The 115343-nt window shown below is 35.8% G+C and carries 111 protein-coding genes, 1 pseudogene and 2 riboswitches (2 of these 114 cut by a window edge); of the genes and pseudogenes, 25 read left to right on the forward strand and 87 right to left on the reverse strand.

Annotation, left to right across the window (positions count from 1 at the left end; genetic code table 11):
• Window positions 1-421 carry the 3' portion of an AraC family transcriptional regulator gene (locus tag MKX67_RS12085; protein WP_340975047.1) on the forward strand. It extends 410 nt beyond the left edge of the window, so only the last 421 of its 831 coding nucleotides appear in the window; the start codon falls outside the window, past its left edge; the stop codon is at window positions 419-421.
• On the opposite strand, the gene MKX67_RS12090 is transcribed toward MKX67_RS12085, so the two are convergent.
• The 9 genes from MKX67_RS12090 to MKX67_RS12130 form a co-directional block, all read right to left on the reverse strand.
• A complete protein-coding gene (locus MKX67_RS12090; protein WP_342488243.1) occupies window positions 352-1590 on the reverse strand; it encodes an MFS transporter in 1239 nt (412 codons plus the stop codon). The two genes, MKX67_RS12085 and MKX67_RS12090, sit on opposite strands and share 70 nt — an antisense overlap.
• A gap of 204 nt (window positions 1591-1794) precedes the next feature.
• A complete protein-coding gene (locus tag MKX67_RS12095; RefSeq protein ID WP_342488244.1) occupies window positions 1795-2841 on the reverse strand; it encodes a hemolysin family protein in 1047 nt (348 codons plus the stop codon).
• A 2-nt stretch (window positions 2842-2843) separates the two neighbouring features.
• A complete protein-coding gene (locus tag MKX67_RS12100) occupies window positions 2844-4166 on the reverse strand; it encodes a hemolysin family protein (protein ID WP_342488245.1) in 1323 nt (440 codons plus the stop codon).
• Window positions 4167-4380: 214 nt separating this feature from the next.
• Entirely contained in the window at window positions 4381-5574 is a 1194-nt protein-coding gene (locus MKX67_RS12105) for a GTP-binding protein (RefSeq protein WP_340975055.1), read from the reverse strand.
• Window positions 5575-5674: 100 nt separating this feature from the next.
• Window positions 5675-5944, reverse strand: a complete 270-nt coding sequence (gene rpsN, locus MKX67_RS12110) for a 30S ribosomal protein S14 (RefSeq protein ID WP_307318543.1) — start codon at window positions 5942-5944, stop codon at window positions 5675-5677.
• A gap of 33 nt (window positions 5945-5977) precedes the next feature.
• Complete coding sequence (gene rpmG / locus MKX67_RS12115) at window positions 5978-6127, reverse strand: 50S ribosomal protein L33 (protein WP_095373222.1); 150 nt, start codon at window positions 6125-6127, stop codon at window positions 5978-5980.
• 163 nt (window positions 6128-6290) lie between these two features.
• Window positions 6291-6689: a sporulation protein gene (locus MKX67_RS12120; protein WP_307318540.1), complete on the reverse strand. Its 399-nt coding sequence runs from the start codon at window positions 6687-6689 to the stop codon at window positions 6291-6293.
• A 424-nt stretch (window positions 6690-7113) separates the two neighbouring features.
• Complete coding sequence (locus MKX67_RS12125; protein ID WP_307318538.1) at window positions 7114-7563, reverse strand: SRPBCC family protein; 450 nt, start codon at window positions 7561-7563, stop codon at window positions 7114-7116.
• 36 nt (window positions 7564-7599) lie between these two features.
• Window positions 7600-9231: an FAD-binding protein gene (locus MKX67_RS12130; protein ID WP_340975065.1), complete on the reverse strand. Its 1632-nt coding sequence runs from the start codon at window positions 9229-9231 to the stop codon at window positions 7600-7602.
• Between the two features lie 260 nt (window positions 9232-9491).
• Between MKX67_RS12130 and MKX67_RS12135 the strand changes: the two genes are divergently transcribed.
• Both MKX67_RS12135 and MKX67_RS12140 read left to right on the forward strand, forming a co-directional pair.
• Window positions 9492-10130 carry a TetR/AcrR family transcriptional regulator gene (locus MKX67_RS12135; RefSeq protein WP_307318534.1) on the forward strand — a complete coding sequence of 213 codons (639 nt, stop codon included), beginning with the start codon at window positions 9492-9494 and terminating at the stop codon, window positions 10128-10130.
• A 71-nt stretch (window positions 10131-10201) separates the two neighbouring features.
• Window positions 10202-10909, forward strand: a complete 708-nt coding sequence (locus MKX67_RS12140) for a 2-phosphosulfolactate phosphatase (RefSeq protein WP_342488246.1) — start codon at window positions 10202-10204, stop codon at window positions 10907-10909.
• A gap of 63 nt (window positions 10910-10972) precedes the next feature.
• Here MKX67_RS12140 and MKX67_RS12145 read toward each other — a convergent pair whose 3' ends face one another.
• The 6 genes from MKX67_RS12145 to murB form a co-directional block, all read right to left on the reverse strand.
• A complete protein-coding gene (locus MKX67_RS12145) occupies window positions 10973-11404 on the reverse strand; it encodes a hypothetical protein (RefSeq protein ID WP_342488247.1) in 432 nt (143 codons plus the stop codon).
• A 161-nt stretch (window positions 11405-11565) separates the two neighbouring features.
• Window positions 11566-13302 carry an ABC transporter ATP-binding protein gene (locus MKX67_RS12150; protein ID WP_095373215.1) on the reverse strand — a complete coding sequence of 579 codons (1737 nt, stop codon included), beginning with the start codon at window positions 13300-13302 and terminating at the stop codon, window positions 11566-11568.
• The gene (locus MKX67_RS12155) at window positions 13299-15041 is read right to left on the reverse strand and encodes an ABC transporter transmembrane domain-containing protein (RefSeq protein WP_095373214.1); all 1743 of its coding nucleotides are present in this window, start codon (window positions 15039-15041) and stop codon (window positions 13299-13301) included. The genes MKX67_RS12150 and MKX67_RS12155 overlap by 4 nt, the downstream gene beginning before the upstream one ends.
• 424 nt (window positions 15042-15465) lie before the next feature.
• Window positions 15466-16248 (reverse strand): ABC transporter ATP-binding protein, encoded by a 783-nt coding sequence (locus MKX67_RS12160; protein ID WP_095373213.1) that lies wholly within the window; start codon window positions 16246-16248, stop codon window positions 15466-15468.
• A 101-nt stretch (window positions 16249-16349) separates the two neighbouring features.
• Window positions 16350-16835 carry a flavin reductase family protein gene (locus MKX67_RS12165; RefSeq protein ID WP_233435247.1) on the reverse strand — a complete coding sequence of 162 codons (486 nt, stop codon included), beginning with the start codon at window positions 16833-16835 and terminating at the stop codon, window positions 16350-16352.
• Window positions 16828-17760, reverse strand: a complete 933-nt coding sequence (gene murB / locus MKX67_RS12170) for a UDP-N-acetylmuramate dehydrogenase (protein ID WP_095373212.1) — start codon at window positions 17758-17760, stop codon at window positions 16828-16830. The genes MKX67_RS12165 and murB overlap by 8 nt, the downstream gene beginning before the upstream one ends.
• 129 nt (window positions 17761-17889) lie before the next feature.
• On the opposite strand from murB, the gene MKX67_RS12175 reads away from it, so the two are divergent.
• Window positions 17890-18132 (forward strand): DUF1450 domain-containing protein, encoded by a 243-nt coding sequence (locus tag MKX67_RS12175; RefSeq protein WP_095373211.1) that lies wholly within the window; start codon window positions 17890-17892, stop codon window positions 18130-18132.
• 37 nt (window positions 18133-18169) lie between these two features.
• Here MKX67_RS12175 and MKX67_RS12180 read toward each other — a convergent pair whose 3' ends face one another.
• Window positions 18170-18943, reverse strand: coding sequence for an arylamine N-acetyltransferase (locus MKX67_RS12180; RefSeq protein ID WP_095373210.1), 774 nt, complete (start codon window positions 18941-18943; stop codon window positions 18170-18172).
• Window positions 18944-19226: 283 nt separating this feature from the next.
• On the opposite strand from MKX67_RS12180, the gene MKX67_RS12185 reads away from it, so the two are divergent.
• The 3 genes from MKX67_RS12185 (at window position 19227) to MKX67_RS12195 (ending at window position 21417) form a co-directional block, all read left to right on the forward strand.
• On the forward strand, window positions 19227-19982 hold the full coding sequence (locus MKX67_RS12185; RefSeq protein WP_307318515.1) for a TraR/DksA C4-type zinc finger protein: 756 nt from the start codon (window positions 19227-19229) through the stop codon (window positions 19980-19982).
• Window positions 19983-20283: 301 nt separating this feature from the next.
• The gene (locus MKX67_RS12190; protein WP_095373208.1) at window positions 20284-20466 is read left to right on the forward strand and encodes an SE1832 family protein; all 183 of its coding nucleotides are present in this window, start codon (window positions 20284-20286) and stop codon (window positions 20464-20466) included.
• 549 nt (window positions 20467-21015) lie between these two features.
• Window positions 21016-21417: a VOC family protein gene (locus tag MKX67_RS12195; RefSeq protein ID WP_095373207.1), complete on the forward strand. Its 402-nt coding sequence runs from the start codon at window positions 21016-21018 to the stop codon at window positions 21415-21417.
• Window positions 21418-21606: 189 nt separating this feature from the next.
• Here the strand turns inward: MKX67_RS12195 and MKX67_RS12200 are convergent, their stop codons facing one another.
• Together MKX67_RS12200 and MKX67_RS12205 are read right to left on the reverse strand one after the other, a co-directional pair.
• Window positions 21607-22431 (reverse strand): 2OG-Fe(II) oxygenase, encoded by an 825-nt coding sequence (locus tag MKX67_RS12200; protein WP_307318569.1) that lies wholly within the window; start codon window positions 22429-22431, stop codon window positions 21607-21609.
• 29 nt (window positions 22432-22460) lie between these two features.
• Window positions 22461-23141 carry an NAD-dependent epimerase/dehydratase family protein gene (locus MKX67_RS12205; RefSeq protein WP_342488248.1) on the reverse strand — a complete coding sequence of 227 codons (681 nt, stop codon included), beginning with the start codon at window positions 23139-23141 and terminating at the stop codon, window positions 22461-22463.
• A 181-nt stretch (window positions 23142-23322) separates the two neighbouring features.
• On the opposite strand from MKX67_RS12205, the gene MKX67_RS12210 reads away from it, so the two are divergent.
• Window positions 23323-24147, forward strand: coding sequence for an aldo/keto reductase (locus MKX67_RS12210; protein WP_095373203.1), 825 nt, complete (start codon window positions 23323-23325; stop codon window positions 24145-24147).
• 71 nt (window positions 24148-24218) lie between these two features.
• Here the strand turns inward: MKX67_RS12210 and MKX67_RS12215 are convergent, their stop codons facing one another.
• Complete coding sequence (locus tag MKX67_RS12215; protein WP_342488249.1) at window positions 24219-25334, reverse strand: FAD-binding oxidoreductase; 1116 nt, start codon at window positions 25332-25334, stop codon at window positions 24219-24221.
• A 61-nt stretch (window positions 25335-25395) separates the two neighbouring features.
• The gene (gene pepF / locus MKX67_RS12220; protein ID WP_342488250.1) at window positions 25396-27186 is read right to left on the reverse strand and encodes an oligoendopeptidase F; all 1791 of its coding nucleotides are present in this window, start codon (window positions 27184-27186) and stop codon (window positions 25396-25398) included.
• A 130-nt stretch (window positions 27187-27316) separates the two neighbouring features.
• Here pepF and MKX67_RS12225 point away from each other — a divergent pair, with 130 nt between their 5' ends.
• The gene (locus MKX67_RS12225) at window positions 27317-28099 is read left to right on the forward strand and encodes a hypothetical protein (RefSeq protein WP_342488251.1); all 783 of its coding nucleotides are present in this window, start codon (window positions 27317-27319) and stop codon (window positions 28097-28099) included.
• 353 nt (window positions 28100-28452) lie between these two features.
• Here MKX67_RS12225 and MKX67_RS12230 read toward each other — a convergent pair whose 3' ends face one another.
• The 5 genes from MKX67_RS12230 to thiW all read right to left on the reverse strand — a co-directional run bounded on the left by MKX67_RS12230 (window position 28453) and on the right by thiW (window position 31938).
• Window positions 28453-29079 carry an FMN-dependent NADH-azoreductase gene (locus MKX67_RS12230; RefSeq protein ID WP_095373199.1) on the reverse strand — a complete coding sequence of 209 codons (627 nt, stop codon included), beginning with the start codon at window positions 29077-29079 and terminating at the stop codon, window positions 28453-28455.
• 145 nt (window positions 29080-29224) lie between these two features.
• Complete coding sequence (gene thiE / locus MKX67_RS12235; protein WP_233435246.1) at window positions 29225-29833, reverse strand: thiamine phosphate synthase; 609 nt, start codon at window positions 29831-29833, stop codon at window positions 29225-29227.
• On the reverse strand, window positions 29833-30642 hold the full coding sequence (thiM, locus tag MKX67_RS12240; protein ID WP_342488252.1) for a hydroxyethylthiazole kinase: 810 nt from the start codon (window positions 30640-30642) through the stop codon (window positions 29833-29835). The genes thiE and thiM overlap by 1 nt, the downstream gene beginning before the upstream one ends.
• On the reverse strand, window positions 30642-31448 hold the full coding sequence (thiD, locus tag MKX67_RS12245) for a bifunctional hydroxymethylpyrimidine kinase/phosphomethylpyrimidine kinase (protein WP_322909394.1): 807 nt from the start codon (window positions 31446-31448) through the stop codon (window positions 30642-30644). Before thiD ends, thiM begins: the two co-directional genes overlap by 1 nt.
• Window positions 31417-31938: an energy coupling factor transporter S component ThiW gene (gene thiW / locus MKX67_RS12250; protein WP_095373195.1), complete on the reverse strand. Its 522-nt coding sequence runs from the start codon at window positions 31936-31938 to the stop codon at window positions 31417-31419. The genes thiD and thiW overlap by 32 nt, the downstream gene beginning before the upstream one ends.
• Before the next feature lie 71 nt (window positions 31939-32009).
• Window positions 32010-32102, reverse strand: a riboswitch (TPP riboswitch).
• A 43-nt stretch (window positions 32103-32145) separates the two neighbouring features.
• Window positions 32146-32253: riboswitch (TPP riboswitch) on the reverse strand.
• A 126-nt stretch (window positions 32254-32379) separates the two neighbouring features.
• On the opposite strand from thiW, the gene MKX67_RS12255 reads away from it, so the two are divergent.
• Window positions 32380-32886 (forward strand): shikimate kinase, encoded by a 507-nt coding sequence (locus tag MKX67_RS12255; protein WP_307318488.1) that lies wholly within the window; start codon window positions 32380-32382, stop codon window positions 32884-32886.
• 49 nt (window positions 32887-32935) lie between these two features.
• Here the strand turns inward: MKX67_RS12255 and MKX67_RS12260 are convergent, their stop codons facing one another.
• The 7 genes from MKX67_RS12260 to MKX67_RS12290 form a co-directional block, all read right to left on the reverse strand.
• The gene (locus tag MKX67_RS12260; RefSeq protein ID WP_342488253.1) at window positions 32936-33769 is read right to left on the reverse strand and encodes a hypothetical protein; all 834 of its coding nucleotides are present in this window, start codon (window positions 33767-33769) and stop codon (window positions 32936-32938) included.
• A gap of 200 nt (window positions 33770-33969) precedes the next feature.
• Complete coding sequence (locus MKX67_RS12265; protein WP_342488254.1) at window positions 33970-34878, reverse strand: nuclease-related domain-containing protein; 909 nt, start codon at window positions 34876-34878, stop codon at window positions 33970-33972.
• A 301-nt stretch (window positions 34879-35179) separates the two neighbouring features.
• A complete protein-coding gene (locus MKX67_RS12270; protein WP_095373191.1) occupies window positions 35180-36280 on the reverse strand; it encodes a branched-chain amino acid aminotransferase in 1101 nt (366 codons plus the stop codon).
• A 420-nt stretch (window positions 36281-36700) separates the two neighbouring features.
• A complete protein-coding gene (locus MKX67_RS12275; RefSeq protein WP_095373190.1) occupies window positions 36701-37300 on the reverse strand; it encodes a response regulator transcription factor in 600 nt (199 codons plus the stop codon).
• On the reverse strand, window positions 37297-38433 hold the full coding sequence (locus MKX67_RS12280; RefSeq protein WP_307318477.1) for a sensor histidine kinase: 1137 nt from the start codon (window positions 38431-38433) through the stop codon (window positions 37297-37299). The genes MKX67_RS12275 and MKX67_RS12280 overlap by 4 nt, the downstream gene beginning before the upstream one ends.
• A gap of 89 nt (window positions 38434-38522) precedes the next feature.
• The gene (locus MKX67_RS12285; protein ID WP_341093978.1) at window positions 38523-39533 is read right to left on the reverse strand and encodes a fatty acid desaturase; all 1011 of its coding nucleotides are present in this window, start codon (window positions 39531-39533) and stop codon (window positions 38523-38525) included.
• Window positions 39534-39656: 123 nt separating this feature from the next.
• Window positions 39657-40265 carry a branched-chain amino acid aminotransferase gene (locus tag MKX67_RS12290; RefSeq protein WP_341093983.1) on the reverse strand — a complete coding sequence of 203 codons (609 nt, stop codon included), beginning with the start codon at window positions 40263-40265 and terminating at the stop codon, window positions 39657-39659.
• Between the two features lie 247 nt (window positions 40266-40512).
• Here MKX67_RS12290 and MKX67_RS12295 point away from each other — a divergent pair, with 247 nt between their 5' ends.
• A complete protein-coding gene (locus MKX67_RS12295) occupies window positions 40513-41040 on the forward strand; it encodes a ribonuclease H-like YkuK family protein (protein ID WP_095373188.1) in 528 nt (175 codons plus the stop codon).
• A 1-nt stretch (window position 41041) separates the two neighbouring features.
• Here MKX67_RS12295 and MKX67_RS12300 read toward each other — a convergent pair whose 3' ends face one another.
• The 3 genes from MKX67_RS12300 to MKX67_RS12310 form a co-directional block, all read right to left on the reverse strand.
• A complete protein-coding gene (locus MKX67_RS12300; RefSeq protein WP_307318471.1) occupies window positions 41042-41497 on the reverse strand; it encodes an SRPBCC family protein in 456 nt (151 codons plus the stop codon).
• A gap of 369 nt (window positions 41498-41866) precedes the next feature.
• Window positions 41867-42859 (reverse strand): LLM class flavin-dependent oxidoreductase, encoded by a 993-nt coding sequence (locus MKX67_RS12305; RefSeq protein ID WP_342488255.1) that lies wholly within the window; start codon window positions 42857-42859, stop codon window positions 41867-41869.
• Window positions 42860-42873: 14 nt separating this feature from the next.
• Window positions 42874-45444: a DEAD/DEAH box helicase gene (locus MKX67_RS12310; protein ID WP_342488256.1), complete on the reverse strand. Its 2571-nt coding sequence runs from the start codon at window positions 45442-45444 to the stop codon at window positions 42874-42876.
• Window positions 45445-45655: 211 nt separating this feature from the next.
• Between MKX67_RS12310 and MKX67_RS12315 the strand changes: the two genes are divergently transcribed.
• Complete coding sequence (locus MKX67_RS12315; protein WP_095373185.1) at window positions 45656-46189, forward strand: YceI family protein; 534 nt, start codon at window positions 45656-45658, stop codon at window positions 46187-46189.
• Between the two features lie 90 nt (window positions 46190-46279).
• On the opposite strand, the gene dacB is transcribed toward MKX67_RS12315, so the two are convergent.
• The 13 genes from dacB to MKX67_RS12380 all read right to left on the reverse strand — a co-directional run bounded on the left by dacB (window position 46280) and on the right by MKX67_RS12380 (window position 60249).
• Window positions 46280-47764: a D-alanyl-D-alanine carboxypeptidase/D-alanyl-D-alanine-endopeptidase gene (gene dacB, locus MKX67_RS12320; protein WP_328198080.1), complete on the reverse strand. Its 1485-nt coding sequence runs from the start codon at window positions 47762-47764 to the stop codon at window positions 46280-46282.
• A gap of 248 nt (window positions 47765-48012) precedes the next feature.
• Window positions 48013-48324, reverse strand: a complete 312-nt coding sequence (locus tag MKX67_RS12325) for an MGMT family protein (protein ID WP_095373183.1) — start codon at window positions 48322-48324, stop codon at window positions 48013-48015.
• Between the two features lie 200 nt (window positions 48325-48524).
• A complete protein-coding gene (locus MKX67_RS12330; RefSeq protein WP_095373182.1) occupies window positions 48525-49487 on the reverse strand; it encodes a S8 family peptidase in 963 nt (320 codons plus the stop codon).
• Between the two features lie 161 nt (window positions 49488-49648).
• Window positions 49649-50155, reverse strand: coding sequence for a G/U mismatch-specific DNA glycosylase (mug, locus tag MKX67_RS12335; protein ID WP_328198079.1), 507 nt, complete (start codon window positions 50153-50155; stop codon window positions 49649-49651).
• 259 nt (window positions 50156-50414) lie between these two features.
• Entirely contained in the window at window positions 50415-51791 is a 1377-nt protein-coding gene (locus MKX67_RS12340; protein ID WP_342488257.1) for an aspartate aminotransferase family protein, read from the reverse strand.
• A complete protein-coding gene (gene phnX / locus MKX67_RS12345) occupies window positions 51781-52599 on the reverse strand; it encodes a phosphonoacetaldehyde hydrolase (RefSeq protein ID WP_342488258.1) in 819 nt (272 codons plus the stop codon). The genes MKX67_RS12340 and phnX overlap by 11 nt, the downstream gene beginning before the upstream one ends.
• The gene (locus MKX67_RS12350) at window positions 52599-53690 is read right to left on the reverse strand and encodes a 2-aminoethylphosphonate--pyruvate transaminase (RefSeq protein ID WP_342488259.1); all 1092 of its coding nucleotides are present in this window, start codon (window positions 53688-53690) and stop codon (window positions 52599-52601) included. The genes phnX and MKX67_RS12350 overlap by 1 nt, the downstream gene beginning before the upstream one ends.
• 14 nt (window positions 53691-53704) lie before the next feature.
• The gene (locus MKX67_RS12355; protein ID WP_340975126.1) at window positions 53705-54694 is read right to left on the reverse strand and encodes an extracellular solute-binding protein; all 990 of its coding nucleotides are present in this window, start codon (window positions 54692-54694) and stop codon (window positions 53705-53707) included.
• A gap of 16 nt (window positions 54695-54710) precedes the next feature.
• Entirely contained in the window at window positions 54711-56333 is a 1623-nt protein-coding gene (locus MKX67_RS12360) for an ABC transporter permease subunit (protein ID WP_322909408.1), read from the reverse strand.
• Entirely contained in the window at window positions 56326-57078 is a 753-nt protein-coding gene (locus MKX67_RS12365; protein WP_307318444.1) for an ABC transporter ATP-binding protein, read from the reverse strand. The genes MKX67_RS12360 and MKX67_RS12365 overlap by 8 nt, the downstream gene beginning before the upstream one ends.
• Before the next feature lie 331 nt (window positions 57079-57409).
• On the reverse strand, window positions 57410-58180 hold the full coding sequence (locus MKX67_RS12370; protein ID WP_095373175.1) for a DeoR/GlpR family DNA-binding transcription regulator: 771 nt from the start codon (window positions 58178-58180) through the stop codon (window positions 57410-57412).
• 255 nt (window positions 58181-58435) lie between these two features.
• Window positions 58436-59704, reverse strand: coding sequence for a TRAP transporter large permease subunit (locus MKX67_RS12375; RefSeq protein ID WP_095373174.1), 1269 nt, complete (start codon window positions 59702-59704; stop codon window positions 58436-58438).
• Window positions 59701-60249, reverse strand: a complete 549-nt coding sequence (locus MKX67_RS12380; protein WP_095373173.1) for a TRAP transporter small permease — start codon at window positions 60247-60249, stop codon at window positions 59701-59703. The genes MKX67_RS12375 and MKX67_RS12380 overlap by 4 nt, the downstream gene beginning before the upstream one ends.
• A gap of 192 nt (window positions 60250-60441) precedes the next feature.
• On the opposite strand from MKX67_RS12380, the gene MKX67_RS12385 reads away from it, so the two are divergent.
• Window positions 60442-61470, forward strand: a complete 1029-nt coding sequence (locus MKX67_RS12385; RefSeq protein ID WP_342488260.1) for a DctP family TRAP transporter solute-binding subunit — start codon at window positions 60442-60444, stop codon at window positions 61468-61470.
• Between the two features lie 1026 nt (window positions 61471-62496).
• On the forward strand, window positions 62497-63339 hold the full coding sequence (locus MKX67_RS12390) for a DUF2935 domain-containing protein (protein ID WP_095373170.1): 843 nt from the start codon (window positions 62497-62499) through the stop codon (window positions 63337-63339).
• 321 nt (window positions 63340-63660) lie between these two features.
• Here the strand turns inward: MKX67_RS12390 and MKX67_RS12395 are convergent, their stop codons facing one another.
• From MKX67_RS12395 to MKX67_RS12425, 7 genes are all read right to left on the reverse strand, one after another.
• Window positions 63661-64095 (reverse strand): peptidylprolyl isomerase, encoded by a 435-nt coding sequence (locus tag MKX67_RS12395; protein ID WP_322909411.1) that lies wholly within the window; start codon window positions 64093-64095, stop codon window positions 63661-63663.
• Between the two features lie 340 nt (window positions 64096-64435).
• The gene (locus MKX67_RS12400; protein WP_095373168.1) at window positions 64436-64978 is read right to left on the reverse strand and encodes an HD domain-containing protein; all 543 of its coding nucleotides are present in this window, start codon (window positions 64976-64978) and stop codon (window positions 64436-64438) included.
• Between the two features lie 465 nt (window positions 64979-65443).
• Entirely contained in the window at window positions 65444-67519 is a 2076-nt protein-coding gene (locus MKX67_RS12405; RefSeq protein ID WP_340975137.1) for a PBP1A family penicillin-binding protein, read from the reverse strand.
• Window positions 67520-67625: 106 nt separating this feature from the next.
• Window positions 67626-69863, reverse strand: coding sequence for an AAA domain-containing protein (locus tag MKX67_RS12410; protein ID WP_342488261.1), 2238 nt, complete (start codon window positions 69861-69863; stop codon window positions 67626-67628).
• Between the two features lie 87 nt (window positions 69864-69950).
• The gene (locus MKX67_RS12415; RefSeq protein ID WP_307313708.1) at window positions 69951-70760 is read right to left on the reverse strand and encodes an alpha/beta hydrolase; all 810 of its coding nucleotides are present in this window, start codon (window positions 70758-70760) and stop codon (window positions 69951-69953) included.
• Between the two features lie 199 nt (window positions 70761-70959).
• The gene (locus MKX67_RS12420; RefSeq protein WP_095373166.1) at window positions 70960-71538 is read right to left on the reverse strand and encodes a TerD family protein; all 579 of its coding nucleotides are present in this window, start codon (window positions 71536-71538) and stop codon (window positions 70960-70962) included.
• Window positions 71539-71566: 28 nt separating this feature from the next.
• Window positions 71567-72148 (reverse strand): TerD family protein, encoded by a 582-nt coding sequence (locus tag MKX67_RS12425; protein ID WP_095373165.1) that lies wholly within the window; start codon window positions 72146-72148, stop codon window positions 71567-71569.
• A 366-nt stretch (window positions 72149-72514) separates the two neighbouring features.
• Between MKX67_RS12425 and MKX67_RS12430 the strand changes: the two genes are divergently transcribed.
• A complete protein-coding gene (locus MKX67_RS12430; protein WP_322909413.1) occupies window positions 72515-73210 on the forward strand; it encodes a hypothetical protein in 696 nt (231 codons plus the stop codon).
• Between the two features lie 625 nt (window positions 73211-73835).
• Here the strand turns inward: MKX67_RS12430 and MKX67_RS12435 are convergent.
• Entirely contained in the window at window positions 73836-74672 is an 837-nt protein-coding gene (locus tag MKX67_RS12435; RefSeq protein WP_322909414.1) for a LysM peptidoglycan-binding domain-containing protein, read from the reverse strand.
• A 301-nt stretch (window positions 74673-74973) separates the two neighbouring features.
• Between MKX67_RS12435 and yhfH the strand changes: the two genes are divergently transcribed.
• Complete coding sequence (gene yhfH, locus MKX67_RS12440) at window positions 74974-75105, forward strand: protein YhfH (RefSeq protein WP_224936580.1); 132 nt, start codon at window positions 74974-74976, stop codon at window positions 75103-75105.
• A gap of 118 nt (window positions 75106-75223) precedes the next feature.
• On the opposite strand, the gene MKX67_RS12445 is transcribed toward yhfH, so the two are convergent.
• Window positions 75224-75415, reverse strand: coding sequence for a cold-inducible protein YdjO-related protein (locus tag MKX67_RS12445; protein ID WP_095373161.1), 192 nt, complete (start codon window positions 75413-75415; stop codon window positions 75224-75226).
• 120 nt (window positions 75416-75535) lie between these two features.
• Here MKX67_RS12445 and MKX67_RS12450 point away from each other — a divergent pair, with 120 nt between their 5' ends.
• Window positions 75536-75682, forward strand: a complete 147-nt coding sequence (locus MKX67_RS12450) for a hypothetical protein (RefSeq protein ID WP_095373160.1) — start codon at window positions 75536-75538, stop codon at window positions 75680-75682.
• A 29-nt stretch (window positions 75683-75711) separates the two neighbouring features.
• Here MKX67_RS12450 and MKX67_RS12455 read toward each other — a convergent pair whose 3' ends face one another.
• Together MKX67_RS12455 and MKX67_RS12460 are read right to left on the reverse strand one after the other, a co-directional pair.
• Window positions 75712-75864 (reverse strand): hypothetical protein, encoded by a 153-nt coding sequence (locus MKX67_RS12455; protein ID WP_157733977.1) that lies wholly within the window; start codon window positions 75862-75864, stop codon window positions 75712-75714.
• Between the two features lie 740 nt (window positions 75865-76604).
• Window positions 76605-79324 (reverse strand): annotated as a pseudogene (locus MKX67_RS12460) (hypothetical protein).
• Between the two features lie 1200 nt (window positions 79325-80524).
• On the opposite strand from MKX67_RS12460, the gene MKX67_RS12465 reads away from it, so the two are divergent.
• Window positions 80525-82009 carry an aldehyde dehydrogenase family protein gene (locus MKX67_RS12465; RefSeq protein ID WP_224936585.1) on the forward strand — a complete coding sequence of 495 codons (1485 nt, stop codon included), beginning with the start codon at window positions 80525-80527 and terminating at the stop codon, window positions 82007-82009.
• Between the two features lie 41 nt (window positions 82010-82050).
• On the opposite strand, the gene MKX67_RS12470 is transcribed toward MKX67_RS12465, so the two are convergent.
• The 3 genes from MKX67_RS12470 to MKX67_RS12480 all read right to left on the reverse strand — a co-directional run bounded on the left by MKX67_RS12470 (window position 82051) and on the right by MKX67_RS12480 (window position 83457).
• A complete protein-coding gene (locus MKX67_RS12470) occupies window positions 82051-82809 on the reverse strand; it encodes a MerR family transcriptional regulator (protein WP_095373157.1) in 759 nt (252 codons plus the stop codon).
• A gap of 72 nt (window positions 82810-82881) precedes the next feature.
• On the reverse strand, window positions 82882-83118 hold the full coding sequence (locus MKX67_RS12475) for a hypothetical protein (RefSeq protein WP_095373156.1): 237 nt from the start codon (window positions 83116-83118) through the stop codon (window positions 82882-82884).
• Window positions 83119-83328: 210 nt separating this feature from the next.
• Window positions 83329-83457, reverse strand: a complete 129-nt coding sequence (locus MKX67_RS12480) for a hypothetical protein (protein ID WP_263624167.1) — start codon at window positions 83455-83457, stop codon at window positions 83329-83331.
• Window positions 83458-83847: 390 nt separating this feature from the next.
• Between MKX67_RS12480 and MKX67_RS12485 the strand changes: the two genes are divergently transcribed.
• Window positions 83848-85470, forward strand: coding sequence for an ATP-binding cassette domain-containing protein (locus MKX67_RS12485; RefSeq protein ID WP_095373155.1), 1623 nt, complete (start codon window positions 83848-83850; stop codon window positions 85468-85470).
• A gap of 129 nt (window positions 85471-85599) precedes the next feature.
• Here MKX67_RS12485 and MKX67_RS12490 read toward each other — a convergent pair whose 3' ends face one another.
• The 9 genes from MKX67_RS12490 to MKX67_RS12530 form a co-directional block, all read right to left on the reverse strand.
• The gene (locus MKX67_RS12490) at window positions 85600-86070 is read right to left on the reverse strand and encodes a DUF523 domain-containing protein (RefSeq protein WP_095373682.1); all 471 of its coding nucleotides are present in this window, start codon (window positions 86068-86070) and stop codon (window positions 85600-85602) included.
• A gap of 143 nt (window positions 86071-86213) precedes the next feature.
• A complete protein-coding gene (locus MKX67_RS12495) occupies window positions 86214-87401 on the reverse strand; it encodes a D-alanyl-D-alanine carboxypeptidase family protein (RefSeq protein WP_341094127.1) in 1188 nt (395 codons plus the stop codon).
• 227 nt (window positions 87402-87628) lie between these two features.
• On the reverse strand, window positions 87629-88573 hold the full coding sequence (locus MKX67_RS12500) for a hypothetical protein (RefSeq protein WP_307313674.1): 945 nt from the start codon (window positions 88571-88573) through the stop codon (window positions 87629-87631).
• Window positions 88574-88772: 199 nt separating this feature from the next.
• Window positions 88773-89972, reverse strand: a complete 1200-nt coding sequence (locus MKX67_RS12505) for an oligoribonuclease (RefSeq protein ID WP_342488262.1) — start codon at window positions 89970-89972, stop codon at window positions 88773-88775.
• 74 nt (window positions 89973-90046) lie between these two features.
• On the reverse strand, window positions 90047-91378 hold the full coding sequence (locus MKX67_RS12510; RefSeq protein ID WP_322909426.1) for a YjiH family protein: 1332 nt from the start codon (window positions 91376-91378) through the stop codon (window positions 90047-90049).
• A gap of 78 nt (window positions 91379-91456) precedes the next feature.
• Window positions 91457-92755, reverse strand: a complete 1299-nt coding sequence (gene hutI, locus MKX67_RS12515; protein ID WP_342488263.1) for an imidazolonepropionase — start codon at window positions 92753-92755, stop codon at window positions 91457-91459.
• A 22-nt stretch (window positions 92756-92777) separates the two neighbouring features.
• A complete protein-coding gene (gene hutU / locus MKX67_RS12520; RefSeq protein ID WP_342488264.1) occupies window positions 92778-94454 on the reverse strand; it encodes a urocanate hydratase in 1677 nt (558 codons plus the stop codon).
• Between the two features lie 427 nt (window positions 94455-94881).
• Window positions 94882-95835, reverse strand: coding sequence for a phosphoglycerate dehydrogenase (locus tag MKX67_RS12525; protein WP_095373149.1), 954 nt, complete (start codon window positions 95833-95835; stop codon window positions 94882-94884).
• Between the two features lie 29 nt (window positions 95836-95864).
• Window positions 95865-97319: a helix-turn-helix domain-containing protein gene (locus tag MKX67_RS12530; protein WP_307313667.1), complete on the reverse strand. Its 1455-nt coding sequence runs from the start codon at window positions 97317-97319 to the stop codon at window positions 95865-95867.
• A gap of 137 nt (window positions 97320-97456) precedes the next feature.
• Here MKX67_RS12530 and MKX67_RS12535 point away from each other — a divergent pair, with 137 nt between their 5' ends.
• Window positions 97457-97906 (forward strand): cupredoxin domain-containing protein, encoded by a 450-nt coding sequence (locus MKX67_RS12535; protein WP_342488265.1) that lies wholly within the window; start codon window positions 97457-97459, stop codon window positions 97904-97906.
• Window positions 97907-98376: 470 nt separating this feature from the next.
• On the opposite strand, the gene MKX67_RS12540 is transcribed toward MKX67_RS12535, so the two are convergent.
• Window positions 98377-98889 (reverse strand): CAP domain-containing protein, encoded by a 513-nt coding sequence (locus tag MKX67_RS12540; RefSeq protein ID WP_342489274.1) that lies wholly within the window; start codon window positions 98887-98889, stop codon window positions 98377-98379.
• Window positions 98890-99308: 419 nt separating this feature from the next.
• On the opposite strand from MKX67_RS12540, the gene MKX67_RS12545 reads away from it, so the two are divergent.
• Window positions 99309-99908, forward strand: a complete 600-nt coding sequence (locus tag MKX67_RS12545) for an undecaprenyl-diphosphatase (RefSeq protein WP_342488266.1) — start codon at window positions 99309-99311, stop codon at window positions 99906-99908.
• Between the two features lie 348 nt (window positions 99909-100256).
• Here MKX67_RS12545 and nadE read toward each other — a convergent pair whose 3' ends face one another.
• The 4 genes from nadE to MKX67_RS12565 are packed head-to-tail and all read right to left on the reverse strand — an operon-like array spanning window position 100257 to window position 103906.
• Entirely contained in the window at window positions 100257-101078 is an 822-nt protein-coding gene (nadE, locus tag MKX67_RS12550) for an ammonia-dependent NAD(+) synthetase (RefSeq protein WP_342488267.1), read from the reverse strand.
• A 17-nt stretch (window positions 101079-101095) separates the two neighbouring features.
• Window positions 101096-102571 (reverse strand): nicotinate phosphoribosyltransferase, encoded by a 1476-nt coding sequence (locus MKX67_RS12555; protein ID WP_095373142.1) that lies wholly within the window; start codon window positions 102569-102571, stop codon window positions 101096-101098.
• Window positions 102572-102593: 22 nt separating this feature from the next.
• The gene (locus tag MKX67_RS12560; RefSeq protein ID WP_307313655.1) at window positions 102594-103136 is read right to left on the reverse strand and encodes an isochorismatase family cysteine hydrolase; all 543 of its coding nucleotides are present in this window, start codon (window positions 103134-103136) and stop codon (window positions 102594-102596) included.
• A gap of 14 nt (window positions 103137-103150) precedes the next feature.
• The gene (locus tag MKX67_RS12565; RefSeq protein WP_095373140.1) at window positions 103151-103906 is read right to left on the reverse strand and encodes an NUDIX hydrolase; all 756 of its coding nucleotides are present in this window, start codon (window positions 103904-103906) and stop codon (window positions 103151-103153) included.
• A gap of 157 nt (window positions 103907-104063) precedes the next feature.
• On the opposite strand from MKX67_RS12565, the gene MKX67_RS12570 reads away from it, so the two are divergent.
• Together MKX67_RS12570 and MKX67_RS12575 are read left to right on the forward strand one after the other, a co-directional pair.
• Window positions 104064-104555 carry a DinB family protein gene (locus tag MKX67_RS12570; protein ID WP_307313652.1) on the forward strand — a complete coding sequence of 164 codons (492 nt, stop codon included), beginning with the start codon at window positions 104064-104066 and terminating at the stop codon, window positions 104553-104555.
• A gap of 95 nt (window positions 104556-104650) precedes the next feature.
• Entirely contained in the window at window positions 104651-105241 is a 591-nt protein-coding gene (locus MKX67_RS12575) for a biotin transporter BioY (RefSeq protein ID WP_095373139.1), read from the forward strand.
• A gap of 321 nt (window positions 105242-105562) precedes the next feature.
• On the opposite strand, the gene MKX67_RS12580 is transcribed toward MKX67_RS12575, so the two are convergent.
• The 3 genes from MKX67_RS12580 to crcB form a co-directional block, all read right to left on the reverse strand.
• Window positions 105563-106492, reverse strand: a complete 930-nt coding sequence (locus MKX67_RS12580) for a lysylphosphatidylglycerol synthase domain-containing protein (RefSeq protein WP_342488268.1) — start codon at window positions 106490-106492, stop codon at window positions 105563-105565.
• A 103-nt stretch (window positions 106493-106595) separates the two neighbouring features.
• Window positions 106596-106946, reverse strand: coding sequence for a CrcB family protein (locus MKX67_RS12585; protein WP_307313648.1), 351 nt, complete (start codon window positions 106944-106946; stop codon window positions 106596-106598).
• Window positions 106939-107322 (reverse strand): fluoride efflux transporter CrcB, encoded by a 384-nt coding sequence (gene crcB / locus MKX67_RS12590; protein ID WP_095373138.1) that lies wholly within the window; start codon window positions 107320-107322, stop codon window positions 106939-106941. The genes MKX67_RS12585 and crcB overlap by 8 nt, the downstream gene beginning before the upstream one ends.
• Before the next feature lie 95 nt (window positions 107323-107417).
• Here crcB and MKX67_RS12595 point away from each other — a divergent pair, with 95 nt between their 5' ends.
• Window positions 107418-107960 carry a YhcN/YlaJ family sporulation lipoprotein gene (locus MKX67_RS12595; RefSeq protein WP_095373137.1) on the forward strand — a complete coding sequence of 181 codons (543 nt, stop codon included), beginning with the start codon at window positions 107418-107420 and terminating at the stop codon, window positions 107958-107960.
• 256 nt (window positions 107961-108216) lie between these two features.
• On the opposite strand, the gene MKX67_RS12600 is transcribed toward MKX67_RS12595, so the two are convergent.
• From MKX67_RS12600 to MKX67_RS12630, 7 genes are all read right to left on the reverse strand, one after another.
• On the reverse strand, window positions 108217-108420 hold the full coding sequence (locus MKX67_RS12600; protein WP_095373136.1) for a DUF6501 family protein: 204 nt from the start codon (window positions 108418-108420) through the stop codon (window positions 108217-108219).
• A gap of 115 nt (window positions 108421-108535) precedes the next feature.
• The gene (locus tag MKX67_RS12605; RefSeq protein WP_095373135.1) at window positions 108536-108724 is read right to left on the reverse strand and encodes a hypothetical protein; all 189 of its coding nucleotides are present in this window, start codon (window positions 108722-108724) and stop codon (window positions 108536-108538) included.
• Window positions 108725-108796: 72 nt separating this feature from the next.
• Window positions 108797-109666, reverse strand: a complete 870-nt coding sequence (locus MKX67_RS12610) for a gamma-glutamylcyclotransferase (RefSeq protein ID WP_307313644.1) — start codon at window positions 109664-109666, stop codon at window positions 108797-108799.
• Between the two features lie 242 nt (window positions 109667-109908).
• On the reverse strand, window positions 109909-111552 hold the full coding sequence (locus MKX67_RS12615) for an AMP-binding protein (protein WP_322909434.1): 1644 nt from the start codon (window positions 111550-111552) through the stop codon (window positions 109909-109911).
• 241 nt (window positions 111553-111793) lie between these two features.
• Window positions 111794-112264, reverse strand: coding sequence for a GNAT family N-acetyltransferase (locus tag MKX67_RS12620; protein ID WP_328198042.1), 471 nt, complete (start codon window positions 112262-112264; stop codon window positions 111794-111796).
• A gap of 25 nt (window positions 112265-112289) precedes the next feature.
• Window positions 112290-112793, reverse strand: coding sequence for a GNAT family N-acetyltransferase (locus MKX67_RS12625; RefSeq protein WP_095373132.1), 504 nt, complete (start codon window positions 112791-112793; stop codon window positions 112290-112292).
• Window positions 112794-112808: 15 nt separating this feature from the next.
• The gene (locus tag MKX67_RS12630; protein WP_340975175.1) at window positions 112809-113552 is read right to left on the reverse strand and encodes a VOC family protein; all 744 of its coding nucleotides are present in this window, start codon (window positions 113550-113552) and stop codon (window positions 112809-112811) included.
• Window positions 113553-113809: 257 nt separating this feature from the next.
• On the opposite strand from MKX67_RS12630, the gene sda reads away from it, so the two are divergent.
• On the forward strand, window positions 113810-113941 hold the full coding sequence (gene sda, locus MKX67_RS12635; RefSeq protein ID WP_095373130.1) for a sporulation histidine kinase inhibitor Sda: 132 nt from the start codon (window positions 113810-113812) through the stop codon (window positions 113939-113941).
• A gap of 685 nt (window positions 113942-114626) precedes the next feature.
• Here sda and odhB read toward each other — a convergent pair.
• Window positions 114627-115343, reverse strand: the 3' portion of a protein-coding gene (gene odhB, locus MKX67_RS12640) for a 2-oxoglutarate dehydrogenase complex dihydrolipoyllysine-residue succinyltransferase (protein WP_095373129.1). 531 nt of this gene lie beyond the right edge of the window; 717 of the gene's 1248 nt are visible here — the last part of the coding sequence; its start codon lies off the right edge, out of view; it ends in the stop codon at window positions 114627-114629.

A 115343-nucleotide genomic window follows, 5' to 3' on the forward strand; every position in this document is an offset into this window, starting at 1 on the left:
ATTCCTTGAGAACAGCTACACACAGCTAGCGATCCTTCTATTAAAACACACGATACATACGAATAACCATCAGCTACCAACAGAGCATTATCAAACCGTAGCACCTGCTATTTACAAAGTTACGTCCTCATTAAAAGAAGCCTATCAATCACCATGGACCCTCAAGGACATGGCAACAATTATTGATTGGGATGTCTATTATTTCTCTCATTATTTTAAGGAAATCGTCGGGGTTTCGCCCTATTCGTGGTTACAAATCTATCGTCTGCAAAGAAGTTTGTTTTCATTGAAACAGAATGATACGACTATTCTCGATACGGCTCTGAACGCAGGTTTTTCATCCATTGCTGTCTATAATCGCCTTTTTAAAAGAGTATATGGCATTTCACCTCGAACATTTCGAAACAACTTCACGAAGTAATAAAATGTGAAGAGACATATAAAAAGGCCACATATTGCAAAGAGGAATCTTACTGGTACAATATGTGAGAATAAACCAAATAATAATAAGGAAAAGGCATTCGCACAATATAAAGTAAATGCGCTAAAACTAAATCCTCGGCCTAACATCTCATCTGGTAGGTGTTTTTGTAACAAATAAACTCTAGCTAACCCTGAAATCGGTAGACCAATCGCTGCGAGGGACACACCAATAAACAAAAATGGGAGCCCATTAACTAAACCGACGATACTAATGCCAGCTCCCCATATAAATGAACCAATTACATATTGCATCATAGTGAATCTTTTGATAAATAAAGGAATGATTACATTAACAACAATGACAAATAGGCCGTACCAACTGGTTAAAATACTGTACCATTCTTCTCCCTTTGTAACCATTTGTTCTACTAACAAAAATAATCCTACTTGCCAGACCCAAGTATGGAAAAATACAATCACAACAGTGATGAAAATGACATTCCTAAGAATATGGTGCTGTATTAACCAGTGAAAAAATTCCTTTAAGGACCTGTAAATTTTTAATTTTTTCGTTTTGATGTCACTATGAATGTATACCTTCACAAATGAAAGGAATATGGCACTAACAAGATAGCTAACTATCGAAACTGTAAATAAATGTATTTTACCGATCGTAGCTAAAATGATGAGGTTTCCAACTGGTCCTACTATAACAACACCTCTTGTAATAGAGTCAACTAAACTGTTGGCCGTTGTTCTCTCTTCTTCAACCGTCACTTTCATCAATAACGCTCTACTCGCAGGATCATATAAGCAACCTATTGTATGTATAGATAAACAGAGAAAAATAAGTTGCCAATATTGTAATTGCTGAGTATAAAATAGAACAATCACTATCATGATTATCGGTATTTTAATGATTTCCATCCGAATAAGCCATTTCTTAATAGGGATCCAATCCGCTAATACGCCTCCTATTAATCCAAATAGCAAATATGGCAACACCTGTGCGGCCACCATAGCAGTTACATAGCTAGATGAACCAGTTAATGAGAAAGCAAAAAACAATAAAGCCATATTTATCATCATATTACCTAAACTGGTGAAACACTTACTTAGTAAATAAAATCTGAATGCCCGGTTGTTTCGTAGAATTGATTGATACATCTCGCTCACCTCACCTACTACCTTATAGTTGAGCGAGGGATTTTTCTGCTATGATATTGCATATATTTTGCACAAGATCATACCACTTCTATTGTTTAGTATCATTCATATCAAAAATATGAAAGATGATAATCCTAATTACGATACCATACGAGGCCTACGGTCGGTCTTAAACTCTCACGCATTAGGTAAATCATATAGTTGTTAGGTTACGCTATAGCCTTCCTCACCAATTTCACCAACAATTTCCTCTAGAACATCCTCCATTGTGACAATACCAACGGCTTGATTTTCTTCATTATGAATAAGTGCCATATGTTTTCTTGTTTTTTGCATCGTTAGTAAAGCTTCCTTAATTGGAGAAGTCTCTAGAAAGTTTGGAATTTCATGAATAAGATCACTGATAGATACATCTTGATCCACTAGACTTTTCGTTAATAATTCCTTTGCATTTATATAACCTTTAATCCTTCCATCTATCTTGTCTTTAACAGGATAACGAGTAAAAGCGTGTTTTTCTAAAATATCTAATAATACGTCAAGGCTCATGTTTTTTTCAAGTGTAATGATACTTGCTTTAGGAATCATGATATCTTTTAGTTTTCGTTCATCAAAACTAAAAATATTTTCTAAATAAGTAAGTTCTGCTTGGTTAATCTCACCACTTTCAAAGCTTTGTGTGGCAATCAACTTTATTTCTTCTTCTGTATGCGCTGTTTCATGTTTCGACGGTTCGACACCAAACAATCTTAGAAGACTTTGCGAAGCTCCATTTAAGAATTTGATAAACGGTTTTGTTATTTTCCCAAACCAATATAATGGTGGAGCAAGTAACAATGTCATCTTCTCTGAATATTGGATCGCCAATGTTTTTGGAGCTAATTCTCCAAAGACAACGTGGAAAAACGTGACAATCGCTAAAGCAATGAAATACGACAATAAAGTGGCTGTTGCTTTAGATACTTCGAATCGTTCAAAAACAGGATGTAAAATTTTTTCTACTGTTGGCTCACCCAATGCACCGAGTACGAGGGCGGTAACAGTAATTCCTAATTGGCATGCCGATAAATGATAATCGAGCCCCACAACCACTTTTTTCGATATTTTAGCCTTTTTATTTCCTTCTTCAATCAGTTGGTCAATTCGTGACATTCGCACCTTAAGAATAGCGAACTCTGCACCAACAAAAAATGCGGTTAAAATAATAAACACAACAACAAGAAATAGATTTAAAATAATCATACCGTCCATTCTCAATCCCCTTTGGGTTCACCTCCAATATGAAGTCCTTCTAATTGTACTCTTTGGATTTGTAGTTGTTTAACTTTCATTACTGTCCAAGTGAGACCGTTTTCTTCTATGACATCTCCCTTTTTTGCCATGCCCGCTAATTTTTGATGAATCCAACCGCCTAATGTATCAATTTGATCACTATTTGCGAATGTCATCCCGAATTTTTCTTCTAAATCATCCAATAAAACGCGTCCAGAGATACAGTATTTGTTAGGTGCACGATACTCAATTTCTTCGACTTCCTCTTCGTCAAATTCATCGCGAATTTCACCAACAATTTCTTCTAAAATATCTTCTATCGTCAGTAAACCAGAGGTACCACCGTATTCATCCACAACTATCACCATGTGAACACCGGTTTTTTGCATTTTGATGAATGCGTCGTATATTTTTGTTGTTTCTAAAATAAACGGAATAGATTGAATAAAATCAGACAAGTGATAATCCCTTTTGCCTGCCATCTTTGCCAACATTTTTTTAACATTAACGATGCCGATCACTCGATCCTTAGTTTCATCTATAACAGGATATCTTGTAAAATTATGTTCTATCATGGTTTGCGCAATTTCTTCCTTCGCCATGTTCTGCTCGAACACAGCCATATTAATTCTCGGAACCATGATATCTTTGGCCACCCTTTCATCAAAGGAGAAAACATTTTCCATATACTCGAGTTCGGTTTGGTTAATTTCACCGCCTTGATAACTTTGCGTCATGACAATTTTCAATTCTTCTTCCGTATAGGAATCTTCTTTTGCTTTTGCCGGCACGCCAAACATACGTAATATCACTCTTGATGTTCCATTAAGTAACCAAATGAAAGGAAACATGATTTTTCCGAACCAGTAAAGAGGGGGCGCTAATAATAAGCTCATTTTTTCAGCAAATTGAATCGCTAAAGTTTTAGGTGCCATTTCACCGACAACTACATGTAGAATGGTTACTAAAATAAAGGCAATGGCATATGAAAGAACTGATGATAATGATTGTGAAATATTTAACCAATCAAAAACAGGATATAATATCTTCTCAACGGTTGGCTTACCAAGGGAACCAAGTCCTAAAGCTGTTACGGTAATCCCCAGTTGGCAAGCTGATAAATTATAATCTAAGTTATCTGCTACCCTCTTGACAGTAATTGCTTTTTTATTCCCCTCATCAATAAGCTGATCAATCCGTGACATTCTTAGTTTGACAACAGCAAATTCAGCTGCCACAAAAAAACCGGTCGCAAAGATCAAGAAGGCCAGTAGTAGTAAATTTAATATTGTAATCAGATCCATAAGACACCACCAGTATTGAAATTGTATTTTATTAATGTGTCCATTCTTATATCATGTACTCATGCATTTGTAATGATTAGTTAACCTCTAATATCAAAGGCTAAAATGCATAACAGTATCTTATGAAAACTCCTATTAAAAATAAAAACGAGGAAAGAAAATAATTTTTCTTTCCTCGACAACATCAACATGTTTTATAACTGGACCGATTTATCTAACTATTGATTGTCCAGCTAAATGGATCTGGCAGTTCATCCCACTTGGCATCATACTCACTTGGTGATAACAAGCAATCATCTAATTCTTTTGTTATTAAATCTACATCAATATCCATTCCAATAAACACAAGTTTAGTATGACGATCACCAAATTCCACATCCCAATCATCTAACAAACTAGGGTTTTCCTTTAAGGTCTCATCTTTTTCCTTCTCTGGTAGTGATGCTACCCAATAGGATATGGGCTGCATCATTACAGAAGGACCAGCTTGTGACATTAATATAGCTAAGTTATTTCTGCTCGCGCACCAAACAATCCCTTTTGATCTAACTATTTGTGATGGCATTTTTTGACACCAAGTATTAAAACGTTCAGTATGGAAAGGGTATTTTCGGTAATAGACAAAAGATGAAATGCCATACTCTTCTGTTTCAGGCGTATGATCAGAAGGACCGATCGAGAGCTCTTGTAACCAACCTGCAGATTGACTGGCTTCATCAAAATCGAAAAGCCCAGTATTTAATATTTCATTCGGATTTACTTCACTATTTACCGTACGAATAATCTTCGCTTGTGGCTGCAGTGTTCTAATCACTTTTTCTAATTTATCAAGGGCTATATCATTTACTAAATCACACTTATTTAATATAAGCACATCGCAAAATTCAATCTGGTCAATGAGTAAATCAGCGATATTTCTATCATCTTCTTCCCCAACTGCCTCCCTACGTTCTAATAATGTGTCTCCTGATTCAAAATCATGCCAAAATCGATTCGCATCAACAACCGTTACCATCGTATCTAATTTACAAAACCGAGTTAAATCTATATTCATTTCTTCATCGATATAAGAAAAGGTTTGTGCTACAGGGACAGGTTCGCTAATACCTGAAGATTCAATCAGTATGTAATCTACTTCACCTTGTTTAGCTAATCGTTCAACTTCTATAAGTAAGTCTTCTCGAAGAGTGCAGCATATACATCCATTTGACATCTCCACCAATTTTTCCTCCGTTCGAGAAAAGTTTCCTTGTTTTCGAACAAGTTCACTATCGATGTTTACTTCACTCATGTCATTTACAATGACTGCTACTTTTAAACCGTTTCTATTATTTAATATATGATTTAATAATGTTGTCTTACCGGAACCTAGATAACCACTAAGAACGGTCACTGGAATTTTTTTCATTGTTAAACACCCCTATAATTCAAAATGATTACGATTTAAGAATTAAAAAAATACTCTTCTTATCTTCGTTTATATACTCCCATCTAATAAGGATTGTAGATTACCAGCTCGATTTTTTAACGCCTGGTATTTGACCTTTATGTGCATATTCGCGAAAAGCTATACGAGACATCTTAAATTTTCTAAGATAACCTCTAGGTCTTCCGGTTAATTCGCATCTGTTTTTTAACCTTGTCGGGGACGAATCTCTCGGTAGTTTTCTAATACCTTGAATGTCACCTTTTTCTTTCAGCTCCTTCCGAATTTCTGCATATTTTTTCACTAATTCTTGCCGTTTCTTTTCTTTTGCTATTTTAGATTTCTTAGCCAACTTTCACCATTCCTTTTCTATATTCTAAATTCTCTACTTTGTTTCTCTATGCAAAGTTTTTCTCTTTAACCGTGGACAATATTTCATCAGTTCAATTCTATCTGGATGATTTCTTTTATTCTTTGAAGTAATGTAATTTCTATCACCCGTCTCTGTGCAGGCTAGTGTGATTTTAACTCTCAATTTTTTATCTCCTTTCCGTTTCCTATTCATAAAAACTAAAAACAATCAGATACTTTCAACTCATAGTATAAAACGTAATCATTACGATTTGCAAGTGTTTTTTACTCCTTTATAAAAAAGAGCCATCATTTTGTATGATCGCTCTATCCTTTGATTATTTAATTTACATAGTTGCTAAGGGGCTAATTTTCACTGCAACTCTTACTGATTGCTCTAATTTATGATCGAGCATAAAGTTCGCTTGAATATAATAATCATTATCTTGAGCATTCATCTCATTTGCTGATGGAATTTCCAATGTAAATACTGTTTCTTTCTGCTCATTCGGTTGGACAGGAATCGAACAAAATACAGAGTGAGATCTCACAATTTCTTCTTTATCATTTTTTTGGTTGCAAGCAATCAAATCAATATCATATCTTCTAATCTTCTGTGGGATAAGACCACCAAAAAATTTTATGCCACCTTCAATAATATGGCCTTCTTTATATTCTTTTTCATTAGTAGATAAATGAATTTTCTTCATTCCTATACCCATTTTTAGAGCATATTTTTTAAGCATTCTAGCTATGTCACCTATACCTTCTTATATATTGTTTAATAACTATGTTTGTGATCGTACTAACCTATAATAGTATATGATAGAAATAATGGTAAAGAATGTTTTTACATAATTATTTTTTAAAATTATTTATCCTTCTTTTAACCTTAAAATTATAAGCTTTCAATCAGTAACGCATTTTACTAAACAATTAATCATTTCCATTACTCCCTTTTTGAAAGTGAAACGTTACAATTGTCTAACATTTCTTCAGGTAATAAAAGATAAAGTGCAACGTTATAGTTCTTTAAATTATATAATGCTCATCTACCTTTGACAAGATAAAAACATGTGCTAATAAAAAATTTACTTTGTTTTTACATTCGTTGATAATAGGAAACAAAAACATTCGCCAAGAAATAAGCGAATGTTTTATCATGATTGTTTATGCATTTACAACTTCATAAATCTTCCCACCAACAGCTTCAGTTAATTCTTCAGTTGTTTTTGGTACAAATGATTTTAGGATTTGATTAATCATTGGACCCATAGCACCACCGGCCGTGATGTCCAGATTACCCGTCATTTCCGTGGTTCGATCATTAACAACAACAGCATTAAAATAACCGCCTCCTTTAAAGTTATCCGAAATCCCCTTTAAATCGAAGGTAACTGTTGTTGGTTCTTTCCATTCTATAATATTTATTTTTAGCTTAACTGTTTTTTTCATAAACCCTAAATCACCTTTAAAAGCCCAAGTCGATTCATTTTCATTGAGAATTTCATGTTCGATGTAACCAGGGACTAATGGGGCCCATTTGTTCATATCACTTACAAAAGACCAGATTTCTTCAATTCCCACTGGTAACGTAATGGTATGTGTTCCTGCTGGCATATATATGCACTCCCTCACTTTTTGTATTTAACTTCATCATTCATTTTCTTGACTTATAGCCAATCCTGCTAAGTAACCAAATGTAAGTGCAGGCCCAATTGTTCCACCAGCGCTAACATATCCTTGGCCGAAGATGCCCATCGCTGCATTTCCTGCTGCATATAAACCTTTAATCTTATTACCACGTAAACTGATTACTTGTCCGTTTTCATCTATTTTTGGTCCCCCATTTGTGCCTAAGCTCCCAAAGTGAACTTGTACAGCGTAGTAAGGACCTTTTTCAATCTTTCCAAGGTTTAGTTCCTTATTACCTCCGCCAAGTGCTAAACCTTCAAAGAAAGTTGTTCCACGGTGGAAATCTTTATCTTCCCCTGCTTCAACTTGGCTGTTCCAACGATTGACAGTTTCTTCTAAGGCATCTGGATTGATATCAATCTTACTAGCCAATTCTTTTATGCTATCTGCTCTCGTCATCCATTCTGGTGCATCTTCACCTGGCATAACAGTAACAATCATGGAAGCGTCTTTTACTTGTTGATCAAAAATCATCCAGTTATTTTTTTCGTTTGGCCATTCTACATTCACTGGATCAAATTCATAAAATGACTTTGGTAAATCATTGTAGGTCGTTCCTTCATGGACGAAACGTTTCCCTTTACCATTTACAATAATACTATTAGGACCCGTACGACCGCCTGAAGCTAATTGGTTCATCACACGATCCTCATATTCAAACGTGGGATCTTGCATTGTCGGATACCACCAAGCCTCACTCATATTCCCTAATGCTGCTCCAGCTTCCATGGCCATAATTAAGCCATCGCCTTCATTCCCCCAAGGTGTAAGTGGATGAGTAATCTCACCTTTTAAAAAGGTTTTAATTAATTCCTTGTTCCATTCAAAACCACCTGAACCTAACATCACTCCTTTTTCGGTACGGTAATAAATTTGATTGTCTTTATTTTCAGCAATGAGGCCAATGACTTCACCTTCGTCATTTAACACAAGCTCTTTACCTGATGTTTCCATCACAATATCGATACCTCGATCTAAACAACCTTTAACCAATCCAGCGATTAGTGATCGTCCCATTGTCACAATATTATTTTCCATTCGCTCTGCGACCTTTACGAAGTCAATTCCACCAATTGCTCCACCTTCTTCAAGTGTTAAAGGTGGGAAAGTTGGATTGTGACGAATGAGTGCTCCCCATTCACCAATTTCATTTAAATCGTATGGAAGGGGATCTAATGAACGTCCCTTTCTAGAACCCTCAAAATAACTATAATATTCTGGATAACTTCCCGGTACAGCGAATCTTACCGGAGTATGCTCATATAAATAATCAATCGCTTTGTAAGCGTTATCAACGTATACCTCAAGCAATTTCGGATCTGGTACTTTGCCACCAGTTACACGATTAATATAGGCAAGTGCATCTTCTCTTGTATCCTCTAATCCTACTTCTTTCATATATCTGTTTAACGGTATCCATGGTACACCACCTGAAAAAGCTGTTGTTCCACCGATTTGATGGGTCTTTTCTAAAACAACAACTTTAGCTCCTTGGTCGTGTGCCGTAATGGCTGCAACTAATGCTGCTCCCCCTGTTCCCATGACAACGACATCGGTTTCATAATCCCATTTCTCTGGTTTCTTTGCTGACATCTCTTTTCCCCCTTACCCCGACGATTAAATTGAATTTTTTAAAAATAATAGTTTAACTATCATGGGTATTTTATCATGCGGCCGTTTGTTAGTAAATAAGTTTTTTTACAATTGTAAATTATTTTTTAATGCTATCATTTATTTTATTTTTCTGTTCGTACCCTTAGAAAAGAGAAATTCATGAAATAGTTATGATAATATAAATGAAATATAGTTATGCTTATGCATTCGCAAAAAATATGAGGAGTTAAGCCGGTATTATGAGAGAGAATACGAAAAAGAAAAAGAGAGAAAAGATTTTACAAAGTGCAGAAATTCTATTTGTTGAAAATGGTATTGAAAAAACAACAATGAATGACATAGCAGTCAAAGCAGAAATGGGTGTTGCAACGATATTTAGACATTTTCCAAAAAAAGATATGATTGTCGATGAGGTTGCTGCTGAGAAATTGAAAATATTGCTTTCTTTTATGGAAGAATTGAGTAAAAAAGAAGATATCTCGTACCTTGAAAAAATCACCTACCTTTTGGATTTTTTCATTTTTCATTCAAACAAAGAATCAGGCGCATTACCGAAAATTTTAGACTATATCGTCAATTACATTGCTGTCAACAATTTTTCCTTTGAAGAAAATCGATGTTATTTAAATGTCCGAGATCAATTGTTTAGCCTTTTTTTCGACATGATTGATGCTGGCGCTAATGATGGAACAATTCGCTCAGATATTAATGCCAGAGAAGTAATTCCAACCATTATTAACAATTTCACTGTTTTCACATTTAAACTTGCTGTACAAAGCAAAACTAATATAATCGAACCGGAATTACCTGCGCAGCATCAACTAGTAACAATGAAAAATGTTATCTTAAACTATTTAACCGCGAATGCAGCAAAATAAAGTCATTTAGAAAAGAGGAGAATAATCATTTCATACAACCTGAATGTCAGATAGAATGGGGAAAACGTGGTGTGAGAGAAGCAGCAAATCGAGGAGATATTGTGATTATTGTTGATGTCCTCAGTTTTTCTTCTACAGTTGTAACGGGTTTAAATTATGGAGCAATCATATATCCTTATCCCCCTCATTTAAATGGCAAAGCATACGCGCAATCATTGGGAGCGCAATATATTCTTGGGAGAGCTGAGGCAGCGAGATTAGGTGCACCCACTTTATCACCTGTTTCATTTAACCACTCACATGATAGGCAAAAATATGTTTTGAGTTCCTTAAATGGTGCCTTTTGTACTTGGATTGCCTCCCATATACCAGCTTTATTCATTGGCTCTTTATTAAACGCTTCTGCAGTAGCATCAGCTGCAAACCAATTATCCGCTTCATTAAACGCTAATATTACTGTTGTTCCTTGTGGAGAATTATGGAATGGCGTGAAAGAATTTGAAGACTCCCTTCGTCCTGCAATGGAAGACTACTTGGGGGCTGGGGCCATCCTTTCTAGGATAGAAGGAAAGCGATCAGCTGAGGTGCAAGTGTGTATTGGCGCTTTTCAGTATTCAAAATCAACACTTAGTAGATTAATATGGGAATGTACGAGTGGAGTAGAATTAAGAGAAAGAGGGTTTGAAAAAGATGTGAAGCATTGTAGCCGTTTAAATATTTACCAAACCGTTCCTATATTAAAAAACCAACATTTTTCCGAGTATACAACAACGATATGAAGAAGCAATCCACGATAATGTTCACAATTGCTTCTTCTTTGGTAGCTTTTAATCTTGTCATCTTCATCTTAAGCTGTTTGATTCGCCAATTATAAGTGTCACTATTTGGTAGAAATCTTGTTGTGCTATGAGGAAGTGGGGATGATTTTCGTCATCTAATAACATAATATAAGGTTCTTCTTCTTCAGGAATAATTAATACCATTTCGTTGATAAAATCATTAAACCATTTGTTTTTTACGGTCAATGATGGTGCCAACGGAATACGAACCATATAGCCGTCTTTAGGCATAGGATTAATCTTCACATATATCCCATTGATTGATTGAAGAATGGATGTTGCTTCTTGTTGTATTTGTTCATTAGGGGGGCGTTTTTTTACAACGTCGTTGACTTCCACATCAAACAATTCCACTTGCGGAAGTCCTTGTGCTGAAACTGTTGAAACAAATGATAATAATAGTGCGAAAAAAAGTAAGATCAACATTTTTTTCATCTTAATCACCTCTGTTATTAACTTTTCCCTCAAGATTTTTTTTACTCTTAATTGTGTATTTATTATTTTTTTCCTATTGAATATTTGGAACATAGTTCGTTTAATTTATTAGTTAAATAAAAAAACCAATCTAAGATTTATACTCAGATTGGTTTTTTTTCTTATGCTTGTAAAGATTTCGCTTGCATCTCGTACATTTGTTCGTATATACCGCCTGCTGCAATGAGCTCTTCATGACTGCCTTGTTCTTTGATTTCACCTTTATCAAGCACCAAAATGCGGTCAGCATTTTTAATTGTAGACAGTCTATGAGCGATGATAAAAGTGGTTCTTCCTTGTTTTAGAACATTCATTGCGTTTTGAATAATCTCTTCCGTTTCTGTATCGATATTTGATGTTGCTTCATCGAGGATTAGGATCGCTGGATCGAAAGCGAGCGCCCGTGCAAACGAGATTAATTGTCTTTGACCGGAGGACAAAGTACTTCCTTTTTCAATTACCGGTTCATCTATCCCTTTTTCTAAATGTGATAGCACTCGATCAGCACCAACTGACTGAATCGCATGCTCCACTCTTTCTCTTGTAATATTAGGTTGATTTAAACTTACATTCGAAGCAATAGTCCCGGTAAAAAGATACGGGTCTTGTAAAACTATCCCCATATGTTCACGAATCGTTTGTCGTGGTATCGTCGTAATATCCACTCCATCAATATAAATTTTACCGATTGTTGGATCATAAAAGCGAAATAATAAGTTCATAATCGAGCTTTTTCCTGAACCTGTATGACCCACGAGCGCAATCGTTTCTCCCTTTTTTGCTTGGAATGAAATATCCTTTAAAACAAAATCAGGTTCTTTATATGCGAAGGATACTTGATCAAACACCACATGCCCTTTATATTTTGGTATCTTTTCATTAGATACCTTCTCACCTTTTAATGCTAAGACTTCAAATACACGATTACCGGCTACGAGTGAACGCTCCATTTGTGAAAATTGATTCACAATATTTGTAATCGGATTAAAAAGTCTTGTTAAATAGTCAACAAACGCATATAGTGTTCCAGCTGTCACTATTTGTGTACCACTAAATGATTGTGTCCCAAAATAAATGATAAAACATGTAAATAACAGTAGCCTTAACGTATTTACAAGGTTATGAGAAGTCGCAGAATCAAGAATAATTAGCTTTCTCTCATATTGATAATGTTCTTCATTCATTTCATCAAACTCTTTCGTCATTTGTTTTTCTCGACGGAAAGCTTGAATAATAGTCATCCCTTGAATGGATTCATTGATCATTGCATTAATATCAGCAATTTTTGTTCGGATCACGTCATTATACTGTGAAGCATACTTTCTATATAGAATCATCCAAATATAAACGATTGGTATCATAACGAGTGCGATTAAAGCCATTTTCCAGTTCAAAATGAATAGGGCAATATAGACACCAGTTATAGAAATGGCACTCGTAGCAAAACTCGAAAGTACTTGCACAAATAAGTTTCTTATTGCCTCTGTATCATTTGTCACTCTTGCAACAATTTTACCAGATGGTAATTGATCAAAAAAACCAATTGGTAATGTTTGAATATGCTTGAATACATCTTTTCTTAATGCTTGAATAATTCTATTTGAACCCTTTTGTAATTGTAAATACATAAAATAACGGAAAATAGCCGTACAAATTGATAACGAGAAATATAGAATGAGTAAGTATAGAATTGGTGTAAAGTCAAATTGGCCGACTGTCATATGATTATCAATGATGTGTTTAGCAATAAAGGGGCCCGCTAGGTCAGTGAACACTGCAATGGATAGAAATAACAACCCGAGTAAAATGGTGCCTTTAAACCTTAGCGCATACGATAATAATTGTTTGCCTGTGCTCATGAATTGGCCCCCTCTAGCTGTTGGCGTACATACTGTTCTTTATACCAACCGTCTTCATTAATTAAATCATCATGTGTACCTACTTGTGTAATCACACCATTATCTAAAACAATTATTTGATCTGCGTGTTGAATACCTGATAAACGATGTGTTGTAATAATTGTCGTTTTTCCCGCTCTTTCGCGTTGAATATTGCTGATAATTGCAGACTCTGTTTTTGCATCTACAGCAGATAAGGAATCATCTAATATTAAAATATCAGGATCTTTAATTAATGCGCGAGCAATCGATACCCGCTGCTTTTGTCCCCCTGATAAGGAAACACCTTTTTCACCTACTAACGTATTTAACCCGAGCGGAAGATAAGCTAAATCTTTTGTAAAAGCAGCCAAATCAATCGCTTTTTCTATTTCTTCGTCTGTGGCATCTTCTTTACCGAATAATATATTTTCTTTAATTGTTCGAGAAAAAAGCACGTGACTTTGCGGTACATAACCAATCCAATCTAATACTTGTTCTTTCGTCTGTTGGGAAAGGTCGATATCATCAATAGATATTCCTCCTTCTCCTAAAGGATACTCCCTCAACAATTGGCGAATAAAGGTCGTTTTCCCTGCGCCTGTTTTACCCACAATTCCTAACGTTTCACCACTTCTTAAGCTTAAATTAATATTTGAGAGGTTAACGACTTTACTCGTAGGGTATTGAAAGGTTAACTCTTGGAATTGTAAAGTATGGGGCTTATCGACTGCTAAAGGTTTTGTTGGCGGCATGATATCCGCTTCATAATTTAATGTCTCTTGCACCCTGTCTAAAGAAGCGTTCCCTTGTTGCATCACATTGATTAACTCACCAATAGCAAAGATTGGCCAAACCGCTAATCCTAAATAAACATTAAAGGTAACTAATTGCCCAACAGATAAGTCTCCATTAGCCACTAATACTGATCCATAACCTAGTGCGACAATATAACTAATGCCGGTTCCAATTGTTGTGATTGGATTGAATAAAGCATTTATCTTGGCGGTATGCATATTTTTCTCAAAAACATCTTCACTCATATCAGCAAAACGTTGTTCATCTGCCTTCTCTTGCACATAGGCGCGAATAACTCTAACACCAGAGACGGATTCTAAAACACTATCATTCATCTCGCCAAAAGCATCTTGTGCTCTCATATACCTTTCATGGACAAGTTTGCCATAATATTGAATTAATATGGCCATAACTGGGACAGGTAACATGGCGAAAAAAGTAAGTTCCCACGAGATCATGAAGCCCATCGCTAAGATAATACCACCGAGAAAGAAAGTAGAGTCAATCAACGTCATAATCCCAAATCCTGCGGTTAACGAGACAGCATTCAAATCATTGGTCGCCCTGGCCATAAGATCTCCGGTGCGATTTTTTTCATAAAAAGTCGGTGTCATACGCAAGAATTGGCTCATTAATTTTCGCCGCATTAATCGTTGCAAGTTGACGGATCCTTCGAATAGACCGTATTGCCAAAAGAAATTTAACATATAGCTAAAAATAATAATACCTAAGAAGACCGCTACATACTGAATGAGTAAATCACGCGTCATTTCACCTTCTGTAATGTAATCAATAATGACCCCAATTAAGTACGGTGGAATAATTTCTAATACAGTAGCTAACATCAATAATAGAACGGCGATACCGTATTGCTTTTTGTATTTTTTGAAAAACCAACCGAGTTTCTTTAACACATCAAACATTTATTACACAACCTTTCCTCTCTTGCTGTCTGATTCCTCTACCCACAACCTATACGCTGCTTTTTTAATAGTAATATTCTTTGTTTTCTGTTCATCTTTAACATCCCCTTATCTTTATTCAACTATCTATTAGAAAAACTCGACTTGCACCGAAATTTACATGGCAAGTCTCTGTTTATCTCCCCTATTTACTTCTCCAAAAAAAAGAAAATGCGGCCCCCATAAAGAGGCCGCATTTCTCTTCTAAGGTATGAACGTGTTGCCATACCTCTATTCATTAAAAGAATAAAGCATTATCGAAAAAAAGGTAGGGACGAATATGAATTTGTATTCATGAATGCCTTCACTCTTGCTTTCATCGTCCTTACCTCCTCTCATTTGTAAATAGCGTCTTTTGAATATTACCACTATTTTCATATTTGTGTCAATATGTTTTTTTCAAAGACATTCTTTTTGAATACCTGTCTACTTCAACTGTTATGCCAAAAAAATCAGTTAATGTTTCACTCGTAAGTAACTCAGATGTATTTCCACTTTTAAATACCGTACCGTCTTTGATTAATAGAGATTTATTGAAAATAGGAATGATTTCTTCAATATGATGGGTAACGAAAATAATGGTCGGCGCTTCTTTTTGTTTTGAGATACGAGCAATTGAATCCAGCAGCTGTTCACGAGAAACAAAATCTAGTCCCGTTGTTGGTTCATCAAGAATGAGCAATTTTGGATGGGCCATTAGGGCACGAGCGATTAATATTTTTTGTTTCTCACCTTGAGAGCAAGTTTGATAAGTTTCATTCTGTAATTGGGTTAAATGGAATTGCTCTAACCATTCATTTGCTTCTTCAATATCATCCGTTGAAGGTTCTTCATAAAGTCCGATAGATGCGTATTTCCCACTTACTATAATATCTTGTACTCGCTCATATGGACGAATCTTCTCTTGAAAAGAAGAGGATACCCATCCAATGGATTGCCTTACTTGCTGTATATCTACTTTTCCGTATGTATGACCCAATACTGATATTTGTCCACTTGTTGGCCAAATATAGCCCATAACCATATTTAATAATGTGGTCTTTCCTGATCCATTTAAACCAAGCACTGCCCAATGATCCCCATTATTTACATGCCAATTCATATTTTGTAGGATGAGCTCCTGATTTCTTGACCAGTAGACATTTTCTATTTGAAGCACTGTATCCATCTTTACCCTCCCTAAAAACCAAAAATTCTGTTATTTACATCATAAAAAAACAGAACGGTGCTTTTGGCTTTTGTCCGTCCTGTTTATGTAAATTATTCATTTCACTCATAAAAACTGTCAGGAATACCTGCGAATTTACGCTTATGATATAATAACGGTTCTTTTTTATTGCTTTCTATATCAACCACTTTTCCCACTAAAATACTGTGGTCGCCAGCTTCAATTGTGTCATGCATCTCACATTGAAATACACCAGCACAATCAGCAATAATTGGCAATCCATTGGCTGATTCAGACCAATCAGTATTTTTAAAACGATCAAGACCTTTTGAAGCAAATAATGAACAAACTTCTGCTTGATCATGAGCTAATACATGGACAGCAAATTTTTTCGTTTGCGTGAACTTCTCATAAGAAGATACTCTTTTATCTATTGACCACAATAATAACATTGGATCTAATGAAACAGAAGCGAATGAATTCACCGTTAAACCGATAGGTGTGCCTTCTTCGTCCATCATTGTGACAACAGTGACACCTGTAGGGTAATTACCCATGACTTCTTTAAATAAATCTGTTTTACTCATGATTCTTTCCCCTTTCATTCTCCTCATAATCCCCTAAAATTTGTACTTCTCTTTCTAGCTTCACACCAAAATTGGCAAAGACCTTTTCTTGTACAAGATGAATGAGTTGAATATAATCACTAGCAGTCGCTTCATTCATATTCACCATAAAACCTGCATGTTTCGTCGACACTTGCGCGCCCCCAACCGTTAAGCCCTGTAAGCCGCTATCTTGAATCAACTTCCCAGCGAAGTATCCAGGAGGTCGTTTAAAGACACTACCACAAGAAGGATACTCTAGTGGTTGTTTCGATTCTCTCGCAAAGGTAAATTCATCCATCTTTGCTTTTATGTCTGCTTTATTTCCTTTTTGTAGCGTGAATGTCGCTTCTAGTACAATTAGCTTTTTCTTAGCAAATGCACTTGTACGGTAAGCAAAATCGAAGTCTTCTGGTGTTAGCGTTAATAACTCACCTTCCGTATTTAAAGCAATGACCTTTGTTAATACATTCGAGATTTCACCACCGTATGCCCCTGCATTCATAAATACCGCACCGCCTACACTTCCTGGTATCCCGCATGCGAACGCTAACCCATCTAACCCGTGTTCATATGCAGTACGAGAAACATGAATAATTTCAGCGCCACTACCTGCTGTTATTTGTTTTTCATTAACAGAAATATCATTAAAATGATTCAGGTTTAACACAATTCCAGGTAAACCATGATCACTAATAATGACATTTGCTCCTTTTCCAAGTAAAGTTAGAGGAATCTTTTTATCGAAGGCAAATTTTACGACCTTTTGTGCGTCTTCAGTATTTCTTGGCTGTACGTAAATTTCCGCCTCGCCACCAACCTGTATATATGTATGTTTTGACATCGGCTCTTGATGATAGATATCACTATTCGTTAATAGCTGACGTAATGTTTCTTTGATGTTCATTTTTTTACTCCAATCTGTTATGCTTTACAAAAAGTCAATGCATTTTTATACTGAAAGGTATAAAAATAAAATAACATGAAATCATGTATTTATCTAGTACTTTGTGAGACGAAAGAAAGTGTGATAACCATGGGTTTAATATTACTAGAAATTTGCGACATGAACCTCTTGTCAGAAGAAGCGTTGCAAGCACTATTAGAAAAATATCCCGAAGTAGCTGTTATGAGCTATGATTGTCAAAACTTATGTGGTCTTTGCAAAATGAGACCATATGCGCTTGTAAACGGACAAAGGATATTTGGAAAAGACTTGCCGGAATGCATTGAAAATATACGCATTAAAATAGAAGAGGAACTGGCATTGTTCGCATAATTCATTCACACTGGAGCCTAATAAAGGCTCCAGTTTTTTATTTATTCTTTAATGTAATCCCAAATAGATCTTTAGCTAATTGTAAAAATTCAGCTGTTGCTACTTTTCTTTTCGTTATATTTCCCCCTACATTTAGGGTATAGGAACTTTCTGTCAACGTAACCGTTTCATATTCTCTAATAGATGTGAATAGATAACCCTTATTAAAAGGTGATGATTCACTATGAATAATGGTGTCTTGTATGGTCGTTAATTCATCTTCTGATTGTATAGTGTTTGCCAAAGAGAATTTATACCCTGTTTTCCAATCATGTACACCGTTTTTTTTCATATTTAAAATATATTCATCGTTATTGTATGTGATTCTAAAAAAACCGTTCGCTGATTTGACTTCTTCACCGTCTAACGGTACAGCTTTTAAAGGTAAATTATTGCCAAAACCTGTATCTACTAAGAAAGGTTTATTTTCTTTAGTGAGAATGATAAATACATGCGTGTCCCCAGTACTTGACCATGTTTGATTAGTGTGATCATAGACATTCCCTTTTACTAATTTTACATCTAATCCTTCATCTTTTAATACATAAAAAAGCAAAGGGTTCAAATGATAGCAAACACCACCAAATCCATTGTTTAAACAAGTTTCTTCAATTAATTCTTTCGTAATAGGTGTTGTACTTCTCGCCATAATACTCGTGTTTTCAAACGGGAAGATATTTGTTGTTTTTCTTAGAACTTCGTCCAGATTATTAAATGTAATCTTCTCTTGAAAATGAATTTTCTCTTTAAACTTCATAGTCAAGTCTGTCATTGTTCATCATCCTTTGGTATAACTTCACTCTACTATAACACTCTTCGGCTATCTCATAAATGAATCTGCATAAGTTTGGCGAGCTCAAGGTATATTTCTGTTTCTTTGAATTACTGAGAATTATTTAAAAAGACAAAATAATCATTCCTCCTATCACAGATTGCCTACTATTTTATTCCTAAAAAAACAAACACATGTAAACACAAATCACTTTGAATAAACCTTACATAATAAAGAGACAAACCGCTGACAATATAAGCAACAAAGATAGGAGGACTTCATTATGTTATCTGCTGAACAACTACATCATTTTAAAAAATTGTTAACACAATCTTTGAAGGAAAATGAACAACAAATAGAGCAAAATCATCATTTCGGACTACATGAAGATCAAAATAATGTTGGTTTTTCAGGAGAATTATCTAATTACGATAATCATCCAGCTGATTCTGCGACTGAATTATATGAAAGAGAAAAGGACCTAGCCATAGACGATCATTATAGAGATGAAGTGGATGAAATTCGCACAGCTCTTACTGCTATAGAAAAAGGAACTTATGGAGTGTGTCAAGTTTGTCAAAAAGAGATTCCCTTAAGCCGCCTTGAGGCATTGCCAACAGCAACAACTTGCATTGAACATAGTCAACAGCAGAACTTAAATGAGTACAGACCAATAGAAGAAGAAGTCATTAATGCCGATGTCGAGGTACCACATGATGATAATAACGGTTTTGATGAAGAAGATAGCTGGCAATCTGTTGCAAAATGGGGGAATTCAGATGGACCGTCAGATTTATACGATGCCCCAACAGATTATGAAAAAATGTATCTTAATTCCGGTGAAAATGTTGGCTATACAGAAGAGTTCGAAAATAGTGTGGGAACGGATATCGATGGCAAAAACATTCAAATTTTTGACACTAAACAGTTACGTGCTTATGAAGAAGCACTTGATGAAGAAGGCATTATGACCACTTTCGGTGATTTAAAAGCTTATGAAGAAGAACCATATGTAGAGAACGAAGAAGATGAGCAATAATAAAAAGCGAGACTATAGCGTCTCGCTTTTTATTATTCACTGCTTTACTTCTCTTCTTTGGCGAGATCGATTATCATGACAATTAACACGAGTAATTGAATCAAGACATCGGCTTCGATCGGAATCATCCTCCTCCATAAATGGTGAAGTTCATTCCTCCGTTTCTTCTAAGAAGTAAAGACTTACGTTTCCCTTACTCCATCTATATGCAGAAGCGTCTTCATTATGTCTCCATATACTAGTAACCAGTGAAGATATACGTTAAACTAAAAAGGATTATATACATAGGTGGGGAGAATAAATGACATTAAAGGAAATTGAAAACCAATTAGCAGAGTTAAAAATGGACTATATGCGCTTACAAGATGATATCGAAAAGTTAGAGTCATTTGGACGTTCAGTTGAGAAACAAGAATTACGAATGAAAGAAATTGAAGAAGAACTACAAAGGCTTAATCGTTTAAAAGCTGAGCTTGAGAAATAATACGTTGACTATAGGTGAGAAACGGCCTGTTGATTTGCAGCCGGGTCCATTAAGTGATAATGAAGGCTTCCCCCAATTTTAATTTGGGGGATGTTTCCTGAGTTGATGAACACATGACTTGCACTAAAAAATAATCTTATTTTCATATTTTTCCCTTCACATTCTATTTAACAGAGTGTCAACAGAACGCTGATTTGATATCTTGTGACAGCAATCTTATAATGAGAAACTTTGTGGTTGTATAAAGGATAGTAGAAAAAAACCACTTGTTGCCCTTCCGATTGGATTTCTAACAAAGACAAAAAATAGGGGTATTAATCGAAACCTGCTCATTAAATTTAGTTACCCTTATAACGGATATAGAAAGCTCGCAATTAGAAGAAGTTCAAATACATAACGGTATAATCGGTTATTATGCAGTAACACCGTAACTTTTCTACAAGATGATGTTGCTATTGATACCGTATAAGTTAACTAAAAAGGTGGATGAAGATAAGCATTCTCTGTGGAATCAAGTGATTAATGAGGCAAGCTAAGGAGGCATTACCAATGTCTAAAGGAATGATTCATCATATAGAATTGTATGTGTCAGAACTTTCACGTAGTGTAGCTTTTTGGGATATATTACTAACAGAGCTGGGTTACAGTCGTTTTCAAACATGGAAGTACGGACAAAGTTGGAAAATAGAGAACAGTTATTTAGTCATTGTACAAGCAGAAGAGAAATATTTAGACATCCCCTATCATCGTTGTCGCGTTGGCCTTAATCATTTAGCTTTTCATGCACAGTCACGAGAGCAGGTTGATGTGATTACAGAAAAATTAAGAGAAAATCATGTCACAATTCTCTATGAAGATAAGCACCCCTTCGCTGGTGGTACAGGGCATTATGCTGTTTATTTTGAAGATCCAGACCGGATGAAGGTCGAAATTGTTGCACCCGCAATATAGTTTTATCGTCATTCTCCACCATTTAAATACTTGTTATCACCCATCATCATCATTTTATCTTCTCTCATATTTACATTAGTAGGAGGCGAATATGGATGATGCCTCCTTTTTCTATCAATCCAAAAAGCTATACTAAATAAAAAAACAATGATAAAAAATAGCACCCATATTTTTATCATCACCACGCTTTTAATCAATCGCTTTTTGTCTAATCCATTTGGTTGCCACCCACTTTTCTCCTCTTTGTACCGGTAAACTTGAATGTAATGATTTGCGATCGACTTCACCTAGAGAATTACTATAGTGAAAAAAGACAGCAGATCCTTTCTTAGGGGTAAATGAAGCATTAATCTTCGGAAATATCGTTTCACCGCCTGATTCGACATCATTCAAATAGATTAGCATCGTCGCTATTCTTTGGCCGCCTTTACGATTGTCTACACGGTTTTCCGGAAAAAAATCAAAGTGAGACTTATATTCATCACCGACTTCATAATGCAATACTTGCAAACCTTCCCCATTTTCAATTGGATAAGAGGTCAGCAAACTGATTCGTTTTTCAATTCGAGCAATAAAATCATCTTCTTGAAGCTTAAAATACATCCCTTTGCTCGTTCTACCAGCAGCGGCTTTTTCTGCTCCAGAATTCGCATCTATGACTTTAGAAGGCTGAAGGCGGCTTTTCGCCCGTTCAATGAGAAAATCACATTCCTCATCTGATAATACATGGTCTAATTGGATAATCGTGGGTTTTATAAAGTTAGAGCGAACAAACACCATTTGATTATCTACCACAATGGAATGAGGTTGTTCATTTAAATAGACAGGTTCATATTGATAAGTTGAGGCACCTTTAATATCTGAACTGGCAAACGCAATTTCAAACATTGTCTCATAGGCAAACCTAGCATCAAATCCTTTTTTAATCAGACCATTCGTAATAGCTAATGGACTTACTCCTTGTTTTAATGTATCAATAATCCAATCTTGTAGTTCATTTGAAATAGTTTTCATTTTTTCCAAAACAGACGTCAACTCCTCCCCTATTTTGACAATATGTTTTGTTGAGACTGAACAATCTTCATTAGTTGCTCTGAAGAATAAATACAAACCCCTTGTTTCTCCATATCAGTGATACATTTCATTGCTAGAGCAACATGCTTGGCTTCAATGGCATATTTCATTTTTTTCTCGTCATTCAATAATGGCGACAAAAGTTGATACAGCTTTTTACCCGCAAGTTCCCCTCTACGCTTTTCTAATCGTTCTCCCATTAACAATGAAGGCCTTACAATCGATAATGCAGGTAATGACAATGTTTTTAGTTTATCTTCTAGTAAGCCCTTAATCCTTGGATAGAACAATTTAGAACGAGCATTTGCATTGATAGAACTTATAATGACAAAATGTTCAACCTCATGACTTTTCGCTAATTTTGCCATCGTATAAGGATAATCTACATCTACTTTAATCATTTTCTCTTTTGTTTTTGCTTTTTTAATGGTCGTTCCTAAACAGCAATAAACGTGATCAACACAAAAATGTTCGGCATATTCTTCTAAATAATCAAAGTCAATGACTAATTCAATCAATTTTTCATGTTTCATATGAAGCGGTGTTCTAACAATAGCAATCACTTTCTCATACGAATCTTGTAGTAATAATTTTAATAATTCTTGCCCAACTAGGCCTGTTGCACCTGCTATCAGCGCAGTCTTTCCCATCTTTAAACCATCCTTCTATATTTTTTCCTTTCATTCTATGATACATGGAAACGGGTACAGATAAAAACAAAAAGTTTGAATTATTGTGCATTTATTGTTTTTTTCTAGTCACGAAGCTTTTCTTTTTGCAAAAATTACATCATATGCCATAATATGACCATAACATTAAAGGAGGTACTACATGAATACAATTACTTTAAACAATGGAGTAGAAATGCCCCAACTTGGCTTTGGTGTTTGGCAAGTGCAAAATGAGGAAGCAACCGCTGCTGTGCAAACAGCCATTGAAGTTGGGTATCGTTCCATTGATACAGCGATGATTTATCAAAATGAAGAAGGTGTCGGCAAAGCCATTAAAAATGCTGGTATTGCTAGAGAAGATCTATTCATTACGACAAAAGTTTGGAATACTGATCAAGGATATGAACAAACATTAAAAGCGTTTGACGAAAGTCTAGAAAAGTTAGGATTAGATTATGTTGATTTGTACTTGGTTCATTGGCCAACACCACAATTCGATACTTATGTAGATACATATAAAGCACTAGAGAAATTATATAAAGATGGTCGTGTAAAAGCGATCGGCGTCTGCAACTTTCATATTGAACATTTAGAACGTATATTAAATGAGTGTTCAGTCAAACCTGTCTTAAATCAAGTAGAATGTCACCCCTATTTATCACAAAACGAATTAAAGGAATTTTGTAAGAAACATGATATCTATGTTGAGGCATGGAGCCCCTTACAACAAGGCGGGGAAGTATTACAACTTGATTCAATTAAAGAAATAGCCAACTCAGTAGGAAAAACACCTGCCCAAGTAGTTCTGCGTTGGCATTTGCAGAACGATACAATTGTTATTCCTAAGTCAGTTACTCCTTCTAGAATTAAAGAAAACTTCGATGTCTTTGATTTTGAGCTTTCGCAAGCACAAATGGAAACCATTAATAAACTTAATCGCAATGAAAGAAAAGGACCAGATCCATCGGATATGAATGTTCGCTAATATTCTTTCATCAATAGGATAAAGAGGTAAGTGCTATAATATTCTTATATTTGCACCTCCCTCTTTTTTTATTACCTAAAGGCGTCTTTAATATTATATAGGGCTATATCAATATCTAATTCCTCGCCACTTACAAGCTTTGCTAATTGCGCACCTAAATACGGACCAGATGTTAATCCAGATGCTCCTAAACCATTGGCAGCATATAGTTTCTCGTACCCAGGAACTTGACCTATAACGGGTAAAAAACCAGGTGTATACGGTCTAAATCCCACTTTTGTCTCAACAAGAGTTGCTGCTTGTAAACCAGGTGCCACAGTCAACGCTTTAGATAATACTTCAAGCACGCCCCCCGCTGTCACATTCGTATTAAACGGATGTTCATCCTCATGTGTCGCACCAACAACGACTTTACCATCTTCAAAAGAGAGTAAATAATGATTTGTTGGAGGCTGAACCACAGACCATTCAGATGTGTCTGCATCAGGTACGTGAAGATGGGCAATTTGTGCTTTTTGAGCGCTAACTTGAAAGTTGAGCCCTATTGGCTCTAATAATTCCCTTCCCCAAACGCCGGCGGTTACGATGATTTTATCTGCATGTAATAGCTCTCCATTCACCTTTACCCCTTCTAGTTGACCATTTTCACTTACTAAAAAAGCTTCACCATGGATGATATCTGCGCCATATAGTTCGGCGGCTTTAAGCAGCGCCTTCCTAAGTTTACGCCCATCTACTCTAGCCGCTCCACTCACATATACTGATTGAAAATCTTGCGACAGTGGTGGAAAGGCGTCTCTCGTTTTTTCTTGATTATAGCTTTTGATTTCACCGATTTCTGGTGCATCTTCTCGCCTTTTTATCGCCCTTTCTATCATCTTTTCAATTTTTGTTTCGTCGTGATGTAGACTAATCGCACCTACTTTTTTATAACCGGTGTCTTGATCAGTTTCTGCTTCAAGTGCTGGAATTAATTGTTGATAATACTTTGCTCCCCCTTTAGCAAGCTGATACCACGCTTTGTTTCGACGTTGTGACAACCATGGGCAGACGATACCCGCAGCTGCTTCTGTCGCTTGCCCTGCATCTTGCCGATCGATTACTGTCACCTTAAAACCAGATTTCGCTAAATGGTAAGCCGTAGATGCACCTAGTATGCCTGCTCCAATCACTATCATTTGTTGCATATTTTTTTCCTCCATCATGGATAAAAGACGAAAGGCAATATGCTTTCCGTCTTTTTTCTTTCTAGCTTAAGCTTGCGAACTCTTCCACAAGCTCTTCAAACGTTTGTAACGCTTCGTCAATCGGTTTTGACGTCGTTAAATCCACGCCCGTATTTTTTAATAAGTCTAATGGAAATTCTGAACTCCCGCTTTTTAGAAACTCAAGATAAGTCTTTAATGTTTCCTCATCGCCATTATAAATCTTCGTTGCTAATTGAATGGCTGAAGCATAACCTGTCGCATATTTATATACGTAAAATGGTCGATAAAAATGCGGAATTCTTGACCAACCATATTTTACCTCTTCATCTAATACAAGGCTTTCCCCGTGATAATCTTTAAATAGTTGTTCATAAATACCATTAAACACTTCTGTATTTAACGTTTTACCTTCTTCTGCTAATTGATGCGTTTTCCATTCAAATTCACTGAACATGACTTGTGTAAAGAATGTGCCTTTAAACTGATCAATAAAATGATTAAGTAAATGTCGTTTAATGTCTTCATTGGTTTCGTGATCAAGTAAATATTTTATTAAAAGTACCTCATTTACAGTTGATGCAACTTCAGCGACAAAAATACTGTAGCCTGCCGTAATTTGCGGCTGATGCTGGGCACTCCATTTACTATGAACACCGTGGCCACATTCATGCGCAAGTGTAAACATACTATCAAGATCATCACGATGATTTAAAAGTATATAAGGGTGTACACCATATACCCCCATATTATAAGCACCAGAGCGCTTTCCTTTCGTTTCTCTTACATCAATATAACGATGTTCTTTAAACGATTGCAATGTAGAAATATACTCTTCCCCTAGTGGCGCTAACGCTTTACACATCGTGGCAAATGCCTCTTCATATGGAATCTGCATATCGACATCTTTCACAAGCTGGGCACTTAAATCGTATTGTCTTAATTCATCTAACTGCAATAACTCTTTTCTTAATGCTGTATATTTGTGCATCGTTTGCAAATGGTCTCTTGTGGACTGAATAAGATTATGATAAACCTCTTTCGGAACATTATCACCAAATAATGCTTTTTCTAATGCAGAAGGATACTGCCTTATTCTTGTGGTTGTAACATTATTCTTGATCGCTGCTGATAAAGTCGAGCCGATTGTATTTTTAAGTTGTACATAAGGCTTATAATACGCTTTATACGCTTCTTTCCGCTTTTGTCGATCATCACTTTCAATTAATTTCGCATACATTCCTCGTGTAAGTTCTACTTTTTCACCATTATCATTTGTTACGAGACCAAACTCAATATCAGCATTATTAATCATATTATATGTATTTGATGGTGCAGAAAGTGATTCACCGAGTTGTGATAATAAACTTTCTTGCTCAGTTGAAAGCACATGCGCTTTATAACGAAACGATTCGAGTAAGTCTTCTTCAAAATATTGCAGCCCTTCTTCTTCTTTAATATAAGCTTTTAATGTCGCTTCATCTAAGCTAAGTAAAAACGGCATAAAGAAAGAAGTTGCACTACTTACTTTTACACTTAGTTGTTTCGATTGATCTAATAAACTTTGAGCACGACTATCCCTTGTATCAACATCAGATTGTAACATCGCATAAGCATATACTTTACCAAACAAATAAGATAAATCTTCCTGCTTCTTTAGAAATTGAAATAAACTTTGCCCATCGCTTATTTCCCCCTCGAACCCAGCTAACTCCTGCGCTAACGACTGAATGGATTCATAATCCTTTTGCCACTCAGACTCCTCACTATAAATATCAGTGATATTCCAAGTTTCTTCTACGGGAATCTCTTTTCGACTAGAATAGGTCGTCATAATTTTTAACACTCCTTAAATAGTTCATTTTTTTGCTCATATGCGTTATATTAACTAAATATATTCTATTTCGCCATTCTTAAACCTTTTTATAGTAATTAATAATGGAAAAAGGAAAGGAGATCCAATCATGGCTATTACATTACCTCATATCGAGGATGCGAATCAAACTAATTATCTCCCACCTCAAGGTGAGATTCAACCGTTTGAATCTAAAGAAGAATACGAAACTAAGTTAAAAGAATGGAAGCTGCCTGCCAAGAAAACGTTTTGGTTTAAACAAAAAACCCATCAACGCAAAGTAGAAATTGTCGGCTATCAAGCATACGGTGAAGAAGATGATCATTACACCATTGTAATCAAGTTCCAAGATGGAAAACTAAGTTGCATTCATCCGGCTTATTTAAAAGAAATGCAAGCAGGCAACTTTGGTAAAGAAGCTTTTGATGCTGCTGGACAACCAAACACCGCACAAATAGAAGAAAAACAGGCCGATGAAAAAACAAAAGAGCAAGCGCCAACACCGCCGAAAATCACAGCTACAAAAACGAAAACAAAGAAAAAAGAAGCAGCTAAAAAAATCCAACTTCCTGAAGATAAGGTCGCTTTTTCAGCAATTGTGAAGCAATTTGCGCTAAGCTATAACCATTTCACTGAGGACCATGATGAAGTCATTGTGCTCGATGAGGTTGTCATTCATCAAGACGACCCTTTACCAATTGGACTAGCTTGGTGCAGTCACTCTAAAACATTAAAAAAACAAGAATTAGCTATCGGAGACAAACTTTCCTTTAATGGCAAAATCGTCAAAAAGAAATTACCAAAAGCCCAAGACGATGTCAATGAAGAGCATAAAGTAGAAGAAACAGTACCTTATAAAATAAACAATCCTTCAAAAATTGAAAAACAATAGCAAACAGAGTGAGGCCATTCCTCACTCTGTTTTGTTCTACTTTAAGATAAGCAAGTAAGCTCGTAACAGATTGGGTACTGATTCGACAAATAGTTCCTCAGCAATCATTCATGCTTGTAGTTAAAAAACATATTTAACTGCGTATACGTTTTTATCTTACTAGCTTGTTTAAAATGTCTTCCTGTTTTGAATCCTAACCTCTTTACACATCATCGAGTTGTGTGATACTGGTCAAGTTTATTCAAGGTTTACACAAAGAATGAGCGACCGTGATTTCCTAAATACAAGTTTTAGGACGTCCTTTAGACAAAAAAAGCACCTCTACAAAAATATAGAGATGCTTTCGTATCGAATTAGAATTGAGCAGCAGCTTTAGCTACGTTTTGTAATCCTTCTTCAATAATATCTTGTGTACGATCTGGGTATTGGTTATGTCCTTCAATCACTACTTCTGAAGGAGAAGTAATGCCCCAAAGGCTGATAATTGTTTTTACTAAGTTAACTGCCATTTCGCCAGCAGCCATACCTTCTAGTGAATAATCAGAACCTCTAGCATTTAAAAGCATCACTTTCTTGTCGCCAGCAAATCCTACTGGACCTTCAGCAGTATATTTAAACATTTTACCTGCTTGAGCTAAGTAAGAAACATAGCTGATCAATGGAGCTGGTACAGTTGAATTCCAAAGTGGGAATGCGAAAACGATTTTATCAGCATCAAAGAACTGATTTAAATACTTCTCAACTAGCGCCGCACCCTTTTCTTCTGCAGCAGTTAATTCCAACCCTTGGTTCTTTTTAAAAGTACCATTGATTGCATCATTACCATAGTAAGGCATGTTTTCTTCAAAAAGATTCAATTCCGTAATATCATCTGATGGATTTGATTCTTTATATGATTGTAAAAATGCATGATACATTTTTACAGAAATTCCAGCTTCAACTGGACGATCACTTGCGTTTACAAATAGAACTTTTGCCATTATGTGAAGACCTCCGAATGTCGTAATAATTTATTCGAAATACACTAAAATGAAATATCTCGAACCAAAAGTAATTTTAGTATATTAATAGTATCTTGTCAATGGAATAAGTTCTCTTTAACTACACTTATGATATTTTTTAGGTCTAAAGGAATAATTGAAGTAAATCTCGAGCTGACTTTTCTGGATTTTTAGATTTACTAATTGCTGAGACAACAGAAACACCTGCTAACCCTCGATTTTTAAGCATTTTTATGTTTTCTAGTTGAATACCACCAATAGCGACAGCAGGAATATCAATCGCTGCAATGATTTCCTCGAGCATACCTGGTGCTAATAAATCAGCATCTGATTTAGAAGTTGTCGGAAACACCGAACCTATTCCAACATAATTTGCTCCTTGTTCTTGAGCAAGTTTCGCTTCCTCCACATTGGATACAGAGATACCAACTACCATATCATCAGGAACAATCTTTCTAACGACGGCACATGGCAGATCATCTTGTCCAACATGCACACCTGCTGCACCTACCGCTAAAGCGATGTCTACTCTATCATTAATAATCAGTGGAATATCCAATGGTTTTAATATAGATTGTAATATTTTCGCCTTTTCATAAAAGAGTTGACCATCCGCTGTCTTCTCTCTTAATTGAACGATGGTCACACCACCTTTTACACCACTTCGAACAATATCATATAATTCATTGTTTGCTATTTTATCATCTGTGACTAAATATAAACGGTAATCCATTAGTTTTGCCTCACTCCATCTAGCCAAATGGCTGCATTCATTGTACTAATCGTATCCATTAGCTTCACTCGAAATGAACCTAACCCTTCACCGGCATGTAAGCTCTTAGCTGCGATTTCCCCTGCTAGACTCATAGTAGCCATACCAATAACAGCCCCGTCAAACCAATTTTCTGAAACAGCAGCAGCAGTTGCTACTAATGAAGCTGTCATGCAGCCAGTTCCTGTTACCTTCGTCAAAAGATAATCTCCATTATCAATCACAACTAATTGCTTCCCATCTGTAATGACATCTTCTTTTCCACTAATAACAATGAGACAGTTTAGGACTTCAGCTGCCTCCTTTGCAAGTGCTTCAGGTGCTATTTCAATAGCCCCTGCATCAACACCACGCGTTTTTGTATTCTTACCAATAAGAGCAGAAACTTCAGAAGCATTGCCGCGAATAATGGACACTTTTATTGTGCTAATTAGCTCTTTTGCCTTATTTGTGCGATAAGTGGTTGCACCAACACCAACTGGATCAAATATTACTGGGACCCCTTTTTGATTGGCAGTTTGTCCAGCTTTAATCATTGCCGCAAACATCGCATCATTAATAGTACCAAAATTAATTACGAGCCCATCTGCCATCATAGCCATTTCTTCTACTTCTAAGAGTTGGGTGGCCATAACAGGTGAACCGCCCATTGCTAGGGTCACATTTGCACAATCATTAATAGTTACTGTATTTGTTAAATGATGAATGAGTGGGGTATGTTCTTGTAACTGCTGAAAGACTCTCTCAACTGCTTCACTTGAAATCGCCATTATCTTTCCTCCATCTTTGCTTTGTTGTATAACTCATAAAAATGATTTGTCGGACCATGCCCATGACCGAGTGCTAGGCTATGCTCAATCGCTATGGAAATATAATTTTTCGCAGACTGTATGGCCTCAATAAGTTCTTCCCCTTTTGCTAACCCAGCAGCAATGGCAGATGATAGAGTACAACCTGTACCATGGGTGTTTTTTGTCTCTACTCTTCGACCATTAAACCAGTTGAAACTTTGTCCATCCCATAATAAGTCATTCGGTTCTCCTTCTAAATGTCCACCTTTTAATAAGACGGCTTTTGGCCCTAATTCATATAATTTTTTACAAGCTTGCTCCATATCATCAACCGTGCGAATTGTCATACCCGAAAGTACTTCAGCTTCAGGAATGTTTGGCGTAATTACAGTCGCAAGTGGTAACATTTTCGCTTTTAATGCTTCAATAGCTTGTTCCTTTAAAAGATGATGTCCACCTTTTGAAACCATAACAGGATCTAACACAATCACTTTTGGACTATAATGATTTAAACGGTCTGCGACGATTTTTACAGTCTCACTAGATGACAACATCCCGATTTTGACAGCATCAACTTGGATATCATCAAACACAGCTTCTATTTGGTCTTTTATAATATTGATTTCTATATCCTGTACCGAACGTACCTCTACTGTATTTTGAGCGGTAATCGCCGTAATGACGGACATGCCAAACACACCATTGGCGGAAAAAGTTTTAAGATCTGCTTGAATCCCAGCTCCTCCTCCTGAATCAGAACCTGCGATCGTTAATGCTGTTTTCATTGATGTAACCTCCAATAGCTTTATTCTTAATTAATACTCTTAATAAACCATATCCTAAAATTGCTCCAGTAAACGAGCTCACCATAAATGCTGGTAGGAATCCGAAAAGGGTTGCTTCTTGTCCTAAAAGTAATGTACTAATCGGATAAGTCGCTACTGCCCCTATCATTCCTGTTCCAACGACTTCACCTAGTGCTGAGAAGCCAATTTTTTTCGTTTTTTGATAAAGGAACCCTGCAAGTAATGCGCCAATCATACTCCCGGGGTAGGCAAAAACACTTCCAGTCCCCATCATATTTCTCAATGTAGATGAAAGAAACGCTTGACTAACGGCATACCATGGTCCAAGAAGTACAGCAGATAATACATTCGCCAAGTGCTGAATCGGAAAAATTTTCGCTATTCCAATCGGAATAAAAATGAGACTACTCGACACAGTAGTGATGGCTGCAATCGTTGCCGTCATCGTCATTTTTTGGATTTTATTCATAGACCTTTCCTCCTTTCGATAAAAATAAAAAAGCCGCTATTTTGAATAAGCGGCTTTGGTCATCATGATATGTATGACGTCACTCGCTTCCCTACGCTAGTATTAACTAGATCAGGTTCAAAGGGTTCATCTCAGCCAAGTATTTGGCACCCCTAGCATTTATTCATATATAAAAAAAATCCTCTACTTCCAAAAGGAAGCGAGGACGACTACATCGACACACTTCCCTCCACTGGTACAAACCAGATCAGGTTCAAAGGGTTTTGAACGGCATTCAATCTCAGCCTCTATGTGAAGGCACCCCCAGTGAAAACTTATAATATATGATGTCAATATAACATGAAATGATAGAAATGAAAATAAAAAACATTGGATAGAAACGATGTTGCGACATAAAACGTTATGATATGATATTTTATATAACATTCGGGAGGACAGTCTATGGAAGATAAGAGTATTGTACTTATTGGGTTTATGGGGGTCGGAAAGACATCCATAGGAACGGAATTAGCTAAGAAATTACAGTGGGGTTTAATCGACACGGATGAACGCATTGAACAACAGTTTGGGATGTCAACTTCAAAAATTTTCCTTGATCATGGTGAAGAAGTTTTTCGAAAAGCTGAAAGCGAATTGATTGAACAACTATCTGCCGAAGAAAAACAGATTCTTTCATTAGGCGGCGGCGCCTTTTTAAACAGTAAGAACCGCGAAATTTGTTTACAAAACAGTACCGTTGTCCTTATCGAGCTCTCATGGGAAAATTGGCTCGATCGATACCCATTGATTAAAGATACAAGACCGAAATTGAATGGTCTTTCTACTGACGAAATGTATCATCTCTACAAAGAAAGACAAGCTCATTATCAACCATATCATCTAAAAATCAATGTTGACGGGAAAACAGCTGAAGAAGCTGCTGAATTGATTGTTAGTGGGATAGGATAAAGCTTGTGATGATTATGGTTATAGTTCATTAGAATGTTTCTTTTACTATCTAAGTAATTCGCATTATCCTAAACGAATTTATGAAAGCCGGGCACTCCCTTGCTCGGCTTTCATTTGTGTTTGGTTCTAAATATATTGCTGAATAACTCCCTTTTTGTGAGGCGGTTATCTCTGGTTTTCTTTCTGAGGGACTTGCTAAACCCTTTTGCGAGGCGTTCATCTCTGGTTTTCTTTCTGAGTGAATTGCTAAACTTTTTTGCAGGGCACTCATCTCTGATTCTCCTTTTGAGGGACTTGCTAAACCCTTTTGCGGGGCGCTCATCTCTGGTTTTCTTTCTGAGGGACTCGCTAAACCATTTTGCGAGGCGCTCATTTCTGGTTTTCTTTCTGAGGGACTTGCTAATCCCTTTTGCGAGGCGCTCATTTCTGGTTTTCTTTCTGAGTGACTCGCTAATCCCTTTTGCGGGGCGCTCATCTCTAATTCCCCTTCCGAGTGACTTGCTAAACCCTTTTGCGAGGCGCTCATCTCTAGTTTTCTTTCCGAGGGACTTGCTAATCCCTTTTGCGAGGCGCTCATCTCTGGTTTTCTTTCTGAGGGACTTGCTAACCCCTTTTGCGGGGCGCTCATCTCTGATTCTTCTTCCGAGTGACTTGCTAATCCCTTTTGCGGGGCGCTCATCTCTGATTCTCCTTTTGAGTGACTTGCTAAACCCTTTTGCGGGGCGCTCAGTTCTGGTTTTCTTTCTGAGTGACTTGCTAAACCCTTTTGCGGGGCGCTCATCTCTGATTCCCCTTCCGAGTGACTTGCTAAACCCTTTTGCGGGGCGCTCATCTCTGATTCCCCTTCCGAGTGACTTGCTAACCCCCTTTGCGAGGCGCTCATCTCTGATTCTCCTACTGAGTGACTTACTATCCACTTTTATTGTGATGTTATATAGATTTTTTTTGTGCACAAAGTCCTTTGTTCAACATATAACTGCTTACTAATAGATTGACCCCATCAGAATACATTTCAATCTATAAGATACTGTCACTTCTCTTCATTACTAAATAATTCAACTGTTTCTTCGGTTTTAAAACCCATTAATGATAATAAAAATAATTTCCACCACCATTAAGTGTATATTTCTCTTGTAAGAATCGTTGTATTGCGGAACTACTTATTGCTCCACCACACCAATCATAAATCGCCGTCTTTGTTACTTTTTCTGATGGAAAAAGAATAATAAAGTCATTGATTGCTTCACTTAATGCATCACAAGATGAAATGTTCCTCCTACATTTTGAGCAATGAAATTTGCGCAAACTCGCTCGCTTCATCTGCCCACCGCACTCTCGACAAACCACTCCTTTTACCAAATCCTCCGTACAATATTCGATTTTTCTAGCGTAATTCTTTTCTTCTTTATGATGACTCAAAAAAGCATGAACAATTTTTGTATAAAATGGAGAGTGTTGAATGTCTATTTGATTTAGTTCTCTTAATAATCGTGGAATTTGCGGTGGAAGAATAACATTTTGTTTCTTTGTACGATCATATAACATAAACTCGGGATGAACAAAAACAAGTAGATAATCAAATGCAATGTTTAATTCGTGCTTAGTAAGGAATTGGTGTAGGAGGGTTTCATTTCTTTCGATTTGTAGGAGGGGATTTTTAATTTCCTTATTTGTTGGTGAATACCATTTAGTTTCCTGAATCATAAAATCACCACTATAATTTTTCACTTCGAAAGCAATGAGTTTGTGGGGAGTTACACAGAGTGCATCAATTTGAAAGGATGTATGATTTATTTCTAGCAATATATCATAGAGGATGGGGAATTTTGGTGAAAGTTGTTGCAAATCATCTCGCCATTTACTTTCTCCTTCATATCCTTTTTCTAACATTTTGAGATATTGTTCATTCTCAGGGGACAATTTTGATCTAAGATGGAGCACGCGTAATAATCGGAGTTGGTAAGAGGGATTGAGCGGTTTTAGGTCTGGCAAATTACTTCATCCTTTCTTTTTTCTCTATTATAACGAATTTTCCGCATGAAAAAAATACCAATTTATTTAACTTCTCTCGGAAAGGACAACCTTGCTTGTTAAAAAGCGTAAAATCCTTTTGTGATTGTAGGGCTGAAGTAGCAAAATCAAACGATAATAATATATACAGTCAGTCCATTTTCTAAATCCATCACTTCGGTTTTATTCTTTTCAGTTTTTGTCCATTTTACAGAACCACATTTCTAGTCTAACCCTTTAAAAAACCACTTACCATCAATGGCAAGTGGTTCTTTTTCTTCTATTAAATTGCTGTCGTAACAGCTTTTTCTTCGTCTACTTTCACGATCCAACCAAATTTATCTTCTACTTTTCCTTTTTGGATTCCTGTTAGCGTTTCGTAAAGTTTGCCGGCGATTTCACCTGTTTGTCCGCCACCAATGGTAAGTTTTTCGTTATTCCAGAATAGTTCTCCGACTGGTGAAATGACCGCTGCAGTACCCGTTCCGAATGCTTCTTCTAGCGTGCCATTTTTTTGCGCTTCATAGATCTCATCGATTGAGATACGACGCTCAGATAAAGGAATACCCCAGTCTTTAATGAGTTCAATAACAGAGTTTCTTGTTACGCCTTCTAAAATGCTTCCGTTCAATTCAGGTGTAACGACTTCACCGTTAATTTTAAAGAAAATATTCATGCTTCCTACTTCTTCAACATATTTATTTTCCTTGCCATCTAACCAAAGTACTTGTGAATATCCTTCCTGTTCTGCTACTTCTTGTGCTTTTAGGCTAGCAGCATAGTTTCCTCCTGTTTTGGCATTACCCGTTCCACCTTTGACTGCACGAACATATTCGCTTTGGACAGCGATTTTCACTGGGTTAATTCCTTCTTTATAATAGGCACCGACTGGTGACATGATAATAATAAATTTGTATTGATGTGATGGAGCAACGCCTAAATAAGGTTCTGTAGAAATAATAAATGGACGAATATATAGCGATGTTCCTTCTACATTTGGAACCCAATCACGATCAACTGCAATTAATTGTCTTAATGCTTGAACAGCAAGTTCTTCGTCAATTGGCGGAATACAGAGTCTGTTGTTCGATTTGTTCAGTCTCTCCATATTTTTATATGGTCTGAACATGAGCACTTCCTGATCTTCAGATAAATATGCCTTTAATCCTTCGAAAACACTTTGGCCATAATGAAATACCATTGCAGACGGGTCAATTTGTAATGGCTCATAAGGGACAATACGTCCATCATGCCACCCCTTGTCTGCATGATAGTCCATTACAAACATATGATCTGTAAAGTTCCTACCGAAAATCAACTGATCAAATGCCGGTTTTTCTTTTTTGGTTGCACGTCTTTGGATTTCAAACTGATAATCATTCATTTCTACTCTACTCCCTGTCTAAGATCAATTTAAAGTGCCGTTAAACATCTTTACTCTTTTTCTTGTGGTATTATGCACCATTGTAAACGAAATACTTTGATGATTAAACTACTCCTTCGCAATTTATACGATATTAAGAATTTATTACTTTAATACATAAAATCAATATAACATTTCCTTAATAAAGTACATTGATTGTTTAAAATATTATGAACCCTATTTTTGGTATTGTCAACACAGTTTCTGAAACTTTTCTATTATTCTTACAAATTTATAATTTCCCTATAAATACAGGATTTTACTAGCTTTTTATTGAAATGATTTGCATGAAATATTATGCAAAAAAAGGTTTGTTTTTTTAGATAATTAGTCAAGAAATACAAAAAATACTCGTGACTTCCTGCTCGTCACGAGTATTCATTAATGAAACCAGCCTTTGTTTTTTGACTCTGTGATGGCTTCGATTCTGTTTGTTACTTCTAACTTCTCCAATATAGCTGATATATAATTACGAACTGTACCAACTTTAATCGTTAATATAGAGGCAATTTCTTTAGTGCTTTTTCCCTCTGCCATTAATTCAAGTACCGCTTTCTCACGTTCTGTTAAGGGATTTTCTTCTCGGTAGACATCATCCATCAGTTCCGGGGCAAAAATTCTTTTGCCTGCCATGACATTACGAATCGAATCAGCTAACTCTTCACTCGGGCTATCTTTTAATAAATAGCCCCGTACCCCTGCTTTTATCGCTCGTTGAAAATATCCAGATCTTGCAAAAGTGGTTAAAATAATAACCTTTATGCCCCTGTTTTTAATTGCTTCAGCTGCTTCTAACCCTGTTTTTAAAGGCATTTCAATGTCCATAATACAAATATCGGGACTTAGTTCTTGCACTAATGTAACGGCCTCTTCTCCATTGGAGGCTTGACCAACGACTTGCATATCATCCTCAAGGTTCAGTAACGAACCGAGTGCGCCTAACATCATTCTTTGGTCTTCTGCAATGACAATTCGAATCATGCCAAATCTCCTCCTTCAACTTGTTTAACGACAAGTGGAACAATAATTGAAATTGTCGTACCCTCGTCACAACTGATGTCCAAATGGCCATTTACAAATTCTAATCTTTCTTTCATGCCATTAATCCCATTACCATAGCTTTTTTTCTCACTATTCGTAATGCCTATTCCATTATCCTTTACTGTAACGACTAATTCTTTATTTCGTTCTTCTATTGCTACCGAACATTTTGTCGCTCGACTATGTTTGACTACATTTGTAACCGCTTCTTTTAAGCACATACTAATAATATTTTCTATAAAAATGGAAGTGTAAGCTTCTTTTAATGGTTCATTGATTTCCATATCCATTTGCGCTGCTTGTAAAATTTCCTTTATACGAACGACTTCTTCCTGCAATCGTATTCCTCTCATTTGCGATACCATTTTCCGTACTTCATTCAATGCTGTACGGGCTGTTTGCTGAACATCTTTTAATTCAACTTTTGCTTGTTCTGGATCTTTTTGAATTAACTTTCTCGCCAGGTCACTCTTTAATCCTATTAGTGAGAGTTTTTGACCAAGTGTATCATGTAAGTCACGCGCAATTCTTTGACGTTCTTCTTGTTTAACAAGGTCGGCAATTCTTTGGTTCGCGTATTCTAATTGTTTCTCTAGCCTCTCTTGTTTTCTTTTATTATAGATATTAAAAGGCAACAATATCATACTCACTAAAATAATAATCACAAATGGAATTTGACTTAAAAACATGTCACTTTTAACAACGATATTGTAATTAATGGCTACAGTCGTTGAAACAATGTGAATGATATAAACAATAAAAAACGCCACTCTATTTCTTATATATCCATTATAATAAGCGATGAAAAAAGCAAAATACACATACTGATAAATAATTAACATGGTCATTGAAACTGCAATCAATAAAAGAGACCATATATAAACTGGCCATTTATTAGATATGAAGGCAAAACGAAAAGTGATAAAAAAGACGACCGTTAATATGATACCAACAATAATCTCCCAAGTCGTTGAAGATTGAAAGATAAAATAAAAAGGGAGAATCGTCAGGATAATCCATATGTATGGTGTCATCCCAGAGCTTTTTAATTTATATAAAAGTGGATATGACATTATAAACCTCCGCTTCAATGTAGAAATAGAAAACTCCTTTGTTTCTTTCATACAAAGGAGTTTCTTAACAGTATTATAGCAGATTATTATTAAGATACCGGTACTTTTCGGTATTGTTTTACTGCACGGTAGCCGACAAATATTTTCTTCTCTTCATCCCAAAGCTTAAAGCGAAGAGATTCTAGGCTTGTTGCTAGTGAAATGGTCGGTACATTTTGTAATTGCTCACTGTTAGTATGTGCTTTCTCTAATTCGTAATTTGGGACTCTTGGAGCTAGATGGTGTACATGATGGTAACCAATATTTCCTGTCATCCATTGCAGTGGTTTTGGCAATTTGTAAAATGAACTGCCTTCAATTGCTGCACTCACATATTCCCACTCTTTATCTGGCTCAAAATAAGAATCTTCAAATGTATGCTGGACATAGAATAACCAAATACCAGCTGCACCAGAAATCAGGAAAATCGGGGTTTGCACAAGTAGGAATGCTTCCCAGCCGATGAGATAACACATGAAAGCATATAAAGTAACAATTCCTACATTGGTTAAATACGTATTTAATCTCTCTGGTAAACGAGCACCCTTTCGATTAAAACGATTTTTAAATAAAAATGTGTAAATCGGACCTAATCCAAACATAATGATTGGATTACGGTAAAGTCGATAACCAACCTTCGTTAAAAAAGAGGCATCCATATATTCTTTAACAGTCAATAACCATATATCTCCTGTCCCACGCTTGTCCAAGTTACTGCTTGTTGCATGATGAACGGAATGATCATGTGCCCAAGCGCTATATGGAAAAATCGTAATAATCCCAGCAATCGTTCCCACAATTTTATTCGCTTTGCGGCTTTTAAAGAATGAATTGTGACAGCAATCATGAAAGATGATAAATATACGTATTAAAAAGCCCGCCGCTAAAACAGATAAAGCTAATGTCAATAAATAATGAATGGAAAGTGAAAAATAAGCAAGTGTCCATAAACCAAAAAATGGTACAAGCGTATTGATTAATTGATATATACTTTTGTTACGATTCGCCTTTTCAAATGGCAGCATTTGTTTTCTCAATGTTTTCAAACGTTCTTTTGTCATATTGTAAGTTCCTTTCCTTCAATATAATTTAATAATAAAGACGTCTGAAAATACTGTGAAGACATAGGTGTCATCACGCAACCATGATAAATGTCATGTATCCATTAAGACCAACTACTAATATCAGCCTTCAAGCTCAATTATTAGGTCAAATAAAACTTTATATATAAGTGAAAAAGCTTCGCCTATCTTCATATCTTCAGAAAATCCTTCAATATAATCTAACGTAAAGTTAATTTCCCATAAGCCATCTTTTTGATTAAACATAGGGCTCAGTCGCGCTTCATCACTTGTGAAGATTGACATAAAATAGGCTTTAATTTCTTTTTCCTTTTTCTTAGGCTGCTTTAAACCAATCAAGCAATCATAAGTACGGAATAAATCATCTACTTCAAAAGAAAGTGATTCAACATTTAGTTGATCGAACCATACGGATTCAACATAGACGAATTCATTGATATGTTGCTTAAAATAAGTGATCGGCTGCTCAAAAAATTCACTGGCCGATTCTGTCCCAAGAAAGTTTTCTGTTTCTTTATCGCCTCTTTCAATATAACTATCAAAAAAGCGCTTTTTAGTGTCGAGGACATTTACCTCTTTTTCATCTATTATCTCCTGCTTTTTAGCGTAGTTTAATTCTTCAATAAATAGTAATTCCCCATTATCTTTTGCTTGTTTGATTCTTTCGACTAACTGTTCTTTAAACATTATTCGCACCTCTTTGTCTTTCATTGCAAGTTTTTCTCCTTTACATTCTACACAACTCTCTATCATGCTTTCAACAATGGAAAATCAATATAGACGAACATCCACTATCAATGGGCCCAATAAAGGCCATCTTAGCCTTTCAATCCGTTTAGCTTGCAGGATGGTCATAAAATTTATCTTAAAATCTTTACTTCTTTCATAAGTATAAAATAGGCTGCAATTGATTCATGAAGGTTCGTGAATGCATAAACTATAAATTAAAAATGTGGTGATGACTTTGCAAATACTTCCTTTTCAAAATTTAAAAGAGAAAAACTTAACATTTGAAGATGTCTTTGAGCGCATTCTTCACTTCATGTACATCCAACCGAGAGGAAATTATAAACTGATTGTTGGAACAGACTCTCAAGTACATCCTGCCCATACTTTATTTATCACTGGTATAGTGATTCAAAATGCAGGAAAAGGAGCGTGGGCTTGTATTAGAAAATGTTCCGTCCCACGAAAGATGCTTCATCTACATGAAAGAATTTCTTTTGAAACTTCTTTAACTGAAGAGATTGTTGCATTATTTGATGAAGAGAAGAAAAACCAGATGATTGATATTGTCTTACCATTTATTTACCAAGGTGCAAGTTTTACGATGGAAGGCCATTTAGATATTGGTGCCGGCTCTCGTAATAAAACGAAGGAATATGTAGCTGAAATGGTCGCAAGAATGGAATCCATTGGTGTGGAAGCCAAAATAAAACCAGAGGCATATGTCGCCTCTAGTTATGCAAATAAATTCACAAAATAAATTACTGATGCAGTGAATACTGCTGTTCTGCTTTCTCTGCGACTGCATTCGTTAACTCAGTTGTAATTTCGGGAAGAGAGGTTTCTAAAATAGCATTCGCCATTTTTGCCATCATTCCCTCAGCTACAATCTCTAAAAAGCCCGTCATCACTACTTCTTTTTTAGAAGAATTTACACTCGAGAAAAAACCATTGCCCTTAAATTTCTCATTGATACCTGTTAAGTTAAATGTCACTTTATTAGGCGCCTGCCATCTAGTGATATCGACCTGTAGCTCTATCTTTTTTTTCATTAAGCCGACATCTACTTTAAACACCCAGATGGAGCTTTTTTCATTTAATATTTCATGCCTTATATATCCAGGAACAAGTGGTGCCCAATGATTCATATCACTAACAAACTGCCATAGGTGGTCAATTGATACATTTACCTTTTTCTCATGATGAAAGCTTGCCATTATACCTCTCTCCTTCATTCTCGTCTTAGATGCTACTGCCTTATTTCTATTCAAGCAGTAAGGGAAACATGCTATCGAATTTATGATTAACGCATCGTAAACGAAAACAAATTAGAAACTTTAGAGGTAAAAGATGCTTGCTTAAAATTGACATTGCTTCAATTTAATACAACCCATATACCTCTCATGTTTGCCCTTTTAAAGAGCGGAAAAAAAGAGAATAAATTCTTCTAGACATGAGCAATAAATATTTATTTATAGAGGAATAGTAACCAGCTTTCGTTTGACCATGACAAAAAAAGATAAGAGCTTCCCCCTACAAATATTGAAGAAATAATGTGTAGGTTGCTTCACATTCCCTTTATATCTCTAAAAAACTGGTTTGTTAATCATATCAGCCAATAATTTATATGACTTTAGACGATCGTCATAATCATGTGTTATTGTCACGATCATGACTTCATCTATACCGTATTGGTTTGTAAGACTTAACAAGTCTCTCTTGACCTTTTCCGGATTACCAATAATCATTCTTTCTTTCATCTTAGCGACTTTTTCTTGTTTTGCAATGAAATAGGGATGCTTAATTGCTTCCTCTACTGAAGGTACTTCTTGCTTCTCTCCATCATCTGATTGGAGATGCCATAATAATACTGAGGTAGCTATTTCTTCAGCCTTTTCATCTGTTTCAGCACAAATAACAGAGACGGTTAACATCATATTTTGTTGTTCGCTCTTGCGCTTCTCTTTAAAAAGATCAATCGCTTCTTTTCCATTATCATCACTCATAAATTGTCCAAAACAGTAATGTAACCCCTTTTCAGCTGCTAAACTAGCACTTTTATGGCTTGTTCCTAACATCCACACTTCAGGCTTTATTGGGGGGATGGGACTTGCCTTTACTTTACGAAAAAGATGGTCTTCTGGATGATGGTCATTTAAAAAAGCAAGTAGTGTATCAATAGACTGGGGCCACTCTTTGACAGCTTGCAAATAATTCCCTGCTAGTGCAATACTTGCTTCAGCAGATGCACCTGGTGCTCTTCCTATGCCGAGGTCTATACGTCCTGGAAAAAGTGTGCTTAACAAATGAAAGTTCTCTGCCACTTTAAAAGGTTTATAATTCGGTAGTAACAACGCACCCGAGCCAATCCTTATAGTTGACGTTTGTGATGCAATATATGTCATCATAATTTCAGGAGAGGAACTAGCGAGCCCAGGCAAGTCATGATGCTCTGCAATCCAATAGCGGTAATAGCCTAATTCATTCGCTGTTTTCGCTAACTGCAGTGATGCCTCAAGTGCTTCTTTTGCTGTCTTGCCTTTTGCAATTGGTGATTGATCTAAAATACTCAGCTTCACATTACCCCTCCTGTTTACCTCTTATAGTAACGTCTTCTTCTACTCGGTTGATTCTTATGGCAATCATCGCAAATGTTAAAGGCATGATCCCAAGCTAAAGATTTTCCACAACGCTTACATGTTTTTTTCATATTTGCAATATCATCATCTAATCGTTCAAACACATGATTAGATATATCGTCCCTCACTCTTTCCCAATAGATGGCTTCAGTATGTTGACCTAATTTATAGAGAAATAGTAAATGAAGACCTATTGCTTTATATGAATACTCAAGGTCTTCAAGATTACGGTTTCTTAACCTTGGTTCAGGCAGCTCTTCATGATCAATGATACTGTACATCGCCTGCTCCCATTGCCGAATCAAGTCTGCTTCTTTTTTTGAAAAAGGTAGATGTAAGAAACTGTACAAATCTTTTAAAGGCATTCTCGCCTCAATCTCTGTCCCTCTAACCAGTTCATAAAGCTCCCTTTCTTCACTTAATGTTGCTTTCTTAGTTCCCTTTGGACTCTCAAATAAATCCCAGAGTTCAAAAAACTTCCCTAAATCACGATAATACGAAAGAAAGCGATCAAAAATGGCTGAAGTAGGTGCAATAGCAAAACTTTCAATCGGAGCATCTACTTGTGATAATAAACTGCTCATTAACTTAATCCGGTCAAAAAAGGCCACTCTACCTACAGGGTAAATACCTTTTCTCCCCGCTCTCCCAGCAATCTGTTTCACTTCTTGAGATGTCAGTGTGCGACGTTTCGTACCATCAAATTTCTCCGTTTCCAAAAAAACAATCCGTCGTATCGGTAAATTTAATCCCATTCCGATTGCGTCTGTTGAGACAATGACATCAGATTGACCAGCTGTAAAGCGATTAACCTGTTTCTTCCTCGTTTCAGGTGGCATACTGCCATATATCATACTCACTTGATGACCTTTTCTTTGTAACATAGACGCTGTTTCGAGTACCCTTTTACGTGAGAAACAAATCAGCGCGTCACCCTCTTTTACGTTTTTAAGAGTGAACTCTTCACTGTCTACTTCCAAAGGGGCTTCTCGTTTATATCTATGTATTTCAACATTGCTATCTCCAATTAATTGCAACAGCATAGCTTCGGCATTTTTACTCGCAATAATATGCACTTCTCTCGCATTTGCCTTTGTGATTGCCTTAAACCAAGCATAGCCACGGTCCTTATCACTAATCATTTGTGATTCATCTATAACAATGACATCATAATCATCTTTCTCATAAAACATTTCAACCGTACAAGCTAAATGTGTCGCACCTGAGGTTTCTCGTTCTTCTTCTCCAGTTTTTAAAGAACAGGGTGTTCCTTCATTGTTTAGCTTTTCATAGACTTCAAGCGCCAACAAACGTAATGGGGCTAAATATAACCCGGATGGGGCTGCTTTCATTTTCTCTAGTGCTTGGAACGTTTTCCCTGTATTTGTTTCACCAATATGAAGAACAAATTTCTGATAAATATTCTTTCGGCTCTCATAAGCAGAGCCAAAAATATCATTCAACATTTTTTGTTGTTGTTCTTCTTTTTGTATCCGTTCCCGTTCTTCTTGTTTGCGCTTCATTTTTCTTTCTTTCACTTGTATTTCATATAAGCTTCGCTGCTCTTCTAAATCAAAATTCTCATTTGCTATCTTCAATAAATCTTTCACATAATCTTCCATGATTCGGCCTAGTGCATTTGGAATTAAATCTTCCCAATCAATTAGATCTAACAACTTCTCTCCAGTCAAACTATGCTGGAACAAAGATTGATACTTATCAATATGACCTTGACCAAGATGTAATAGAAGCGCTTGTTGTATAAGCGTATGTAAAGTTTCTCCTACCATTTGTTCGTATTCAAAATAGTATGTTTCATACTCAAAATACCATTTATTTTTTATCATCACTTTGTGGAGATTACCTGTAAACTCTTCAAAGAAATCTTCTACACGGGGGTAATCATCAACGATAAATGGCCCCACTTCCACTAAAGGTTCTTCTAAGTAACGTGATTCCGTCTCATGATACTTCACTCTATTTGCTAAATCCGTTTCAAGCTTTAAAGCCAATTTATGTCTTAAAGCTAAAAAGAGATTTTCACTGTTTTTTGACAACCATTGTTCTGCTTCTTCACATAGAAATTCTTGATAGGCGTATCTTTCTTGTTTGATCTGGCGTTCTTTTTCTTCTTGAAGATATCTTTCTCTTGCATAAACATAACGTTTGGCCCACTTTTCAGGTTGATCTGCAAAAATCGAATGTAGCAAACTATTTACATTTAATGGACGGAACTCAATGACTTCTTTCCTAAATGCTTGATTTAACGTTTTCTTATTCATATCTTCAATAACATAGTTTTTTTTCTTTAAATATTCCTTCTTATGAAAACGAGAGAGTTTGTTTGTCGCTTTATTACTCCACACATTTTGCCAAACTTGTGCTAAAAACGGAGCTCGATCTTTGATATATTGTGAAAAACTTAACATTTGTTCATTTGCACCTAAATAATAATCTATATCTTCATAAATTTTCATTTTTGTATATTCAATCGCTTGATGATGGATATCCTCTAATTGCTTCATTCCTTTAACTCCTCTAACAAATACATATTATTCCTATTGTATACGAACTCTTGTCACTTCACTACCATAACATATCGCACTTCCGCGAAAAAATTATTAGAAAATTTAAAAATAAAATTGACAAACACGGATGGCGAGATTATAATTATTTCGAAATCAATTATTTTTAATTTGAGATTTATTAATCAAAGATATATAGGAGGAAAATAAAATGGCTAAAACAAAGTGGACGTTAGACCCAGCACATAGTAGTGTTGATTTTTCTGTTAAACATATGATGATTGCTAATGTAAAGGGATCATTTACAGCGTTTGATGCTGTTATTGAAGCTGATCCTAAAGATTTAACAACAGCGGATATTTCATTAACAATCGACTCAGCTAGTATTGATACCAAAAACGAAGATCGTGATAATCATTTAAAATCACAAGATTTCTTCGATGTTGAAACCTATCCAAAAATTAATTTTAAAGCAACGAATATTGTAAAAAATGGGGAAAATGAATATAGCGTGACAGGTGATCTGACGATTAAAGATACAACAAAACAAGAAACGCTTGCAGTCGAATTTGAAGGAACGGGAATTGATCCATGGGGAAATACAAAAGCTGGATTTAACGTAACTGGATCAATCAGCAGAAATGATTATGGATTAACATGGAACTCTACATTAGAAACGGGTGGCGTTCTTGTCGGAGACAAAATCAAAATTAGTTTAGATGTTCAGGCTAGCAAGGGTGAGTAATTTTTATCTGAATCTTATTTAGAAATAAAGACGATTACAAAAACGCTTGGTGTCCAGCATCCAAGCGTTTTTGTAATGATAGAGCGTAGTTTATTGTTCAGCTAAAATGGTAGCAATTTTATCTTCAATGATTTTCCCCTTTGACCCATCTACCATATTATTCAATATAATAGAAAATACATATCTTTCTCCTGACTTGTTATCCACATAGCCTGAAAGCGAGCTAACAGTTGAAATCGATCCTGTTTTTGCATAAACATGACCCTCAGCTGGAGAGTTTTTCAGTCGATTTCTTAATGTACCCCCTACCATTCTGTCCGCATGACCAGCTACTGGTAATGAATGAAAATACACATCAAACCAAGATTCCTTCTGTACTTCGTATAAGAGTTTGGAAAGCTCATTAGCTGGTAATAAAGTGACATGAGAGATGCCTGATCCGTCTCTTAAAAGCATGGTATCTTGATTGATTCCCCAAGCATTCAATTCATCTGCTAAAACTTCTAATCCTGCATCCCAACTGCCTTCATTTTTAACTACTTTCCCCATTTCTTTGATTAAAATTTCGGCATGTGTATTATTACTCAACTTCATAAAGGGAATGAGCAATTCCTCTAACGGCATGGATTGTTGTTCATACAACACTTCTGTTTGATTAGGTGCGACTCCTACCTTAACGCCACCATGGATTTTAATACCCTCATCTGCTAAAGAATCCTTTAATAACTCTAAAGCATATTGTGTTGGCTCCCATACGGCAATCCACTCTCTACTAGATGTAGCTTCTATAGGAATCGTCCCAGTGATGGTTATCTCATTTGTACCATGTTCTCTTACAATATCAATTTCTTTCTTATCTGATGCACCAACGGTTTTAGCGTTATTGTTGATTTTGACATATCTATTGTTCGGCTGCAGAGTTATTTCTGGCTTTTTCCCCTCTTGTTTACCTGGTTTTACCTCGACAATTACACTTCCAGCATCATAATCTTCATTCGGACTTACAGTCAATGCTGATATTTGCGCACCATAATAATAACTCTCATCTTTCCAGATGATATCTTCTGACAAACGTTCATCATCATACCAACTATCATCTGCAATAAGTTGACCCTTAATCATTTTAATACCTTGTTTTTTTAATGCTTTAGCCATGTTAGTAAAATCTTCTTTCAATAAAGTTGGGTCGCCATACCCCTTTAAATAAATATCCCCATGGTGGACAGAGCCCCGTTGCTGGCCTATCGATAATAATTCTGTTTTAAAGCGATAATCTTCACCTAATACTGACAGTGCTACTGCTGCTGTTAATAGTTTCATATTAGAAGCTGGTCGTAATCTAGTATCAGCTATATGTTCATAAACAATCTTCCCTTCTTCTGCGCTCCTCACGCTAACACCAGCAAGAGCTCCCGCTAACAGTGGATCATTGTTAATAAGTTGATTAAGCTTCTGAACTAACTCATCACCTTCTTCATTAGCCGAAACTTTAGGTTCCACTGCTGATTGAAACGGTGTATAGGCAATTGAAAATAGTAGTACAACCGTCAACAAACTCACTAAAGCTTTTTTCATTTTCCCTCATCCCCTCCTATATTCTTCCTGTCTACATTTCTCCTACATAGATTGACAAAAAACTACATCTATATGTATTGAACTTCGCTTTTTCTTCATTTTTCTCCTTTAAGTGAATGGATGTGTTTTTCCTTCTGTCCTAAATAGGTAGCAATGACTAGTCAATCATTTCTTTCAGCAAAACTAGGCATACTTAGGGGAAAAAAAGAGGAAAGATAGAGAACAAACCTTGACTGTGTGTTAGTGCTTCACTTGGCGCGGTCATACTGTGAGCGACTCATATCCACTTGATGAGCCTGTATAAAGAAAACACCTTCTTGTTCAAGTAACTCTTTTTGCATATCGGCTTGGTGGCTATCATTTAGTCTAATTTCACCTACTTTATTGACCACTCTATGCCAGGGCAAACCATATTTATGACTCATTGAATGGAGAATGCGAACAACTTGCCTTGCACCACGGGGGCTACCAGCATATGTTGCGATTTGTCCATAGCTCATTACTCTTCCTTTAGGGATTTCTTTAATTATTTTAATCACTGTTGCTGTAAATGGCTGCATATCCTTTCCTCCAAACGCGCTCGTTTTGTTACTAGTATAATAAACTAAAGGATCATAACATAGTCTCAATTCATTCATCATAAAATACATGTAATCAATAAAATAAAAAAACCATGCCTAGAGAAACTTATTAGACAAAAAATAACAAGAACAAATTCAATGAAACAGAATTTGTTCTTGTTTTTAATACAATCAATATATTAACTTTTTACTAATCTATTTTTTACTACTTCAGTTAATACACGGTTTAAATGCTCTGGTACAGTTAAATAAAGTAGACCGTTTCCTTCTAATTTTGGCGAATAGCCCAGCGGAACAGTTCTTCTAATCAATTGCGCATATGACTCAGGCTCTGAGAAATCTCTTTCAAATGTAACTTGAGAAAAATCTTTTATTAACGCCAAAGCCCCTGCGACGTGTGGTGCGGCCATTGATGTACCGCTTAGTTTTGCATATTTACCATTTAAAAAAGTAGATAATATCTCTTCACCAGGAGCGACCAAATCAATTTCGGTATGAGAATTGCTGAAAGGTGATGATTCGCGGTTTAAATTAACAGCACCAACACTAATGACTTCATTATATGAACCTGGATAAGCAAGCTCATCGGTATTATCATCCCCGTCACCTTCATTTCCAGCTGCACAAACAACGAGAATATTTTCTCCGACGGCTTTTTGTATCGCTTCATGTAGTTCTGGAACATCTTCAGGGCCACCTAGTGACATCGATATAATATCTACTTTCTGTTCAACCGCATACAATATTCCATTTATAATCCAATCATATTGACCAGATCCATCTTTGTTCAATACTTTTACAATTAACAAATCTGCTTCCGGGGCTACACCAATTACTCCTGATTCATTAGCAGTAGCAGCAATTGTACCAGCAACATGTGTACCGTGACCATTATGGTCATCTAAGATATCTGGTGAACTCCCATCATCGTCTGTAAAGTTTCTACCACCTATAATTCTCGCTTTTAAATCTGGGTGGTCCATGTCACAACCTGTATCTAATATTGCCACCTTCATGCCTTTTCCTTTCGTCTCTTTCCAAATCTCAGGTGCCTGAATCAATTGTATTCCTTGCGGCGTTTCATTGACATCTGTCACTTGATCATTGACTGTGTAAGGCATTACTCTAACTAATTGCTTCATCCTTTATCCCTCCCTAACATAATCGTGAAAACCATTTGGTCCCTTCAACGCATAGACAAGAGAATTTTGAAGCGATACAAGTTGTATCATTATTATAACAAAAGATTAAATATTCTGAAAGAAATTAGACCTTTTTTTCTCTCGGTCTTTTTTCCTGTTTTTTACTTCCGTAACTTTTCCCTCAATTGTTTATAGATATCTACAATTTCATCTATTTTCATTCTTACAAGCCCGCTTGATGAAGGTGCAACAAAATCAATTACACCTGGTACAACCGATTCGCTCTGAAATCCCCAAGATACCTTCTTTTTCTTACTAAATTCTTGATATACACCTTTCCCTACATAACAGGCCACTTCAGGTTGATATTTTTTTAGTTTTTCTAATAGTTCTAATCTACCTGCTTGATATTCTTCCTTCGTAATATCGCTAGCCGCTTTAGTTGGTCTTGAGACAATATTTGTTAAACCATATCCTAATTGAAGTAATTGATGATTTTCTTCTGGTAAGTAAACCCGTTCAGTCAGCCCAGATTGATAGAGGATTTTCCAAAACCGGTTATGACGGTTGGCATAATGAAATCCAGTTTCTGCAGACTTTACACTCGGGTTAAACCCAATAAATATGACTTTTAAATCCTTTTTAAGATGATCATCTATCGGTTTCATTTATCTTTACTCCTTTTATTTTTTCATACAATAACCATAGCATGTGAATGATCATTTTTGCATTGATAAAATCTACAATATTTTAGACTGGAAGGAAACGATTATCAATTGTTTGTATGAATGTTCTAGAAAAGAAGACGTTTACAATCTTAAAAATGGATACTTATTATCCTGACAATCATTTTCATCATTTAAAGTGCTGTTTAGACGATTTCTTAATTTTTATGATGTTTCACTTAACAGAAGACAAAAAACCCTCTCAAATAATGAGAGGGTTTTTTGCTTGATATGCTCTCAAGCCATTCTCCAATAACTCAATAGCTAAGCTTGCTTCTTTCTCTTTGATAATAAGGGGTGGATGCCATGTGATGCAATTGCCAGCTGCTACTTTAAACGATAGACCATGCTGCAAACAGTAGTAGAGAAGAAACTCGGTCAACTGCTCATCTTTTTCTTTTGTGTCTCGGCTTTTAACAAGCTCGATCGTTATTAACAATCCGCAGATTCGTAAATCCCCAATGCAAGTATACTGCTCCGCTAGTTTCTTTAACTTAGCCGCCATGAATTGAGATTGGCTCAAACTATTTTCTTTTAACCTGTAATCGTCAATATAGTTAAGCATGGCAACGATAGCCGCACTGCCTATTGCTGGCTTTTCATGTGTATAATGACCGAGTGAAACTTCTGCCGCCGTATCAAGCACTTTTTTCACTAAAACAGCAGCTTGTGGCACGATGCCTCCGCCTAATCCTTTTCCCAATACAAGGATATCTGGCTCAATATCATATAATTGATGCACATAACATTCACCGCTTCGGTAAAAGGCGGTTGGAATCTCATCAAAAATGAGTAGGATCCCATGTTCATCACATATTTTTCTTAACCTTTTAAAATAAGAGCGTGGAGGAATATGCGTATCTGTTGCTCTAATTGGCTCTAGTAAGATGCAACTAATATCGCCTTCATTCAAAATGACATACTCCAGATAATTTAACGACTTTTCAGCGATATCTTCTGGTGAGCTTGCACCAAAGACATTCCGGTAGGACTGGTAGGACATTACTTTAATCATCCCAGGTAACATCGGACCAATACCGTTTTTAAATACAGACTCTCCTCCCGCAGAGATTGCATCTAAGCCAGCCCCATGAAATGACTCCCACATGGAAATCACTTTATGATTGCCAGTCACTTTTCTAGCAATTTTCAAAGCAAGTCCCACTGCTGCACTGCCTGATGGAACGAATAATACTTTGAAATCTTTTGAGATCGTCTTCTCTACTAACCTTTCTCCTGCCTCCATCGCAATGTCAGCAGTAAATCTCCGCGGAATAAAAGGCAAAGTACTCATTTGTTTCGTGATAGCTTCAATCACATACGGATTTTTATAGCCGACTTGATGCAAGCTATTGCCATGGAAGTCTAAATAACGTTTTCCCTCTCGATCGATTAAGTAGCAACCGTCTGCGTCAACAATGGTTTGTAGACAAGGAGTCGACATCGATTGCCTTATAAAGACCGCTTCGTCTCGCCAAAGTGTTTCTCGACTTACCTGATCAAGTGAATGATTCCACCTCATCCGTGAAGGGCTATTATTCACGTCTCCTTCACGGTGAAGTGCTTCTTTATTCTTCAATAGCTTCCCTTTCCTTCCCGGATCCTTGAAGATTAATTGTTTCTATCAGTGAAGGTAATTCTGTCATTGTCTCAATTGTAAAATCAGCCCCTGCGCTTATAAAGGCTTCTTTTGTTCGTGCCATTTCTCTCTGTTGTTCCTCTCCAGATAATTTGTTAAATTCATTGGCTGATAAGCCCATTTCAGAACTACCAACTATCACCCCAACCGTCCATACGCCGGCTTGCGCACCTTCTTTCATATCTGAAATCGTGTCTCCAACCTTCACGACGTTTTTCACACTCGATACTTTTAATGCCTGCAAGTTTTTAAAGATCATAAACGGATACGGTCGACCGTACGAATCGGTATCATCAGCCGTAAAGTAACAATCAGGTGTATAGCCTTTTTCCTTTGCTAAGGGTACAACAATATCCATCATTGTGCTCGTATAGCCTGTCGTTGACCCTATTTTCAAACCATTTGCTCTTAACTCTGTAACCGTTTCGACCACACCAGCTATCGGATCAGTAAAATGAGCTAATGACTGCAATAAAGCCGGTTCGAATTTGCTATACAACCTTTCTACATCTGTTTCAGTGAATGGCTTGCCATTTTCTTCTTCCCAAAGACATGCAATCCGGGGCATCGACAGCATGGCGCGAATATGATCGATCTTTAGCATGCCCATTGGTTCTCTCGCCTCTGCCATCGTCACCTCAATACCCGCATCTTTAAAAATATCAATAAAGACATTTACAGGTGCAAAACAACCAAAATCTACTGTCGTACCCGCCCAATCAAATATTACTGCTTCTATTTTTTTCATTATGCTTTCACTCCCAAATAGTTTTCGATAATATCACATAAACGGTTAATATCTTCTTCGTAAATTTCGCCAATATTGCCCATTCTAAAAGTATCTTCATCAGTTAGTTTTCCTGGATAAATAACAAACCCATGTTCTTTCATATAATCATAGAAAGCTTGAAAACTAAATTGATCGTTCGGATAAATAAAGGAAGTAATAATTGGTGATTGTTTGTCCTCACTAATATATGTATCAAATCCAATGGCTTTCATTCTCTTCCTTAATAACTGATTATTATTTCGGTATCGTTGTTCACGAGCAGGAATCCCTCCTTCTGTATCCAGTTCATCCAAGCTCTTCCCGAAAGCAGCAACGACATGAGTTGGTGAAGTATAGCGCCATTTGCCATCTTTGTCCATCACTACCCATTGATCATATAAATCGAGTGAAAGGCTTCGTGCATTACCTTTACAAGAGATGATTTTCTCTCTTTTAGCAATCACAAATCCGAACCCTGGCACTCCTTGAATACATTTGTTCGCACTGCTTATTAAGAAGTCAATCCCAAGTGCAGGTATATCAATTTCCATTCCGCCAAAGCTTGACATTGCATCAATAATTAATGTTTTATTTGTTTCTTTAGCAACGTTGGCGATCATCTCAATTGGATTAAGAATACCTGTCGTTGTTTCACAATGGACCATGACGATATGTGTAATTTCGTTATCTAAAGACAATAAATTTCTAATCTCTGCTTCTTTCGGATATTCATTATAGGCAACAGCGTAATGCGTATGCTTGATACCAATATAGTTAACGATTTTGACCATCCTCTCACCATAGGCACCGTTCGTAATAATCAATGCTTTATCTTCTTTACTAAAAGCAGAAGTCATAACTGATTCCACTGTAAAAGTGCCGCTTCCTTGCATCAAGACAACGGTATAGTCATCATTTTCTGCATGAGCAAGTTTTAATAAATCTGAGCGAATTTTTTGCGTAATTTGCTTATAATCATCATCCCAAGTACAACGATCAAACAACATTTCTCTTTTAACCGCCTCTGTCGTTGTTAATGGACCTGGTGTTAATAATTTATATTGTTTCATTCGTAAACTCTCCTTTATTTAGCTGAATTAAAGAATGCTTGATGTTTCTCTAATAACTCTACTGTCATTGGTTCTGAGAATATTTTTTGATTGCTAGCAATGTTTTCATCTGCAACCGTCTCGCCATCGTATAAAGCAACTGGATAATAGTCGATTAAACCTTCTCTCGCTTCTTTTACCAGAACTTCAGCCATTTCTTCCGCTAATTTTTTTTGCCCTTCACCTTTATCAATGACGGCAATCGATTCTGTAGTTGAGAAGTTCCCTTCTGTTGGATCGATAAAATCAATTGGTGCGCCTCCCGTTTTTGCAGCAACCGCTTGATGACGCAATCCAAATCCAACCGCGACTTCCCCTGCTTGCACCTTTTTAATAGAACCAGAACCTGAACTTTCTAAATGGGGCCCTGCATTTTTTATAATCCCAGCCATTACCTTCTTACCAGTTTCTTCTCCATACTCACTAATAATTGCCTGAATAAGCATCCATCCTGTGGAAGAATCCATAATATTAGGAATTGACACTAAGCCTTCGTATTGTGGTTCTGCCAACTCTTTTATTGAGGTCGGGACTTCTAGCCCTTTTTGCTCTAAAAGAGAAGTGTTATAAAATAACGAACCAGTATTAGCTAATAAAGGAGTATAAAAGTTAGGATATTCTTCTAAACTACTTGTATCGAAACTTAAATCTTTAAACATGTCATGTTGCTTTTCAGCACTTTCTAAAAAGTAAGAGCTCATTGTGACGATATCTGCTTCAATACTTTTCCCTTCTGCTAATAATTTTCCTCCTAATTCTGATGTTCCTAATGATTGAATTAAATAGTCTCCTTCAAAGCCAGCATCGTTTAATGTTTCTTCCATCACGTTTACTGCTTCTTCATCACCATTTGATAAGATCACGACTTGATTACTGTCACCACTTGCTGCCTCCCCTCCACATCCAGCTAGAATCATGACGATAGCAACTGACAAGAGTGTGAACCATTTTTTATTTTTTCTCATGTTACATCCCTCACTTTTATATATTTTTTAATGATCTTCTTTTTTGTAAATAATCACAGAGTAGTTTGATAATGAGATTAGTGAAGAAGATCAGTAAAGATAGTACAAAAATGTCATTAAATTTAGCAAAGTGCTGTAGTTCTTTGATCTTACTTGAAACAAGCGATGTTTGAGCAGATACGAGAAAAATAATTCCGCTAATCGTGACCATCGCATTGATAAAATAATAACTAAACATTTCTATCACTGTGCCCCAAGAGTTTGGCAGAATCACTCGGTAAATCGTTTTAAACCAACTATCTCCGAGTAATCCTCCCGTTGTTTCCCATGTCGGGTTCATCTTAGATAGAGAATTTTTCGCCATTAAGTAAGGCGTTGTGTAGTAGTGGACAATATTGCATACAATAATAATGATAAACGTGCCTTTTAGACTACTATTATTGAAAAGTAATAGATACGATAGACCAAGTACCATACCAGGCAAGGTATTTGTAATCATTGAAACAATATCAAACGCGCCTTTTCCTTTTATCTTTGTTCTCGCATTAATAATCGCTGAACTGTAGGCTATCAATATCCCAAATAATGTCGTAAAAAGAGCAACGATTAGAGAATTCTTATACACACCAATGAGGTCATTTGATTGAAATACATTGATGAGATGATTCCATGTAAAAGTTGAATCGTAAGGAAAACTTGTTAAAAACGGTGCAATGAACATCACCAGAAAGACAGATAACATACCAATGATGACAATGGAAGATAATAACGCAAAACTCATATCTCTGCCTTTATGTTCAACCATTTCAATCTCAGTGAATTTGTCATAATGGAAATTGAATCGTTCTAAATATTGCAGTAAAAAAACACCGAATAAGGCTGGTAAGAGCATTAATATAGCGATGACTGCCCCATGGCTGAAATTCGGGATTGAACCAAGCATCACTTGATAAAGTTGAGTAGAAACAACCGAGTATGTTCCGCCAATTGAAGCTGGTATCCCATAATCAGTAAAACTTAGAATAAATGAGAGTACAAAGGCTCCACCTATAGCGCCAGTTAATGGACGTAAGATCGTATGAAAAAAACTTCTCCAAGTACCGTCTAACATCAACTTTGAAACAACCATGAATCTCTTATCTATATACATAAATGAGTTATTGATAATAAGAAAGGCAGCCGGTAAAGTGTAAATTGTATAGCCTAACAACAAGCCATTAAATCCATAGATATTAAATAAGGGTTGTCCCATGAGCTGCGTGATTAATCCTTGATTACCAAAAGAATACATAATCGCAAAACCGTATGTAATCGTAGGTAACAACATAGGAATAAGTATCCCAACTTTAATGATACTTTTATAACGTTTTTCAATATTCGTACAATGTAATGCGTAAGCAATCATAAACGCTAACACAGTTGAAATTACGGCTGTTAATCCTGAAACTTTTATACTGTTCATGAACGCTGTTATTAGTTCGCCATTCGCTAGTACATTTATATAATTAGTTAATTCAAGGCCATTGGTTGTTTGGAAGGAGCGGTAGAATAATGCCAGCATTGGCGATACTAGAAATACCGAGAATAATAGGATGATAGCCATATAGATGACTTTCATTTCCAACTTGATATTAGGCATATTGCTCACCAAACAAATGAAAAATATTTTGCCTTTTAATGTGGAGTTGTTTGAGTATAAAATCTTTCACAAATTCATTATTCGGTTCATGAATGATTTCATGTGGGGTACCAAATTGTGACACATGACCTTGATTAATAATTAAAATTTTATCTGACAAAGTTAACGCCTCTTCCGGATCATGCGTAACAATAATGGTTGTCAATTGAAATTGCTTAGCAATCGACTTGATTCTTTCTTTAATGGACTCTTTTATCACCCCATCTAATGCACTTAACGGTTCATCTAATAGAAGAATTCTTGGTTTCATCACTAACGTTCTCGCAAGCGCGACTCTTTGTTTTTGCCCGCCAGATAGTTGACTGATTTTCTTGTCCAAATGTGGACCGAGCTCAAGGAAATCAATATATTCGTGTAATTCATTCTTTGAGTCCATAGATTTCTTATTCTTCAAGCCATATACAATATTTTCATAGGCGTTTAGATGGGGAAATAATGCATAATCTTGAAAAACAATATTAAAGCCCCTATCCTTCATCTTTACATTCGTTAAATCTTCATTCTCATAATAAATTTTTCCACTATCCATTTTTGTCAATCCTAAAATGATGTTTAATAACGTTGTTTTTCCACTTCCACTTTGACCAAGAAGTGACACGATTTCTCCTGGTTGTATTTCTAAATCAATATTTTCTAATACTGATTTGTTATGATATTTTTTAGATACATTCTCAAGTTTGAGCATATTTAAATCCTCCAATAGTTAGAAAATTCAGTATTTAAAACTGAGCATTCCCCTCTTTTAATCTCCAAATATTTACCAAGAGGAATGATAAAAAGTGTCACAATGATAAAAATTAACCATGTTATAGACCCTTTTACCGCCTACAAAAAATATTATCGCTGCTGAAGTAAGTCTCTTTACTTTAAAAACCGTTTTTCATAATTAAATCAGCATCTAGAAATCCTAACCACGATACAATAGTGCGGCAACCGGCATTGGAATAATCATTTTTCCATTCCCCTCTGAACTAAGGAGGGCAGCAATCAGCTACCTAAACTGCATCCCTCTCCTTTTAGCTCTGTATCCATTGTTCTTTAGTAAGGTCAACTGTGTCCGAATAATCGATATTCGTAATAAAGTAATTCACTTCTTCTAATGAGGCGATTTTATAATTGGCTACCTTATCCACCTTAGAATCATCACTTAGCACATAAGATTTTTTTGATTGCGAGATAAAAACTTGTGACAGAAGACATTTATCTAAGTCATAACTTGTAAATCCAGCTTGATTAGCCACACCGTCGATGGCAATAAATGCTTTATCGACATAAAATTCTTTTGCCATTTTTTCTGCCAAAGATCCGGTTGTACGGAAGTGATCATTACGAACATGTCCACCTAAGAAGATAAGTTCACCTGTGAAACTTCTTAACTCCTCTCTTTCCATTAATTTAATCGCGATGGGAAAGGAATTCGTTATCACTGTAATGCCTTCTTTCATTAATAAACCATCAGCCATCTGCATCGTTGTACTTCCTTCATCAATGAAAAGTACATCACCATCTTCAACAAGTGAAGCTGCTTTCTTACCAATCAATTTCTTTTCGTCGATATGAAGAATTTCTCTTTCAAACATCGACAATTCATTATTTACAGGCTCAACCTTGACTGCACCACCATGAACTTTTTTTATTTTATATTCATTTGATAATTCTTCTAAGTATCTACGAATGGTTTCCGTTGATACATGAAATTCTTTCGCCAATTGATTAACCTTCACTTGTCCAAACTCTTGGATTAAACTCATAATCTTCTTCTTTCTTTCTTCGGCTAGTAGAGACATCCATGTTTGCTCCCTTAATCAAAATTCTTTTGTTGTTTTACTTTGTTTTATTTTGTTTTATGTTGTTTTTTATTATATAAGCAAGAATATCACATGTATATCATCCTGTCAGAGAATCTCACAAACATTTACAAAACCTTAAATATCATTTACAACCGCTTAAAGGGTTTTACATATTTCTTATATTTGTTGATTTATAACAACACAAAAAGACCGCCAAAGACATTGCTTTGGACGGCTCTATTACTCAATGATTTACTCTGCTAACAGCAAAGAGATTTCAGGGAATATGATAACAAGAATCAGTGCAACCACCATAAGCAAATAAAAGGGAACCACACCTCTAATCACTTCACCAATTTTTTCTTTTGTAATTCCACTAACTACGAATAGATTTAGCCCTACCGGAGGAGTAATCATCGCTAACTCCATATTAATCGTCATAATAATGGCAAAATGTATGATATTGATATCAAACAATACTAATACAGGTAGTAAGATTGGCAAAGTGATTAAAATAATCGCTGTTGCCTCCAGAAACATCCCCAATAAGAAAAACATCAAGTTGACACCAATTATAAATATCCACTTATTTGCTGCACTAGCTTCAATCCATTGAGCAAAAATCTGTGGTACTTGTTCCGTTGTTAAGAACATCCCAAAAACCATGGCTGAAGCAATTACTAAGAAAATCATCGCAGTTATATTAATAGACTCTTTTAATACTTCTCGAAATTTATTAAAAGTCATCTCTTTGTAAATAAATATCGACACAATTAAACCGTATAAACAAGAAACAAAAGCTGCTTCAGTTGGCGTGACAGCCCCACTATAAATGCCACCTAAAATAAAAACGGGTAGTAAAAAGCCCCAGATTGCCTTATATGTCTTTTTCCATCTCAATTGAAAGGGAACTTTTTCTAATCTACCATAATTATGTCTCCTTGCATGAAATATAGCTGAACACAAAAGTAAACTTGTTAGTAGCAAACCAGGGATTATTCCTGCAGCAAATAATTTACCTACTGAGGCTTCTGCAACTGTTGCATAAATAATTAACGGAATGGACGGTGGGATTAATATACCTAGCGTTCCAGCAGCTGCCACTAAACCCATCGAATATCTTTTACTGTAACCTGCCTTTACCATCGCAGGAATCATAATCCCACCAATTGCTGCAGCTGTGGCTGGGCTTGAGCCTGAGATGGCAGCAAAAATCATGCAGGCAAGGATAGTGACAACAGCTAATCCACCGCGAAAATGACCGACCCATGATTTTAGTGCTTCAATTAAGTGAAAGGATATGCCACCTTTGGACATAATCACCCCTGCAAAAACGAATCCGGGAATCGCCATTAAAGTTGCTGAGTTTAAAGCATTAAACATCTTCAAACCAACCGTATAAAGCGTAAAATCTACCATAAATAAAGCAACGATACTAGATAGGCCAAGGCTGACTGCGATTGGAACTCTTAATAAACAAAGAATCGTAAATACAACAAAGAGGACAATAATCGCACTCATAAACTAACCCCCTTGTTATGATTTTCTCTATTTTGTTGTTCAATTTCTTCATATAATTCTTCTACTTCACCTGTTAACTCTTTCTTGTCTCCTTTAGCAGATCTATAAGCTTTTCTAATGAAGTAAAGCCCTAGTAGTCCCATACTGATAGGTAATACAAGTAAAGTAATCCAAATCGGAATACCTACGTCAACAGTTTCAGTACCTTGTACTCTTGTAAGCGTTACCAATTTAATGCTTGTAAACATTAAAAAAAAGGCAAAACCCGCACCGATACAATTGCTAATACAGTTAATAATCATTTTTGCTTTGTAAGATAAACGATCAAATAGGATTTCTACACTGATATGACGATTTTCTTTTAAAGCGATACCAAAACCCAAAAAGATGGACCAAACAATCAAAAATTCAAAAATCTCTGTCACCCAAGCTTGCGGCATATTGAGGATATACCGTGTAAATACCCCATACAGACTTACAAACACACCAGCAATAAATAACAAACCAGCCATTCCCTCTTCTAAGCTTGATAGTTTCTTAAGCATGACGATTATCAACTCCCTTTTGTAGATTGTATCCAATATTTATACTTTACTATAAAACAAATGAATAATAAACAGAATATTTATTTATTTTTATTTATTCACAATTTTCATTTATTTTGTTATAATTCTAGATATTGTATCCAATATACTATTTTGTAAGCGATTTCTTTTGTAACTTAGGGGGGTTTTTCCATGTTAAGAGTAAAATCGATTTTTGTCCTTTGCCTTTTGATTATCGTTGGAACACTTCTGTCTGGTTGTCAAAGTCACCCTACACATGCAGATGCTACCCAAGTAAACGGCGTTCAAGCAATGACTATTAAGATATCCCACGTAGTTGCAGAAAATACCCCCAAGCATAAAGGGGCATTAAAAATGAAAGAAGTGATTGAAGAACAATCCAATGGGAAGATCCGAGTTGAGATTTTTCCTAATAGCTCCTTGTTCGGTGATAAAGATGAGTATCAAAACTTAATTGCCAATAATGTTCAATTCATCATGCCGGAAATGACAAAATTAGTTGGTTCTGAAGTCGGTTTTAATATTCCAGGTATGCCTTTTCTATTTGAAAATGATGAAGCTGCTGAAAATTTTTGGGATGGACCAAAGGGGAAAGAAGTATTAGCGCGTTTACAGAAAGATAAAGTATTAGGGTTAACCATGTGGCCAAACGGAGCCAAGCATGTGACAAATAATAACCATACTATATCCTCTCCAAGTGATTTTGCTGGATTGAAAGTGCGGACAACTGGAGGGCAACTATTAGAAGAACTATATAAATCATTAGGGGCCGGCTCAAGTTCGATCCCTTTCGGAGAGCTATATACTGCCTTGCAACAAGGAACGGTCGATGGTCAAGATAACCCGTATAGCAACATCGAATCGAAAAAGTTTGCTGAAGTACAAGAGTACTTAACCATTATCGGTATGAACCGTGTTGACTATGCATTACTAACAAACACAACTTTTTGGGATGGATTAAATGATGAGAGCAAGCGTATTGTGCAAGCTGGAATCGACGCAGGTACAGAGATTGCTAGAGATTCTGCTGAAAAGCTCAATGATGAAGCTTATGTAAAAATACAAAATGAGAGCGATATAGAAATAAATGAACTGACTGATGAAGAGATAGAAGCTTTTAAAGAGCATTTACAGCCAGTGTATGATAAATGGAAGGAAATTATTGGCGAAGATATTATTGAGGATGCTGAAAAAAGATAATCCACATTTCCAATAATTACTATAACATGTATAATGGTTAGAAAGCGATTAAATGAGGTGATATAGGTAATGACTGGGGATATGGTCTTTCAACTAATATTGTTCCTCCTCCTTTTAGCTATTCTATTCATATTCACTGCCGCTGTAAAATTTCTTTTTCGGAAAAATAGTATGAAACCAAACCTTGAGGTAGAGCAAAAATTGGACCAAATTATAGAATTATTGCAAAGTGAAGCAAATAAGAAAAGATAGAAGGCGTTCTTTAATGGGCGCTTTTCTTTATTATCATGTTCTTATTCGTTTCTAAGAGATTTCCGCATTATAAAAGCTTTATCACCTTCTTCTATCATAAAAAATATTCATGTTTTTAAAAGTATCATTGTCATAATATAAGTGGTTACGATAAAAAACAATAAAAGAGTAATAGAAGGATAAAACATTGCGCTATATTCCTGCCTTCTGGTTATATAAGTTTGTCTAAACTGCTCTAAGCTTTCCAAGGACTTATTCTTAACTACCCCTTTTATAAGAGTATTTTCTACTTTTTCAGTTCCTTGTTACCGTACTTCTGGCAATTCTACTTCGCTTTTTTCGATAAATTCCAAATCCCAAAATATTAGTAACAATATCCTGTATGATTATTTTGGTTATTGGCATACTCAGGTACTTATTTTTTTATTGATCGAGTGAAAGACCAATATTCGTTTTAAGGTTAGGTGTATTTATCGTTTTTTATTCAACAAGTGGTGATGTGGTTTATTAGAAAAAGAGTGAAAACAATATGTTGGGAAGGTGACTTATTTGAAAAAATAACTCACTCCCTTTAATGATTTAACAATCCGGCGTTATCCTTGAACAAGGATAGCGCTCTTTTTTCATTAAAGGACCTTTTAAAGGAGGAGGCATTATTTCGTCCTCGTTATTTCATGATTTCAAAATAAAACGGAATTCCTTTAAGGCATATTCAAATGACTATGTAAATATGAATAGAATAGAACAGAAGAAGTATTTCAGGGAGGTTATTGAATGAACGGGGATGATACATCTTTGCATGCTGATACCGGTGTTACATCCGGATTGTTTGTTGAGAGATCTTTAAATGAAATTCGTTTTTGGGCTAGGATTATGAAAGAACATTCTCTATTTCTTCGATTAGGTTTTAGAGCAGAAGATACTCAACTAATTCAAGAGGCTAATCAATTTTATCGCTTATTTGAACAAATCGAACAAACTGCACATTCCTTTAATAATCAAACAGATCCCGAACAAATAAGAAGATTTAATTCAGAGGTACAACAAGCTGCAACTAATATTTTCGCATTTAAAAGGAAGGTGCTAGGACTAATTCTTACATGCAAATTGCCGGGGGCAAATAATTTCCCACTATTAGTGGACCATACAAGTAGGGAAGCTAATTATTTTAGAAAACGATTAATTGAATTAAATGAAGGGAAATTACAAGCGCTTCCAGATGCTATTATTAAAGAGAATGTCTTCTTCTTAAGGATTATGGCAGACCATGCAAAATTTATTGGTCATCTCCTTGATCCGTCAGAAAGGAAACTGGTTGATGTAGCACGGGATTTCAGCAATGATTTTGATCAATTGCTGTATCAAGCAAAGGACTTAGAATCTATGAGGCCACAATCTCAAACCGGTCCACTTTTAGATCAATTCCTGGATCAAAATCGGGTGTCAGTTTCATCTCTAAGGGACTTCAAGAAAACAGCCCGTGATTTAATTGAACAATGTAAAATTAAGAGTATTATTCATCCTCTGTTAGCCGACCATGTTTTCCGGGAAGCTGATAGGTTCCTAGAAATCATTGATATGTTTGACGCACATCTTACAGGTGGTTCCAAATCCTGATCAAAGACAGAAAATTTTGGCTAACCTTATATAACGAACGGGTGGCTTTCGTAAAAAGTAGAAAGGGTTCTACATATTAGTCATATCTAATATGTAGAACCTTTTCATTTTTCTATCTTTTTTAAATTTAGGTCTTGAAAAAAAATCCCTTACTCTCTTTTTTAAACTTCATATTTTTTATCACAGTGCGAACATTTTATTTTTCTACTGAATGCGTTCATACTTTAAGCATATTCTTTCTTTTTTTTAAAATAATAACCTAAACCATTCCTTTTTTAAAATAAAAAGCCCCTCATAAAAGAGGAGCCTTACTTAGCTTTATTAGTCTTCTACAACTACTTTTTCCATTACGTCACCATTTTTCATTGCTTTAACAGCTTCCATACCAGAAGTTACTTTACCAAACACAGTATGAACACCATTAAGATGCGGCTGAGGTTCATGGACGATGAAGAATTGGCTTCCACCAGTATCTTTACCAGCATGAGCCATAGAAAGTGATCCTTCTTCATGTTTATGTGGATTTCCTTCTGTTTCACATTTGATTGTGTAACCTGGACCACCTGTACCATTACCAGTTGGACAGCCACCTTGAGAAACGAATCCAGGAATCACACGGTGGAAAGTTAACCCGTTATAAAAGCCCTCGTTAATCAACTTTTTGAAGTTTTCTACTGTACCTGGTGCTTCATTTGGGTATAATTCAAATTCAAGTTTTTCTCCATTTTGTAGCTGTATGTATCCTTTTTCAGACATGTATAACACTCCTTTATATTTCAAAATCTTTTCTATCATAACATTTTTTTATGTAAGAATAAAATCTGAAGGTTAATTAATTTAAATGAAGCATTTATTATGTACCAAATAAGCTTAAGAATAGTAATAAAAGAAATATGATCGATGCATAAAATGAGACATGGAGAAAAAAAGTAGTGAGGTTGAATTTTATTTCTTCAGTGTTAAAAGTTTGTCTTTTCGTCCGTTTTTGCATATCATCACCATCCTTATGTAGATGTTAATAATATTCGTTATTCATATGACAAAATCCTCCAACTTTAAGCAAAATAAATAGCCCTTCGTTTGTATGAAGTGCCATTTATTCAGCTTGTCTTTGCTGAAGTTGTTGAGTTAAATGACGATCAATGATACTGTCTAACTTTTGTAGACTTTGCCTTGCTTTGTCAGCAGTAATGGTCCGATAATGATGGGCTCCTCCTGGTTCTTCATCCTTTTCATCTGCTCTTTTAACAATGGATTGTAAGGCCGTACGATCCACTTCTCCACCTGGTAAGAAAGAATCAGTATGAAATAATATTGCAAGTGAGACTTGTTTGGCTCTAATCGGATTTTCACCTAAGCGAATCAGTAATTTATGGGCTCTTTCCGCTCCTTTGATCGCATGAATATCGTTTTTACGATATAACTCATAGTCCCATTTACCATTTTGATTATACCAAGTGTAATGACCGATATCATGTAAAAACCCTGCTTTTGCAGCTAAGTCGACATCCACATTTTCTATCTTTGCTAATTTCACTGCGTGATAAGCAACCGCTACAGCATGGGCAAGACCTGATCTTGTCACATATTTTTTGGCAATATGATGATCAAAAATATTAGTTAATGTAACATCTCTCATAAAAAATAACCTCCTCTTTTTATCCTTTACCATATTTATACCCCGCTAAACAAACGTTGGCTTATAAAGTTATCATATACATTATTATTGTCGAAAGTGTTAGGGCATATTATGTGGAAATTGATATTTTAACTATACATTTTACTTATTTTCTCTTAAAATTGCTAGTGTTTTGTTTGATTATCTAACAAAAATGTTTGTGAGCAATGTCTCTACCACCTCATAAAAAAACATCATTGACTCATCGTAAGAAAAAGACTGGGACAAAACTAAAATGATCTAACCTTAAAAACGAACAATCACCAATGATGTTCTATAAAAATCAGTTGTAAGAAAGCCCATTCCATTGCACTATTTTTTTATATAAGAATAAAAACACAAAAAAACCGAATGATTAGATATGTATACTACTAATCATTCGGATAAATCCTCAACTAGAATACTTAAGTCCCAGCTACTTCCTTCTTAATTTACATATTCATTCCATTTATCGCGCAAGTATCTCGCGAAATCTTTTCCGTCTTCAATGCTTTCTTTCATAAATTCTTTCCAAACGGGTAGTTCTTCTTTTATTTTTTCCCCTAGTTTGTCAGATTGTTCTTTAATGGTTGTTTCCATTTTCTCTTTTGCTTTGTTAAAAGTTTCGCCCGTGCTGTTGTTGACTTCTTTAGGTTCAATAGCGCCTTCCATTACCGCTTTGAAAACCGGTACAACATTTGTCGAGGTGCTTCCTGATAAGTAATGTTCTCGGTCCGTTTTATCATACCCCAACCACACTGCGCCAACGATTTCATCTGTATAACCAACAAACCATTGATCTTTTGTTCCATTTAAATCAGCATATGGCAATTGAGTCGAACCTGTTTTCCCAGCAAGTGACACACCCTCTATTTTGGCACCTGCGCCGGTTCCATTTTCAATGACATCTTCAAGCATTGTATCCATTTTTTTTGCGACTGATTTTGATGTGACCTTTGTAGCTTTATCATCATGGGCAACAATCTCATTACCAGTTGGACCAACGATTTTCGTAATAAAATGAGCATCATACCGCTTCCCTTCATTTGGGAAAGCAGAATAAGCTTGTGCTAGTGTTAAAGGAGAAATCCCTTTATGCATACCACCTAAAGCAATACCCAAATACTCATCTTCCTTTTCATAAGGTATGCCAAATCGCTGCAAGGAATCTAACCCTTTCGTTAATCCGATTTGATCAAGTAACCAGACAGCAGGTGCATTAATAGATTCAGCAACAGCTTTTGTCATCTCTACTTCACCAAGGTATTGATCGTTCACATTTGTTGGTGTGTAGTCCCCATAAGTGACTTTTTCATCTTGTAACATTGAATCTGGCTCATAACCTTCTTCAAGCGCAGGGGTATAGGCAGCAAGCGGCTTTAAGGTTGACCCTGGTTGTGCCTTTATATGTGTGGCACGGTTAAATCCTCTAAAAACATGTTCACCTCGCCCACCAACCACTGCACGTACGCCACCAGTTTGTGGATCGAGTAGAACAGCTCCACTCTGAACAAGAGTACTTCCATTACCATTCGGGAATAGAGAGTCATTATGATAAGTCACTTCTAAATTTGCTTGGATATTTTGGTCCATTTGTGTATATATTTTATATCCTCTTGTGAAAATTTCCTCTTGAGTTAAACCATAACGGTTGATCGCTTCATCTAATACCGCATCTATATAGTAAGGGTATTGTCTCTCGAATGTATTTTTTTCCCCTTCTTTTAAGACAATCTCTTCGGCAACTGCTGTTTCGTACTCAGCAGTAGTAATCATGTTCAGTTCCTGCATTTTAGCTAATACGATATTTCTTCTTTTCATTGCGCCTTCATAGTTTTTATAAGGGTCCAGATAAGAAGGTGATTGCAATAAACCTGCAAGCATGGCTGATTCACTTATTGTTAACTCACCGACATTTTTACTGAAGTATTGGTTGGCGGCACTGTCAATTCCCCAGGCACCACTACCAAAGTAAACTTGATTTAAGTACATCTGTAGTATATCTTCTTTTTCATATTCTTTTTCAATTTCAACTGCAAGAAATAGTTCTTCTATTTTTCGGCGGTATGTCTGTTCGGATGTTAGTAGTGCATTCTTAGCTAATTGCTGTGTGACTGTACTACCTCCACCTGTGATTCTACCAGCAAATAGATTGCTTACAAATGCCCTTGTCATTCCTTTTAAATCAAAGCCATTATGTTGATAAAAGCGTTCATCCTCTATGGCAACAACCGCATTTGGTAAATGTTCTGGTAAATCTTCAAATGTTACTCCTTCACTACGATTTGTGGCAAAGCTTGACGCTTCATCCCCATCCTTATCATATATGATCGTAGACTGCTTTAATCCTTCTTGTAATGTAGAAACATTGGCATTTACGGCAAGAAAGGCAAAAAATAGAATCGCAAGTAAAATAAAAGTCAAACCTAATAATAATCCGATTTGCGTTAAATGATATCTTTTCCAAAACTTCTTTATCCATTGCCATAATGTTTTTAATCTCTCTTTTAGTTGAGCTTTCATTGTTTTACTCCTTCATATAAATGCAATAGTGAAAAGTTTTTATTTCCTCTCCTCTATTAAATAGAACGTAATAAATAAAAATAAGTTTCACTTTTATATTATTCTTCTACCAACCATTAGATTTAACCCAGTTGACTAATGTATTTGATATGATTCTTGCACTGACATAAGGGGGTAATAGATTAGTCATTGCTTCAAAAGGAGCTCCAAGCCATAAAATATCATCATCAATCAAGATAAAAGCAAAGCAAGGATGACCTTTTATATGATTAGCCGAAGGAAGCTCAGATAAATGAGACTCGCTACAAATCGTAAGTAAATTCCTTTTCATTAATGATCGAAATACCTCTATATAAGAGGACCCAACACTAAATATTTTCGGCAATCCAATGATTACTTGCTTCTTAGCATGATGTAAATCATATAGTAGGCGTTCACGCTTTTTAGCATAATGCCAAGACAATTTCGGATGAGAATGATTCATCCATTGCCCTATTTCAGCGGGGCCAATCACATGTCCTTCGCTCGTTTGATGTTGCCATAATTTTTTCCATATTTTCTTACTTGATACATGCTGCCTTATAAACGTACCATTTGCTATATGGATAAACTTTCCTTTTGTACGTGTGAGAGCAACATTTAATAATCGTTCACTATTTTGACCGGTTAATAACACACCTGGTCTCGTTTCAGGATCCCCATCGACTGTATCAAATATCATCATATCCTGTTCACTCCCTTGAAAGCGATGGACAGTCGCTGACACAATTTGCGCAGTCATTTTCTCTTTCTCATAGACTTCATCTAAGAACTGTGTCATTAATATCGCTTGTGCCCTATAAGGTGTAACATAGCCTATTGAGCGATTACCCGCCTTATAAGCTTCATGAATGAGTTGAAAAGAGAGCAATAGTTGCCATAGGTTCACACGTGAATGCGTTGATTTTTCCTTTATGCAATAGGCACCTGTACTTGATGTATCTAACAATATAGAGGCACGTTGAGGAAATGGATGACTTTCTACAATGTTCTCTCTCGTTTGATAGACAGATGGATGATCGACAACGAGGGATTGATAAATATATTCATTCGTGAATTTCGATATATCTGGGTGCATTCTTCTTTGTTCATTTAATAAGAACAACTGCGGATGCAGTTCCCCTTTATTCTCTTGACTTACAACACCGGCATGATGGAAAATATCTTCTTGCAACCATTTTTTTACTAAAGGATGCTTTGCTGAAGCTATTGGCGGTAGTTGTTTAAAATCTCCACAGATAATTGTCCGTTTTCCTAGTGAAGTCGCAAGGGCAATTTGAGGGATATATGCCATACTTGCTTCATCTAAAATGATATAGTCGAATTCATCTTCATAGATTAAGGTATCAGTTGCCATTTTCGCCAAGGTTGTGCCAATGATTCTTGATTGCTTTACTAGAGTATTTTCTTTTTTCTTTAGTTTTTCATGTAATGTATGAAGCTTTTTTTCTATTTCAACTAATTGCCTACTATCACGTTGGCTAAAGGAAGAGGATAGATCTAATTTTAATCCTGCTCTTTCCTCCATTAATTGATTTTTCTCTTCTATTAAATCACCATCGCTCATGTTCAATAAGCCAGTCGCTGTAATTGAAACAAACTGCTTCATGAATTCATCTGATTGTCTGCCATACCTTAATAGATCACCAAGATTGTATTTATCCTTTTTCAAGAGAAACTGATAAACTTCTGCCATGAGTACATCCACTGCTTGATTACTATGTGCGACAATTAATATCCGCTTCTTTTTTAAATATTGATTTGCAGCTACTCTTGCTAACGTATAGGTTTTACCGGTTCCAGGAGGTCCCCAAATATAAGTAATTGGATTATACTTCGATCGTAGTACTAACTCATGTAATGATGATTTAATTTTATCTTGCGGATGCTTTACCTCAGTTGAGGGATTCATTAGATGCTTTATTCTTACTCTTTTTTTCTTTTGATCCTTTATTTCCGCTATCCTCTGATAGAGTTGATCTAATAACTCCCAAGGGTCATGCTGCAAATGGGCTTCATGAATCTCTTCACCGAAATAATCTTCTATCGTTACAATAATATTTTTTCCTTCTACAGATACCATTCGGCCCTTTGACTTTCTTTCTCCCCAAAGAACGGTAATGGTTGAACCAATTGGAATTGATAATGGAAAATGGACTTCAAAGTAATAGCTATAGCCCTCTTTTGCATCTAATTTTCTTCCAGCAAAAATATGAAAACTCTTACTACCATATTGTTTTAAGTGACTGATTTCTGCTGCAATCGCTTTTTGCCACTCTTTTATATAAACTTTTGTTGATACCATTTGCTCATACTTCCTTTGTTTTCATTCATAAATATTTACTATACCATATTTACAAACAAGTAGACTCTGCTTGCAATAAAAAGGTAATTAGTCTTCAGCACCATACTCAGTACAAAATGATCTAATCTCGCTACATTCGTTTGGTAAATCACCTTTTAGTAACCACGTTTCAACGATATAAGTAAATAAGTCAGGTTTTGCCAAAGGAAATCCATGGCCAATTTTCAGTAAAGTCACGCCTTGGCAATTTAAATGTGAAGCTACAATGTCTGTTGCAGATTTTTTCATGACTGCTTTTTCTTTCTCACCGACAGTAACCAATATTTTAGTTTTTGCCATTTTAAATTCTTTAGGTATTCGAAACGACATGTTCTCTTGTAATACTCTCATGAGAGTTTCAATCTTCATTCGAGCACTTTCTTCATAATATTTGTCAAAGTAGGCTTCGTTCACATACAATATTTTAGCTTGGATCTTGGAGAAGTATTTATGTTTGATTAAAGGAAATGACCATTTAACTGTGGTTTTTATCAATTTTTCTGTGTATGGATATGGCCTGACCAACGCACTATTGATGATGGCGAAATCTATTAAATATGGTTTCATGCTTAATATTTGTATAATCACTTGAGCACCTAATGAAAAGCCGATTAATATTATTTTCTTACCGTTTGCTTTTTGTTCGAGTAAGTTTATAACTAATTCTGCACTACCTTTTATAGTAAATTTAATATCATCACTGTGCAAACCATGCTCAGGTAAATCTGGAACAATACAATAATAGTTCGAAAAATGTTGAATTTGTTTATCCCACATCCAACCACTTACGCCACCACCATGTAAAAATACGATTAAAGAAGCACTTTTATCACCGTGTTCTGTATACTTCAAAGCCACTAATTTCACCTATCTTCCTTTAAAATATGACTGATTCATGTATACTTTTCTAATATGCTTTCAATATTAGGATTTTGCATATTTAGTTACTTATTATAGAACGTCCTTGTCGTAAAGAATGACTCTCTTCAATCAAAAATGAACCAGAGATATATGAAAGAGGCTCAATCATTTTTAAAAATGATTGAGCCTCTCTTCCTTATACTTCTAAGCCATAGTTTTTACATAATGCTGCTAGTCCACCTGAGAAGCCACTACCAATGGCATTAAATTTCCATTCGTTATTGTGGCGATAAAGCTCACATACAACAACAGCTGTTTCAATGGAAAAATCTTCTCCTAAATCATAACGTAGAAGTTCTTCATTTGTTTCTTCATTTACTAAACGGACAAACGCATTAGAAACTTGTCCGAAATTTTGCTTTCTTAATTCTGCATCATGAATGGTAACAGCAATTCCGATACGATCAACAGTTGAAGGGATTTTTGAAAATTCGACAATTAATTGTTCATCATCCCCGTCTCCTTCACCGGTACGATTGTCTCCTGTATGAATGACCGAACCTGATGGATGTTCCAACTGATTGTAGAAAACAAAATCTTGATCTTGCTGGCAACGGTTTTGATGATCTGCCAAAAATGCAGAAGCATCTAGGTCAAAGGATTCCCCGCCATTATACTTATTTGTATCCCAACCGAGACCGATCACTGCCCTAGTTAATCCCGGGTTTGTTTTCGTTAAATCGATTCTTTGTCCTTTTGATAATTGAATAGCCAAAGAGACTCCCCCTTTTATCGCGTTAAGATTATCCTACTTGTAAGCCGTAATCAGTTGCAATTCTTGCCAAACCACCTTGATAGCCTGAACCAATTGCAGAGAATTTCCATTCGCCATTATGACGGTATAATTCCCCAACAATTACAGCTGTTTCAATAGAGAAGTCTTCTCCCAAATCATAACGAATCAATTCTTCATTGTTTTCTTCATTTAAGATACGAACATAAGAATTAGATACTTGTCCGAAATTTTGCCCTCTTCCCTCTGCATCATGAATCGTAATTACAAACGAGATTTTTGCAATAGAAGCAGGTACATTGGATAAGTCAACTTTTACACTTTCGTCATCGCCATCACCCACACCCGTGCGATTATCTCCTGCATGTACAACTGATCCATTTCCACCTTCTAATTGATTGTAGAAAATAAAGTCTTTATCCGAAGAACATTTTCCAGATTCATCTAATAAAAACACACTAGTATCTAAGTCAAAATCTTGGCCGCCATCATACTTATTTGTATCCCAACCAAGACCGATAACGACTTGAGATAGCCCTGGATTTGTTTTGGTTAAATCAATTTTTTGTCCTTTTGATAATGAAATTGCCACTTTTCATCTCTCCCTTTTCATTGAAAATTGTAAATATGTATACATTCAGTTTAAACGTTTATTAGAAAAACGTAAACTGATATACCCTCGCTTTTCTTCTTAAAAAAGCAAGTGAAAAAAACCTATTCAATTAGCATGGTTTCTTATGCTTATGGAAAATGGAGTTCTTTCATTTCTGACTCTCATTTTCTTTCGCATCCTGTCTATAATACATACGTAAACTCCTGATAAATGGTTTCAAAAATTTTTCATTTAATAGGTGAGTGCCTATTATTGCCACAGTTTAACAACGACACTCATATGCTATAAAAACAGATCTGAAGGGAGGTTTATATTCTGTCTAAACATGAGCAAGTAACACCATCATTGTTTCTTAAGGAAAAAATCACTAGTAATCAAGATGTATATAGAAAAAATTATCTATCTAACCTTTTAGAAGAACAATCACAGCTTAATCATAAAGTATCAAAACAGCATCGCGATTTACAACATCAGTTAGAGGAGACGTATGAAGATTTAATGAGCTTTGCTAAAGATGAGAGTATACGCCACGAAAAAAATATACAGCAATACAATGAGGACTGGACTGCTCTTCAATCAGCCTACCAAGCTCAAGAACAAAACCAACTCGAAATGAATGGTTATCTTCAACAAATTGAAAATAAAAACGAAGAATTACTAATTCAACTAAGAACTAGTCAGTCTTCATATGAAACTCTATTAGCACAATCATCTATTCAGGAAACAGCTATCTTAGAACTTTCACGAAAATTAGATAACCTTGAGAAACCGACTGAAAAAATCCTAGAGGAATTAACAGTCATTACCGATGATCAAGCTACTATTAAAGACAAAATAGAAACACAAGATATCTATCATCAATCTGTTATGGAAAAACTCGAATCTCAAGATGCACTTAATGAGAAATTATCAAGACAAATCGATCATTTAAAATCGATTATTTTTGAAAGAACAGCTTACCTTACAGAAAACTTTAAGTCACTTATTTCTCCAGTAAAAAGTTTTTTTGTTCATCATGAGGAGAAAAACAAAAATAAATAAGACCGGTTTATATTTTTCCTTGCGCGATGATTTTGGTTTATTTTAATTGCCTCATCGCGCATTTATTTCCCCGTTGCACTCATCATCCGTAATTTCAGAAATTACATAATATAGATTTCTTCGTTTTATTAGTAATTTAACGAATCTATTGAAATGAGTGTTGTTTTTTCCTCCACTGATATGTTAAATCACTATAATGATTATTACCTTTCTTTTTCTCATTTTCCTTTTTAATAATGACAAGTGCATTCAACTTGCATATTGTTTATGTTGGACCTTAAGGCAGGTTTGGCACAGTCCAATAAACAGAACCTGAGTCTATAATAATTTTTTAGTAGAGAATAAGGATATATACTCCTAAAATCATAGCAAAAAATAACAAGGCAAAATAAGTTTAGTTCGTACATTGCGCAAGATGGTTGAGTAAAAAGGGGTTGTGCAACGTTCAAAGAAAAAAATATAATGAAACTTGAATACGAAATAGCAGTGATCACAACTCTTTCTTTCAGTCTAAGAAAGACCCATAGAGCAAAAAAATCCGAACACATAAACCTTTATAGGTTTAAAATGTGTTCGGACTTGTCAGCTAACTATCATACTAGTTTAACCATTTTCTATTTAACAATTAATCTAAGATTGTTACTTTTACTGATTGTCTACCATAATTAATGGCATCCTCTTTATTTGGAATAAAGATATCAATTTTATTTCCTTTAATTGCACCGCCAGTATCTCCTGCGATTGCTTCACCATAACCTTCTACATATACTTTTGTGCCAAGTGGAATAACATTTGGATCAACTGAAATGACCTTCGCATCTGGATTCTCTTTTAAGTTAATCCCAGTTGCTGTTACACCAGAACACCCCTCACAAGAAGCTGTATATGCAGTTGCTTCCATTGTAATTTCTTTTGCTCCTTCTTCTGAAGGGGTATTGTTTGTATTTTTCTCTTCCTTAGGTGCATCTACTGTCTCTGCAGGTTCTTCTTTTGCCTGTTCTTTGTTCGTATCTTCATTCACCACTGGTTTTTCTTCTTTAGTTGGTGTAGATTCGGTATTTTCTACCGGAGTATGTACCGGGCTTTCTTTTACGATACTACTCGGTGCACCGGGATATACAACAAGCTCTTGGCCAGGGTGTATCACTTCTGAACTTAAATTGTTCCAGTTTTTTATTGAATCAACCTTCACATCAAGCTCTTTTGCAATGCCCCAAAGCGTGTCGCCTTTATTTACTTTATATTTTTCTTCCTCATATACGTTTAACACATCTTCAATATAAATTGTATTTGAAGATAAGTTATTCCACTCTTTAACCTGTTCAACTGTCGTATTGTATTTTTGTGAGATGCTCCATATTGTATCTCCTTTTTTGACAGTTACTTCCTCGGCTTGCACGCTTGCTGCAGCTCCTCCTGCAATAGTTGCTACAGCTAAAAATGATAATACTGATTTTTTCATTTCGCATAACCTCCTGTATAGCTTGTATTAGCTAACGGTGATAATCATAACAAAAGTTCGTTACAGGAAAAGAACAGGACAATAATAATCTAATGACTTATATAACAGAAGTTTAACAAAATGAGGGTTGTTGCTTAATAAATGTATTAATAGTAATTCTTCTTCCTTAAAATGAAAATTTTTCTTCCTTTTTATTAAAAAATTCAAAAAAATAGGTACACATTTTTATTTTAATCGTGTATACTGTATCATAACAGAAGGAATAATAAAATAATTGTTATATAAAAGGAGATGGAAGAAAATGATGAGTCCAGTAGAATTTTTTCAAACTTTACCTAAGAAGGTATGCCCAGAGTGCGGTCAAATAATGGAGGAACAAGCGGAATCCTACTTAATGGAATGTGATCGTTGTCTTTCAAAAAAAGGTGAATAGAACGACAAAAACCGTGTAGTCGCTATAGACTACACGGTTTTTGTATTAATCTTGCTAAAAATAAAGCGATTATCACAAAAATACTATGCTAATTGCTTTATTTTTAACTGGAGTCAAATTACATTAAGATTTCTGGGAGATCTCTTACTTCTAAAGTTGTGTCACTACCACATAAAGGGCATTTCAAATCTACAGATACAAAATCCTTTCTCATCCAGCCATTACATGTATTATCTAGACAAGCATATACATCCGTACTTAAAATCACTACTTCAGGTTTTTCTTCTTGTGCTTTTTTATTAAAAAACATCGTGATCCCCCTCTAAATTTTATCTTCTACTATTAGTATGGACAACTTTGCTTGGTTTAATGAATTTAATTCTGTGTATTTTTTCGTAAGTAACGTAAACTATAAAAGAGGTGAATATAAATGTCATCAAAAGAAAAACGATATACAGTAGCAGGAACTGATATTAATGAAGTGAAACGACTGAATCAACAGTCTGGTTTATCTTATAATGAAGTGAAAGCATTATTAGCTGCAAAATATTTAAATTCAAAAAATGAGCGTAACTAAAGAAGCTGCCAGTAAGCAGCTTCTTTAACTTAATTCTGTGATTTTTTTCTTGGAATCGCGATGTCAATACCTTCAACAACATCCCAATTTTCATCTAAATTTTCTAAATCACCATTTAGCAAGGATAGATTCTCATAAAGATTTTTGGATTCACTTAAAGGCATATCCTCATACTCTTTCAAATCTGTTATCCTCCCTTCATGTAATACTATTGTGTTCAAATTTCACTGTTTCATACACTTCTCAAGCATTTATGTACTATTGTCCAACATGATTGCATAGATAGAAGCCATCACACTTGGAATCAATGGTCATCGATTTAAATAGCAGTGGAATAACTGTTCACATGATTAATATGAATACCTTCTTAGCTAAAAAAAGATAAGCCTATGACAAAAAACTTATATTTTATTTTCATTAGACTTTTGCAGAATTTGACTGGTTGATGAATATTAACATGAACACAGGTAGGTTGAAGGCTGGAAGAAATAAAAAGATAAACTCGGAGGAAAATTCCAAAAATATAATACAGAAGATTATTCTTTATTGAATACTTTTTTGCAAGTTGAAAGTAAATGGTTTCAACCTGAAGTTGCGGAAATTTGACAATGTAGCATAACAAAATTCAAAAAAATTAAAAACAGAAGTATTAAAAAATAATAAAGCAGCCATTACGGCTGCTTCGCGTTTTATTTATCGATCAATTTTAAGACAGTTTCGTATCCTGAACCCATATAATTAAACACAGTATCGTAAAAAATATGGATAACCTTATTTCTTCCTATTCTTTTTACCATAGGATTTAAATTAAGAAGTTGTAACGTCATTATAACAAACCTCTATTATCTTATATTTATCCGTAAGTCCCATGTTGACATCCTCATTTGAAGGATAGCTTTTAACTTTTATTGATCTACTTTTGTTACGGAAAGCGTATTGCGTTAATATCGACATTTAAAGCACTTGAAGAGGTTACATTTGAAGCTACCGTATAAGCTATTCTAATTTCATATGTTGCAGTTCCAGTGACAGTAGCAGTATTTACATTGGTTGATGCAACAGGAAATCTTGATGTACCTGCCGAACTAACACTTCTTTGAACGGAACGCGTATCAAGTAAAGTCCCATTAAGATATAGCCTTATTTGGAAGGTGAAATTAGCATTGGCCGTAGTAATTACATCCACTGATATCGCATAGTCAATTTTAATGTTTTGAGCAACTGTAGTTGGTACATTTAATGTAGCCACTGTCGTTTCAGTTCCAGTAGTTATTAGCGCAATTGGCCCAGCTACTTCTGTAAAAAATAATTGAGATCCAGTTCCTGTGGCTCCCGTTACTCCGGTCGCTCCTGTTGGACCGGTTGCACTTGTGACTCCTGTCACTCCTGTGGCTCCTGTTATTCCTGTTGGACCGGTTAATCCAGCCGTTCCTGTGGCTCCTGTTGTTCCTGTTATGCCAGTTATTCCGGTGGACCCTGTTATTCCCGTTGCTCCTGTTGGACCGGTTACTCCGGTCGTCCCGGTTGCGCCCGTTATTCCTGTTGCTCCTGTTATTCCGGTGGCTCCTGTGATTCCTGTTGTTCCTGTTGCTCCCGTTGTTCCAGTTAATCCGGTCGATCCTGTTACTCCGGTTGCTCCGGTTATTCCTGTTATTCCGGTGGCTCCCGTTACTCCGGTGGCTCCTGTGATTCCTGTTGTTCCTGTTATTCCTGTTGTTCCTGTGACTCCTGTGATTCCTGTTGCTCCGGTTATTCCCGTGGCTCCTGCGATTCCTGTTGCTCCTGTTATTCCGGTGGCTCCTGCGATTCCTGTTGCTCCTGTTATTCCGGTGGCTCCTGCGATTCCTGTTGCTCCTGTTATTCCGGTGGCTCCTGTGATTCCTGTTGTTCCTGTTGTTCCTGTTGCTCCCGTTGTTCCAGTTAATCCGGTCGATCCTGTTACTCCTGTTACTCCTGTTGTTCCAGTTAATCCGGTCGATCCGGTTGCTCCTGTGATTCCTGTTGTTCCTGTTATTCCTGTTGTTCCTGTTATTCCTGTTGCTCCTGTTATTCCGGTGGCTCCTGCGATTCCTGTTGCTCCTGTTATTCCGGTGGCTCCTGTGATTCCTATTATTCCGGTGGCTCCCGTTACTCCGGTGGCTCCTGTGATTCCTGTTGTTCCAGTTAATCCGGTCGATCCTGTTACTCCTGTTACTCCTGTTGTTCCTGTGATTCCTGTTGCTCCGGTTATTCCTGTTATTCCGGTGGCTCCTGTTGTTCCTGGTGTTCCTGTTATTCCGGTGGCTCCTGTGATTCCTGTTGTTCCAGTTAATCCGGTCGATCCTGTTACTCCTGTTACTCCGGTTGCTCCGGTTGTTCCTGTTGTTCCTGTGATTCCTGTTGTTCCTGTTAATCCAGTCGTTCCTGTTACTCCTGTTACTCCTGTTATTCCGGTTGCTCCGGTTGTTCCTGTTGTTCCTGTTAATCCAGTCGTTCCTGTTACTCCTGTTACTCCTGTTATTCCGGTGGCTCCCGTTACTCCGGTGGCTCCTGTGATTCCTGTTGTTCCTGTTGCCCCGTTGTTCCAGTTAATCCAGTCGTTCCTGTTACTCCTGTTACTCCGGTTGCTCCTGTGATTCCTGTTACTCCTGTTACTCCTGTTATTCCGGTTGCTCCGGTTGTTCCTGTTAATCCAGTCGTTCCTGTTACTCCTGTTACTCCCGTTACTCCGGTGGCTCCTGTGATTCCTGTTGTTCCTGTTGCTCCCGTTGTTCCAGTTAATCCAGTCGTTCCTGTTACTCCTGTTACTCCGGTTGCTCCTGTGATTCCTGTTGCTCCGGTTATTCCTGTTATTCCTGTTGCTCCGGTTATTCCTGTTATTCCGGTGGCTCCTGTTACTCCAGCCGTTCCTGTGGCTCCCGTTGTTCCAGTTAATCCGGTCGATCCTGTTACTCCGGTTGCTCCGGTTGTTCCTGTTGTTCCTGTGATTCCTGTTGTTCCTGTTAATCCAGTCGTTCCTGTTACTCCTGTTACTCCTGTTATTCCGGTGGCTCCTGTGATTCCTGTTGTTCCTGTTGCTCCCGTTGTTCCACTTAATCCGGTCGATCCTGTTACTCCGGTTGCTCCGGTTGTTCCTGTTGTTCCTGTGATTCCTGTTGTTCCTGTGATTCCTGTTGTTCCTGTGATTCCTGTTGTTCCTGTTAATCCAGTCGTTCCTGTTACTCCTGTTACTCCTGTTACTCCTGTTACTCCTGTTATTCCGGTTGCTCCCGTTACTCCGGTGGCTCCTGTGATTCCTGTTGTTCCTGTTGCTCCCGTTGTTCCAGTTAATCCGGTCGATCCTGTTACTCCTGTTACTCCGGTTGCTCCTGTGACCCCGGTTATTCCAGTCGTTCCCGTTGCTCCTGTTGGACCGATTACTCCGGTCGTCCCGGTAGCTCCTGTTATTCCGGTTTCTCCTGTGATTCCTGTTGCTCCTGTTATTCCCGTAGCTCCTGCGATTCCTGTAGCTCCAGTTACTCCTGCTGTTCCAGTTAATCCTGTTGGACCTGTATTACCTGTGACCCCGGTCAATCCGGTGGCTCCAGTTATTCCTGTTGTTCCTGTTAACCCTGTGGCACCTGTTATTCCGGTGACTCCCGTAGCACCGGTTAATCCTGTCACTCCAGTCGATCCTGTTGGACCAGTTAATCCGGTTATTCCTGTGTTACCTGCGATTCCTGTGGATCCCGTGGAACCGGTTACTCCCGTCGTTCCTGTTGTACCCGTTATTCCTGTTACTCCTGTTGTTCCGGTCGCTCCGGTTAATCCTATTGCTCCGGTCGCCCCCGTGGCTCCTGTAACTCCACTCAAACCTGTAATTCCACTAGCTGTCGCATTAAAACTCTCTGGGCCAACACGTGTTACATCTGAATTAACTGCACCAGTAATATTACGAACATAGGCAGTATATATTAAAAACCCAGAACCTTTGGAGACATTGTAATCTGAAGCGGAAAATGCGTACTCTTGAGGACCGTCCTCAGAACCATTAAGAACAATAGTCTTGATACCTGTAAAAATAGTATTAGCATTAGGATTAGTCCCTCGAACAATTTTTAATTCTATAAAATTTGTATAAGTACTGGCTGTGGGACTTAATTTTAAAGTAATAATACCGTCAAATTGAACACGAATGTTTGAAGTGGGGATTGCTTCACTAACATTAAGGCCAACTTGTCCCCAAATTTGGTAAGCAGATGAAGTTGGAATGTTTATAGAATTGGCATAGGAAGCATTTTGAGATATTATTCCATCAAAGAATTCTGGCATAGGTTGTCACCTTCCTTTTTATAGAGAATACAAGTGAATTTAATTTAAATTAACTTTCTAATTAATTTATGAAATTTGGAACAAAAGTGGAACGGCACATTTATTGATCTTTGAAAAAACTGAGATTAAATAAATGATAAAATTTTGTCGCATTTTAATTAAAAGTACAAGAAATAAATAAAAAAATTCGACATAAAATCTAAAAATAGAATTAAAGACCTTTTCCTATATGCTCATGAGTATGTTGAAAAAGTCATTTCTTGTTGGAATACAAATGTATTTTCACACGGCTCTAGGATGAATATAATACCTGTTAATCCACGCATACATATAGATATCAATTCCGATGTTAAACCTTTACATTAGTGCTGTCCGATAAATAGCTTCTTTCTTATATTCATTAAATGTTATGTCGAATATAGACGGAAAATTATAAATCTTCTTAGTTGATTTATAATTTTAAAAAATGGTACTATATTCATGTAAACGGTTTCTATGCTTAACAATTCCAGCCATGAGAGTACATAGACACTATTTTTAAGGAGGAATTCGATGAGTCAGTTAACTGTAAGTGTGAAAGAAAAGGTGGAGAAATTTTTAAGTGGAAAGAAAAAGCTGTATATTAATGGGGAGTTTGTCGAAAGCAAATCAGGCAAAACATTCGAATCATATAACCCAGCGACAGGTGAAGTACTCGCCCATGTTTATGAAGCTGACAAGGAAGACATTGATTTAGCGGTCAAAGCAGCTCGCGAGGCATTTGATAATGGTAAATGGTCAAAGATCTCTGCTGCACAACGCAGTCGACTTCTCTATAAACTTGCCGACTTAATGGAAGAGAATAGTGAAGAATTAGCACAATTAGAAACCTTAGATAACGGAAAGCCTATTAGAGAAACAACAAATGCCGATATCCCACTAGCTGTAGAGCATATGCGTTATTATGCTGGCTGGTCAACAAAAATCGTAGGACAGACGATACCGGTAAGTGGTCCATTCTTTAATTATACAAGACATGAACCTGTGGGAGTAGTAGGACAAATCATCCCATGGAACTTCCCATTGTTAATGGCTATGTGGAAAATCGGTGCAGCACTAGCTAGCGGTTGTACGGTTGTATTAAAGCCAGCTGAACAAACTCCTCTATCTGCTCTCTATTTAGCAGAACTAGTCGAGGAAGCTGGATTCCCTAAAGGTGTTATTAATATTGTTCCTGGATTTGGTGAAACGGCAGGTAGTCCATTAGTGGATCATCCATTGGTCGACAAAATTGCTTTTACTGGCTCTACTGAAGTCGGTAAATCGATTATGTCAAGTGCTTCTAAAACATTAAAAAGAGTAACGCTAGAGCTTGGCGGTAAATCACCTAATATTATCTTACCTGATGCTGACCTTTCAAAAGCGATTCCAGGGGCACTAAATGGTGTCATGTTTAACCAAGGTCAAGTGTGTTGTGCCGGTTCTCGTGTGTTCATTCAAAAGAAACAATTTGATAATGTAGTGGCTGATATGGCAAGCCATGCTAAGAATATCAAACAAGGAGCAGGTATACATGCTGACACAGAAATTGGACCACTGGTGTCAACTGAACAACAAAAACGAGTCCTTGGTTATATTGAAAAAGGTGTAAGTGAAGGTGCAGAGCTTGTCGTAGGAGGAACGAAACCACAGGATGATGGCTATTTTGTTTCACCAACAATCTTTGCAAATGTGCAAGATGACATGACGATTGCTAAGGAAGAGATATTCGGTCCAGTTATTTCCGCAATGCCATATGAAGATTTGGATGAACTTATTGATCGGGCTAATCGCTCAGAATATGGTTTGGCTGCGGGAGTATGGACACGTGATGTAGCAAATGCTCATTATATTGCAAATAAACTTCGAGCAGGCACTGTTTGGGTTAACTGTTATAATGCTTTTGATGCTGCTTCACCATTTGGTGGCTACAAACAGTCTGGAATCGGTCGTGAAATGGGTTCCTATGCTCTTGATAATTATACTGAAGTGAAAAGTGTCTGGATTTCAATGAAATAATATAGAATAAAAAGAGTAGCCAAAAAATGGCTACTCTTTTTTTAAGCATATGCTAAAATACTGTCTCTTAAAAGTCGAGCAGCCCCAACACCTGCTTTTTCATCGTAATATTGTGTAAATCTCTCATCAGCGATATACATGTCTGCCAAACCTTTATGTGCCTCAGAAGAATAAGTCGACCATGTATATTGTAACCATTTTTTGTGTAACATCACGATTTGCTTCGCATCTTCTTTTTGTTGATTTTTTTGTTGATTGAATTGTTTTAGTCTTTCAATCAATTCACTCTCAATCTCTTGCATCTCTTTATAGCTTTCCTCTGACATTCCCATCCATGATTGATTTGCCTCTTCTACTGCTTCCTCTCCATATTTTTCTCGAATTTCCTCTCCGAACTTGTTTTCGTTTTCCTCTATTCTCTTCTTTTTGAATGCGGCAAATTTTTCTTCGTTACTCATTTCTATCTCTCCTTTATGATAAGCAATTGTATCTTCAACTGCTTTTATTAGGCTGTCAATATGATGTCTTTTTTCTACTAATGCCTCATAATGCGTGTGTAATATACTTTGAATAGAAGAATCCTCAGATGATGACAAAATCTTTTGAATATCTGATAGCTTAAAATTTAATTCTCGATAGAATAAAATTTGTTGCAGCCTATCGATTTCTCTTGTTGAATAGAAGCGATAACCTGCCTCGTTGACATTTGCTGGTTTTAATAAATTTATTTCATCGTAATATCTTAATGTTCGCGTACTTACACCCGACATTTGAGCCATCTGTTTGATTGAATATAACATCACTTCACCTCCTAATCACTACACTAAATGTTGACGTTGCGTTAAGGTCAATAGAAAAATAAAATAACTTTTTTATTTTTTAGCTAGCCACATGGTCCAACGATCACTCTCCACAATCTTCTTATCACCTAACTGTTTATCTATATACTCAACTAATCTTTCTAATTGTACATCATCTAATTCATGAAGAATACTTCTGCCGCTCCTTGCTTTGATATCCTCAAGCAATGTTTCTTTTAGGGTATATGTGTTTCTTGTTTCCCAAAGCTTGAAAGTCTGTATATCAGTAAATCCTGTTTTCTGTAGCATGTTCTATACAATCGCATAATCATGTCTTCTTTGAACTTCTCTTGTTAATAAGTCAGGATACAAATCAAAAATAAAACCCCTTATATGTGTAGATATTCCTTTCAAACAACAATCCTCTATTAAAAGATATTGAATATACTTATTGAATGTTAAAAAAATAGAGAGGTGAAAAATTCACCTCTCTAAAATAATCCTATGTAGTTACCATGCTTAGTTAGAAGCAGATGGCATTGCTTTACATGGCTGAATGGTTAATAATGATCTTGGTTTTGTAAGGCTCACTTTAATACCAGCTTTTTTTAAACGGTTCACTAAATCTACGATCTGTGTTTTCTCCATTTATAAAACTCCTTTTTTCCTGCCTTTATACTTTATATATTAAAGGATAATTATGAAAAAACTATGAACAATCCTTTATTTTTTTCCTTCTTTTATAACTTTTTTGTGAAAAAAGTATAAAAGGATTATGATTTTGTTGGATAAAGTGAAAACTTGCTTGTATGTATTGTCCAACGCATCGCATTGTCTATTTTATCATTACTTACCCTTTTAGAATTATGACAAAACCTCAACAATTTCATTTCAAACCATAAATATTTATATTCGCTTTAAAGGGGTAAAATCCCTCTATTTTTTCATGTTTTTCAAATAAATATGATCTAGATTAACACTGTGACTTGAGTTAATGTTATAATTTTATCGATTATGATGCATGGAGGAATATAATTAATGCTAACTGTTACAAACGTAGGTCTCCGCTATGGCGATCGCAAATTATTCGAAGATGTTAATATTAAGTTTACACCTGGCAATTGCTATGGTTTAATCGGCGCAAATGGTGCGGGTAAATCCACCTTTTTAAAAATTTTATCTGGCGAAATTGAATCACAGTCCGGGAATGTTAGCTTAGGACCAGGGGAACGGCTTGCAGTCTTAAAGCAAGACCATTTTGAATATGAAGAATATGAAGTATTAAAAGTGGTTATTATGGGTCATGCACGCCTTTATGAAGTGATGCAAGAGAAGGATGCTATTTACATGAAAGCAGATTTCTCAGATGAAGATGGTATGAGAGCTGCTGAATTAGAAGGTGAGTTTGCTGAGTTAAATGGTTGGGAAGCAGAATCCGAAGCGGCTATTTTACTTAAAGGTCTCGGCATTCCAGAAGAATTGCATATGAAGAAAATGGCTGATTTATCAGGTGGAGACAAAGTAAAAGTATTGCTTGCTCAAGCATTGTTTGGAAAGCCTGATGTTTTATTACTAGATGAACCGACGAACCACTTGGATATTAAAGCAATTGCATGGCTAGAGGAGTTTTTAATTAACTTCGAAAACACAGTCATCGTTGTATCTCATGATCGTCATTTCCTAAATAAAGTCTGTACTCATATTGCTGACTTAGATTTCGGTAAAATTCAAATTTATGTCGGTAACTATGATTTCTGGTATGAATCAAGTCAATTAGCACAAAGAATGGCACAGGATGCAAATAAGAAAAAAGAAGAAAAAATTAAAGAACTACAAAACTTTATTGCTCGTTTTAGTGCGAACGCGTCAAAATCTAAGCAAGCAACATCTAGAAAAAAATTACTTGATAAAATTTCTTTAGATGACATTAGACCGTCCTCAAGACGTTATCCGTATGTAGGGTTTTCACCTGACCGTGAAATTGGTAACGACTTATTAAGAGTAGATGGACTATCAAAAACAATTGACGGTGTGAAAGTGCTTGATAATATAAGCTTTATTATGAATAAAGACGATAAAATTGCCCTTGTGGGTACAAATGAACTTGCTAAAACAACTTTATTCAAAATTCTGATGGGTGAAATGGATCCAGATGAAGGTTCATTTAAATGGGGGGTAACAACTTCTCAAGCTTACTTTCCAAAGGATAACTCAAATTTCTTTGAAAATAGTGAGCTGAATTTAGTCGAATGGCTCCGTCAATATTCTCCTGAAGATGAAAGTGAAAGCTTCCTTCGTGGCTTTTTAGGTCGTATGCTCTTCTCAGGTGAAGAAGTATTGAAGAAAGCAAGCGTGCTGTCAGGTGGAGAAAAAGTTCGCTGTATGCTCTCAAAAATGATGCTAAGTGGTTCAAACGTACTTTTACTTGACGAACCTACTAACCATTTAGACTTAGAATCCATTACCGCTTTAAATAATGGTTTAATTGCCTTTAAAGGTTCGATGATTTTTGCATCACATGACCATCAATTTATCCAAACGATTGCTAACCGAATTATTGAAATCACACCAAACGGTATCGTAGACAAACAAGTAACTTATGATGAATACCTTGAAAACGATGAGCTACAAAAGCAAATCGCCAAAATGTATCAGGCATAATTGTAAGAAAGCTGGTAGCCATATACGGCTACCAGCTTCTTTAAATGGATATGTAAAGTCGCGAATACCTGAGGACACTCAAAGTTGTATCTATAACAAACACCTACGTAAAAATACATAAATATATCCTTAGTTAATTTCAAGTATTGAATATTCATTAAAGTTATTTTCCGAAATGACTTTAAAACCATTTTTTCTTAATAAGGCTGTTGTGACACCATTACCAACTATTTGTTCCCCTTTGAATTCTCCATTGTAAATAACTGAACTACCACATGATGGACTATTTTCCTTAAGGATAATTGTATCTGCTCCCAACTCTTGAGCTTTTTTTAATGTAGCATATGCACCGTTGATATATTGTTTTGTAACATCCTTACCTGACTTTTCGATCACTTTTGCTTTTCCGTCTAATACATCTTCACCATCTCCGCCCACGATTTCAGCTGGCTCTCTTGGCGTCGTAAAACCTCCGAGTAATTCCGGACAAACAGTCATCGCTTGATTCTCTAATAAAAGTTTCTGGATTCTTTCGTCTAAACTATTAGATCCATTATATCTTACATTCATTCCTGCTAGACATGCACTTACTACTATCATGTTTTCACCGCCATTTGTTAGTCCCAAACAATCTTTTCTATTGATAATAGTAACATAATTCTTTCTTTTTAAAGTTATATTCTCACATTTACTCACATCTATATAAAAGCAAAAAAGCACAGTAAAGTTACTGCGCTTCCTTCCTACCATCTTCTATTATGGATATCATATCGGTTACGTTTCCTCATTTTTCGTATAAATAAGAAAACCACTATCAAAATGATGGCAACCGAGCCTATAGCAATATAAATAATAAGAGTCGTATTTTCCTTCTCAGTATCATCACTAGCTTCATTCATCGTATGATGGTTCGCTACCTCTTGTTTAGGCTGTTCTCTTTCCAAAGTTATTTCTTGTATCACTTTGTCATTATTATCCACGATTTCTAATACACCTTGATTATTTAAGTGTTCTGTAAATCCTTCAATCGGTAAAGATACCTTGTAGCTATTTTCTGTCGGTTGAAACACTTTTTCACCAACAAAATATTCTTGTTCAGGGACAAGTTCTTTATTTTCATAATGAGAGAAACTGTAATCAAAGATGGTTTTGGTGTCTTTATAAATATCACGTTTAAAATCTGCTTTCATAACAATCGCTGTTAATGCCAATTTCCCATTATCTGCAGTAGATGCGAGTGTTTGTTTAGATTCACTGACAAATCCAGTCTTCCCACCAGTAATCCATTCGTACGGTCTTTGTCCAGTTAGGAGTTGATGATGGCTAATGAGTGTCGTATCCCAAGATTCACCATCCCATTTTAATTCTACAGTACCGAAAACTTCAGCGAAGGTCTCGTTTTTCATAGCATAATTTGTGATGATTGCCATATCCTTTGCCGTTGTATAATGGTTTTCGGAAAATAATCCGTGAGGGTTCGTAAAATGAGTCTCGGTCACTTTTATTTTATTTCGCATGTAAGCATTCAATTTTTTCGAAAAATTCTCTTCATTACCTTCCAAATGAATGGCAATTGCCTTTGCCGCATCATTACCTGAGTTAATGAGCATTCCTTGAACGAGCTTTTTTAAAGTTACCTTCTCGCCCTCTTCTAAGTATACTTTTGTCCCATCAACATCTACTGCTTCTTTAGAAATTGTGACCACATCATTTAAGTTTCCGTTTTCAATTGCGTAAATAGCGGTTGCAATTTTAGTTAAACTTGCTGGATACATTTTTGTGTTTGCATTTTTTTCATACAATATAGCGCCCGTTTCTGTTTCCATAACGATTGCCGTTTCACTGACAATTTCTGGTTCATCATCCTTTGCATATGCTTGTGTACCTAATAACATGAGGAATAGGAAGATGATCATCCATTTTTTCTTCATTCATCCACTTCCATTTCTAGTGCTTTTTACCCTATTGAATTGTACCAAAAAAATTAGACTTAATTAAAGATGATAACAAATTGTTACATAATTGAAAGAACATTGTCGTATTTTGTAATAACTTAACTAATACTGGTGATCAGAACTAAACTTATTACGCACCTAATTTTTTGTCATAAAAAAGAGCATCCTTTATTTAGATGCCCTAATTTACTAATTATATGATTTTAACTACTGCCGCAGCCTCCACCGCAACTCCCACCTGAATCACCACTAGAACAAGAACTATCATTGGAAGGTGACGATGCATCACTAGCACAGGCAAAACCACTACATGAAGAAGAAGTAAAGCTATTCTTAGCTATCTCTTCAGGTAAATAACTACTTACCGCTTCCTCAAAATTGTCATAATCATACATTGAAAAATAAATGCTTATAAAAAGAATACTTTGGTGGGGAAATACGGACTTTGATTGCAAACTCTTATCTTGATTTTCATGAAAATCAGTTGCTAATTTAATATTTTCTTTTATCGATTGAATTAATTCCAATTGGATATTCTTCCATTTAGAATGAGTCCGAAAATAAGTCATTAACAATTCTTTTTCACTTAAAGCTTTAAAATCAGCTATAATTTGCGGGTGCAAAGGTTTTCTCATAAAAGATCCCCATATTTTCACACTATTCTCAGATGGTTGGAAATAACTTAAATACAAAAAGTCAAAAAATGCTCTTTCATTATGTGCAGATTGATTGCCACCAATGTTAGGGGTATGGTGTAAATATTGACCAAATAATTGCTGGCAAAAATCAGCATATTTTTGTGTAAACAAAATCATTTCATGCCATAATGCATCTACTTTGCTACTATACATGGGTACTGTTTTAAACAAGCTACATAAAAAGAAATATCTTTTCAATTCCATGAAAAGCCAATCAAATTCATGATCTTTCCATTTTGGATGTTCTTTTAGCACACGATTTCTTAACTGCCTTTTATCACTTTCAGTAAATGAATTCTCTACTTGATGAACTAAAGAATGTGCTATCGGCTGAACTAAACCAAGATTATTCGGGATTGGCAATTCCTTTAAAGGTTTTACAGTCGGTTTTAAGAATTTGGCAAATACGAGAATCATGATGATAAATAAAATTATAAATAAGTACAACATTCTCTCTTCCCCCCTCTCGCTCATTATACACAAGATATTGGCACCCCACCATAAATTTGGAAGATTATAACCAAGCATTCAAAAGCGATGCTTTACCCCAAATTTTTCAAAAAAATTTTATCGTTAGGTTTTTTCATTCAATGATTAATCATAATAAAAAACTCCTCGAAAGGTTTGCTATCTTTCGAGGAGCTATGACTTACCTATTCTTTTTCATATAATTATCGTATACATCATCTTTCGCTAACCAAGCAAAATCAGCTATCTTAATTGCATTCACTGCCGATTGGAAATCTTTAAATACTGTCGCATTTTCTTGATGATTCTTTTCTATTTTCCACTGCTCTTGTTTTTGGTAGATACGATAAATGTCACCAGAGCGTCCTTCATAAATCGTACCATGGCTATTTTCTTTTTGGTTGAATTTATTTTTAGGTGCATCAATTTTTAATGATTCTTCTGTGAATAATTCTACAACAAATTTTCTAAACGCCTCTTCATTCATCGTACAGCCTGATGCTTTCGCATGACCACCCCCACCGTACGTGCCTGCAACAGCCGAAACATCAATGTGATTGTGAATCGTTCTGAAGCTGACTTTGCGACCACCCGTATTAAGAATTGCAATATAATCTAAATGAGGGTATTCTTTTCCCAGCTCATTGCCGAGTTCGGAATGATAAGATTCCGCATGAACAACACCAACAATATGCTTATCAATCGACGCTTGGATAAGTTCTCTTTTTTTACGCTTAATATAGCGTTCAATTTTAGCTTCTTCCATTGATAATAATTTCGCTTCAAGCTCATCAAATTCAAAATCATCTGCGGTTTTTAATCTTTGCAGTATCATTTCTTCAAATTCTTCTATAGAAAACATATAAAATAAATCATTCAACTGCTTCGCTTTTACATTATTATTTTCGTCCCATTCCCAAGTATCATATTGTCGAACCAATTCAATGAATTGTTCAATGGACCTTTTTGGAGATAGTTTTTTTTGCTCAACAAAATACTCATATAATAATGACGTAGCACAAGTTTGTCTACCATCATCATATTGTACTGTTACTGTAGCCCATTCATATTCATTAAAGTGTAGGGCCGTTTTATGATGATCAATTAGTTGTGCATGACCACCCTGATTGACAAAATCATCTACTCTTTTCGTGTTATCTTCATTGATCGATAAGTCTGTTATGTAAAGCTTGGTATCTTTATGGTCCTTTTCAGAAAAAAACTTCTCGACTTTATAGTCTAAGCCTCCGACAGAATTATAATAAACTTGCCCTTCTTCTCCTAATGCTAGCTTGATTATAATACCACAACCAACACCATCTAAGTCGTTATGAGAATATAATTTATACATTACTTCACCCGCTGTTCTAGAATATTTCAATATGTATGCTCTCCCAAAAGAGTTAGTACTATTATATATGAAAAGAACCCTGCATGAAACCGCAGGGCATTAAATTAAAACAGAAGGTATGCAATAGGTGTGACAAGAATAAGAGCAAGCACTGTTCGTTCAAACCAAATAATCACCATTTGCCTAATGGTAATAGGAATATCAGTTGATAAAATGCAAGGAACTAAAGCCGAAAAGAAAATAATGCCGCTAACAGATACAACACCAATAATAAATTTTGTCATCAAAGCGGCTTCTGTCACTACCATAGAAGGTAAGAACATTTCAACAATCCCAACCGATGTCGCTTTTGCTGTTAGCATTGCTTCTGGTAATCCTAATATAGCTGTAAATGGATAAAATAAATATGCAAGCCAATCAAAAACTGGCGTGTATTCGACTAATACCAAGCCAATAAGCCCAATAGACATAATTGAAGGCAGAATGGACATCGTCATTAATACACCATCTTTTAAATTTTGTTTCACATTTTCAAATATTGATGGTGCTGAAGCAGCAGCTTTCATGGCTTCTTTCCACGCAGTTTTTAGCAGAGGTTTATCATATGCATCTTTCTCTCTCCTCACACCTTGATAATACTCATTTGACATGTTTCTAATTGGCCAAATTCTTACCGTAATTGCTGTTACTACAAATGTAATTATGAAGGATGTCCAAAAATAAATCGCCCACATAGACATTAAGTCTAACGCTTTAGCCACGACAATCATAAAAGTAACAGAAACAGTGGAAAACCCAGTCACTATAATTGCTGCTTCTTTCATTGAGTACTTACCTTCTTTAAAGATACGATTAGTAATTAAAATACCGACAGAATAACTACCGACAAAAGAGGCAACGGCATCAATCGCAGACCGTCCAGGTGTTTGGAAAATCGGTCTCATAACCGGTTTCATTATCACTCCGATAAATTCAAGCAGACCATAGCCTACTAATAAAGCTAAGAAGACAGAACCAATTGGAACTAATAAACCGACAGGCGTAACAAGACTATTAAATAAAAAAGGACCCATATTTGGGTCAAATATGAATGCGGGACCCAAGTTAAAATAAACCATAAATGCAATAACTACACCCAAAAGTTTTAAGAAGGAAAATACTGTTGTCACAATCGTTTCTTTCCAATTACCTTTTATAAAAGGATATAGGCCTCCTATCATGATAATCAATAGCAAATAATAAGGAACAACATTACCTAGAAGGTGGCGCAACCCACTCACAATATGATCGATCATGATGGAAGATTGCCCGTTCAATGTTATCGGAATAAAAAACATAAATATACCAATCATACTGTATATGAAAAACTTCCATACATGACTATTGGCGTTTTTCATTTGAGATTTGGTTTTTGGATTACTCAGTTCAGTTTCCATATTTCCTCACATCCTATCTTCCTTTAAATGTTATTTTTTATAAAAAGAGACTGGCACATACCAATCTCTCCCTTACTATTAGTGACTTTTAAGCTTGTTTGTTACTAGGGCACCATTGTCAATAACTATTCTTCCAGCTTTAATTACCGAATGCGTATGGTTCATTCCATATAAATATTGCGTTTGCATATAATTAGGTACATCAAGTATAAGAACATCTGCCTTTTTCCCTTCTTCCAGACTGCCAATCTCATGGCCCTTCCCAATCGCATGGGCAGCATTGATTGTTGCCGCGTAAATCGCTTCAGCAGGCGTTAAGCCCATATGCATACAAGCGAGAATCATCATAAAAGGTAATGAAGCTGTTGGTGAGGAACCAGGATTACAATCTGTAGACAAAGCAACTGCTACTCCTTCATCAATCATTTTACGACCATTTGCTGCTGCTTCCATTAAGAAAAAGGCTGTACCAGGAAGAAGAACAGCAATGACACCTGCTTCCGCCATTTTTTTAATCCCTTCATCTGATGCTTTCAATAAATGGTCAGCTGATATGGCACCTACTGCTGCTGCTAATTCTGCTCCACCATACGGTTCAATTTCATCTGCATGAATTTTTGGTATTAATCCAAGATTTTTACCAGCTAACAGTAACCTCTTCGATTGTTCAGGCGTAAACACTCCTCGTTCACAAAATACATCATTAAAAACAGCTAACTCTTCCTCTACCACAAGCGGGAGCATCTCATCGATGATTAGATCAATAAAAACATCTGGACGCTCCTTGTATTCTACAGGTATGGCATGTGCGCCCATAAAGGTGCTGACAATATCGATTGCATGAAGATGATTGAGTTCTTTAGCTACAAACAATTGCTTATACTCAGTTTCCCAGTCAAGGCCGTAGCCACTTTTTGCTTCAATCGTTGTTACACCGTGTATTAAAAAGCGATCTAACCGTTTTATACTCTCCTCCTTTAATTCATCTATTGTCGCTGCTCTCGTTTTAGTTGTGGTGGCATGAATGCCACCTCCGTTGTTCATGATTTCCATATAGGTGGCACCATTTAACCTCATATTAAATTCTTCTTCACGGCTCCCTGCATAAACTAAATGTGTATGTGGGTCCACTAATCCAGGCATGACCACTTTACCACTCGCATCAATTATCTCTGCTAAATTTATTTCCTGATGAAATTGGCTGAGCAATTCATCTGTTTCACCGATGGCGACTATTTGTTCATCTTTCATTAGTATCGCCCCATCATTAATGACGTGTAATTGATTCATTGCTGCTTTAACTGCTGGTTGTTGTGAATGTCCCTTTAATGTAAGTAGTTCATTCGCATGCTTTATAAACAAATAAGTTGAGCTCATTACCTCACCTCTCCTCTATTGATTATTTTTCGGTACCCCTCTTCAACATTGGTATATGAATGCCTTTATCTATGGCCGTTTGTTTCGCAAGATCATAACCAGCATCAGCATGCCGAACTACACCCATACCAGGATCTGTTGTTAGCACTCGCTGTAATCTCTTCTCTGCTTGTTCCGTTCCATCAGCAACTATCACCATGCCAGCGTGTAAGGAATAGCCCATACCTACTCCACCGCCATGATGTACTGACACCCAACTAGCACCACCAACACTATTAATTAAAGCATTCAAAATTGGCCAATCTGCTACTGCATCACTGCCGTCCTTCATGGCCTCTGTTTCCCTATTAGGTGAGGCAACAGAGCCTGAGTCAAGATGATCTCGCCCAATTACGATTGGTGCTTTTAATTCACCAGATGCAACCATATCATTAATTATTTTTCCAAACCTTGCTCTTTCGCCATAACCTAACCAACAAATTCTTGAAGGTAACCCTTGAAATTGAATTTTTTCTCTAGCCATTTTAATCCAGTTACATAAATGCTTATTATCTGCAAACTCTCTTAAGATGACTTCATCTGTTTTATAAATATCCTCTGGATCTCCCGAAAGTGCTACCCATCTAAAAGGGCCTTTCCCCTCACAAAATTGTGGACGAATATAAGCAGGGACGAATCCTGGAAAGGCAAAAGCATCTTCCACACCTTCATCATGCGCGACTTGACGAATATTGTTACCGTAATCAAATGTAATCGCACCTTTATTCTGCATTTCAAGCATAGCAGCCACATGAATGGCAATTGACTTCTTAGCTTTTTGAACATAATCTTGTGGATTTTCAATTCTTAACTTGGCTGCTTCTTCCATTGAATAAGCAATTGGAATATAACCATTTAACGGATCATGCGCGGATGTTTGATCTGTTAATATATCAGGGATGAAACCGTCGTCCAACATTTGAGGGAGGATTTCAGCTGCATTTCCAAGCAAGCCAATTGACAGTGACTTTCCCTCTGCTTTTGCTTCCTGTGCAAGCACAATCGCTTCTTTCATATCGTAAACTTTTTTATCCAAATATTTTGTTTCTAATCTTCGGTCTATTCTCGTCTCATCTTTATCTATTGCAATACAAACACCCCCAGCCATTGTCACTGCTAATGGCTGCGCCCCTCCCATACCCCCAAGGCCCGATGTAAGTGTAATCGTTTGCTTTAAAGAACCATTAAAATGTTGCTTTGCCAGTTCTGAAAATGTTTCATACGTTCCTTGCACAATTCCTTGGCTGCCAATATATATCCAACTACCTGCAGTCATTTGGCCGTACATTATTAAACCTTTTTTGTCTAGTTCATGAAAGTGATCCCAATTTGCCCATGCAGGAACAATGTTAGAATTGGCAATTAATACTTTGGGTGCATCTTCATGTGTTTTAAAAACCGCAACAGGTTTCCCTGATTGCACAAGCAATGTTTCGTCATTTTCAAGCTGGTGAAGAGTTTCCATCAAACTATCGTAGCTCTCCCAATTTCGAGCCGCTTTACCAATCCCGCCATATACAATTAATTCATCAGGCTTTTCTGCGACTTCTTTATTTAAATTATTTCTTAACATACGAATAGCAGCCTCTTGAATCCAACCTTTTGAATGAAGTTCACTACCTGTATAATTAATAATTTCTCTCTTCACTTTTTCCATCATTATCCCTCCAACTCATTCATAAGTTTATTTTAACTTAGAATTTTCAGAATAAACCGTCTATTAATATTGGATTATTTATATTTTTTTGTGATTTGTTACTTTGATTTATATAGTTATTTATTCATTTATTTGATTTATATAAAAATATAAAGATTATATAACTAAACCATTTTAATTCTGCCGTTCTATTTTTATTATTCTTCTATTTATAAACCATCTAATTCTTTTTTGATCTGAACCAATTCCGTTTCTTTCACGGTAGAATTGCCTCTTTTAATTAATGTTGATTCTGCTCTCTTCATGCCAGACTCGACAATATGTTTAATGAGACTTTCCATGGATTGATTAATCGGCCAAAACAAAAAAATCCAAACAATCATTCTAGGTTTTAAGGAAAAATTGAATGATTGTTCAGATTGAGTTTTGTTTATGATTTCGAGACGAGATGTTCTAGCTGTTCGTCATTAATAAATCGTTGTATATTTTTAAGCGTCAGCTGGTTAATTCTTTGGACTGCTTCAAAAGTAGCCCCACCTATATGAGGAGTTGCTATCACATTTGCTTGTTTTGACAACTCCGTAATAGAAGGCTCTTTTTCAAAAACATCTAATGCAGCACCTTTAATCACATGATTTTTTAATGCTGCAAGCAGGTCCACTTCATTGACTAATCCGCCGCGTGAGATATTAATAAGAAACGCACTCGGCTTCATTTTTGCTAACGTTTTTTCATTTATTAGATGGCGATTTTTCTCAGATAACGACGTAGAGAGAATAATGTAGTCGGCAGTTGATAGTAAATCGTCAAGTTCAGTAAAGGTAACATTCAGCTCTTTCGCTTTTTCCTCGTTTCGGTAATGGCCGAAAGCAATGACTGACATATCAAAACCACTTGCTCTTTTAGCAATTGCTTGTCCGATTGCACCGAAACCAATAATCCCTAACTTTTTCCCGTAAACTTCGTTCCCCATAGAGAGCTGCCATTTACCATTTTTCATCTCATGATCTTTTTGCGCAATTTGTCTTGAAATTGACAATAATAACGAAAAGCCAAGATCTGCTGCGGAATGTGCATTTTCCCCTGGTGCATTTGTAACAACAATCCCTTTTTTCTCAGCATAGTTCACATCGATGTTATCGTACCCTGCTCCGAATTTAATAATGTACTTTAAATTGGGGGCATGGTCAATGACTTCTTGATCAATTTTCACAATAGCAACGACGATGATATCAACATCTTCGACTTCTTTTAATAACTGTGATTTTGTAAGTCCACTATCACTATGAACGAACTTCACTTCTGCATTTAACTGCTTCGCTTCTTCTATGATTGTCGGATATTCCTCGATAAAGGGATCTCTAATTAAATATAAAACTTTCATTTTCATCTTCACCTTTATGTTCATTTTTGTTAGTACGTACGACTGGTGTTTGCACGAAAAGTACTTGGAGAGCACTTCATGATTTGATTAAATACTTTATTAAAATATTGTTGATTACGATAACCACATTCTTTCGCAATTATTTTAATAGGAAGATTTGTTTCCGTCAATTGCTGGGTCGCCTTTTTTATACGACGCATCGTAACAATCTCTCTAAAGGATTGCTTATAATACTTCGTTAATAAGGAGCTAATATAGCTTGTATTACGATTAAATTTGGCAGCAATCATATCTAAGCTTATCTCTTTCTCATGATAATGTTCTTCTAGATAATGATATATTTGCTTGGCTAACTTCTCGGACTTCGAGTCTATTTGCATGTCTGTATCTATTAAACTAGCTATCAGCTTGATCATTTCTTCTATTACTCGATAAATAAGTGGTGAGTATAGAATCGTTTGGAATAACGCTTGATATTTTTCTTCCTTTTCTTTATCAATTAAATGCCTTGAAATCATGTATCGTCTAATTTGTGCCAAAATACTCGTTAACCTAATTCTAATAATAGCTGGATCAGGGTAAGGCGAAGTTAGACTTAAAAATTGCTCATATAGCCATGTTTTGATTGCTTTTATATCCCCTCGCCGTAAATAATCAATCCAAAACTCCTGCTCTTTTGGTGTTAAAAAAGGGTCAATACTCACCCATTCGTTTGCTGACCATGGAATAAGCTTATTTAGACCAGTGTAAAAAGAAAGCTCCATTCGTTGCTTAATCTTACCGTACTGTGATTGCAGTAGACCTGTATCATTTGTATTTCCTTCGGCTAAAATAATCGCTTCATTTGATTCTTTTTCCCATCCACGAATAAAGGTATGGCATTTTCTTAAAAGATCTTGGTCATTCTCCTCTACAAGGCACAAAATCATCTCAGGTAAAAGAAATACTTTTTTGACATTTGCCCATGAATGACCCATTACATATGTATATAACTTAAATATTTCATTTGGATGAATAGTTCTCATTCCTATGACCTTTACATGATGGGCTTGATTTTTTTGCAGTAAGGTTCTATCTTCAGTATTGTCTTCTGCTATTTGCGCATGGTTCAGGCTTTTGCTATGCATACGATAAAGAATCTGAAGTGATCGAAGCACATCCTCTGGTGACACAGGTTTTACTAATAAATCACTCACTCCTATTTCAATGGCTTTCTTTGCTTGATCAAAAGTAGGTTCAATCGTCATTGCTAAAATTTTTATGTTTAAGATAGGCACAAGCTGTTTTAATTTCTTATATCCCACTGAATCGAACATTTCCATTTCCAACAATAAGAGATCCGGACTTTGTTTTTCCAAGGTTGTAAATACTGCATTTGTAGATGATCTTATTTCAATTTGCCAAGTAGGATATACGGTTTTAATTAACCATTTTAATCCCTCTGCATCGACGTTATCTCGATCAGCAATCAAAATTTTATACATTAAAATCATCTCCTTTTTATTATGTTAGCTTAAAATGCAAAAGTAAACAATTTTGAAAAAAAAGATAAAAATGAGACAAGTTCTGCTGTTCAACCTGCATACATATGAAGTACAACCTAATAATGAGGAGAGATAGAATGAAGTTTCTAATTATTACAAAGCAAACGATAATCACTGTTTTATTATTAATTGCCCTTATTGCATCTGCTTCGGTATGGCTTATATCAAAAAATGGGAGTTTAGCGGTGTTTGGGAATACGACAGAAACGACAAGGGAGATTGAAATGGTAACAACGGAATATAAAACAACAATGGAAAATGGGGAAGAAATGGAAGTCTATCGCTGGGATCCAGGAACTGTATTTTTAGAGGTCGGAGAAAAGGTCAATTTAAACATACTAGGTGTGATGGGTAAGGAACATTACTTTTATATAGAGGGAACTGATATTAAAGGTGTGGTTCAAAAAGGAGAAGAAACTAAAGTCCCCCTCCAATTTGACGAAAAAGGTACCTATCAACTCATCTGCCATAACCATTCCCAAGAGGAAGATCACGGAAAAATGATTGCTTACATTGTTGTACAATAATTATCATTTTCTCTAAGAATATTCAACATAGACAATAGCCAATGAATAATGAAGCGAACAAATTGAATATACTTTTGATTTGTTCGTTTTCCTATTATAATCTCCTTTATGTATCCAGAGAATATCGCTTGGAAAAATCAAAAATCATAAACAACGATTCTATTTTCTTATAATTTAATTTTCAGGAGGGACAAAGGTGTCTAAAGATATGGTTTTTCTTTTTGGTGCTATCGTATCTATGATTGGGTTTCTTCTCCAACGAACTTATCAAACCTGCAAAAGAGATACATAGCCTTTATTATTTTTACCAGTATTCTGTTTTCAAGAATTTATTCGATAATAAATTCAATACAGTAAACTAGTTAAAGAGCGCTAAAACATAACCTTAAAAAACACAATTCGGTAATCGCAATATGCTTCATAAAAAAACTGCCGTAACTCGTACGACAGTAGAATTTCCTTCTATATTATTATTTTGAAATAAACATTTGTGTCCAATAATGACCGTGAGAACCACCTTTAACATAGCCAACACCAATCTCAGTGAACTGACTAGATAAGATATTTTTACGGTGTCCATCGCTATTCATCCATGCTGTTACAACAGCTTGTGCACTTGTTTGGCCAGCTGCAATGTTTTCCCCTGCTGCATTGTATGTTAGACCAAAATCTTTTATCATTTGAAAAGGAGTGCCATATGTAGGAGATTGATGACTAAAGTAACGATGATCGATCATGTCTTGAGATTTAAAGCGTGCCACTCGCGCGAGCTCCCAATTTTCTTTTAATGGTTTTAAACCCACTTTAGCGCGCTCTTCGTTTACAAGCTGAACGACTTGAGATTCCATTGATATTGTTGCTTGAGCAGTGGATGGAATTTGAACTGTTTGACCAGGGTAAATTAGGTTGGGATTCCCAATTTGTTTATTAGCTTGAATAATCTCTTGCACCCCTACTTGATACTTCACCGCTATTTTCCACATTGTATCTCCGGATTGCACTGTATGTATGGTTTGAGCACTTGCTATATTTTTCATTCCAAAGACAAGAGTAACAGTTAACAAAAATAATGATAAGTATTTAGTTATTTTTTTCATATTAAACCAAAATCTATTAAACTATTATAGCGGTAATTGTTGCCTACATTGGGTAAAAGAAGCTTAGATAGTAAATGAAAGGTAATGCAGGAAAAATCATTACCTATAAATTTGAAATCTGCTCTGAATTTACTTTTTACGTCATTAAAAATTTTATTGAACAATAGTGTAGGGAATTTGCCTTTATTCTCGTCTATTCTTATGATAATGTTAGTTACTTGTTAGAATCAGATGACAGCAATAGGAAAAATGATTATAATGGAGTAATGACACTAGAAACTGATAGAATAGAAAGGTATTGAGAGATGAACGAAATCAATATTAGTTTATTTAGAGGAATAAATGACCTAGGCTTTGAATATCCAGATTTGAACCCAATAATTGTTTTTATTGCCGAATATACCGTAATATTATTAGCCTTAATAACTTTGATGTATTGGTTTACACGTAAAATAAAACATCGCTATATGGTGATGACGGCAGGATTCACATTTATTTTAGCTGAAATTATTGGTAAGTTCGTTGTTAGCAAACTTCACTTTAACTACCAACCTTTTGTTGAATTGGATAATGTCAATCAGCTTATAGATAAAGCGGCAAATAATTCTTTTCCAAGTGATCATACGATATTATTCTTTTCATTTTGTATCGTCTTTTGGTTATTTAATAAGAAAAATGTATTGTGGCCCATTCTTGCTGTATTAGTAGGGATTTCACGAATATGGGTTGGTGTTCATTATCCATTTGATGTGATAACAGGGGCACTCATTGCCATCATTTGTGCGATTATCATGTATAACCTTATAGGTAGAATGCAATTGTTCACGACACTTTTAGAAGTATACGAAAAAATAGAAGAAAAAGTATGGCCAAGAAAAAATAAAGGTAGACATTTAAATCGATAGAAGCGGGATGGATCTTTTTTAGATCCATTCTTTTTTTCCTTTCTGTTATTGAACAAAAATAAGGGGAGATTATGTAGCATTTGCTCAATAATTTAGCGAAAATGCACAATGATTCGGTGAAAACGACTTATACTCGGTATTCATTCAGGTTTTCTATTTGAAGTAACGCAAACCGTTTTGGCCCGACTTTTACCTTCGTTTTATCTTCGTGATATGTTAACACTGTCTACTTATTTAGTTGTTTATTAGCTTTTAAATTCAGTAGATTGGTTATCCCCCTAATCATGTTGGTTAATTACACTTACCTGTTAAAAAAACAGACTGCCAACTAGCAGTCTGCCTACAAGATTATTTCCACCAATCGTCATGCATAGATGCTGGCATTTGTCTTTTATGTTCCGTTATGATATACCTTTGCTCAATTTTCTTTGCAGCTTCCGCACTGACTTCTTTTCCTTCTAAATAGTCATCAAGCTCATCATAAGTAATTCCTAGTTCTGTCTCATCAGCTTGTCCTGGTGTTTGATCAAGTAAATCTGCTGTCGGTACTTTCATATAGATGCTCTCTTCTGCACCTAGTTCTTTTAATAGAGCTTTACCTTGTCGCTTAGATAAGCCTGCTAGTGGCAATAAGTCTGCTCCTCCATCACCGTACTTTGTATAAAATCCTGTAACTGCTTCTGCAGCGTGGTCCGTACCAATTACTAAAAGACCCATTTCTCCACCGAAAATATATTGGGCAATCATACGTGTTCTTGCTTTCACATTCCCTTTATGGAAATCTTTTAGCTCAGCAATATCGGCCACTTCATTATATACTTTTTGAATCTCATCGACTGGTGATTTCACATTATAAACATATGTTTCATCCGGTTGAATAAATCGCAATGCTTTTTGCGCGTCATCTTCATCATGCTGTTCTCCGTATGGTAATCGAATCGCTACGAACTTGGCTTCATATCCTTCCGCCCGTAATTCTTCTACTGCTATCTGTGCTAATCGTCCGGCTAGTGAAGAATCTTGACCACCACTTATACCCAATACAAATCCTTTTGCACGAGCCTGCTTGACATAATTTTTTAAAAAATTGATTCGTTCAATGATCTCTTCTTTCGGATCAATCAATGATTTGACATTTAAAGCAGCGCGAATCTTTTCTTGTATGGACATCATTCCTCATCCTTTCATCAAGCTTTAGCATTTAGGCTATCTTTAATTTTTTTCTTTATTGAATCAATCAGTTCTATTTTGTTATTCCAGCAATTTGGACTTAAATCTACAGGATATTCTTCCGGATTTAATGACCTTCTATACTCATGCCATAATAGAGATAGGTTTTCTTTCACATATCCTTGTATCTCTTGAAGACTAGGCTTTTCATAAACTAATTTTCCATCACTAAAAATGTCCTGATGTAAGTCTTTCGCTTCGAAATTGGTGACAAACTTACTAATATAGGTGTGGACAGGGTGGAACATTTTTAAACGTTCTTCTTCTTTAGGATTTTCACTCTCAAGCGCGATATAATCACCCTCTGATTTGTGATTTTCCCTATTTATAATTCGATAAACACGTTTCAAACCTGGGGTTGTTACTTTTTCTGGATTCCCACTAATTTTAATTGTATCTTCCATTTCCCCAGCTTCATTTTCTATAGACACCATTTTATACACAGCACCCAGTGCAGGTTGGTCATAACCTGTAATCAACTTTGTCCCAATACCCCAAGAATCAATTTTGGCACCTTGTGCTTTAAGATTCATAATTGTATATTCATCTAAATCGTTAGAAGCAACAATTTTTGTGTTAGTAAATCCAGCTTCATCTAACATTTTTCTAGCTTCTTTAGATAAATAAGCTAAGTCCCCGCTATCAATTCGAATACCGACAAAATTAATACGATCACCTAACTCTTTTGCTACCTTAATAGCCGTTGGTACACCAGAACGAAGCGTATCGTATGTATCAACAAGGAAGGTACAATCTTTATGTGTTTGTGCATATTTATGAAAAGCGATATATTCATTTTTATATGCTTGTACAAGTGAGTGAGCATGTGTCCCAGCTACTGGGATATTAAACATTTTACCAGCACGCGTATTTGACGTAGCCCCAAACCCGCCAATTACAGCTGCCCTTGCTCCCCAAACACCGGCATCCATTTCTTGGGCTCTTCGGGAACCGAACTCCATTGCCACACCATCATCTAACACTTCCATAATCCGTGCAGCTTTCGTAGCAATTAATGTTTGGAAGTTGATGATATTTAATAATGCTGTTTCTATTAATTGCGCTTGAGCAAGCGGTGCTTCAATTCGTACAATTGGTTCGTTGGCAAAAACAAGCTCTCCTTCAATCATTGAACGAATATTACCTGTAAAACGCAAATCCGCTAAATAATCAAGAAACGCTTCTGGATAGTGTAATTCATCTCGCAAATAAGCAATATCACTTTTAGAAAATTCGAACCCTTGCAGGTAATCAATGATGCGCTCAAGACCAGCGAACACGCCATAGCCATTCCCAAAAGGTAGTTTCCTAAAATAAATATCAAAAACCGCTTTTCTATCATGGATACCATCTTGCCAATAGGTTTGTGCCATATTAATTTGATATAAGTCTGTGTGTAATGCCATGCTGTCATCTGGATATGGCTTGTTCATACTATTTTATACCCCTTTTTCGTTATTTAACTATTGCATTCAGAGAACCACTAAAATGTTCGAGTGCCCATTTATGACCTATTTCGTTAAAACTTGCTGTAGCTCTTTCATAGACAACAATTGAAAACCCTTTGTTATAGGCATCTACAGCAGTGTGTAACACACATATATCTGTACAAACGCCAACTAAATGCAATTCGTTAATGTTTCGTTCTCTTAGTAAAAGTTCTAAATTCGTCCCGCAGAATGCACTGTACCTTGTTTTATCTAACCACTTTACATGCTCTAAACCCTTATTTTCCTCATAAACTTGTTTTAAATTACCATATAGCTCTCTACCTACTGTGCCGTTTATATTATGAGGCGGGTATAGCCTTGTTTCAGGATGAAAATGATCATTTTTTTCGTGTCTATCGATAGCCAAGATCGTTAAATCACCATTTTTGATAAAATCAGCTGTTATTCGTACAATTTCATCTTCAATAGCAATTGCCGGTTCCCCACAAGGTAATGCTCCGTTAACAAAATCATTGGTATAATCGATATTAATCAAAGCCCTTGCCACTAGTATCTCCCCCGTTATCTTTCTTGGTATCGACCTGTATATATAGGTTTCACTACTTCGACTTCATTAAACCTATATAATTGCGTTGCTTTTTTTGACGTTCTTTGCGTGGTTTTACCCTCAACCTTTTCTATAAAAGGAAGGGATTTAATTTTTCTAGCAAATGCTTGCTCATTTAGTATAGCGGGATCTTTTGTAACTGTTGATAATACGGCTTGTAATTCTGAATATGTAAATTCATCTTGTAATAAATTTTTTGCAGCTGTTGTTTGTAACAGCTCTCTTTTTATTACGCTCAATGCATCACAAATAATCTGTCGGTGATCAAATGCAAGTTCTAATTGCAGGACATCATGAATATTCACTAATTTAACGGCAGATGCGTCATCATTTGCATTCATTTCCCTTAAGTCTTCCTCAGAGATAATTGCATAATGCGCATTGGATATGATCCAACCTCTATTATCACGACCGGGTTCATCGTATATACCAAAATGCTTCATATGCACACAATCAATCCCAGTTTCCTCTTTTAATTCCCTAACAGCTGCTTGTAAGGCGTTTTCATGAACGCCAACAAAGCCGCCTGGCAGCGCCCATTTCCCTCCCTCTGTGTTTAACTCCCCTTCTGTATTCCACTTAGCTCTTTCAATTAACAAAAGGTTTAAGCTCATATCGGGTGGAGTAAATGGTTTAGATTCTTCTGTTACGATGGTAAAAACAGCAATATCTGCTGTATAGCCATCTGGTGTTCGATATTTTTTAGTCATAAGGTAATTGCCCCACCACCATGAATTAATTAACAACTTGATAATTGTTAATTATATTTTACCCTACTTTAAAGAAACTTCAACTCTAATGATTTATTTGATTGCAGGAGTTTTCTTTTTTCCTAAAGAATATATGAGAGGAGGAATAATACTTTTTTTGGAAAGGAAAGAAACCATGATTGAAAATGTCTCGAATCATATACAAACAGTACGTTTATTAACAATCCAATCACTTGATAAAATAAATCCAGCATTCATTTCGACTGTACCAAAAGGATTTAATAATAATATTCACTGGAATTTCGGTCATATCGCTTATATACAGGAGAGACTTGTATTTGAACTAACAGGAGAGCGAATGGGGATTGGAAGTGAGTATGAAACATTTTTTGCTGCAGGTACTGCACCACATCTTTGGCAAGGGAATCCGCCATCTATTTTAGAAATCAAAGGTGTATTACAAGAACAGACAGAGAGAGTCATTTCCGTTACCAAAAACAAATTTACTAAAACCTTGCCAACCCCATTCACCAATAAAATGGGGATTACTTTTCAAACAGTTGGCGAATGTATCCTTTTTTCTACCTTTCATGAAGGGATGCATTTAGAAACAATTAAAAGAATATATAAAAGCACGAAAAATAAGTAAACCAAAAATAAAACATAGTTGACATAAAAAACCCTCCAAATTATAATGTAAACTATATTATACATAAGGTTAACATTATAAATGAGGTGAAAGAATTGACGAAAGAACAATTACGATTAAGATCGCTCCTTACGACAGCATTATTCGCAGCTATTATTGGGATTATGGCACAATTAATTATCCCTTTGCCACTTGTCCCAATTACTGGACAAACATTAGCCATTGGATTAGCAGCCGTCATTTTAGGGTCGAAATATGGCACTTTTTCCGTACTCTTATATTTAGCCCTAGGATGTGCTGGCGTGCCCGTTTTTGCAGAGTTTTCTGCAGGTTTCTCAGTTATTGTCGGACCGACTGGTGGCTATTTAATTAGCTATATACCAGTAGTATGGATTATGGCTAAATACCTTGAGAAAACAAAATTCACATTTGCACATGCGCTTACAGCAAATATCATAGGTATGTTTATTACGTTAATTATTGGAACGGCGTGGTTAAAGTGGATGGCTGACTTAAGTTGGACCGCAGCATTTCTGTCAGGGTTCGCTCCATTTATTATCGGTGGTTTTATTAAAGCGTTGATGGCAGCATGGATTGGATTGCTAGTTAGAAAACGACTCATTAGTGCTCGATTACTTTTTACGAATCAATTATCAACTAAGGTAGTCGATAAAAGAGCCTCTTAATGATATTATCTTTTTAAAAAGTGAACGAATGCGCATACATCTAAATTGTGTGCGCATTTTACTTTTCAATATTATAATCTTACATTCCCTCTATATATACATTGGATTTAAATCGACACTGGTCTTAGTCCATTTCTCACTCCTAAACTTACTACTTTCTCTTTGATTTTTTTCTATCTCCACAATCACATTTAATATGATTGATTAACACCGCCCTTTTTAAGCCCTCTTATCTCTAGTCTAACCAACTTTATATATTTGCCCACATTCCAGTATGCATGCAGTTTAAATCTAAATAGTCGATTTTTTATTATTTCATCCTTAGCTGAAAAAATTTTTTGTTTTTAAACGTCCACAAATAGTAGTCAAAACAACCGGTGTACCAACTACCGCAGGAATAAAGTAATAGCTAAGGCGATAAAACATTAAAACCATAAATGTTAATTCTGCAGGTATTCCGTGAGATTCAAAACCGATTAGAATAACTAAATCAAACGAACCAATTCCCCCCGGTAACATACTTATTATGCCAGCACAAGCAGCTACAATGACAATTGGGAAAACAGAAAATAAAGAAAAATTGACACCGACTATATTTAAAATACCCCAAATACAAATAACGACAAATATCCATTCAAACACAGAGATCATTAATAGTTCCGTTATAAACTCCCTCTTGATAGGCAAACTTTGCAGTTTTCTTTTAATAAAATAGACAAAAAGTAGTAGAGGGGTATAAAGCGCAACAATCCAAATAGCAAGATGAGCTAATCTTAACTCTGAGAAAAGTTCAGATCCATTGAATAATACAATCCAAGACAAGATGGATAAACCACAAAGATAAAATAATGACAGTTTAGCGATTACCTTAATATATGGGATATTATTGTCTAAGTAGGGGCGGTAATAAACCGTTCTTAATGTTGCGCCGGCTACCCCGCCAAACCCAATTAAGTTTGAGTAAGCATTTGCAGATAACGAATACCCTAACAGTTTTTGCATCGGAATTTTAACCTGCAGTAATCGATTTAAAATAACATCATAAAAAAACATTGGAGACAAACAAATTAATCCTAGAATAATAATGAAAAAAATTCGCCAAAATGAAAGCTCATCCAAATAATGCTCAAGTAAAGCCCAGTTGAAATCTTTAAAAAATTTATTTGCTTCCATTATTACAATGAGCAAAATAATACATGGCATAACATATTTTACTATTTGAATTAATTTTTGATTAGAAAAAATTGACACGATAATTCACCTTATTCACTACTTTTACAACCATTTTCATTCCCCTTTTGTTTCGATCCTATTAAATATGTATTCAATACTTGTCCATAAATGAACAACCGATTTATGGCAACATTATTAAGCCTAACATGAAAAGGGCTATACCGCCTATATAAGTAACAAAAAAATATATAAATGCCATCTTTTGTTTCTTCACAATTAATTCCACCATCTCCAACTGAACAGATGAAAAAGTTGTAAATGCCCCCAAAAAACCAACTACAAGTAAAGCTGATACATTTTCCCAATGTAGAAAGTGAACAACCACACCCATTAAGAAACAACCAAGTAAATTAACGATAACCGTTCCATAGGGAAAGAGTGAGTTGGTTTTGCTATTTATCAACGTTGATAAGGAGAAACGGGCTATTGCACCAAAAAATCCACCTATCATCACATAAAGTATTTCACTCATTTGTTCCCCTCACCTCTTTACGTTTACCAAAAACAATACCAAGATAGGCCATCACTAAACCTAGTGCGATATTAAATACGATATATACAAAAGCTTGAATGATAAATCCATTTTCAACTAATAAAACCGTATCCGCACTAACAGTCGATAATGTGGTAAATGATCCAATTACCCCTACAGTGATTGCTTGTTTAAGATTAGGATCAATCGGTAAAGTGATGGACGATAAATAGCCGAGAATAAAGGCACCAAACACATTAATTATCAAAATATCTAAAGGAAATGCACTCTGCCAAAACTGTCCGATGACAATTGAGATAGCAAACCTCATGCTTGCACCTATCATCCCGCCAATTCCAATATATAGATACTTCATCCTTTACCTCCTTGCTTCAAAAAAATTGTTTATGCATACTATCGATTAAATGAGCCAAGCTAACAGTGAAAGAAAAAAAGAAAGGATGTTAAAAGATGAAAGGTACAATCATTGCTGTTGCTCTTTCAAGTTCTCTACTATTAACAGCTTGTGGCATGAATAATGGACAAGATACGAACGACACTGCTTATAGAGCACCAGATATGCATGACCCCGCAAAAGTTGGATATGAAAGAAATGGTAACAATGATAGACCAAGTATTGACAACAATATTCATACTCGTAATGTCGATTATGATGGAACACAACATTCAATGAGGTTTGCCGATAAAACAGCAGATAATATTACACAAATGGACGAAGTTAAAAGAGCAAGGGTTTTACTTACTGGCGACAATGCCTATGTGGCAGCAACCTTAGCGAATGGTAATGAATTAACACAAGATCTAGAAAAGAAAATCGCTGATCAAGTAAAATCAACTGACCAGAACATTGATGATGTCTATGTATCAGTAAACCCTGATTTCTACAACCGTGTGGACACATATGCAAAAGATGTTCGCAATGGAAAACCAATTGAAGGCTTCTTCGATGAATTTAGTGAAACAGTGAAACGAATGTTTCCTAATCATGAATAATGGTCAATTTATGGTCTGGTAGGGAATATCCCTATCAGTCCTAATTATACATAACAGATTTTGTAAGTATTAATCATAAAAAAACCTATTCCCATCCATTCAAGTAATGATAAAAATTCGGTTCAATGCTTTCCTCTATGGTCCCAGCTCTTTCACCACCTGCAAGAATTCTCAAAGGTACATTTTACATATATTATGAACTTAGCTATTTTATTGCACACGAAAAAGCTGTCAGTCAATCTGACAGCTTTTTGCCTTAAACTTCTTTAAAATAGTCTTTATAAAAACCACTAACTTTACCAGAGTTGTCAACAATGAAGAAAAACTCTTCTGTTTCATTTTTCACATCATAGATTTTTCCTTCAGTTAAAGCACGATTAACAATATATTTTGCTGCATTCGTATGTACACATTTTACCTTTTTTAACGTGTCACTTTCATGCCATGTTTGATGAATCATTTTTGCCACTCCTTATGTGTTCTCTTATACAGTGTAAAAAAATTAAATGTGTTCTGCAAGCTGTATAGTGATTTTTTTCTATTTAGGATGGTAAATACTTATTTGAAATGTGTTTTTATAGAAATACTTTTTGTAAAAAAGAAATTTTTTCCTTTTCAAAAGTATACATTTCACTTGTGAAAAAATCTTTAAATGTTATATATAGTATATCACAAATATAATCGACTCTAATCATTTCCAAGTATTGATAATGTTGCTTATCATAAACAATCTCAAAGAAGCATGTTTTCGTCAATTGTTTCATTTAGACGACCTTCTTTCATCTTTGGTGACATTGTTATATACCACCAAAGTAGCTTATAGTAAACTTCTTTGTTTAATTCACGACTCCAAGCTTATTTATCTCTTCTTTTAAATGCTGAACATATTTATAACTGAGTCTCCCTTCAGCTGCACGCAAAATCTCCCTCGCATAAAAGGATGGTGGTGAAGACTGGGGATTTTTATCATAAACATGGAAGGTTAACACATCTTTATATATTTCCCCTTCAATTGTCAAATTAACAAAAGTCGGTCGATAGTGACCAACAGTGACTCCTTCTCTTTGGAATAAATAATCTATTGCTTCTATCGGTAATTGATAAACAATACCTTCTGTTTCACCAGAACCTTCAATGATGTCCGCTCGATTCCCATCAGGTGCATAGAAATAATAGCCCATTTGATAGCCTTTTAATACACCTATACCGACGACATTTTTAAAAAAATGGCCAACTCCAGCTTTCATAAATCTTTCAGTATCCATACAAGACCCATATGCAAAATAGTAAAATGTCTTTGGGGAATTCATTTGCAGATTGTATACCTTCCAGTCTGAAACTTTAATTGCATCTTGCTGTAGACCTTCAGCGGGGGAAACATAAATAAAACCTTGTCGCACTCCCTGATCCGTATATACGTGTACTTTTTTTCTTACAGATAATGAATGCTTGTCATCTTTTACATACCCTTCTAAAACATCAATTGCCTCTAAATGTTCGGCACTTAAAACGTATAATTCTCCATATACTTTTTCAGCTAGTTTATCTGATAATTCGACTCTCGGATAACCATCACCCGTATCAAACATGACTCCATTTATCCAAGCTTGTTCGGCCACTAAACGAGCTTCAGTTAAATAATCATGATGGATCTCATTTTTTCGTAATGTGCCATACACAAAGAGGTGAATCGTTGCCATACCCATAAATGCGCTCCTTTATTGTCACTATAGTAATATACTTATTCTTCCTCCTCCTACAATATTCAACAATTCGAAAGTGATTCCCTCCATATTAACAATTTTTTACCATATTTTTACCTTAACTAAATATCACCAATATCCAATAAAGCTAAGCATTTGGGTGAATAAGAGACAAGGCAAACGATTTGCCTTGTCTCTTGTTCTTTACTCTCCACTTTTTATATTTGATTTCTTCTTTTCACTCATCATTTCTGTGCAGTAATGGATTGAATCGCTTGTTCCTTTAATTTGAATTTTTGTATTTTACCAGAAGCAGTCATTGGATATTCTTTCGTAAAAGTAATATGTTTAGGTATTTTATGCTTGGATATTCTGCCTTTACAATATTCTTTAACTTCTTCAGCCGTAATGTTGGCATAGTCTCTTAAAATAATCCATGCCATTACCTCTTCACCGTATATCTCATCAGGAACACCTACAACTTGAACATCTAAAATATCTGGATGACTATAGAGAAATTCTTCAATTTCTCTAGGGTATACGTTTTCTCCCCCTCTTATAATCATATCTTTCAGGCGACCTGTTATTTTACAATAACCATTCTCATCCATAATAGCTAAATCCCCAGTGTGCAACCATCCCTCTTTGTCGATAGCTTGTTCTGTCGCTTCGGGATTGTTATAATAACCTTTCATAACATGATATCCTTTTGTGCATAGTTCCCCTTGAGTACCAATTGGCACTTCATGTGCTGTCCCAGGTTCAACAATTTTCACTTCAACTTCTGGCAATGCTCGACCAACTGATTCCACGCGTAAATTAATAGGATCATCAGTGCGTGTTTGTGTAATAACTGGTGAAGATTCCGTTTGGCCATAACAAATTGTAATCTCTTCAATACCCATTTTTTCAATAACAGCCTTCATTACTTCAATCGGACAATTGGAACCAGCCATCACACCTGTTCGCAATGATTGTAAATTATATTTTGTGAAATTTTTGCTATTGATTTCAGCTATAAACATTGTTGGCACTCCATGAAGGGCCGTACATTTCTCTTGTTCAACCGTTTGTAAAACGGTATCAGGTTGAAATTCCTGTACAGGTACCATCGTTGCTCCAACTGACACACAAGCCAAGGTGCCTATGACACAACCAAAGCAATGGAAGAATGGTACAGGAATACATAGTCGATCATCTTTTGTGAGCTTCATACAAGCGGCAATATTTAATGCGTTATTCACGACATTACTATGTGTGAGCATAACGCCTTTCGGAAATCCAGTTGTTCCTGAGGTATACTGCATGTTAATCACATCATCCGGCTGAAGTGAAAGCAAACGCTCATTTAAACTCTCATCACTACATCCTTCACCAAGAGCTACAACATCTTCCCAACTGTAGGTGCCAGCAAAGCGCTTCTCTCCTAACACGATGACGTTTTTTAAAAAGGGAAGCTTGCTACATTTTAACTGGCCCGGCTGCGATGTTTTTAATTCTGGTGCGATTTTATAGAGAATATCAATATATGATTGGTCGCGGTATTTTTCCATTAAAATAATAGTGGTAGCATCAGATTGTTGTAATAGGTATTCAAGTTCAGCGGCTTGATAATTCGTATTGACAGTTACTAACACAGATCCGATTTTACCTGTTGCAAACTGAGCACTTACCCATTCAGGTGTATTAGAAGCCCAAATCGCTACATGTTCTCCTTTTTCTAAGCCGAGCTTCATGAAACCTTTAGCAACTGTACGACAATACTCATTAAAGCTATGATATGTGTACCTCAAACCTCTATCTGCATAGACTAATGCTTCATGATTAGGATTTTCTTCTGCTCTTTTTTCTAATAAATCGCCAATCGTTATATTTAATAATTCAGACAATTTTTTTCCTCCTCAGAAAATTAAAATTGAAACGCTTTCATTTTTTTATGCGAATTTTGAATGTATTATTTTAGTCCTTATCATTTTAAAGTTAATTTCAAAATGAACCAACCCAAGTTTCTAAATTTTCATATTCCGATGGTGCTTTATGTCCAACAGTTAAAAACAAATGTAGATTTATTCTAATAAAAATAAAAAAGCTCGAATATTTATATATTCGAACCTTCTCGTATAATTTCCTTTATTTTTTTCTTACCATTATATAAAAGTTTGTACTTTTTCTTTGAAAATGGTGTTGAATTCTAAAACCGAGTTTTTCATAGAGATGGATGGCTCGTTGATTAAAGGAAGCCACTGTTAACCTTATTGGGGTGCTTGGGAAGAGCCCTTCTATTTCCATAAGGATCGTGGTTAAAAAACTGCTTCCCAATCCCTTTCCTGTTAAATCCGGTCTCATCCCTATGCCAATATCAATGCAATCATCTATATATAGATGACTGCTATTCACCGGTACTCTTGCTGATTCACCGTAACAAAAAAAACCAATCATTTCTTCCTGTTTATATATACAAAAGTAGTTTCCCGTTAGCCACTCTTGTTTACTGTCTTCTGTTTGAGCGTGATTATAAAAATCGTAAGGAGATGGATATGTCCAAGAACTGAGGATGACTGCCTCGTATTCTTTTACTTTATTAAACGTAGTAGTTTCCATATCATTTTCCTCCAGTTTATCGTTATTAAAATAATTTCAACTCATATACAAGTTCTTCTTGGCGAGTGTCTTCAAACCACTCTTTTCCTAATAACGTAAACCCTAATTTTTCCATAATTCTTATGGATGCTTCGTTTTTTGGATCACATGAGGCTTGAATATATTTTACTTTTTTATGCCTTTTAGCTAATTTGATACAACCTGTGATAGCTTCTGTCGCATAGCCTTTATGCCAATACGATTTTCTGAAATGGGCAATTAATTCAATTCGTTTTACTGATGCATCAATATTAAATCCAGCCGCTCCAATAACTTCATTGTTTTTCTTATCTTTTAAACTATATACCGATAGGCCGTACTCTTTATGACAGTCTTCATACCATTTGACGATTTTAGGAATCTTAACGGAAGCAACTGCTCCTCCACTTCTGGCCATCACTTCCTGATTGCCCCAAATTTCATTCATTTGCTTAATATACTCTTTTTTAAATACAAAGAATGACATTCGTTTCGTTTCATATATGTGCATATGACACCCCTCTTTCTATAACGAATGATAAGAAGAGCCAAAGAGTTGTATTGTTTCCTCGTTCTTCAAAAAAGGTTGTAATGTGATATGAACGGGACGGTTCTTATTGGCGTATTTTTTGTTATATGCTGCAAACTCAAAGGATACGTCTGCAATCATAACGTTTGTACCTTGTTGTTTTCCTTGAAACAACTCACGCCATTCTGCAGCTGTTTCTTCAGGTGACTCTACATTATACTTAATGCCCTTTATTTTTGTATGGATAAGTTGTTGATCTATCATACCTAATGATTTGAATTCTTCATATCTCGTATGGTCATCTTGTTCCCATTGAATAAAAAAAGGAAAAGGCACTTCTCGTTTTGCTTGCAAAAATAGCATCTTCCATCTAATCATTTGCCCATCTGCCCTCATCCGTTCTCCAGGAAAGATCGGATAGGTTTTATATCCCTTTTCATTCAATTCTTGCTTTAACGCTTCAATATTTTCTGTGCGAAAACATACTTGACCTAACCCTTCAAATGTAGATAAATCCTGCACAGCTTGTTGTACTAAAGGGTTATCTGATTGCGTAGCCTTCGCTTTATTTTCTATTGCTAAAAATTCTATATAAGATGAGTTTAAGTACAATAAACTATTATATGTTCCCCATTTTTCATGTCTACCACCCTGAACCGCTTTTATATTCATAACAGATAAATAATCGATAATCTCTTGCGGGTTTCGTTTAATAAAATGAACGATATGATCAAGTTGCATTGAAGGATACCCCTTTCATTAAAAGAAAATTCATCCAACTTTACCTTAGCTAAGATTAGTTTACCATAACTTTTCTACTTATCTATGAATGTTTTTCACGCAACTTTTACTTCTTAATTTAATTGTGTGTCCTTTATAAACATTTTACATTTCCTTAACAATTAAAATTTTTATACATTTCTCCTTTTCAAAACAGGGGATAATGTTTACAATAAATAAAAGAATATTCAATCCTTTACCTAGGAGGTATGTATCAAATGAAGATAATGAGTAATGAACAGTTGGTCGTCTCGTATCGTGATGCATTAAAGTCAGGTTCTGAAAAGGAATGGATTCGGATACTTAAAGATGAAATTCAAAAACGGGGATTAAAACCATTTAAAGAGTAAAGCATAAGGCGAGCAAATATTTGCTCGCCTTTTTATTTTTATCCTTTCGGTGACGCGGAAGATATCCATCTCATTTTAATTATCTTTGCTTTATTTCCTTAGTGGTTTGAATTTCATTATTTTGTAGTATCTGTTTATAGTCCATATCAGAAATAACACCTAGCTTTTTGAACAGTACGGAATATTTCAATATCCTATTTTTCCTTCCTCTCATAGTAATCACTCCTGCTTTTCTATCATAATATGCATTTTATCAATAAAGTTTCCTTCACGCAACATTTTTACATATCTAAAAATCTTTTTATCAAGTGCATATCCCTTACTATTTCCTATAGTGCTTGAAATTATGATTAATAGTGAAGAATACATGATCTTTTTTTAAATGCAACAATAAAAGGTGTGATTAGCATGTTGAAGAATGATATAGGAAAATGTGAATATTATTTGTTACCATCACCAATCTTGTTTTACTGCTAAAGGGCTGTGATTCTTCCTTTTGTGACAGGATCAAAGCTTTGATTTCTTCTCTTATAGAGGGATATTCCCCTTTTACAATACCCCTCGAGATTCAGATGAAGGCTTCAACCAAGGGTGACTTACAACAAAAAGCGAGGAAGTGAACAATAAATCGCTTCACTTCCTCGCTTTAAACCCTTTTGAGTATTAGTTTATTTTTTATTTTAAATTAAGCTTCAAATAATAAAGACTCAGGGTCTTCAATTAATTCTTTCACACGTTTAAGGAATGTTACTGCTTCTTTACCATCAACAATACGGTGGTCATAAGAAAGTGCAACATACATCATTGGGCGGTTTTCCATTCTTTCAGCATCAATAGCTACTGGACGAGTTTGGATAGAATGCATCCCTAGGATACCTACTTGTGGTCCATTAAGGATTGGTGTTGATAATAATGAACCAAACACACCACCATTAGTAATAGTAAATGTTCCACCTTGTAAGTCAGAAATAGCTAGTTTATTATCTCTTGCTTTTTTACCAAGGCCCATAATATCCTTTTCAATTTCTGCAAAGTTTTTACGGTCAGCATCTCTAACAACTGGAACTACTAAACCTTCATCTGTTGAAACAGCGATACCAATGTCATAGAATTTTTTAAGAACTAGTTGGTCGCCGTCAATTTCAGCGTTTAATAACGGGCTACGTTTAAGTGCTGCGACAACCGCTTTTGTGAAGAAAGACATAAACCCAAGTTTAACATCATTTTCTTCTTGGAATTTATCTTTACGTTTTTTACGTAAGTTCATTACATTTGTCATATCAATTTCATTGAATGTTGTTAACATAGCAGATGTTTGTTGAACTTCTACAAGTCTTTTCGCAATTGTTTGACGACGACGGCTCATACGGATGCGTTCTACTGGTTTTTCACTATTGGCATC

The sequence above is a fragment of the Cytobacillus sp. FSL W7-1323 genome, from assembly GCF_038595015.1.
In the GTDB taxonomy this organism is placed as follows: domain Bacteria; phylum Bacillota; class Bacilli; order Bacillales; family Cytobacillaceae; genus Cytobacillus; species Cytobacillus kochii.

Bases quoted from the DNA above. Each gene is read 5' to 3' on its own strand.
- MKX67_RS12090 (WP_342488243.1), bottom strand. From the start codon at position 1,590: ATGTATCAATCAATTCTACGAAACAACCGGGCATTCAGATTTTATTTA.
- MKX67_RS12095 (WP_342488244.1), bottom strand. From the start codon at position 2,841: ATGGACGGTATGATTATTTTAAATCTATTTCTTGTTGTTGTGTTTATT.
- MKX67_RS12100 (WP_342488245.1), bottom strand. From the start codon at position 4,166: ATGGATCTGATTACAATATTAAATTTACTACTACTGGCCTTCTTGATC.
- MKX67_RS12105 (WP_340975055.1), bottom strand. From the start codon at position 5,574: ATGAAAAAAATTCCAGTGACCGTTCTTAGTGGTTATCTAGGTTCCGGT.
- MKX67_RS12120 (WP_307318540.1), bottom strand. From the start codon at position 6,689: ATGCTTAAAAAATATGCTCTAAAAATGGGTATAGGAATGAAGAAAATT.
- MKX67_RS12125 (WP_307318538.1), bottom strand. From the start codon at position 7,563: ATGCCAGCAGGAACACATACCATTACGTTACCAGTGGGAATTGAAGAA.
- MKX67_RS12130 (WP_340975065.1), bottom strand. From the start codon at position 9,231: ATGTCAGCAAAGAAACCAGAGAAATGGGATTATGAAACCGATGTCGTT.
- MKX67_RS12135 (WP_307318534.1), top strand. From the start codon at position 9,492: ATGAGAGAGAATACGAAAAAGAAAAAGAGAGAAAAGATTTTACAAAGT.
- MKX67_RS12145 (WP_342488247.1), bottom strand. From the start codon at position 11,404: ATGAAAAAAATGTTGATCTTACTTTTTTTCGCACTATTATTATCATTT.
- MKX67_RS12150 (WP_095373215.1), bottom strand. From the start codon at position 13,302: ATGAGCACAGGCAAACAATTATTATCGTATGCGCTAAGGTTTAAAGGC.
- MKX67_RS12155 (WP_095373214.1), bottom strand. From the start codon at position 15,041: ATGTTTGATGTGTTAAAGAAACTCGGTTGGTTTTTCAAAAAATACAAA.
- MKX67_RS12160 (WP_095373213.1), bottom strand. From the start codon at position 16,248: ATGGATACAGTGCTTCAAATAGAAAATGTCTACTGGTCAAGAAATCAG.
- MKX67_RS12165 (WP_233435247.1), bottom strand. From the start codon at position 16,835: ATGAGTAAAACAGATTTATTTAAAGAAGTCATGGGTAATTACCCTACA.
- murB (WP_095373212.1), bottom strand. From the start codon at position 17,760: ATGAACATCAAAGAAACATTACGTCAGCTATTAACGAATAGTGATATC.
- MKX67_RS12175 (WP_095373211.1), top strand. From the start codon at position 17,890: ATGGGTTTAATATTACTAGAAATTTGCGACATGAACCTCTTGTCAGAA.
- MKX67_RS12180 (WP_095373210.1), bottom strand. From the start codon at position 18,943: ATGACAGACTTGACTATGAAGTTTAAAGAGAAAATTCATTTTCAAGAG.
- MKX67_RS12185 (WP_307318515.1), top strand. From the start codon at position 19,227: ATGTTATCTGCTGAACAACTACATCATTTTAAAAAATTGTTAACACAA.
- MKX67_RS12190 (WP_095373208.1), top strand. From the start codon at position 20,284: ATGACATTAAAGGAAATTGAAAACCAATTAGCAGAGTTAAAAATGGAC.
- MKX67_RS12195 (WP_095373207.1), top strand. From the start codon at position 21,016: ATGTCTAAAGGAATGATTCATCATATAGAATTGTATGTGTCAGAACTT.
- MKX67_RS12200 (WP_307318569.1), bottom strand. From the start codon at position 22,431: ATGAAAACTATTTCAAATGAACTACAAGATTGGATTATTGATACATTA.
- MKX67_RS12205 (WP_342488248.1), bottom strand. From the start codon at position 23,141: ATGGGAAAGACTGCGCTGATAGCAGGTGCAACAGGCCTAGTTGGGCAA.
- MKX67_RS12210 (WP_095373203.1), top strand. From the start codon at position 23,323: ATGAATACAATTACTTTAAACAATGGAGTAGAAATGCCCCAACTTGGC.
- MKX67_RS12215 (WP_342488249.1), bottom strand. From the start codon at position 25,334: ATGCAACAAATGATAGTGATTGGAGCAGGCATACTAGGTGCATCTACG.
- pepF (WP_342488250.1), bottom strand. From the start codon at position 27,186: ATGACGACCTATTCTAGTCGAAAAGAGATTCCCGTAGAAGAAACTTGG.
- MKX67_RS12225 (WP_342488251.1), top strand. From the start codon at position 27,317: ATGGCTATTACATTACCTCATATCGAGGATGCGAATCAAACTAATTAT.
- MKX67_RS12230 (WP_095373199.1), bottom strand. From the start codon at position 29,079: ATGGCAAAAGTTCTATTTGTAAACGCAAGTGATCGTCCAGTTGAAGCT.
- thiE (WP_233435246.1), bottom strand. From the start codon at position 29,833: ATGGATTACCGTTTATATTTAGTCACAGATGATAAAATAGCAAACAAT.
- thiM (WP_342488252.1), bottom strand. From the start codon at position 30,642: ATGGCGATTTCAAGTGAAGCAGTTGAGAGAGTCTTTCAGCAGTTACAA.
- thiD (WP_322909394.1), bottom strand. From the start codon at position 31,448: ATGAAAACAGCATTAACGATCGCAGGTTCTGATTCAGGAGGAGGAGCT.
- thiW (WP_095373195.1), bottom strand. From the start codon at position 31,938: ATGAATAAAATCCAAAAAATGACGATGACGGCAACGATTGCAGCCATC.
- MKX67_RS12255 (WP_307318488.1), top strand. From the start codon at position 32,380: ATGGAAGATAAGAGTATTGTACTTATTGGGTTTATGGGGGTCGGAAAG.
- MKX67_RS12260 (WP_342488253.1), bottom strand. From the start codon at position 33,769: ATGAGCGCCTCGCAAAGGGGGTTAGCAAGTCACTCGGAAGGGGAATCA.
- MKX67_RS12270 (WP_095373191.1), bottom strand. From the start codon at position 36,280: ATGAATGATTATCAGTTTGAAATCCAAAGACGTGCAACCAAAAAAGAA.
- MKX67_RS12275 (WP_095373190.1), bottom strand. From the start codon at position 37,300: ATGATTCGAATTGTCATTGCAGAAGACCAAAGAATGATGTTAGGCGCA.
- MKX67_RS12280 (WP_307318477.1), bottom strand. From the start codon at position 38,433: ATGTCATATCCACTTTTATATAAATTAAAAAGCTCTGGGATGACACCA.
- MKX67_RS12285 (WP_341093978.1), bottom strand. From the start codon at position 39,533: ATGACAAAAGAACGTTTGAAAACATTGAGAAAACAAATGCTGCCATTT.
- MKX67_RS12290 (WP_341093983.1), bottom strand. From the start codon at position 40,265: ATGAAAGACAAAGAGGTGCGAATAATGTTTAAAGAACAGTTAGTCGAA.
- MKX67_RS12295 (WP_095373188.1), top strand. From the start codon at position 40,513: ATGACTTTGCAAATACTTCCTTTTCAAAATTTAAAAGAGAAAAACTTA.
- MKX67_RS12300 (WP_307318471.1), bottom strand. From the start codon at position 41,497: ATGGCAAGCTTTCATCATGAGAAAAAGGTAAATGTATCAATTGACCAC.
- MKX67_RS12310 (WP_342488256.1), bottom strand. From the start codon at position 45,444: ATGAAGCAATTAGAGGATATCCATCATCAAGCGATTGAATATACAAAA.
- MKX67_RS12315 (WP_095373185.1), top strand. From the start codon at position 45,656: ATGGCTAAAACAAAGTGGACGTTAGACCCAGCACATAGTAGTGTTGAT.
- dacB (WP_328198080.1), bottom strand. From the start codon at position 47,764: ATGAAAAAAGCTTTAGTGAGTTTGTTGACGGTTGTACTACTATTTTCA.
- MKX67_RS12325 (WP_095373183.1), bottom strand. From the start codon at position 48,324: ATGCAGCCATTTACAGCAACAGTGATTAAAATAATTAAAGAAATCCCT.
- MKX67_RS12330 (WP_095373182.1), bottom strand. From the start codon at position 49,487: ATGAAGCAATTAGTTAGAGTAATGCCTTACACAGTCAATGATCAAGTG.
- mug (WP_328198079.1), bottom strand. From the start codon at position 50,155: ATGAAACCGATAGATGATCATCTTAAAAAGGATTTAAAAGTCATATTT.
- phnX (WP_342488258.1), bottom strand. From the start codon at position 52,599: ATGAAAAAAATAGAAGCAGTAATATTTGATTGGGCGGGTACGACAGTA.
- MKX67_RS12350 (WP_342488259.1), bottom strand. From the start codon at position 53,690: ATGAAACAATATAAATTATTAACACCAGGTCCATTAACAACGACAGAG.
- MKX67_RS12355 (WP_340975126.1), bottom strand. From the start codon at position 54,694: ATGAGAAAAAATAAAAAATGGTTCACACTCTTGTCAGTTGCTATCGTC.
- MKX67_RS12360 (WP_322909408.1), bottom strand. From the start codon at position 56,333: ATGCCTAATATCAAGTTGGAAATGAAAGTCATCTATATGGCTATCATC.
- MKX67_RS12365 (WP_307318444.1), bottom strand. From the start codon at position 57,078: ATGCTCAAACTTGAGAATGTATCTAAAAAATATCATAACAAATCAGTA.
- MKX67_RS12370 (WP_095373175.1), bottom strand. From the start codon at position 58,180: ATGTCTCTACTAGCCGAAGAAAGAAAGAAGAAGATTATGAGTTTAATC.
- MKX67_RS12375 (WP_095373174.1), bottom strand. From the start codon at position 59,704: ATGAGTGCGATTATTGTCCTCTTTGTTGTATTTACGATTCTTTGTTTA.
- MKX67_RS12380 (WP_095373173.1), bottom strand. From the start codon at position 60,249: ATGCTTAAGAAACTATCAAGCTTAGAAGAGGGAATGGCTGGTTTGTTA.
- MKX67_RS12385 (WP_342488260.1), top strand. From the start codon at position 60,442: ATGTTAAGAGTAAAATCGATTTTTGTCCTTTGCCTTTTGATTATCGTT.
- MKX67_RS12390 (WP_095373170.1), top strand. From the start codon at position 62,497: ATGAACGGGGATGATACATCTTTGCATGCTGATACCGGTGTTACATCC.
- MKX67_RS12395 (WP_322909411.1), bottom strand. From the start codon at position 64,095: ATGTCTGAAAAAGGATACATACAGCTACAAAATGGAGAAAAACTTGAA.
- MKX67_RS12400 (WP_095373168.1), bottom strand. From the start codon at position 64,978: ATGAGAGATGTTACATTAACTAATATTTTTGATCATCATATTGCCAAA.
- MKX67_RS12405 (WP_340975137.1), bottom strand. From the start codon at position 67,519: ATGAAAGCTCAACTAAAAGAGAGATTAAAAACATTATGGCAATGGATA.
- MKX67_RS12410 (WP_342488261.1), bottom strand. From the start codon at position 69,863: ATGGTATCAACAAAAGTTTATATAAAAGAGTGGCAAAAAGCGATTGCA.
- MKX67_RS12435 (WP_322909414.1), bottom strand. From the start codon at position 74,672: ATGAAAAAATCAGTATTATCATTTTTAGCTGTAGCAACTATTGCAGGA.
- yhfH (WP_224936580.1), top strand. From the start codon at position 74,974: ATGATGAGTCCAGTAGAATTTTTTCAAACTTTACCTAAGAAGGTATGC.
- MKX67_RS12445 (WP_095373161.1), bottom strand. From the start codon at position 75,415: ATGTTTTTTAATAAAAAAGCACAAGAAGAAAAACCTGAAGTAGTGATT.
- MKX67_RS12450 (WP_095373160.1), top strand. From the start codon at position 75,536: ATGTCATCAAAAGAAAAACGATATACAGTAGCAGGAACTGATATTAAT.
- MKX67_RS12465 (WP_224936585.1), top strand. From the start codon at position 80,525: ATGAGTCAGTTAACTGTAAGTGTGAAAGAAAAGGTGGAGAAATTTTTA.
- MKX67_RS12470 (WP_095373157.1), bottom strand. From the start codon at position 82,809: ATGTTATATTCAATCAAACAGATGGCTCAAATGTCGGGTGTAAGTACG.
- MKX67_RS12475 (WP_095373156.1), bottom strand. From the start codon at position 83,118: ATGCTACAGAAAACAGGATTTACTGATATACAGACTTTCAAGCTTTGG.
- MKX67_RS12480 (WP_263624167.1), bottom strand. From the start codon at position 83,457: ATGGAGAAAACACAGATCGTAGATTTAGTGAACCGTTTAAAAAAAGCT.
- MKX67_RS12485 (WP_095373155.1), top strand. From the start codon at position 83,848: ATGCTAACTGTTACAAACGTAGGTCTCCGCTATGGCGATCGCAAATTA.
- MKX67_RS12490 (WP_095373682.1), bottom strand. From the start codon at position 86,070: ATGATAGTAGTAAGTGCATGTCTAGCAGGAATGAATGTAAGATATAAT.
- MKX67_RS12495 (WP_341094127.1), bottom strand. From the start codon at position 87,401: ATGAAGAAAAAATGGATGATCATCTTCCTATTCCTCATGTTATTAGGT.
- MKX67_RS12500 (WP_307313674.1), bottom strand. From the start codon at position 88,573: ATGTTGTACTTATTTATAATTTTATTTATCATCATGATTCTCGTATTT.
- MKX67_RS12510 (WP_322909426.1), bottom strand. From the start codon at position 91,378: ATGGAAACTGAACTGAGTAATCCAAAAACCAAATCTCAAATGAAAAAC.
- hutI (WP_342488263.1), bottom strand. From the start codon at position 92,755: ATGAGCTCAACTTATTTGTTTATAAAGCATGCGAATGAACTACTTACA.
- hutU (WP_342488264.1), bottom strand. From the start codon at position 94,454: ATGATGGAAAAAGTGAAGAGAGAAATTATTAATTATACAGGTAGTGAA.
- MKX67_RS12525 (WP_095373149.1), bottom strand. From the start codon at position 95,835: ATGAAAGTTTTATATTTAATTAGAGATCCCTTTATCGAGGAATATCCG.
- MKX67_RS12530 (WP_307313667.1), bottom strand. From the start codon at position 97,319: ATGTATAAAATTTTGATTGCTGATCGAGATAACGTCGATGCAGAGGGA.
- MKX67_RS12535 (WP_342488265.1), top strand. From the start codon at position 97,457: ATGAAGTTTCTAATTATTACAAAGCAAACGATAATCACTGTTTTATTA.
- MKX67_RS12540 (WP_342489274.1), bottom strand. From the start codon at position 98,889: ATGTGGAAAATAGCGGTGAAGTATCAAGTAGGGGTGCAAGAGATTATT.
- MKX67_RS12545 (WP_342488266.1), top strand. From the start codon at position 99,309: ATGAACGAAATCAATATTAGTTTATTTAGAGGAATAAATGACCTAGGC.
- nadE (WP_342488267.1), bottom strand. From the start codon at position 101,078: ATGTCCATACAAGAAAAGATTCGCGCTGCTTTAAATGTCAAATCATTG.
- MKX67_RS12555 (WP_095373142.1), bottom strand. From the start codon at position 102,571: ATGAACAAGCCATATCCAGATGACAGCATGGCATTACACACAGACTTA.
- MKX67_RS12565 (WP_095373140.1), bottom strand. From the start codon at position 103,906: ATGACTAAAAAATATCGAACACCAGATGGCTATACAGCAGATATTGCT.
- MKX67_RS12585 (WP_307313648.1), bottom strand. From the start codon at position 106,946: ATGAGTGAAATACTTTATGTGATGATAGGTGGATTTTTTGGTGCAATA.
- crcB (WP_095373138.1), bottom strand. From the start codon at position 107,322: ATGAAGTATCTATATATTGGAATTGGCGGGATGATAGGTGCAAGCATG.
- MKX67_RS12595 (WP_095373137.1), top strand. From the start codon at position 107,418: ATGAAAGGTACAATCATTGCTGTTGCTCTTTCAAGTTCTCTACTATTA.
- MKX67_RS12600 (WP_095373136.1), bottom strand. From the start codon at position 108,420: ATGATTCATCAAACATGGCATGAAAGTGACACGTTAAAAAAGGTAAAA.
- MKX67_RS12605 (WP_095373135.1), bottom strand. From the start codon at position 108,724: ATGAAACAATTGACGAAAACATGCTTCTTTGAGATTGTTTATGATAAG.
- MKX67_RS12610 (WP_307313644.1), bottom strand. From the start codon at position 109,666: ATGGGTATGGCAACGATTCACCTCTTTGTGTATGGCACATTACGAAAA.
- MKX67_RS12620 (WP_328198042.1), bottom strand. From the start codon at position 112,264: ATGGAAACTACTACGTTTAATAAAGTAAAAGAATACGAGGCAGTCATC.
- MKX67_RS12625 (WP_095373132.1), bottom strand. From the start codon at position 112,793: ATGCACATATATGAAACGAAACGAATGTCATTCTTTGTATTTAAAAAA.
- MKX67_RS12630 (WP_340975175.1), bottom strand. From the start codon at position 113,552: ATGCAACTTGATCATATCGTTCATTTTATTAAACGAAACCCGCAAGAG.
- sda (WP_095373130.1), top strand. From the start codon at position 113,810: ATGAAGATAATGAGTAATGAACAGTTGGTCGTCTCGTATCGTGATGCA.